This window comes from Mesorhizobium sp. ES1-3 (assembly GCF_020164795.1).
Classification (GTDB): domain Bacteria; phylum Pseudomonadota; class Alphaproteobacteria; order Rhizobiales; family Rhizobiaceae; genus Mesorhizobium.
Map to the genome: position 1 here is coordinate 1 of NZ_JAIUGW010000012.1, position 109637 is coordinate 109637.

Genomic DNA, 109637 nt, shown 5'->3' on the forward strand with positions numbered 1-109637 from the left:
ACGCTGTCGACCGATCATCGCGCCGTCGACGGTGCGCTGGGGGCCGAACTGCTGGTCGCCTTCAAGAAGCTGATCGAAAATCCGATGGGCATGCTGGTGTAGCAGCGACATCGGGCCACTTTACCTCCTGCCCGCCCACCCGGATTCATCCCGGCTGAGCCTTACGCAAGGCTACCGCGAAAGAGGATCGTGGAACAATGGTTCCACGATCTCCCGTTCGCGGCTATATGGCGTCGCTGCGCTTCTCGCGCGAGGAGGCGGCCCTGATTTCATCTTGATCCCAGCGTAGGCGCGCTGTGTCATCCACCAGTCATATGCGCCGTGCAGGGAGGAAGCGACGGGGTGCTGGCCAGGGCCAGACCGGTCATGCACAGACAAGACAGGAGGTCTCCATGAAGACGCTATTCATCAAGCTGCTGGCCAGCCAGTTGGCGCTCGCGGCTACTTTGTTTGCCGGCGTGGCAAATGCCGAAACACTGACGCTCTATACATCCCAGCCGGAAGCCGACGCGGCCAAGACCGTGGACGCCTTCAAGAAGGCGCAGCCCGGCATCGACGTCACCATCTATCGCTCCGGAACCAGCGACATCCTGACCAAAATGGCGGCCGAGTTCGCCGCAGGCAGCCCGCAGCCCGACGTGCTGCTGATCGCCGACGCGGTCTCGATGGAACTGCTGAAGAAAGACCACCGGCTGATGGCCTATCCCGAGGCCAAGCTCGACGGCATCGAGGCCGACACCTACGACGCGGACAAGACCTATTTCGGCAGCAAACTGATCACCACCGGCATCGTCTACAACACCGCCGCCGGCGAAAAGCCGCAGCATTGGGCCGATCTCGCCAAGCCCGCCTATGCCGATGGCCTGGTCATGCCGAGCCCGCTCTATTCGGGTGCGGCTGCCTACCTGCTTTCGGGCTTCGCCAGCGATACCAACTATGGCTGGGATTTCTTCCAGAAGCTGAAGACCAACAACACCGTCAGCGTGCGTGGCAATGGCGCGGTGCTGAAGTCGGTGGCATCGGGCGAGAAGCCCTATGGCATCCTCGTCGACTTCATGGCGATGAACGCCAAGAAGAAGGGCTCGCCGGTCGAGTTCGTTTTCCCCAGCGAAGGCGTGCCTGCCGTGACCGAGCCGGTCGCCATCATGAAGACGGCCAAGAACGTCGATGGCGCCAAGAAGTTCGTCGACTTCATTCTGTCCGATGAAGGCCAGAAGCTGGCGCTGTCGATGGGCTACCTGCCGGCACGCGCCTCGGTCGGTCGTCCCGACTGGCTGCCCGAAGGCGTCAAGGTCAAGGTGATGCCGTTCGATACGAAGGCGATCGTCGCCAGGACCGAGGCCGACAAGGCGAAGTTCCAGGAACTGTTCGGCGGCTGAGCCGTCGATCGCGGCGGGGTGCCGTCCAGACGGCATCTCCGCCCGCTTCGCCAGAGCAATTCCAGGAAAAGTGCGAAGCGGTTTTCCGTCCGGAATTGCGCCAAAATGAACCCGCATCCGGTCGCATCGATCCCCAGGACACGTAACCATGCCGACACGCATCAGGGAAAGCCGGGGCCAGGAAATGGTCCTGACTGCGGCGGTGGCCGTCGTCATCGTCCTGCTTTCACTGCTGCCCATGCTGCGCCTCGTCAAGGAGATCGTGGCGCCCGGCGGCGTCTTGTCGATCGTGGCCGTGGAGGCCGGGCTGAGAAGCCCGGCAACCTGGATCGCGACCTGGCACACGCTGGTCGTCGGCATCGGCGGCACTCTTCTGGCGGTGCTGTCGGGAACGCTGGTGGCCGTGCTCGTCTCGTTGACCGACATACGTGGCCGAAGCGCCCTGGTGCTCTGCTACGTCATGCCGCTGATGATCGCGCCGCAGGTGACGGCGCTGGCCTGGCTGCAACTGTTCGGCCCGGCGAGCCCGGTCCTAAAACTGTTCGGGGCGGCGCCGCCGCTCGGCACGAAGAATCCGCTCTACTCGACCTCGGGCATCATCCTGCTGCTTGGCGTACAATACGGTCCGCTGGTTTTCCTGCTGGTGCGGGCCGGCCTGCGCAAGCTGCCGCGCGAACTGGTCGAGGCGGCGCGGGCCGGCGGTGCGAACTGGTTCACCGTACTGATCACCATCGTGTTGCCCTTGATGACGCCGTCCATCAGGGCGGCGGCCGCACTTGCCTTCGTCTCCTGCGTCGGTAATTTCGGCATTCCCGCCTTTCTCGGCATCCCCGCCAACTACCTGGTGCTGCCGACGCTGATCTATCAGAAGCTGGCCGGCGGCGGTCCGGCGGTGCTCGGCGAGACCGCGTTCCTTTCGGTGCTGATCGGCATCATCGCCATAGCCGGCATCCTCGCGCAGGAGGTGATGAGCCGCCGCCGGGACTACCGCATCTCCTCGACATCGCTGCCGGCCGAACCTTATGAGCTGGGCCGCTGGCGGCCGGCCGTCCAGGCCGGCATGTGGCTGCTGATCGCATTGGTGCTGGTCCTGCCGTTGTTCGGACTGGTGCTGACCTCGCTGGTGCCGGGCTATGGCATCGCGCTCACCGCCAAGACGGCGACGCTCGACAATTACCGTTTCGTGCTGTTCGAGCATGATGCCGCCAACCGCGCCTTCTTCAACAGCTTCTGGCTGTCGATCGCGGCAGCGTTCTTCGCCGTCATCGTTGCCGTGCCGATCGGCTATCTCATCGCCTGGGGCAAGCAGCGCTGGGTGCGCCTGCTCAACCTGTCGGTCGAACTGCCCTACGCCTTGCCCGGCGTGGTGCTGGCGATCGCTTCGCTGCTGCTCTTCCTGCGGCCGATCCCGCTGACCGGCATCCAGCTCTACAACACCGTCTGGATCATCCTCTACGCCTATCTCGCCCGCTTCCTGGTGCTGGCGCTGCGGCCGACGATCAGCGGCTATCACCAGATCGACCGGGCACTCGAAGAGGCCGCACAGGTGGCGGGCGCCGGCCTGTTCACGCGCATGCGCACCATCGTTTTTCCGCTGGTCGCTCCGGCGGCGATTGCAGGCGGCCTGCTGATCTTCATGACGGCGCTCAGCGAACTCACGGTCTCGGCATTGCTGTGGTCGTCGGGCTCTGAGACCATCGGCGTGGTGATGTTCTCCTTCGAGCAGGGCGGCGATTCCAACTACGCGGCGGCGATGTCCGTCATCACGGTCGCCGTCACCTTCTTGCTGATGCTGGTGACCAACCTGCTTGCCCCTCATCTTCCGAGCGGAGTTCTGCCATGGCGCGACTGACCCTGGACCATGTGACCAAGAGCTTCGCCGATTTCGACGCCGTGAAGGATGTCTCGATCGACGTCGGCGACGGCGAGTTTCTGGCGGTGCTCGGGCCTTCCGGCTGCGGCAAGACGACGTTGCTGCGGCTGGTGGCGGGATTCGAGAAGGTGACCTCGGGCGAAATCCGCATCGGCAACGATGTCGTTTCGAACAGCGGCGGCAGCGTCGCGCCGGAAAAGCGGCGCGTCGGCATCGTCTTCCAAAATTACGCGCTATGGCCGCACATGAGCGTCGCCGAGAATATCGGCTATTCGCTGAAGGTGGCCAGACTCGACAAGGCGGTTGCGCGTCAAAAAGTGGAAGACGCGCTTGCCCTGGTCAACCTGCAGGGCCTGGGTGAGGGCCGGCCGGCCAATCTTTCCGGCGGCCAGCGCCAGCGCGTGGCTTTGGCTCGTTGCCTGGTGGCGGCACCCTCGCTCGTGCTGTTCGACGAGCCGCTCGCCAATCTCGACGTCCATCTCAGGGCCTCGATGGAGGACGAGTTCGCCGCCTTCCACAAGCGCACGGGCACGACCATCGTCTACATTACCCATGACCAGGCGGAGGCGATGGCGCTGGCCGATCGCATCGCGGTGATGGATCGTGGACGCCTGGTGCAACTCGCGACACCGCGTGAACTCTATCATGAGCCGGCAAATGAAATGGTCGCCTCCTTCATTTCGCAAGGCATCCTGCTTCCGGCGGACGTGCTGGTCGGCGAGGAAAGCGGCCATTGCAAGGTCCGGGTACTCGGAAGCGAGCTGGTGGTCCGCTGCCGGCCTGGCGAGCGGCCCCGCGCCGGCGCCAGGATCTGCTGCCGGTCCGCCGATATCGAGCTTTCGGCCGATGCCTCGGGCTTCGACGGTCTGGTCAAGCGGGCGGTCTACCAGGGCGGCGCGGCGCGCATCGAATTCACGCCCATGGCCGGTCCCGATCTCACCTTGCATTTCGAGCAGCCAGATCCGGTCGTGCTGGAGAACGGGTCGCAGGCGCGCCTGCGCATAAAATCCGGCTGGCTGATTCCGGCGGCGGGAGCAATCGCGTGATGATGCTGGATCTGCTCGGCGGCTTCGGTGAAAAGGGCCGCACCAGCCTCGCCGTGAGCAGCGGCGATGATCGCATCCTGCTCGATGTCGGCATCAAGGTCGGCGCCGCGGGGCCGGAATATTATCCGGCACTGGAGGGGCCGGTTGACGATATCGACGCCGTCTTTGTCTCGCACGCTCATGAGGATCATATCGGCGCGCTGAGTTGGCTGCTGTCGCGCGGCTATGGCGGTCCGATCTTCATGACCGCGGAGACCCGCGGCGAGACGCCGGCCACGCTTGCCGCCTATGCCGAGCCGGCGGATTTCAGGCAATTTCCCTTGCCCGAAGATCGGATCGAGCTGTTCGAACCAGGCGACACCCTGACAAGCGGCAATCTGACGGTCAGGACCGGGCGGTCCGGCCATGTCGTCGGCGGCGTCTGGTTCGCCGTCGATGACGGGACAAGCCGCGTCGCCTACTCGGCCGATGTGGTGCCGGACAGCAATGTGTTCGTCATGGACACGATCCCGCACTGCGATCTCCTGGTGTTCGATGCCTCCTACGGCGCCGATCCCGTGTCGGGAGCGGCGCGCGCGCGTGAAATTTCTCAATGGGTGGCGCGACATCCCCAGGGATGTCTCTTGCCGACGCCGCTGTCAGGACGGTCGCTGGAACTGGTCGCGGCCTTGCCCGGGCCGTTCGCCATCCACGCCGGCATGCGTTCGTCGCTGGAAGCGCAGATCGGCGCGACTGTGTCCCTGTTGCCCGGCATTTCCGAGTTCTTGCTTGCCCGCCTGCGGGGCGCGGCGGACTGGACGGATGCCGATCCGCTGCCATCGCTGCCGTTGCTGGCCGATGACGGCATGGGCGAGGCTGGCCCGTCGTCGCGCCTGCTGCCTCGCGCCGACCATGCCGGGTTTCCGGTGCTGCTCACCGGGCATCTGCCGGCAGGCTCCCCAGGCGATCTCATGCACAGGGCCGGCCGGGCGGACTGGATACGCATGCCCACCCATCCGACACTGTCGGGCAATATCGGCATCTGGGAGAAGGCCGGACGCCCCCCGGCGCTGGGCCATTCCTGCACCCCCGATCTTCTTGGCGACCTGAAAAACCATATCCCGTCGTTGCTCACGCAATGGCGTACGGGCCAACGCATCACGGTGCGGCAAGGGAGCAGATAATGAGAATCCTGATCTGCAACGATGATGGCATCGAAGCGCCGGGACTTGCCCGGCTCGTCAACGCAGCCCGCGGGTTGAGCGACGATGTCTGGGTGGTCGCGCCGGACGGCAAGCGCACCGCCGCCGGGTCGTCACTGACCATCGCCAGGCCGCTGACGATGCGGTGCGTCAAGCCGAACTGGTATTCGTGCTCGGGCACGCCGGCCGATTGCGTGGTGAGTGCCATGACGTGGCTATTCGCAGATGAACCGAAACCCGACCTCGTATTGTCGGGCGTCAATGACGGCCGCAACGTTGCCGAGGATATCGCCTATTCCGGCACGCTCGGCATCGCCCGCGAAGCGACTTTCTGGGGCGTACCGGCGATCGGCTTTTCGCGCGTGAAAAATCCTGATTTCAGCGATGCCGATGACGAATGGCTGGGCAAGTTGATCGCCTTGCTATGGCAATCGCGTGCCGACTGGGCAAGAGAGGGGCATTGGCTGAGCGTCAACCTGCCGACCAGGCTGCCGGCCGAAATCCGCCAACCGCGCATCGGCCGTGACAAGATCGGCCGCAAGGCCGAAACCATGGAAAGCGACGGCGATCGCACGGTTATCACCGTGCCGCGCGGCCGCGCTCATGCAAGCGAGCCGGGCGACGAGAATGAGGCGATCGATGCAGGCTTCGTCACCATCAACCGTCTGAACTGGTTTGGGGAAACGCGGTTCGATGAACAGTTTCTAGATGGGATCCTGGGCTGATCTTCCTGCGATCACCAAGCTGTCAGCGGCGAGTTTGCGCCAGTGCAGTGCTTCTGCTTGAAGCTGCCGCTATTTCATTCCACATCGAAAGGGATGAAGGGCGAGACAGGAGAACAGCGCCGGAATCTGTTGTGGGGCATCCCCGCATCGCTGATCCTGCATGTGTTCATCGTGGCGGGCCTCGTCTACGGCTTGGCCAAGCCTCCGCAACGGCAGCAAGAGGAGCAGCCGGTCAATGTCGCGATCGTGCCTCCGCCCGATCAGCCGAAGCCGAAACCTGTTCCTCCGCCGCCGCCAAAGGTAGCCAAAGCCGAAGACCCGCCGGAGCCCAAGGTCGAAAAACCGCCCGAGCAGCCGCCCAAACCGGAGAACACTCCGGTCCTGAAGCGTGTTTTCCAGTATGGCGAGAAGGATACCGGGCCGGAGAAATCTCTCGACGGAGGCAGCGCTCAACCCAATGCGCCGTCGCCGGCCAAAGATGAGGCCGCGAAGCCGCCGGTCGGACCGAAGCCCGCACCGATCCAGTCCGCCCCGGCTGCAAATCCCCAGCCAGATTCCGCCAAGGCTCAGGAGAAGCCGGTAACCGCCTCGCCGGACGCCAAGCCGCCGCAAAACGAGGAGAAGCAGCCGACCGAGGATACTGACAAACAGCAGCCAGACCAACAGGAGGTGGCGCCGCAAACCGACGAGAAGCAGGCCGCCGTGGCGCCAAAGCCATTGGCAGCCGAGGCCGGCGACAAGTCAGCACCGCCGCCCTCAGCCGAAAAGGCAAAGCCCAAACCAAAGACGATGAGTTTCAAATCCGCGCGAGCCTTCAAGGCCCAAAGCGGCAAAGGAGGGAAGTCAAGTCCCGCGAACAACGCCGCTGCAGGATCGCCGATCTATTCCGGCCTTCCGGGTGTTCGAAAACTCTACTCGCAGGGCGCTACCGGCGATGCGCTGGCCGCAAGCTCCATGGAGAACGTGCCGCGCGGTCAGCGCGTCGCCAACCTTTGCGGCAATGTTTTGAGCCAGGAATTGCAGAGTGCTGACTATGCGATCAAATGGGTGCCAAATAACCCGCTGGACGCAGGCAATGTCCTCAATCCTCCGAAGGCCGCCTTCAGCACCAGAACCCAATGGTATAATCTGAACTTCCGGTGCGAGGTCGACGACAATGCGACGAGGGTGCTGTCCTTCAACTTTCGTGTCGGGTCATTGATACCGCCCGGCGAATGGGCGGGCCGTAAATTAACTCGGTGGCCACTGAATTAGGCCGGCAGGCGGGTACGATTGTCCTCTCCGGCGGGGTATAATGATCCAAGTCGACAAGCTGTCAGCGGCTAAATTGCGCCAATCCAATGCCGATGCTTGAAGCCGCCGCTATTTCATTCCACATCGGTCAGGATGAAGGGCGAGACAGGAGAGCGGCGTCGGAATTTGCTGTGGGGCATTCCCGCATCGCTGATCCTGCATGCGCTTGTCGCTGCGCTCCTGATCTACGGCCTGCCCACACCTCGCCAACAGCCGCAGGAGGAGGAGCCGGTCAATGTTGCGCTCGTGCCTTCATCCGATCAGCCAAAACCGAAACCTGTTCCCCCGCCGCCGCCAAAGGAAGCCGAAAAGCCGCCCGAGCAGAAGGTTGAAAAGCCGCCTCGGCCGGAAATGCAGCCGCAGAAGCCTCCGGCAGTCGAGGTGCTGAAGCCCGTTTTTCAGTTCGGCGACAAGGATGCGGGTCCCCGGAAGTCGCTGGATGGGGCCAGCGCTCAAGACAGTTCTCCGTCGCCGACCAAGAATGAGGATTCGAAGCCGACTGTCGTGAAGAAGCCTGCCGAGACCAAAACCGACGCGCTTCCAAGGACCGAGAAGTCGGCGGATTCAGCGGAGGTCGGCGACAAGCCGGTGACCGACGCGAAGGACACCGAACCCGCGCAGGAGAAGCAGGCAGCTCTGACCCAGGACGCAGATAGGCAGCAGGCCGCCAAACAGCAGGCGGGAGTGCAGGACGCCGCCAAGCAGATAGGCGCGGCACCAACGCCGTGGGCCACCGACGGGGACGGTGAGGTCGAGCTTCCAATGTCGGGTGCGAAGCCGGAACCTAAACCGACACATACACCGAAGCCCAGCTCTTCAAAGGTTGCGAAGTCCCGAAGTGGGGGCGCCGGAAGCCCAAGTTCCACTGATGTAGCCAGCGCCGCATCGCGCAGGTATTCAGGCCTTCCGGGCGTTCGCAGGCTTTACTCGCAGGGCGCTACGGGTGACGCGCTGGCCGCGACCTCGATGGATGGTTTGCCGCGCAGTCAGCGGGCAGCCAAACTTTGTGCCAGCGTATTGCAGCAGCAATTGCTGGATGCCTCTTACTTTCCCGACCTGATCCCAAGTGTTCCACTTAGAGCGGGCAATGTTGTTGACGGCTCGGATGTAGCCTTCCGCACCACAACCACTTGGTATCATTTGGGCTTCCGGTGCGAGGTCGACACCAATGCGACGAGGGTCCTGTCCTTTAATTTCCGTGTGGGCCCGGTGATCCCGCGCGACCAATGGGCCCGCCTTAGGCTTTACTAGCTAAGCCGGTACGCCGAGCCCCGACAATTGCCGGCTAACTTCATGCCAGTCGGCGCAGATGAAATCGGCGCCGGCCGCCGTCAACCGTGCGGCATGTTCGGCATAGGTATGTCCGCCGCCGGTATAGCCGATCGCCGTCATGCCGGCGGCAACCGCGCCCTGGATGCCGAAAGGCGAATCCTCGATGACGATGCAGTCCCCCGGGTTGGCGCCCATCTTCGCAGCAGCGAACAGGAAAATGTCAGGCGCCGGCTTGCCGTTCTTGACCATCGAGGAGCTGTAGATGGCTTCGCCAAAGAAGCGTGCCAGGCCGGTCACCGCCAGGCTGTGGTGGATGCGCTCGACGGAGGATGACGAGGCAACGCAGCGATCGCCTGCAAGCGTTTCCAGAAACGAGCCTATTCCAGGCGTTGGCTTCAACTCTTCGGTAAAAAGTACCTTGGTTTCCGCCCAGATATCGCTGTCGGCCGCCGCGGGAAACTGATGGCCGGTCAACTCCTTGATCCTGACGATGATGTCGGCCTGTTTCATACCGACGCACTGGGCGATGATGCCGCCGTGAACGCCCGGCATGCCATGCTTATCGTAGACACGTTCATAGGCCTTGGCGGCCAACGGCTCGCTGTCGACGAGAACGCCGTCGCAATCGAAAATGATCAGTCTTGACGGCGCCACTCGTTTCTCCCGGCCTCTCCAGAATTCGCACATCGCTATCGACAAAAAGTCAAATGTTCAATAGCGGGCACTCTCGGCCTCGTGATAGGGGCTAATAGAGTCCAATTCAAAGCTGACGCAAGGCATCGCTGGCGCGGGAGGATCCCAGCGCTCGTTGCATGGCCTGCCGCGACTGTGCGCGGTCGGGCGTGATCCAGTTCGGTTCCGCGCCGAGGAAGCGATCGAGGAAAGCCACGGCATAGGCCGGCATCTCGGTGACGTTCTCGCGATAGGACCACCAGGTGCGCAGGTCGTCGGCGCATTTGTCGATGCTGGGCGCCGAGCCGAACTCCTGCTCGTAGATGGCCGAAATCACCGAGACGCAGTAGTTGGTGTAGAGAAAGCCTTCCGGCCAGAAGCGGATGATGTCCAGCGTGCCGGCATTCTGATCCGTTTGGATGAGCTGGGTAAGGCCGGAGATCTCCCTGGCCGGTGCCTGCTTGATCAGTTCGCGCAGCACGAGGCCGGCGGCAAAGACGATGAAATCGGCGCGGTCGATCGCGGCAAAGCGCTTCTGCGCTTCCATGACCTCGACCCAGTCGAGAAAAGCCCGGGTCAACTTCGCCTCGTCGATTTCGAAGCGCACGCCGAATGTGTCCGAGACCACCTTGGCGCTGGCGCGGAAGGTGGCGCGGAACCAGCGCAACTGCCGCAACCGGTGTCGCAGGTCGGGCATGAGGGCCAGTTCATCCCTGAAGGGCAGTTCCATTTCCTGTATCCCGTTTCCCCAAGGCTAGCACAGTCGTGCCTCCGCCGAAATCGGCTGATGGCCCTGTGGATGACCGTGGCAGAGGTCAATATCATACATATTGACATTCTCGGAAACAAATGTTCTCACTTTGCTGTTGTCGCGTGCTGGTCCAAGGTGCGCTTCAATTGAGGCTTCGGGAGGAGAACCGAATGGCGATTTGGCAGTGGGGACTGCTCCTGCTGGTTATTGTGTGGGCGTTGCAGTCGCTCGGCGTCTGGCTGCAGATGCGGCACTATTCGGATGTCTTCCGGGGCGTGACCGACCAATACAAGGATGGCTTCGTCGGCGCCGGCAATTTTCGCGGCCGATTTGCCAAGGGAACTATCGCGCTGGTCGTGGTGACGCCTGACCTGATCGTGCGCCGCATGATGGTGATGAGCGGCCGTTCCGTGTTCACCAAATTCAAGCGACATGAAGAATTGGAGGGTGTTCCCCTCGATCGACTCCGGTCCAACCCTGCGATCATGGGGGAGGGGGAACCCGGTGTGGCCGAGGCCGTGAAGCGGGCGATCGAACAGATCGACAAAGCGCGGTCGGAGCCGGGGAAGAAGCCGGGCCTGGCCGGCTTGAACGTAGCAAGGGCCTAGAGTCGGATGATTTCAGGTCAAATCGACCTGAAATCTGAATCCGCCTCTGGATCAAAGGGATAGAGGAGGCCGTGCGCCGACCGGGATAAACCGGCGGGCCGGCATAAGGAGGAGAAATGTCTGTATTTTCGTTGTTGGCTCAGCATGCCGACATGGCCGCGCACAATTTGCATGTCGCGGGTGCCATGGTTTCGGATGCCGCATTGCATGGCAAGCTCGCCGTCGAGCATGCTTCCGATCATCTCGTGATCCTGGCACAGGCGCAGACCGACAGCGCGCCGGTGACCGCCGATCAGTTGAAGGAACAGCTGAAGAACGTGCAGCAGGAAGAGCAGCTTGGCTGGCTCACTGCCATCGGCAAGTACTTCATCGGCATATTCCAGAAGGGCGGCGAGGTTTTCGCCGGCTTCGTCACCGGCATCATCCCGACACTTGTCGTGCTGATGACAGCCTTCTACGCCGTCACTGAACTGGTCGGCGAAGAGCGTGTCCACGGTCTGGCGCGTGGTGCTGGCCGCATCGCGCTGACCCGCTATACGGTGCTGCCGGTGCTGGCGGTGTTCTTCCTCACCAATCCGATGGCCTACACCTTCGGCTCGTTCCTGGAAGAAAAGCACAAGCCCGCCTTCTACGACGCGGCCGTGTCCTACGTACATCCGCCGCTCGGCCTCTTCCCGCACATCAACCCTGGCGAATATTTCGTCTGGGGAGGCATGCTCGTGGCCTTGCTCGATCTCGAGAAGCGGGGCGTTGTCGTCGCCGGCTACCACGTCAAGGTGGCGATCTGGTACGCGATCGTTGGTCTCGTCGTCATCCTGCTCAAGGGCATGCTGACCGAGCGCATCACCGCCATCATGGCACGCCGCCAAGGCGTCAAGCTGTAAGGGCGGGGAGGACATCATGGCCAAGACATACAAAGCCGTAAAGATCTCCCGGGGCTCCACCGGCTGGGGCGGCCCGCTCGTCATCGAGCCGACCACGCAGCGCGACAAGGTCGTCTCCGTCACCGGAGGCGGTATCCATCCCGTAGCCCAGCTCATCGCCGACATGACCGGGGCCACAGCCGTAGACGGCTTCAAGGCGCCGCCGGTGGAAGGCGAGATGGCGGTCGTCGTCGTCGATTGCGGCGGCACCGCACGATGCGGCGTCTATCCGCGCAAGCGTATCCCGACCGTCAACCTGACTCCGGTCGGCCAGGCTGGGCCGCTCGCCCAGTTCATTACCGAGGATATCTACGTTTCGGGCGTGAAGCCGGCCAATGTCACAATGGCGGACGGTTCCGAGGCGGTCACAACTGCGGGGGGAGCAGCATCGATGGGTTCAAACACCAGCACTCCAGCCGCTGCGCCAAAGCCGCTGCCGAGCGAAGGCGGGCTGATCGGCCTGATCAGCTCGATCGGCCGCGTCATGGGCCGTGTGGTCGGTATCTTCTTCAATGCCGGCCGCCGCACGATCGACCAGGTGGTGCGCAACGTGCTGCCGTTCATGGCCTTCGTGACCATGCTCATCGGGCTGATCCTGTACACCGGCATCGGCGACGTGCTGGCGCAGCCGATGGGACCGCTGGCCAACAACATCGTCGGCCTGCTGGTCATCTCGGCCATCTGCGGCCTGCCGTTCCTGTCGCCCATCCTGGGACCAGGGGCGGTCATCGCGCAGGTCATCGGCGTCGCCATCATCGGCCCGCAGATCGCCAACGGCACGATTTCGCCGGCAATGGCGCTGCCGGCGCTGTTTGCCTACAACACCCAGGTCGGCTGCGACTTCGTCCCGGTCGGCCTGGCGTTGGGCGAAGCCAAGCCGAAAACCATCGAAATCGGCGTGCCGGCGGTGCTCATCAGCCGCCAGATCATGGGTCCGGTCTCGGTGCTAATCGCCTGGATCGTCTCCCTGATCGTGTTCTAAGCACCAGAAACAACGAGGTTCGCCATATGTCGGTTCTTCTCAAGACACGGGTCACGGCAATAGGACCCGAAGTGGCGGACCTCGCCGAAGGGGGCGTGGTCATCCTGTTCGCGGATGGCTCGCCGCCGGAGCTTGCCGAGGTCTCCGTGCTCCATCAGACGGAGATCGGACCCAGCGACGGCGCGCCTGAAAAGGGCGCTTCGATCACCCTTGGCCCGGTTTCGGCCGTCATAACCGCCGTCGGCTCAAGCGCCTGGAGCAAGGTCCTCGAGATGGGGCACGTCGTCATCTCGTTCAACGGCGCCAGCGAGGCCGAAAGGCCGGGCGAGATCTGCGCATCGCAGGTCGATACGCAAGCCCTCGTGGCCGCCCTGAAGACAGACGCGATCATCACCATCGCCGCCTGAAAGCATTCGCGCCCCCGCCAGTCTGGCTTTGGCGTCCAAAAAAGCAGAGTATTTGCCATGGAACGCTCGACCATCGTCAGAGTGCATGAAGGTTTGCACGCCCGTCCCGCCACGCGCTTCGTCAAGCTCGCAAAGGCTTTCGAATCCGACGTCGAACTGGTCAAGGACGGCAAGGCGGTCAGCGCCAAGAGCTCGGTCAAGCTGATGCTGCTGGCGGTCAAGGAAAACCAGGAAGTCACCGTGCGGGCGAACGGCGCCGACGCCATCGAGGCGATCGAGGCGCTGATCGGTTATCTCGAGAACCCCAAGGCGGGTCTCGACGACGAAGACACCCCGGCGAATGACGCAGGCAAGGAGGCGGCTCCCGCGCCTCAATCCGCGCCGGTCGTGTCAGGCCAGGCAAACGGCTTGCGCGGTGTCGCCGCGAGCGAGGGCGTCGCCATCGGGCCGGCCTTCGCGCATTTCCCGCCTGACATCGCTGGGCAGGGCCGAATGCTGCTGGCAGAAGAAATCTCTGGCGAAATCGACCGGTTCCGCGCCGCCGTCGCGGCTGTCCAGGCGCGCATGGATCGGGCGCTGGCGCAGGCTAGTCTGTCGGCCGGCGACCGGGGCATCGTCGCGGCACTCAGGGATATCGCCGCCGACGACAGCCTGACCGGCGAGGCCGAGAAGGCGATCAAGGGCGGCAATGACGCGGTCTCGGCCACGATCACCGCCGCTTCCACCATCGCCGCCGATTTCAGCGCCGTCGACGATCATTACCTCAATGCGCGGGCGGACGATGTCCATGCGGTCGGACGGCAGATCTGCCTGGTGCTGCTGGGCCAAGACGACGTCAGCCTCGAAAGTATTCCGCAGGGTGCGATCCTGATCGCCGACGACATCGGCGCCTGGGACCTGGCGCGTGCGCCGCTGAAACGCATCGGCGGCGTGGTGTGCGGCCATGGCGGCGCCACCTCGCACATCGCCATCATCGCCCGCTCGCATGGCATTCCGGCGGTGCTGGGCCTTGGCGACCAGGTCAATGCCTTGCGCGCGGCGCGCGAGGTGGCGCTCGATGGCAATAGCGGACAGGTGATCATCGACCCCGATGCGGCGACACGCGCCGATTTCGCCGGCCGTGTCGAAGCGGCGGCGAGGGAGCGCGCCGGCCTGGTCGCCTTCAAGACGGTGACGCCGAAGTTGGCGGACGGCAGGGTCATCGAGGTCGCGGCCAATATAGGCTCGCTGGAGGAAATCGAGGCAGCGCAGGAAGCCGGCGCAATGGGTGTCGGCCTGTTCCGCACCGAGCTCCTGTTCATGCGCCACATGCACTTGCCGTCGGAAGACATGCAGGCCGAGACCTATGCGGCGCTGGCCAAGGCGTTCGCGCCCTATCCGGTCATCGTGCGCACGCTCGACATCGGCGGCGACAAGCCGATTGCCGGCATCGAGTTTCCCGACGAGGAAAATCCGTTCCTCGGCTGGCGCGGCATACGCATGTGCCTCGACCGGCCCGATATCTTCAAGCGCCAACTCAGGGCGCTGCTGAGGGCGGCCATACACGGCAACATCAAGGTGATGCTGCCGATGGTCTCCGATCTTGGCGAGGTGCGGCGGACGCGCGTTCTTGTCGATGAATGCGCCGCCGAACTCAAGGCCGAAGGCGTGCCGCACGCGACATTCGATCTCGGCGTGATGATCGAGACCCCGGCCGCGGTGCTGATCGCACCGGCGCTGGCCAAGGAGGTGGCTTTCTTCTCGATCGGTACCAACGATTTGACCCAGTACATCATGGCCGCCGACAGGCTCAACCCGACCGTTGCGAAGCTCAACGACGTCACCAACCCGGCCGTCATGTCGGCGATCGAACTGACGGCCAGGGCCGGCGTTGCAGCCGGCATCATGGTGGGCATGTGCGGCGAGGCGGCGGGTCGGCCGGATCTCATCCCCGCCTTCCTGGAGATGGGTTTGACCGAGCTGTCGATGAGCCCGGCCTCGATCCAGCGCGCCAAGAAGACGATCACGGCGATGGCAGCAGGGGAGTAGTTCCTTTGGCCGCTGCTGCTGGAGCTTACGGCAAATGCGCAAGCAAGGTGGCGAAGACAGGTGTCAGTTCATCGACCGGGCTCGCCCTGGCGCAGGCCTGGACGATGCGGTCGCGGCGGATATCGGCGGCCAGGATCGCGATCTCCAGCATGTCCGGCTCCGGCGCGCCGTCGCGGCCGGTTGTCGCCAGCCCGCAGGCCAGGACCACCGGCGCCAGGCAGCTTACGTCGAGCGCCCTGTCACCTATTGCCGTCGCTTCCGGGGTGGTGTCATCAAAACGGATCGGGCGCTGGCCGAGACACTCGACCAGCAACGCCGAACATGTCGCCGCGATCGCCTGCAGTCCGGCATCGGGGGCGGCCAGGGCGGCCAACAGATCGCCATGGCGCTTGCGCATGGCGGCGTGGACGGCCGCGAACCCGGCTTCATGGATGCGGGCATGGTCGATCTTCAGACCGGCAAGCACCGCCCTCGTCAGATAGTACATGTCGCGCCGAAACAGGCGCTCGGCGCTCAATTGCTGGTCTTCGTCCCCGGCCGGAAAATAGGTGCCGAGGCCTTTTACGGTCGTTCCGTCCACCCTTATCGGGCGTTCATGCGGGACGAAGGATTCGGCGATCGAAAGCGCTTCGTCGACGGCACTCGCGGCATGGCTCAGCAGGCCTTCGATGCCTTTGCCCGGAAACGGCGGCAAATGGCTGGTCGCTTCGTGCAGCAGGCTGGCCTCGCTGGCGCCGTCATGGCGGCTCTGGCGGATGATGTCGCGGACTTCCCGCAGCCGGTCCTTGAGATTGACGCGGACATCTTCGGAGATCTGTCGGAGCATCGCGGTTTGCCTCGAATGTGCCGTGCGGTCGCCTGCAATGGGCGGCCACCGACTCTACATTGTTCCTATCGATTGGTAGATCAATAGGCGATACTAGACCAGCACGCAGAATCGGCGACGGCACGGCCGGCCGCGGGGGAGGGATGATTTGGCCAGGGGACGACAAACCGACGAAAGGCGGGCCGACGAAAGGCGAGCCGTCGAAAGGCGGGCAGGAGCCGAAGCGACCGAGCAGGTCGTCAGCGAGAGCCGGACGGACCGCCTCAGGATCCGCGCCGCCTGGATGTATTTCGTCGAGCAGATGACGCAGAACGAGATCGCCGATGTGCTCGGCGTCGGCCGCGTCACCATCGTGCGCATGCTGGCGGAGGCGCGGTCACGCAACGAGGTCAAGATCACCATCGAGAGCGAGCTTTTGGAGATCGTGCGGCTGGAGCGCGCGCTCGAAAAGACCTTCGGCCTGCAGCAGGCGCTGGTGGCGCCGCTGACCGCGGCCAATGCCGATCCGATCCCGGCAATCGCCGCCAAGACCGGCATGTTCCTGTCCGATGCGATGAAGTCCGGCATGCAGGTCGGCGTCGGCTGGGGCAATACGCTGTTCAACACCTTGCCGTTCATCAGCGCCAAATCGCTGACCGATTTCAAGGTAATTTCACTGCTTGGCGGCGTCGGCATCGCGCGCCGGGTCAACCCGGCCGAGTTCGCCTGGCGCTTCGCCCAGATTTTCCAGGGCGACGGCTATCTGATGCCGACGCCGGCCGTCGTCGACAGCGTCGAGACCAAGATCGCGCTCGTCGAACGCTGCGGCCTGCAGGAGGTTTTTGAAATGGCCGACGCGCTCGATGCCGTTCTGCTGAGCGTCGGCGGCATCGCTTCGGCCACCACCTTCTCGCGCGGCGGCTTCCTCAGGGAAGCGGACCGGGAGGCGCTGCTGGCGCGCGGCGCCGTCGGTGACCTCCTGTTCCATTTCTACGACCGCAATGGCGATCTGGTCGACCATCCCGTCAACAAACATGTGATGTCGGTGGATGTCGACCGGCTGCGCAAGGCGCCGATCCGCATTCTGACCTCCGGAGGCGCGGAGAAGACCGAGGCCTTGCTGGGGGCGATGAACCTGATAGCGCCGACAATCCTGATCACCGACGAGGAAAGCGCAAGGCGGATGCTGGCGGCGGTCAGCGAAAGCTGAACGAACTCGTGGTGTAATCCGGCCAGGCCTCGTGTTCGTCGAAAACGGCGGTGAGGTCAGGCGCGCCGGCCAGTATCCCACCCAGCACCAGCGCCGTTGCGATGCCGACACCATTGCCGCCGGCAATATCGTGTTCGACGCTGTCGCCGACGCAGACCACGCTGCCGCGCTCCGGTTCGCCGGCCAGTGCGAGCGCTGCCTCGAAGATCGCCGGATAGGGCTTGCCGATGCGGGTGACGCCGCCGCCCAGATCCTCGTAGAGATCGGCGATCTCGCCGGCGCCGAAGCGGGGTCCGACGGCGGTCAGCATGATCTTGTCGGGATTGGTGCAGAAGCACGGCACTTGCCGCGCTGCCGCCGGGGTAAGCAGATGGCGATAATGGTCGAGGTCGTGGCGGTCCCCCTCGCTGGCCGAGATCAGCACCAGCTCGGCGTCTTCGCCAGCCTCCGTCAGTGCGAAGGGCAAGCCCTCGATCGCGCTGCGGTCGCCGTCGCGGCTGATCAGCAGGCATTTCGTGCCGGACCGCAATACTTTTGTCGCCGCCATCTCGTGGAACCGTTGCCACGCCACCTCGCCGGAAGACACGAAATGGTCCCAACTGCCCGGCTCGAAGCCAAGCTTCAGCAGGCGATCCTCGTTGGGCCTGGCACGCTTGCCGGAATTGGAGATCAACACCACGGTCTTGCCGGCGTACTTCAGCGTCGACAATGCCTCCACCGCACCGGGATAGGGAGCCCGGCCGTCATGCAGCACGCCGAACTGGTCGAGCAGGAAAACCTGGTAGCGTTCCGCCAGCGGTGCGATACCGTCGAGACGTTCGACCTTTTTCGTGTTCATAGAAGCCTTGCCCCGCTCGCGCCTTTCAACGCCAGCCGTGCCGTACCGGCGGCGGCCTCGTCCGACAATGCCGGCAGGAAAGCGACACCCAGTTTGCGCTGCCGGATCGTGCTCCACGCCGGGTTGGCGGCGCCGCCACCGACACTGCGAATGGAGGTCAGGGCCGGTGCGCCGAGTTCGGCCAGCCTGCTGTAGCCGAGCGCCTCGATCGCCGCCATGCCCTCGAACATCGCCTTGAGGTAATCGGCATCGTCAGCGGGCCGTGGGGTGAGACGCGGCAGCAAGGCAGGATCAGCGATGGGAAACCGTTCGCCAGCCGCACCAAGCGGATAGTAGTCGAGGCCGGTCTCGGTCGTGGGGTCGATCATGGCGCTGAGTTCGACGATCCGAGCGAGCGGAAAATACTGGGCCAGCACCTTGCCGCCGGAATTCGAGGCGCCGCCCGCCAGCCACACATCGCCAAGCCGATGGCTGTAGATGCCGAAGCGCGGCGCCGAGATCGGCCGGTCGGACAGGATCTTGATGGTCAGCGAGGAACCCAGCGCCGTGACACCGTCGCCGGCCGCGGCGGCGCCCGTCGCCAGGAACGAGGCACAGCCGTCCGTGGTGCCGGCAACTACGACCACATCGCGCGGCAGGCCGAAAAGCTCCGCGGCGGCCGCGGTGAGCGTGCCGGTGACATCGCCCGGTTCGACGACATCAGGCAGCAGGTCCATGCGCATGCCGGTGGCCGCGATCCAGTCCGGCCAGCGGCGCGCCTCGACGTCATAGCCGGTCTTGAGCGCATTGTTCTCGTCGCTGATGCCGAAGCGTCCGGACAGCTTGCCGGCGATCCAGTCGGCCTGATGCAGCACGGCCGCTATGCCGGGCAGATGCTGGAACCGCAGGGCCTTGGCCAGACCTGAAGTCGCCCCGTGGGCGGCGCTCGCTGCCGGCGCCTCACGGGCGACCATGGCCAGAATGTCGCCGTCATCGACCTTGTCGTTGTACATCAGCGGCTCGGCCAGAGGCCGCCCATCGATGTCGACCGGCAGCAGCGTGCCCGACGTGCCGTCGACGGCGACGGTGCGGACCGTGGCGCGGTCGATGCCCGAAAGCAGTTCCGCAAGCACCGCCTGGACCGCTTGCCACCATGTCCGGGGATCGCGGAGATTCTGACCAAATCTGTCGAGTGGCACAGCTGATTGGCCGGCAATGGAAAAATCCGGACGCATGGCGACGGCGCGGGTGCCGGAGGTGCCGATGTCGATGCCGACGACAAGTGGCGTCATGTCGCCCGTCTCCTGTCAGGCCATGCTGGCGGCGTTGAGCTTCTGGCGATACTGCTCGGCGTCCCAGTTGACCAGTTCGTCGTTCTCGGCGGGGGTGAGATAGTTCAGCCGCGCCTTGCCATCGACGCGCGCAGTCACGTCGGCAAGACAACGCTGCATGGCGTCGGCACCGGCGCTGGCGTCGCCGCGCATCAGCACGCCGGCGCCGGGAAACAGGATCGCTACGGGTGCCATGCCGAGCCGCGCGATGACGCCGGCCACGTCCTCGCCCGCCTTCGCCACGACCGAACCCTGGCCGAGGAAGATGACATGATCCGGATAGAGGCTGCCGGCCTTGGCCATATCCAGGCTTTCCGCATCGAGCGCGACCGCATGCGCTTCGACATCCGCCGGCAATCGGTAGTCGCCGGCCAGCGCCGTCAAGGCGGCGACATCGGGTGCGGCGGTCGCGCGCGCCGGCCGCGCCAGCAGCGACCGGATACGGTGCAGCAAGGCCTCCGCCTCGGCGACGGTTTCGGCGGCGACCACCAGCCCGTGATTGCCAAGGATCAGCACGTCAACCCCGGGCCGCAATTTTTCGGCAATGCCGCGGGCCAGCGGCAGGCCCGGCCGGAAATAAGGCACCCATGCCCATTCGATGCCGCCCAGCCGCCTGGCGACCTCGGCCTCGCCATCGGCTTGCACGGCAAGCGAAATCGTGTCGACGCAGTGGACATGCAGAACCACGCGTTGCGGCATCAAGGCATGCACCGTGGTCTCGATCGACGGGCGCAGGCCACGCGGATTGAGGTGTTCGATGGCGAAGGCCTGTGGTTTGTCGGCGGCCGGATCGCGCTGTTCGACGGCCTCGAGCAGCGGTGCCATTGCCACCGGCACCATGATGTCGTCGCTGAGCGCATCCTTTAGCCAGGTGCCCGACGCCTTGATCCACAGCGTGTCGCCGGCCTTGAGCGAAGTGTTGCCGCCCGCCGCCTGCGTCATATGCGGGTTCAGCCCGATGCTGGCCGAAAGTGCGCGCAAGGCGGCAAGTTCCTGTGCATCAGCTTGGGTTGCCACGGCGCCTTCCTCCAACGTTTGCACGAAATCCCGTCGCCGGGGCCGCTGTCGCAGTTGATATCGCAGATATGAGCGATCTGCGTCAATAGTGATCTACTATCATCAAACCAGCTTGCAATCCGACTAATGTTGAGTAAGTTACACCAATCGCCTCGGAAAATGGCGTCAGGGAGGAAAGGGTTGAGCGACCTCGGCCGCCAGCGTCAGATCGTCGAATTGTTGCGGGACCGCCCGTTCGCCTCCGTTCGCGAGTTGCAGGAGCGGCTCGGCGTTTCGGCGGCGACGGTGCGGCGCGATATCGACCGGATCGACGAGGCCGGCGAAGCCCGCAAGGTCTATGGCGGCATTTCGGCGCTCGACGGCGCTTCGCATGCGGGCGTCGCCTATGCCCGCCCTTATGACGAGAACCGTGACCTCGCCGTCGAGGCCAAGCGTCAGATCGCGGCTCTCGCCGCGACCATGGTGCGCGATGGCGATGCCGTCATCGTCCATGGCGGTTCGACCTGCTTTCATCTCGGCGTCAAGCTCGCCGACCGCAACATCCGGCTCTACACCAATTCGATGCCACTCGCGGCCTATCTCAGCGATCATGGCCATTGCAGTCTGACGGTCGCCGGCGGCGACCTGCACCGCGAACCCGGCATTATCCATTCGCTGACCCAGGCAACGCCCTTCTATGCCTCGAAATTCTTTCTCGGCACGCAAGGCCTCAATCAGGAAGGGCTCTTGGAATCGCATCCGCTGCTGGTGCGCTCCATCGTCGACCTCAGCCTCTGCGCCGACCAGATCGTCGTGCTGGCCGACAGCCGCAAGCTGTCGATCCACGCGCGCAACGTCGCGCTGCCGCTGTCGCGCATCGGCACGCTGGTCACCGATGACGGGCTCTCCGATGCCGATGCGCGCATGCTGGAGGATGCCGGCGTCATGGTGCGGATCGCTTCAACCTCGGGAGCCCTCGCGTGAACGTGGCGGTGCTCGATTTCGGCAAGACCAATTCGAAGCTGTTCGTCTTCGGTCAGGACGGACGCATCCTCGATGAGCGTCGCACGCAGCCGAAATGGATGCGACAAGACGGGTTCAGCGTGCTTGACGGCGCCGCCCTCCATGACTGGGCGTTCGATGCCGTCACCGAAGCGGTCGAAAGCCACGGTGTGGAAGGGGTGATGGTGTCGGGCCATGGGTGCACTTTCGCCCTTGTCGACGACAAGGCGCTGACCCATCCGATCCTCGACTACGAGCAGGAGCCACCGGTCGAAATCGCGGCGCGGATCGACCGTCGCATTCCGGATTTCGCCGAGACGTTCTCACCCCGTCTGCCGCTCGGCTTCAACTATGGCCGTCACATGCTGTGGCTGCAGGAGGTCGATCCCGACGCGTTCGCGGCGGCGAAATGGATCGTCGGCTATCCCCAATACTGGAGCTGGCGCCTCGGCGGCAGGCCAGTCTCGGAGGTCTCCTATCTCGGCTGCCATTCGCATTTGTGGGCACCGCGCGAACGTGATTTCTCCTCGCTGGTCGACGCCGAGGGCTGGCGTGGCCAGATGCCGGTTTTCGAACGTGCCGGCGCCGTCGTCGGCGAGCAGCACTTCGGCCGTTCCGGGCGATCGATCGCCATCCACAATGGCGTCCACGACTCCAATGCGGCGCTGTACGCCTATCGCCGGCAAGAGCTTGGCCCGCTGACCGTCGTCTCGACCGGCACCTGGGTTGTCGTGCTCAATCCCGACTGTCCGCTCGAAGCGCTCGACCGCGACCGCGACATGCTGGTCAATGTCGATGTCGACGGCGGCCCCGTACCGACCATCCGCTTCATGGGCGGGCGCGAATTCGCCGTCATCAGCGGCGGCTGGCAAGGCGCGATCCGGCGTGAGTCGATACAGGTGGTGATCGATGCCGGCCTTATGGCGCTGCCGAGTTTCGCGCCAGGCGGGCCGATGCCGGATCGCCCTGGCTGGCTGGTCGGGCGCACGCCCGATGCCGGTGAACGCGCGGCGGTGGCGCTGCTTTATGTGGCGCTGATGATCGATCTCTGCCTCGACCTCATCCATTCCGATAATACCGTCATCGTCGATGGCGGGCTGAACACTGGCGGCCTGCTAGCCGGGCTGCTGGCGCAGATGCGTCCCGGCCAGGCCTTCCTGCAAGGTGCCTCGCTGGAAGGCAGCGCCACGGGCGCCGCGGCACTCGCCTTCGAGAGTGTGGGCCGCGACTTCGCCGCAGAGCCGCCGGAGCCGGTGCAGGCGACACAATTCGGCGGCTTCGCCGGCTATCGCGACACCTGGCGCGATCGCGTTACCGGGCTTGATAGCGCCGCCAAGACGGCCGGTGGTGCGCGATGAGCGCGGCAGTCCAGACCCAGGCGGCGCGCCAGCCGGTGCTGGAGATGCGCCACATCTCCAAGACCTTCGGTGCGATCCGCGCCTTGCAGGACGTCTCGCTCAGTGTCCACGCCGGCGAACTGCACGCGCTGATGGGCGAGAACGGCGCCGGCAAGTCGACGCTGATGAAGGTGCTGTCAGGCGCCTACCGGCCGGATCCCGGCGGCGAGATCCTGATCGACGGCGCGCCCGCCGCGACCGGCGATCCGATCAAGGCGCGCGCCGCCGGCATCGCAGTGATCTATCAGGAGCTGTCGCTGGCGCCGAACCTGACCGTGGCGCAGAATATCTTTCTCGGCAACGAGCCGCGGCGGTTCGGCGTCGTCGACCGCGACCAGTGCAACCGGCGCGCCGCAGAGATCGTCGGCCGGCTTGGCGTCTCCTTTTCGGCGCGTGCCCTGGTCTCCGGCCTGTCGCTCGGCGAGCGCCAGCTGGTCGAGATCGCCCGGGCGCTATCGACCAATGCGCGCATCATCGTCATGGACGAGCCGACCACATCGCTGACTTCGCGCGAGACCGACCGGCTGTTCGAGGTGATCGCGACGCTGAAAGCGCAAGGCATCGCCATCATCTACATCAGCCACCGCATGGAAGAGGTCTACCAACTCGCCGACCGCGTCAGCGTGCTGCGCGACAGCGGCTATGTCGGCACGCTGGAGCGGGCCGACCTCAACGCTTTTCGCCTGGTCTCGATGATGGTCGGCCGCGATCTTTCCGCCTTCTACAAGAAGGATCATCGCCCGCCGGACGAGAAACGCGCCGTCGCGCTCTCGGTGCGCGGCATGTCCGACGGGCGCCTGCTCAAGAACTGCTCGTTCGACCTCCATCACGGTGAGGTGCTGGCGCTGGCCGGCCTCGTCGGGTCGGGCCGCACCGAGCTTGCCAGGCTGATCTTCGGCGCCGACAAGCGCAGCACCGGCACGATGGAACTCGACGGCAAGCCGGTGACCATCGGCTCGCCGCGCGAGGCGCTCGATGCCGGCATCGCTTATCTGACCGAGGACCGCAAGGAACTCGGCCTGTTCCTCGACATGTCGATTTCGGACAACATCAGCATGGGCGTCCTGGCCAGGGACGCGCGAGCCGGCGGATTCCGCGATTTCACTGCCGCTGACAGGAGAGCGGCAAAGGCCATTGCCGACCTGTTCATCCGCACAGGCTCGGCACAGGCCAATGCCGGTTCGCTGTCGGGCGGCAACCAGCAGAAGGTGCTGCTCGCGCGCCTGCTGGAGACCGAACCGAAGGTCGTCATCCTCGACGAGCCGACCCGCGGCGTCGACGTCGGCGCCAAGTCGGAAATCTACCGGCTGATCGACAACCTCGCCAACAAGGGCATCGCCATCCTGATGATCTCCAGCGAATTGCCCGAGGTGATCGGCGTCGCCGACCGCGTGCTGGTGATGCGCGACGGCGCGATCGCTGGCGAGGTGACAGCGTCCGAAGGCGAGCCGCTCCGCCAGGAAGCGATCATGGAACTTGCGACGGGAGCGTCTCAGCGATGACAGACAGGACGACCGGGACGAAGAGCGTGGATCAGGCGGCGGTCAGGAGCAGGCGGCTGCGCACCGCGCTTGCGGCGCTTGGCATGCTGCCGGTGCTGGTGCTGCTGGCCGCCGGCTTCCAGTTCATCAATCCGCGCTTTCTCACCGGCACCAACCTGCTCATCGTCACGCAGCAATCCTCGATCAACATCGTGCTTGCCGCCGGCATGACCTTCGTCATCCTGACCGGCGGCATCGACCTGTCGGTCGGCTCCATCCTTGCCGCCTCGGCGATGGTGGCGGTGCTGGTGTCGCTGGTGCCGGATTGGGGCCTGCTCGGCGTGCCGGCGGCCATCCTGGTCGGTCTCGGTTTCGGGCTCATCAACGGGCTGCTGGTCGCCTATATCAGGCTGCCGCCGTTCATCGTGACGTTGGGTTCGTTGACCGCCGTGCGCGGCGTTGCCCGCCTGCTCGGGCAGGACACGACGGTGTTCAACTCCGACCTGCCGTTCGACTTCATCGGCAACGGTTCGGTGCTCGGCATCCCCTGGCTGGTCGTCATCGCGCTGTCGGTGGTGGTGCTGTCCTGGCTGGTGCTGAAACGCACCGTGCTCGGCACCTGGATCTACGCCGTCGGCGGCAACGCCGAGGCAGCCAGACTGACCGGCATCAAGGTGCCGCTGGTGCTGCTCTTCGTCTACGGCGTTTCCGGCCTGCTCGCCGGCCTTGGCGGCGCCATGTCGGCGGCACGGCTCTACGCGGCCAACGGCTTGCAGCTCGGACAGAGCTACGAGCTCGACGCCATCGCCGCCGTCATCCTCGGCGGCACCAGCTTCGTCGGCGGCGTCGGCTCGATCTGGGGCACGCTGATCGGCGGCCTGATCATCGCGGTGCTCTCCAACGGGCTCATCTTGGCCGGCGTCTCGGACATCTGGCAGTACATCATCAAGGGATTGGTCATCATCGTGGCGGTCGCCCTCGACCGCTACCGTCTCCAGGCAGGGGCAAGAACGTGAGTGACCTGGTCGCCGGCATAAAGACCGGCTTGTGTAACGCACCGTGAGAGGCGCGGTGCATCGGAGGAAGTAAGCGTAATGAAGACCCTCGTCAAACTGTTCTGCGGCGCCGCCCTCGCGGCCGTCGCCATCGCGCCGGCATCGGCCAAGGACCTCAACAAGGTCGGCATCTCGGTCGGCCTGCTCGGCAACCCCTTCTTCGTCGCCACCATCAAGGGCATCGAGGATGCGGCCAGGAAGATCAATCCGAAGGTTGAGGTGACATCGGTATCGGCCGACTACGACCTCAACAAGCAGGTCTCGCAGGTCGATTCCTTCATCGCCGCCGGCGTCGACGTGATCATGCTCAACGCGGTCGATGCAAAGGCGATCGCGCCCGCGGTGAAGAAGGCGCAGGCCGCCGGCATCATCGTCGCGGCCTTCGACGTTTCGGCGCCGGGCGCCGACGTCACTGTGATGACCAACAACGTCAAGGCCGGCGAGGAGGCCTGCCAGTATCTGGTCGACCACACCGGGGGCAAAGGCGACTACGTCATCCTCAACGGACCGGCGTCTTCGTCGATCCTGGAGCGGGTGAAGGGCTGCAAGAACGTGCTTGCCCAGCATCCCGACATCAAGATCCTGTCCGACGACCAGAACGCCGAAGGTTCCCGCGACGGTGGCCTGAAAGTGTTCCAGTCGCTGCTTACCCGTTTCGACAAGATCGACGCGGTGTTCGCCATCAACGATCCGACGGCGATCGGCGCCGAACTCGCCGCCAAGCAGCTCAACCGTTCCGAGTTTGTCTTCACAGCGGTCGATGGCGCACCCGATATCGAGAAGGAACTGGCGTCCGGCAAATCGATGATCAAGGCCTCGGCCTCGCAGGATCCTTACGTGATGGCCGGCCAGTCGCTGACCATGGCGGCCGACCTGCTGGCCGGCAAGAAGCCTCAGGAGGCCACGGTGCTGCTCGACCCAAAGCTGATCACCGCCGAGAACCTGAAGGATTACAAGGGCTGGACCGCGGCCCGCTAAGCCTCCCAAGGCTGGTGCGGCCGGGGCGATCCCGGCCGCACCTCTTTCCCACCTCAATGCCCGGAGACGATCATGTCGCGCATCGGAATCCATTCTTTCGTCTGGTCGGCAAGCTCGGCGCAGGACGAGCTCGAACGGACGCTGGCCAATACCAAGGAGGCCGGGTTCGACCTGATCGAATTCTCCTATCTCGACCCTGCCAATGTCGATATCGGCGGGCTTGCCAAGCGCATCGCCGATCTTGATCTCGGCGTCGCGATCAGCATTGGATTGCCCGGTGATGGCGACATTTCGAGCGCCGACAAGACGATCGCCGCGCGCGGCGTCGAGATCCTCAACGACACCATCGCGCTGACGCGCGACCTTGGCGGCAGCAAGGTCGCCGGCATTCTTTCGACCGGCCATGGCCTGCAGGTCGAGGCGCCGACACGCGATCAATGGAACCGCAGCGCGGCAACGCTGGCCAAGGTCGCCGAGACGGCCGAGGCCGCCGGCGTCACGCTCAACCTCGAAATCGTCAACCGCTTCGAGAGCAACCTGCTCAACACCGCCGCGCAGGGCCTGGCGTTCATCGAGGACACCGGGTCGGACAACATCTTCCTGCATCTCGATACGTTCCACATGAACATCGAGGAGGCCGATGTCGGGCTCGCAATCCGCCACGCGGCGGCCAAGATCGGCTATGTCCATATCGGCGAGAGCCATCGCGGCTTCCTCGGCACCGGCAATATCGACTTCGCGGGGATATTCGATGCGCTGACCGCCATCGGCTATGCCGACGATCTCAGCTTCGAATCCTTCTCCTCGGAGATCGTCGACGAGAACCTGTCGAAGAAGACCGCCATCTGGCGTAATCTATGGACCGACAACATGGCGCTCGCCAGGCACGCGCGCGCCTTCATCGGCCTCGGGTTGGAGACGGCGCAACGCAAGGCCGAGCTGGTCTCGGCACGGCACAAGCCGTAGCAACTCCAGTCGGCGCGGGCAGTGGACGGGTCCTGTCCGGATGCGCGGTCGCGCCTGTTTCGCATGGCACGGCATTGCTCCCGTCATGTGCATCGGCTACCCGACCTCGAACATATCAAGCGAACGGAGCCCCGGCATGACGAACAAGACCATCTTCAAATTCGGCGCGGTCGAGCACGCGGAAGCCGGCGATCTGCCCGGCTGGATCGTGGTCGAGGGCCAACCGACCATGCAGACCGCCGTCCAGCACACGACCGCGGACGGCAAGGTGATGTCGGGAACCTGGCGGGCGTCGCCCGGCACCTATCACGCGACCTACACCGATTATGAGTTCGTGCACATGATCGCCGGCCGCATCATCATCACGCCGGACGGCGGCACGCCGGTCGAGGTCGGCCCCGGCGACGCTTTCGTGGTGGAAGCCGATTTCAAGGGCACCTGGAAGATTATCGAGCCGGTGACCAAGCATTTCGTCGTCCGGGTCGGCTGAGCCGGCCTGGTCGCACTTGAAGCATGAAAAATCCCGCCATGGTGGGGAGCACGGCCAGCTTTGCGTACATTGCGGCATAGCCGGAGACGGAAGCTCTTGCCGGGCTGACCATGTCTTGGGCGATGTTCAAATCCGCAATCTGCGTGACGCGTGGCTGCGCGGATTCGAGACGCTTGGCCTGCGCTTGCGCCATTCCGAGAAAGTTGCGCTCGACTTTGCCCGCAGGATTGCCAGCTCCGTGCACCGCTCTATCCCAAGAACTACAGGGCGCCGGTCGCGATCACCGTGATCGCGCTTGCAGTCTCGATCATCTTCCCGCTGACGGGGCTGGCAATCGTGGCCTTCGCCGTCATCAACTTCTTGGTGCCCAAGCGGTTCAAGGAGGCAGGCCTACAGCCGGCGGGTGCCTGACCCTTAGCAATAAAAGGCGGCTGGCGCGACGCGGGCCAGCCGCCTTCGTTCCCGGGCAGATCAGTCCGAACCGCTCGGATCGAGCATGCCAAAGATCGAGACCAGGAGGATGGCGGTGAGCCCGAGGCCGATTTCGATCAGCGTGCCTGTCCGGATTGCAGCGATGGCGGATGTACGGTTGCGGCCGATGCGCGGCACGAACCAGTAGCGGTTGAGGATCGCCAACGCCGTCATGACGAACACAACAGCGATCTTTGCGGTCAACAGTGTCTGATAGGTCGAAGTCCAGCCGAGCGGCTGCCAGCCGAGGATGAAGAGCCTGTTGCCCATGCCGGAGAGGATCGCCAGCGCGACGGCCCAGTGGCCGGCCGTCGAAAAACGGCGAAGTGCCGCAGTCGCATCCCTCTGAAACGGTGCCTGGCCGAATCTGGCAAGCACGAGAAGCAGCGGCAGGAGCGCTCCAAACCACGCCCCTGCGGAGAGGACGTGCAGCACATCGTTAAGTGGGTGCAGGATGCCTTGCCAGCCATCCTGCATAACGGCATGGCCACCGAGCGCCAGCGTGGCCAATGCCAGGCCTGACGTCGCGGCCGTCACCTTCGGTGCGAGGCCAGGGGAAGCGCATTGCGCGATCGCCAGCACGCTGGCGCCGAACAACTGCCCCAGCCATGCTTTGCCGACAGTAGTCGAAGCAAGGATATCGCTCAGCACCGTGGTGTTGATGGCGTCCGGCCAGCCGTCGCCGATCATCGCGGCTTGCAACGGCAGGACGAGGCATGTTGTGACCAGGGTTAGGCTGGCCGCGGCAAGGCGAAAGATCATCAACCTGCCCGCGACCGGCTCCGCCACGGATTGCGGCACGAGTACCGCAAGATAGGCGAAGGCGCCCCACAGTGCCATCAGCGAGCTGTCGTGCACGAAGCGGCATGCCGCAAGCAGCACTTCCGGGCTCATGGGTCAGGCCAGCGGCACAGGGATGGAACGTAGATCATGGGAAAAAGCGCAGGCGGAGATGCCGAAGCACCTCCGCCATTCGCGCTCAAGGCTTCACGGTGAACTTGTAGTCGCCGTGGGTCTTATGGCCATCTTGCGAGAGCGCGTGCCATTCGACCTTGTAGGCGCCCGCACCGAGTCCGGCGGGGAGATTGACCATGAACGTCTTTTCGCCGTCCATAAGCATGTCGCCGTCGGTCTTGATCTCCTTCTTGTCCGGCCCAGTGACCTTCACGCCGGTAAACTTCAGATTGAGCTCCTCACTGAACTTGAGGTCGAGTTCGGTGGGGGCCTCTTTGACCGTGCCGTTGACCGGGGGTTGCGCAGCTTCGAGATGGGCGTGCGCATAAGCGACAGCTGAGAGCGTGACAGAGGAGAGAGCCGCAAAGGCGGCGGAGAGAATGATCTTGCGCATGATTTTTATTCCTTGTGTTCAGGTGGCCGTGGCTCAGCCCAATGAAATCGTGAATTGAATCTTGTGATTTGCCCCGCCGTCAAGCCCGGACAGGCTTTCAGCAAAAGCAGACAAAGGTGATTAGGAACACCGTGGCCTGCCTCATCTACGGCATCGTAGCGCCTCTGTCTCGCGGGGATTTGGGTCTTTTCGTCTTGCGGCAGGCCTGCCCGAAAGTCTGTAGGTCTGCGAAATTTGCCGTACTAATCTTCAGAAAATAGTACGACGGCAAAATCACTAACTCATTGAAAGAATTGGTGATCCCGACAGGAATCGAACCTGTGACCTACAGATTAGGAATCTGCCGCTCTATCCTACTGAGCTACGGGACCACGCGGCCCGACACATAGCCGCTTCGGACCGTTTCGCCAAGAGGCCGGCCGAACGCAATTCGTCCCGGCCTTTACATGACCGGCATCAGGCGGCTAGCGCCGTCTCCGCCAGTTTCACCCAATAGCTCATGCCATGCGGGATGGCTTCGTCGTTGAAGTCATAGGCCGGGTTGTGGAGACCGGCGGTCTCGCCATTGCCGATGAAGATGAAGGCGCCGGGCCGGGCTTCCAGCATGTAGGAGAAATCCTCGCCGCCCATCACCGGCTGGATCGCGCGGTGCACCTGGGCATCGCCCGCCACGTCGGCGGCCACATCGCTGGCGAACACCGTTTCATCCGCATGGTTGAACGTCACCGGGTAGTTCGCGTCGTAATCGACTTCGATCGTCGCGCCATAGGCGGTGGCCAGCCCCGCGCAGATCGCGCGGATCCGCTCTTCCGATTTCTTGGCCACTTCCTTCTTCAGCGTGCGCACGGTGCCGGCGATCTCGGCCGATTCAGGGATGATGTTGTAGGCGTCGCCCGCGTGGAACTTGGTCACCGACACCACCACGGCCTCGACCGGGTCGGTGCTGCGCGAGGCGATCGTCTGCAAGGCGCCGACCAGTTGGCTGGCGATGACGATCGGGTCGATCGTGCCGTGCGGCATCGCCGCATGGCCGCCCTTGCCTTTCACGGTGATGGTGAATTCGGCCGTCGCCGCCATGATCGGGCCCGGACGGATGGCGAACTGGCCGACCGGCAGGCCCGGCATGTTGTGCATGCCGAACACTTTCGCGATATCGAAGCGCTCCATCATGCCGTCCTTGACCATCTCGTTGCCGCCGCCGCCACCTTCTTCCGCCGGCTGGAAGATCACCGCCACGGAGCCGGCGAAATTGCGCGTCTCGGCGAGATATTTCGCCGCACCGAGCAGCATCGCGGTGTGGCCATCATGGCCGCAGGCATGCATCTTGCCCGGAACGGTCGACGCGTAGGGCTTGCCCGTGATCTCCTTGAGCGGCAGTGCATCCATGTCGGCGCGCAACCCGATCGTGGGGCCTTCTCCCTGACGGCCGCGGATGATGCCGACGACGCCCGTCTTGCCGAGGCCAGTCACCACGTCGTCGCAGCCAAACTCCTTCAGCTTTTCGGTGACGAAGGCCGCCGTCTTGAAGACATCGAAGTTCAGTTCTGGCGTCTGGTGCAGATGCTGTCGCCAGCCGGCGACTTCGTCCTGCATTTCGGCGGCGCGGTTCAGGATTGGCATGATGTTTCCATTTCGTTGTTGGTGCAGCCGGCTTCAGCCCGGTGTTGTGCAATTATGCCCGGTGCTTTGCAATTGTGCCCAGTGCTTGCAAATGTGATTGTCAGGCGCTTTGCCATGTTGGCGTCACATAGGGTAAATAGCACCGCAATAATGCGGTCCGGTTTTTGAGGGTCGGATCCTTATGCTGGCGGTCACGTAACGAAATCTTACGGAGCCAGGGGCAATCAGGGCAAGAGGCGATTTCGGATTCGATCATGCGGCACAGGCATTTCCTCAAACTATTCCCGGCTGGCGCAATCTTGCTGTCGGCCCTGGCTGGGCCGGCGCTGGCCAATCCGGTGGTGGTCTTCGACCTCAAGAGCGGCCAGATCCTGCAGCATCAGGATGCGTTCAAGCGCTGGTACCCGGCCTCGCTCAGCAAGCTGATGACCGCCTATGTGACCTTCCGGGCGATCGCGGCCGGGGAAGTCCAGCTCGATTCGCCGATCAAGGTGACCAAACACTCCGCCGGCGAACCGCCGAGCAAGATGGGCTTCAAGCCGGGCTCGGTGATACGGCTCGACAATGCGCTGAAGATGATGCTGGTCAAATCGGCCAACGACATCGCCATGGCGGTCGGCGAGAATGTCGGCGGCTCGCAGGCAGCCTTCGCCGAAAGGATGAACGCCGAGGCGGCCCGGCTCGGCATGAACGGCACCCATTTCGTCAACCCGAACGGCCTTTACTCGCCCGACCAGTACACGACGGCGCGCGACCTCTCGATCCTGGTGATGGCGATCCGTCGCGAATTCCCGCAATATGCGCCGTGGTTCTCGATCGAGGGGCTCGCGGTCGGCAAGAAGGCCATTCCGAACTACAATCTCTTGATCGGCCGTTATCCCGGCGCCGACGGCATGAAGACCGGCTTTGTCTGCCCGTCCGGCTTCAACATGATCGGTTCGGCGACGCGCAACGGGCGCACGCTGGTGGCGGTCGTGCTCGGCGAGAAGTCGGCGGTCAGCCGTGCCGAAGCGGCGGCGAAACTGCTCGATGAGGGCTTTGGCGCGCCTGCCGCCGGGTCGACCACCATCGCCACGCTCGCCCCCTACGGCGATCTTGTCTCGCCCAACGACATGCATGACGAGGTTTGCAAGAAGAAGACGAAGGCGGAGCAGTCCGAGGCGCCGCCGGCCACCGCCGGCAAGGACGTGCCGAAATCACCCTATCAGGAGAAGCTCGACCATGTGCCGACGCTGGTTGCCGTCGGCCTCGGCGGCGCCACTGGTCCGGCGCCGAAAGCGATCCTCGACGAGGGCGGCCAGGAATATGCCGACGTGCCGATCCCGACCTGGCGGCCTGACAAGCCTGTACCGGCCGGCACCGGCCCGAAAGTCGCGGGTGCCGCCGCGCAAGGCGACCAGCCGGCCAAGGTCGCGAACTAACCCGATGGGTGGTTTCCCGATTCCCGTCTCGGTGCTGACCGGCTTCCTCGGGGCCGGCAAGACGACATTGCTCAACCGGCTCCTGAAGGATCCGGCGCTGGCCGACACTGCGGTCATCATCAACGAGTATGGCGAGGTGGCGATCGATCATCTGCTGGTCGAACAGGCCTCCGACGGCATCATCCAGCTTTCCGACGGTTGCCTGTGCTGCACGGTGCGCGGCGAACTTGTCGACACGCTGGCCGACCTGGTCGACCGACTGCAGACCGGCCGTATCGCCCGGCTTGCCCGCGTCATCGCCGAGACCACGGGACTGGCCGACCCGGCGCCTGTGCTGCAGTCGATAATGGCCCATCCGGCGCTGGTCCACGCTTTTAGGCTCGACGGCGTCATCACCTTGGTCGATGCTGTCAACGGTGGTGCGACGCTCGATGCGCATGTCGAGGCGGTCAAGCAGGTCGCGGTGGCCGACCGCATCGTGCTCTCCAAGGCCGACCTGGTCACCGATCGCGGCGACCTCGAAACGCTGCGGGCGCGCTTGCGGCAGATCAATCCCGGGGCTCAGCTGCTCGATGTCGTGGAGACGAAAACCGGGGTGGCGGCACTGTTCGACTGCGGCCTCTACAATCCGGCGACCAAGTCCGCCGACGTGCGGCGTTGGCTCGGCGAAGAGGCCGCGCATGACCACGACCATGATGGCCACGATCATGGAAGGCACGAGCATGACCATGCCCATCGCCACGATCAGCGCGTAAAAACCCATTCGCTGGTGCATGACGGGCCGGTGCCGTTTTCAGCCATCGAGATGTTCCTCGATCTCCTGCGCTCGACCCATGGCGAGCACTTGCTGCGGATGAAGGGCGTCATCGAATTGCAGGAGGATCCGTCGCGGCCGCTGGTCGTGCATGGCGTGCAGAAGATCCTGCATCCGCCGGTGCGGTTGCCATCCTGGCCGGACAGCCAGCGCGGCACGCGGCTGGTGTTGATCACGCTCGACATGCCGGAAGACTATGTGCGCCGGCTGTTCGCCGCCTTCACCAACCGGCCATCAGTCGACACGCCCGACCGGGCGGCGCTGGAAAACAATCCGTTGGCGATCGCCGGGCTGTAAATTTTTCGATTATTGCTCGCCGCGCTCGACCAGAAAGCGATGGCCGCCTGAAACCGACGCTGTTTCAATCAACTGGTGGCCGGCATCCGAGCAGAAGGCGGGGATGTCGATGACGGCCAGCGGGTCGGTGGTTTCCAGCCAGAGCCGGCTGCCTGGCTGCATGCCGGCCAGCCGCTTCTTCGCCTTCAGCACGGGCAGAGGGCAGTTCAGCCCCTTCAGATCATAGACGGTGTCGCTGGTCACGGCGATCAGCCGCCGAACATGCCGAGCAACTTGTTCTTCAGCTTCGTCACCCGGCTTTCGTCCGCGCTGGCGGCCTGCGTTTCGGCCGGCTGGGCTTCCGTCGGAGCAGCGATGGTCGCGGTGGCGACGGGAGCTTCCTTGGCGGCCTTGGCCGCAATCTTGGCGTTCTTGGCCGCTTCCTTTTCGGCCAGCGCCTGGGCCTTGGCGGCTTGCTTTTCTGCCAATGCCTGTGCCTTGGCCTGCTTGGCGGCCTCGATCGCCGCCAGCCTCTGCTCCTCGGCCTTCTGCTTGGCGGCCTTTTCGGCGTCGAGCGCGGCCATCTTGCGGCCGGCTGGCGAATCGATGCGGCCCATGCGCGCCGTCTCGGTCACCGAACCGTCGGTGTTGAGCGACGGCGGATCGATCGGCACGCGCTCGCCACGAGCCCGGCGCTTGGACCAGTCGGAGACGATGCTGGCTTCCTTGATGCCGGCAATCGTCGGCTTGGGTGGCGGCACGCTGGCCTTGAGCGCACTGTTGAAGGCCGCGTCATAGGTGCTTTGATAGGCGTTGTAGGCGCTCTTCAGCGAATCCGGCTGGGTGGTCGCCGGGCAGGGGCCGGTCGGATTGAAGGTCTGCCCATCGGCGGCCACCTGATTGAAGACGTAGCGCTTCTCGCAGACATCGACCTTCGGCGGCACCTTGGTGACCTCGAAATTGTCGTAGCCGACCTTGAGCATCTTCCAGAATTCGTAATTCGGGTCGTTGCGGTAGCGCGCCATATTGGCGGCGGTCATGCGGAACGGAAAAGCCTGGATCTGGAACTCGGTCTGGCCGCCCTGGAAGGCGTCACGGCCGAAGGCGTAGATCTGCTCGATCTGTGCGTCGGTCATCGAATAGCAGCCCGATGACGAGCAGGCGCCATGGACCATCAGATTCTGGCCGGTGCGGCCGTTGGCACGATCATAGGCGTTGGGAAAGCCGATGTTGAACGACAAATGGTAGTTCGAGCGCGGATTCATCTGCGACGGGCGCACCGTGTAAAAACCTTCCGGCGCCTGGCGGTCGCCCTCGGTGTATTTCGGCCCGAGCTTGCCCGACCATTTGCAGATGTCATAGCTCGCCACCATGTCGTAGCGGCCGTTGGTCTTGGCCTTCCAGATCTCGAGCTTGCCTTCTTCCTTGAAGATGCGCGCCATCACCGAGGAGGTGCGGACCATGCCCTTGGCCCTCATGTCGGCGAGGATCTTGTCCGGCAGCGGCTTGTTGGCTTCCGGGGCAAAGTCCTTCATCGACGAATCATTGCAGCCCGCGACGGCTATCGAGGCGGCAAGGACTCCAGTACGGGCAAGCTTGGCAAACATGGATAAGTCTATGTCTTTTCCCGGGCCAATGGCTTCGAAACGGCCAAACCCCGCATGCTGAACACCGACGGAACGTAAGCCCGTTAACCTTGAAAATTCCTTACCGCAAGGCGCGGCCGATCCATCACGGTGATTTCATTGAACCGAATGGGGCGGCATTTTTGTGGCGAAATTGCTCATCGCCGCCACATTGCTGCGGGCAGAGCGCTCCCGGCAACGTTGTTCCGCCGCCCAAGAAGCGTCAGAGGCTGCGGCCCATCGCCAGATATTTCTCGCGGCGCTGTTCGCGGAAATCGGTGTTGGCGCCGGCAAACTCCCTCATCGTCTTGGCGATGAGGTCGCCGGTCGCGGCAATCACCGTTTCGGGCGCGCGCTGGGCACCGCCCATCGGCTCGGGGATGATGGCGTCGATGATCTTTAGTTCCAGCAGATCCTGGGCGGTGATCTTCATGTTGGTCGCCGCGTCCTTGGAGCGCGTCGTGTCGCGCCACAGGATGGAGGCGGCGCCTTCAGGCGAAATCACCGAATAGATAGCGTGTTCGAGCATGTAGACGCGGTTGGCGGTGGCGATCGCGATGGCGCCGCCCGAACCGCCTTCGCCGATGACCACCGAGATCGACGGCACTTTCAGCCCAAGGCAAGCCGAGGTCGAGCGGGCGATGGCTTCGGCTTGGCCGCGCTCCTCGGCGCCGACGCCGGGATAGGCGCCGGCCGTGTCGACCAGCGTCAGCAGCGGGATCTTGAAACGATCGGCAAGCTCCATCAGCCGCACCGCCTTGCGATAGCCTTCGGGGCGCACGGAGCCGAAATTGTGCTTGAGGCGGCTCGCCGTGTCCGAGCCCTTTTCCTGGCCGAGGATTGCGATGGGTTCGCCGCGGAAACGGGCAAAACCGCCGACGATCGCCTGGTCCTCGCCGAAGTTGCGGTCGCCGGCGAGCGGCGTGAAGTCGCTGAACAGGCCTTTGATGTAGTCGACGCAGTGCGGCCGGTCGGAGTGGCGCGCCACCTGCACCTTCTGCCACGGCGTCAGCGCCTTGTAGAGTTCGCGCAGCGCATCGCGCGAGCGCTTCTCGAGCCTGGTGATCTCATCGGCGACATCGACCGCCTCGCCGTTCTCGGCAAGCTTCTTGAGCTCGAGGATCTTGAGCTCAAGATCCTGCACCGGCTTTTCGAAATCGAGGTAATTGTACATGCTTGAGCGGACCGATGCGTCGGAAGGCAATGACTGCGGAACCGTTGAAACCAAGGCTCCGGGCGGTGAAATGTCGTTCTCACATAACGATATGAGGCCTAGTCGGCAAGCGGATGATGATCGTTGACCAGCCGCACCAGCCGCTCCTCCAGCACATGGGTGTAAATCTGCGTCGTCGATATGTCGGCATGACCGAGCAACTGCTGCACGGCCCTGAGATCGGCGCCGTTCTGCAGGAGATGGCTGGCGAAGGCATGGCGCAACACGTGCGGCGAGATCTTGGCCGAGGCGATGCCGGCGCGCGCCGCCAGGCCTTTCAGATCGCGAGCAAAGACCTGGCGCGAGAGATAGCCGCTGTCGGATGTCGCCGGGAACAGGAACGGGCTGTCGGCGAAGGCAGGTAGCTTGGCCCGAGCGTCAAGCCAGCTCCGCATCGCCGCGCGCGCCTTGGCCGACAGCGGCACCATGCGTTCCTTGTCGCCCTTGCCGCGCACCATGAAGAAACGGTCGTCGCGTTGCGCCACCGTCACCGGCAGACCGACCAGTTCGGAAACGCGCAGACCCGTTGCGTAGAGCACTTCGACCAGCGCATGCAGGCGCAACGCCGCCAGCCTGTCGGCGTGGCCGAGCCCGGCATCGCCGGCTTCGTGCGCGGCGCGGTCGATCAGCCGGCCGGTTTCGGCCTCGCTCATCGTCTTGGGCAGAGGGCGGCCCTTTTTCGGGCTGTCCAGCGTCCCGGTCGGGTCGTCGCCGCGCAGGCCTTCGGCATAGAGGAACTTGAAGAATTGGCGGATCGCCGACAGTTTGCGCGCTTGTGACGCCGGCGCGAAGCCGCGCGCGGCGATGTCGTCGAGATAGGCCCTGATATCGGCGGCACCTGCGCGGGCAAGTCCGCCATCGATCCCGTCGGAAGCAGCCTCCAGATCGCGGCGATAGGAGGAAAGCGTGTTCTCGGCCGCTCCCCGCTCGGCGCTCATCATTTCCAGGAAGGCCTCGATACGGGCGGCGCTGTTCATGTCCTTGAGGCGGTCCGAGTCAGTTTTTTGGGATTCAGTTTTTCTTGGGATTGAGCTTTTCCGGCGGAATACGCACGCTCATTTCCGCCTTTTTCGGCTCGACGAACATCACCAGAGCGAACATCGTACCATAGGCAATGCCGGCCAGAATCGCTGCTATCACGACAAAGCGAAACAGTGTCGGCATTAATTCTCGCCCGTCTTTTTGTTCTGCGTTTCCAAACCCTGTGCCCTTATGGGACGCCAATCCGGCCAATTCAAGGAAGAAGCGGGCCCCTGTTAGCAACTTCTGATGCAAGCGTCGCTCCGTCCATATCGGGCCAAGGCACTCGGCACGCTTGACGCAAACCGGCTTTTCATGTCGATACGCCGGCAAAGAGGGCCCAAGAAACAGCTGATGAACGCGCTACAGGCAAATCCTCCAGGCGAGACCCATGCCGCGCTGCTTGGCCGGCTGGGCGGTCGGTCCATTGTCTTTGTCGGGCTGATGGGCGCCGGCAAGACCGCGATCGGCCGCAAGGTGTCGACGATGCTTTCGCTGCCCTTCATCGACAGCGACCAGGAGATCGAGAGCGTGTCGCGGATGACCGTTCCGGACCTGTTCGAGCGCTATGGCGAGACCGAGTTCCGGGCGCTGGAACAGCGAGTCATCCTGCGCGTGCTTGAAAACGGCCCGCAGGTTCTGTCGACCGGAGGCGGTGCCTTCATGAACGCGCAGACGCGCGAGGCCATCGCCGCGCACGGCGTGTCGGTGTGGCTGAAGGCCGAGCTCGACCTTCTGATGGACCGCGTTTCCAAGAAGCAGAACCGGCCGCTTTTGAAAAGCGCCGATCCCCGCGCGGTACTTGAGCGGCTGATGGGGGAACGCTATCCGGTCTATGCCACCGCTGACATCACCGTGCCGACCCGCGACGATCGCAAGGAGGTCATCGCTGCCGAGGTGGTCGAGGCGCTGTGCCGGCATTTCGGCATCGATGCGATAGCCGCGACCGGCGAGGTCGATTCATGAGCACGGATCAGCCAGTCACCGTCGAAGTCGGTCTCGGCGACAGGGCCTACGACATATTGATCGGCGCCGGCCTGCTGTCGCGCGCCGGCGCCGAGATTTCGCGGCGGCTGCCGGGCACACGCGCCGCCGTCGTGACCGACGAGAACGTCGCCGCCGCGCATCTCGATGCGCTGAAGGCCGGGCTTGAGAAGGGTGGCATCCAGCCGGCCGTCATCACGATGCCGCCTGGCGAGAAGACCAAGAGCTTTGCCCATCTGGAGGCGGTGGTCGATGGTGTCCTGGCGGCAAGGCTGGAGCGCGGCGACGTCGTCATCGCGCTTGGCGGTGGCGTCATCGGCGATCTCACCGGCTTTGCCGCGGGCATCGTGCGGCGGGGCATGAATTTCGTGCAGGTTCCGACCTCGCTGCTGGCGCAGGTCGATTCCTCGGTCGGCGGCAAGACCGGCATCAACAGCCCGCGCGGCAAGAACCTCGTCGGTGTCTTCCTCCAGCCCAGGCTGGTGCTGGCCGATACCGAAGTGCTCGACACGCTGCCGATCCGCGAATTCCGCGCCGGCTATGCCGAGCTTGCCAAATACGGGCTGATCGACCGGCCGCAATTCTTCGCCTGGCTGGAAGCGAACTGGGAAAAGGTGTTCGCTGGCGGACCGGAGCGGGTCGAGGCCATTGCCGAGGCCTGCCGCGCCAAGGCCGATGTGGTTGCCCGCGACGAGTTCGAGACCGGTGACCGCGCCTTGCTCAACCTCGGCCATACGTTCGGACACGCGCTCGAAGCCGCCACGCAGTATGATGGAACCCGCCTCGTCCATGGCGAGGGGGTCGCCATCGGCATGGCGCTGGCGCACCGGTTCTCGTCGCGGCTCAATCTCGCCAGCCCCGACGACGCGGCCCGCGTCGAGGCACATCTGCGTGCCGTCGGGCTGCCGTGGCGGATGGCCGATATCCCGGGCGACTTGCCCGATGCCGAGGCCCTGCTTTCATTCATCACGCAGGACAAGAAGGTGTCGCGCGGGGCGCTGACCTTCATTCTGACGCGCGGCATCGGCCAGGCCTTCATCGCCAAGGACGTACCGGCCTCGGAAGTGCTGTCGTTCCTCGGGGAAAACCATCCAGCCAGCCGGAAAGCCGGCTGAGATGGACAATGGCTGGATCGTCGTCGCCGTCCTTGCCATCCTCGTCCTGCTGGTCGTTGCCGTGCGCACACGCCTGCTTGCCATGTTCGGCTATGAGCTGTCGCGCATCGAGCCGCAGCGCTCGAGCCAGGACGAATTGCGCGGCGCGGTCGACGATTTTCGCCGCGACGGACAGGTTGTGCGCGAGGATCGCGACCGTATCGGCGGACTGTTCGACCTCGAAGAGCTCGAAGTGTCCGACGTCATGGTCCACCGCACCAACATGCGCTCGGTCAATGCCGACAATGCGCCGGAGGCGGTGGTGCGCGAGATCCTGCAGAGCCCGCACACCCGCATGCCGCTCTGGAAAGGCTCGCTCGACAATATCGTCGGCGTGCTGCACGCCAAGGATCTGCTGCGTGCACTGAACGAGGTCGGCAACGATTTTTCGCAAATCGACGTGATGAAGATCGCGTCAAAACCCTGGTTCGTGCCCGACACCACGACCTTGCAGGAACAGCTCAACGCGTTCCTGCGCCGCAAGGCTCATTTCGCCGTCGTCGTCGACGAATATGGCGAGGTCGAGGGGCTGGTGACGCTGGAGGACATCATCGAGGAGATCGTCGGCGAGATCGCCGACGAGCATGATGTCGACATCCAGGGCGTCAAGCAGGAGGCGGACGGTTCCGTCGTCGTCGAAGGCACGGTGCCGATCCGCGACCTCAACCGGGCGCTCGACTGGAACCTGCCGGACGAGGAGGCGACCACCATCGCCGGCCTCGTCATCCACGAGGCGCAATCGATCCCCGAGGAGAAGCAGGCCTTTACGTTCCACGGCAAGCGCTTCGTCGTCATGAAACGCGACAAGAACCGGATTGCCAGGGTCAGGATCAGGCCAGCCGGCGACAGTTAGACTAGAGCCGCCGCCTTGCCGATCCTTCACTGGAATTCCCGCCCGCCGCGATGCATTCTTTGCCGATGATGATTATCGATCGGCGAACCTTGCTCCTGGCTTCGATGTCCACCTTGTTGCCTGCTGGGGCATTGGCGGCGCGAGACAAGCCATCGCCCGAAACCTTCGACTATGGACCGGCCAAGCTCGACATCTATGCGCCCGGTGGCGCGAGAAACCTGCCGGTTGTCTTCTTCGTCCATGGCGGCGCGTGGCGGTTCGGCAGACGCAGCCAGGTCAACGCCAAACCGGCCTTCCTGCTTGCCAACGGCTTCTGCTTCGTCTCCATCGACTACCGCATGCTGCCACAGGCTGATGTCGCCACCCAGGCGGGCGATGTCGAGAAGGCCTATGCCTATCTCAGGGCCAATATCGCCCAACATGGCGGCGATCCCAGCCGTATCGTCGGCATGGGCCATTCGGCCGGCTGCCACCTGATTGCCCTGACCGGCATGCGCGGCGGACTGCCCGGCGTCGCCGGCCTGCTTCTCGATGATACCCGGGCCTATGATCTCGCCGCACTTTCCAGGAATGGGGGCATGGTTCGGGCCTATGCGCGGGCCTTTTCCGATCCTTCGCAATGGGCGGCACTTTCGCCGGCGAGCTATGTGGACGGCCGCAAGCATCCGCCAACCTTCATTGCCTATTCTCGCGCCGAGGGTCGCGGCGAACAGTCCACGGCCTTTGCCGAGCTCCTGCGCGCCAGCGGCACTGGGGTGACGCTGTTCGACGGCAGTGCTTATACGCACATGTCGATCAACCGCGATTTCGGTGAGGATGGCGACGCGCTGACCATCGCGGCGCTGGCGTTCCTGAAATCGACGGTCGGCTGAGCGCACCGGCGCGTCCGCGGAGCGTGTTCTACTCGTTCCGCCCGACAGCGTCCGATGAAAGCCGAGGCCGAAACTCAACAGTCACTGCTGGAGCGTTCGTTGAGCGTCGCACCGGTTTCGGCGTCGACCGCGGCCAGGCTGACCTCATAACCCCAGAGGCTTCGGATATGGCGCAGGGTCGCGTCGCGGCTGCCACCGTCGAGCAGTACGCCCTCCTTCACCTTGTGCTGCAGCCGCAAATGCCGGTCACCGAGCAGGTCGACATCCACAACCTGGATATCCGGCCGGCTCGCCCCGACATCGTAGCTATGGGCCAGCGCGGCACGTATTTTTTGGTAGCCGCGCTCATTGTGGATCGAGGCGACCTCGTAATGCGCGTCGTCGGCCTGGTCGGCCAGGACAAACATCCGCCACTTCCGTATCAGGGCCGGGCTGAGGTGCTGGCGGACGAAGGATTCGTCGCGGTGATTGGCCCATGCGTCCAGGAGCACGTCGCGCCAGTCACCGCGACCCGCGATGTCGGGAAACCAGTCGCGGTCCTCCGCCGTCGGCTCGGTCGAAATGCGCTGGATGTCCTGCATCATGTCGAGGCCGAGCGCGTACGGATTGATACCGGAGAACCGGGGGTCGTCGAAGGCCGGCTGGAAGATCACATTGGAATGGTTGCGCAGGACCTCGAGCATGGCGCCCTCGCTGATCTGGCCGCGGTCGAACAATGCGTTCATGAGAGTGTAGTGCACGAAGGTGGCGCAGCCTTCATTCATCACCTGCGTTTGCCGCTGCGGATAGAAATACTGTGCAACGACACGCACGATGCGGATGATCTCGCGCTGCCAGGGCTCCAGGACAAGGCTGTTCTTCTCGAGGAAATAGAGCAGGTTTTCCTCGGGCAGGTTGAGCGATTTCTTCCGCTCCGCCAGGCCTTCATCCTTCTTCTCGGTCTTGCTGGTGTCCTGTGAAGGAGGCAGCGTGCGCCACAAGTCGTTGTAGGAGCGCTCTTCATATTCCAGGCGCTCGCGCAACCCTTCACGCTGCCGCTCGGACGACAGCTTTGGCGGCCTGTGATATCGGAACACGCCTTGCTCCATCAGCGCGTGAGCGCTGTCGAGAATGCTTTCCACGGCTGACAATCCGTGCCGCTCCTCGCATCGGGCAATGTAGCCCTTGGCGAACTCCAGGTAGCTTAGAATCCCCCCGGCGTCGGTCCACTGCTGGAAAAGATGATTGTTCTTGAAGAAATGATTGTGTCCGAGCGCTGCATGTGCCGTCACCAGGGCCTGCAAGGCCATGGTGTTTTCCTCCATCAGGTAGACGATGCAGGGATTGGAATTGATGACCAGTTCATAGGCCAACCCCCGTCCGCCCTTGCGGTAGAGAAAGTCCTGATAAAGGAAATGCTTGCCGAACGACCAGTGACGATACATCAGCGGCATGCCGACCGATGAGTAAGCGTCGAGCATCTGCTGCGAAGATATGATCTCCATCTGTACCGGATAGGTGTCCAGCTTGAGCTCCTCGACGGCGATTGCCGCGATCGCCTCATAAGCCTGCGACAATTTCTGGAAATCCCAGTCGGATCCGGAAAAGAGCAAACCCGGTTTGCTGGCTGTCCTGGCCATAGTTTCCCCTCAGGCGCTCTTGCGGAGCGCGGGCTGTTTGGCGAAGAGCCGACGAAAGACGGGATAGATATCGGCGGCCGTGGCTATGCGGCTCATCTGGAAGTTCGGCCAGTTCGATTCGATGGCGCTGTAGGCCCGCCAGAGCGATGTCCCGTTTTCGGTCGCGCCGAAGATGTGGCTCTCGCGTTCGTCGATGATCTCGACATAGGCGAAATACTGGCACAGGCGCATGAGCTTGCCGTTCAGCAGGGCGATGCAGCGCTCGGAATCGGTGGCGAAATTGTCGCCGTCCGAAGCCTGCGCGGCGTAGATGTTCCACTCGCTCGCGGGATAACGCTGCTTGATCACGCGATGCATTTCCTCGAGTGCGGTAGAAACGACGGTGCCGCCGCTTTGCGTGCAGTAGAAGAAGGTTTCCTCATCCACCTCCTGCGCTTCGTGCGTATGGCGGATGAAGACGATTTCGGTGCGCTCATAACGTCGCTTCAGGAACAGGTGCAGTAGCACGAAGAAGCGCTTGGCCAGGTCCTTCTCCCGCTCCCCCATCGAGCCCGACACGTCCATCAAGCAGAACATGACCGCTTTCGCGTTCGGCACCGGGGTCGGGTCGAAGCGGTTGAACCGGATGTCGACCGGGTCGACGAAGGCAATCCGCCGGCGCCGGCGCTCCAGCCGCTCGATCTCCTCTTTGAGGGCCGCGACGCGCTCGCGCGTCTGAGCATCGGGCCGTGCGGCCTCCAGCAAGGCGAGGTCCTGCATGATCGCGTCGACCGCCGCTTGCTTGGGGCGCCTGAGCGCAATGCGGCGGCCGTGGCTGTTGCGCATCGTGCGGCCGACATTGATGTTGGTCGGCGAACCAGTGGCGGCGAAACCCGCCCGGCGCGGCTTGAAAGCAAGGATCTCCTTGAGATTGAGCTTCACCATGTCGGGCAGTTCGAGATCCTCGAAGAAAAGATCGAGCACCTCCTCGCGCGACAGGACGAAACGAAAGTCGTCCTCGGATGCGGTGTTTCCCGGTGACGAACCGCCCATGCCTCCGCCCTGGCCGGGTTTGGGGATCAGATCACCCTGGGCGAATTGCCGGTTGCCCGGCAGGATGTGCCGGCGCCGGCCGGTGTCCCTCGCGTCGTTGAAAGTCGGCTCGCCGGTGCCTCTCTCGGGCATCGGCACGGCATGCTCCGCGTCCACGTCGGCGATCCGTCCACTGCGGATCTGGTCGCGAATGCTGCGCTTGAGTTCCTCGCGGGCACGCCTGAGGAAGCGCTGGCGGTTGCCAAGGCTTTTGTCCTTCGGATTCAGGCGGCGGTCGATAAAGATCGGCATGCAACCATTCGGGCTGCTCTCAGCCCGCCTTGTTCACCCGCATGTACCAATCGACCAGCCGGCGCACCTGCCGTTCCGTATAGCCGCGCTCCACCATCCGCTGGACGAATTCGGTGTGCCGCTTTTCGGTGACGCTATCCTGCTTGGAGCCGAAGCTGATCACCGGAAGGAGGTCCTCGACCTGGCCGAACATGCGTTTTTCGATCACCTCGCGCAGCTTCTCGTAGCTCGTCCATGACGGATTGCGGCCGTGGTTGCGCGCCCGGGCCCGCAGCGTGAACTTCACCACCTCGTTGCGAAAATCCTTCGGATTGGCGATGCCTGCCGGCTTTTCGACCTGCGACAATTCGTTATCCAGCACCTCGCGGTTGAGGATCTGGCCGGTGTCGGGGTCCTTGTAGTCCTGGTCCTCGATCCAGGCATCGGCATAGGCGATGTAGCGGTCGAACAGGTTCTGGCCATATTCGCTATAGGATTCCAGATAGGCCTTCTGGATTTCGTGGCCGATGAACTCGGCGTAACGGGCGGCCAGTTCCGACTTGATAAACTCGAGATAGGCGGCTTCCATCTCCTTCGGAAACTGCTCCCGCTTGATCGCCTCTTCCAGTATGTACATCAGATGCACAGGATCGGCGGCCACTTCCGCGGTGTCATAGTTGAACGTCTGTGACAGGATCTTGAAGGCAAAGCGCGTGCTGACGCCGGTCATGCCTTCGTCGACGCCGGCGGCGTCGCGATATTCCTGGACTGACTTCGCCCTCGGGTCGATCTCCTTCAAGTTCTCGCCGTCATAGGCGCGCATCTTGGTGTGCAGCGGCGAATTGTCGTGCTCGGCAAGGCGGGTCGAGACGCTGAACCGGCTGAGGATATCCAACACCTCGGGCGCGCAGGGGCTGGCGGCCAATTCACTCTCGCGCAGCAGCTTTTCGTAGATCTGCCTCTCTTCGGTGATACGCAGGCAATACGGCACCTTGACCACGAGGATGCGATCGAGAAACGCCTCATTGTTCTTGTTGTTCTTGAACTGTTGCCACTCGGATTCATTGGAATGGGCAACGATGATGCCCTGATAGGGAAAGGCGCCGAAATTCTCGGTGCCGTTGTAACTGCCTTCCTGGGTCGCCGTCAGCAATGGATGCAGCACCTTGATGGGCGCCTTGAACATCTCGACGAATTCGAGCAGACCCTGCGTCGTCCGGTTCAGTCCGCCGCTGTAGGAATAGGCGTCGGGGTCGGACTGGCTGAAATTTTCCAATTGCCTGATGTCGACCTTGCCAACCAGGGCCGAGACATCCTGATTGTTCTCATCGCCAGGCTCGGTCTTGGCTATGCCGATCTGGCGCAGCCGCGACGGCATCAGTTTGACGACGCTGAATTTGGAGATGTCGCCGGACAATTCGTCGAGGCGCTTGGCCGCCCATGGCGAGATAAGCCCGTTGAGGCGGCGCCGGGCTATCCCGTATTTGTCCTCCAGGAGATCGCCCATGCGATCGGGATGGAACAGGCCAAGCGGCGATTCGAAAACCGGGCTGATCTGGTTGCCGACCTTGAGCGTGTAGATCGGGCGCTCCTCCATCAATTTTTTCAACCGTTCGGCCAAGGAAGATTTGCCGCCGCCGACCGGACCCAAGAGGTAGAGGATCTGCTTGCGTTCCTCGAGGCCCTGAGAGGCATATCGGAAATATCCGGCGATGCGCTCGATCGTATCCTCCATCCCGTAAAACTCGGAGAAGGAGGGATATATCTTGACGGTCCGGTTCGAGAAAATGCGGCCGAGCCGCTCGTCCTTGCTGGTGTCGACTAGGTTAGGCTCGCCGATCGCCTCGACCATTCGTTCCGGCGCCGAGGCATACATCGATTTGTCCTCGCGGCAGGCAAGCAGATATTGCTGGAGGCTTATTTCCTCTTGGGCGGCGTTTGCATAAATTTCCGAAAAGAGGTGGAAGACGTCGGATTGGTTCTCTCGCATGATCGTTGCCTTCAGAGCCATTCTGGCGGGGCCCACGTATCAACTGCGGGATGGCATTATTTGTTCCGTCGGCGCGCATGCATCTGGCATCAAAATCCTGGCATCGCTCCGGCCCGAATGGCTGCCCTATCCTGATTGAACGCTCGCAGCGTCCGCGGAGACTCTTGCGATCTGGAGATCGACCGCGACCTCGGCAGGGATGGGACGCGCTGACAGCCACCGCGCTCCGTGGCTGGATCATGCCAAAAGCGGCGGCGGGATATTGCCGTGCGGACGTCCGCGGGTGCAACTGCCCTTCGTGAATGGGAGAAATTTTGCATGAATGGCGCCGATGTCCTGTGCGAAGTGCTGCTGGCCAATGATGTGACAGTGTGCTTCGCCAATCCCGGCACATCCGAAATGCATTTCGTCGCCGCGCTCGACCGCAAGCCCGAGATGCGTTGTGTGCTTGGCCTGTTCGAGGGCGTGGTGACGGGTGCGGCCGACGGCTATGCGCGCATGGCCGACCGTCCCGCGGCGACGCTGCTGCATACCGGGCCGGGGCTGGCCAACGGTCTTGCCAACATGCACAACGCCCGACGCGCCAGGAGCCCGATGATCAACATCGTCGGCGACCACGCCTCATACCATCTGCCGCTCGACGCGCCGCTGACCAGCGATATCGAGGGCCTCGCGGTGCCGATGTCCAACTGGGTTCGACGCATCGAAGGGCCCGCCGATGTCCAGCCGGCCACGGAGGCGGCTTTTCGCGCCTCGCTGACACCGCCTGGTGTCACGACGCTGATCCTCCCGGCCGATGCCGCCTGGGGCGAGGCCGACGCGGTTTCGCCCGCCAAGGTGCAACTCGCGCCACCGCCGGCCGTCGACACGGGGGCCGTGCGAACGATCGCCGCGACGATCCGCGCGGCTCCGGGCCGTGTTGGCATGATTGTTCGTGGGCGGGCGGCACGGGCCGATGCTCTCGAGATCGCGGGTCAGATTTCAGCAGCCTGCGATGTCAGGCTGTTCAGTGAGGTCCTGATCGCACGGATGCAGCGCGGGCGTGGGCGTGTCGCGCCGACGCGCATCCCCTATCCGGTCGACGCGGCGACGGCGATGCTCGGGGATCTCGATGTCCTTGTATTGGTCGGCGGAAAGGAGCCGGTCGCCTTCTTCGCCTATCCGGGAAAGCCCGGGCGGCTTGTCCGCGATGATTGCATGGTGCTGATGCTGGCCGCCCACGGGCAGGACCTTCATGGGGCACTGGAAGCACTTCGTGACGAACTGGGCGTCAAGCCGTCACAGCAGACAGTGGTTGCCAGCGCCTTTCCTGACGAGGCAACGCCGAACGGCCGGCTGACGGAAGACGCAATTGCACTGTCCGTCGCGAGAAAGCTGCCGGCCGACGCGATCGTCTGCGACGAGGCCGTCACCTCGGCGCGGCGTTTCTTCGCGCTGTCGGCCTTTGCCGCACCGCACGACTACATGATGGGCACGGGCGGGTCGATCGGCGGCGGCATCCCGCTGGCGACGGGCGCCGCGATTGCCTGTCCCGGCCGCAAGGTGATCAATCTCGAGGCCGATGGCAGCGGCATGTACACGGTGCAGGGCCTGTGGACGCAGGCGCGGGAACATCTCGACGTGGTGACGATCGTCTTTTCCAACCGCACCTATGCGATCCTGCATGGCGAGATGCGTAATGTCGGCGTGAACGCGATCGGCGAGAATGCCAGGCGCATGCTCGATCTCGACCATCCCGCGCTGGACTGGGTCTCGCTGGCCAAAGGGATGGGCGTGGAGGCGGCGCGTGCGGATACCTGCGAACGTTTCGACGCGCTGCTGGACAATGCTTTGTCGCGGCGCGGGCCGTTCCTGATCGAAGCCGTGATTTGACCGCGGCCGCCAAGCGGCGACGGAAACGGCCTTACCAGCGCGTCTGTTCGCCGGGCGCCGCAGGCTCGATCGCCAGCGCGTGCACGCCCGCCTTCAACTCGTCGGCCAGCAGCTCGTTGACGGCGCGGTGACGGTCGATGCGGCTCATGCCGGCGAAATTCGGCGAGACGATGCGGACACGGAAATGCGTCTCGCCGGTGCCGTCGAACTCGGCGTGGTGGCCGGATTCCACGTGATGATGGCCGGCGTGGAGATGGCTTTCGTTGAGGATGACCAGCCGCTCGGGCGAAAATGCCTTGTTGAGCTTGTCTTCCATGGTCGCCTGTATGGACATCGTCTTCTCCCTTCACCACATATGGTTGGCGCCGCCCGTGAAAACCAAAAATCGGTTTCACAAAGCCGTTGGCGCAACAAAATCAGTCATCCGCCCGCTTTAAGCCGCGATTCAGCGGTTAGGGCGATGATCGCGAAAATGTCAATTCTTGTTTCGCATCTGCGAACGCCCCATAAATGGGTGAGATGAAGCCGTATCCCAAATATTTCGAGAAGATTCGCGTCCGCCCCGACAAGGACGCGGAGGTGAAGTCGCACGCGCCGATCTGCCAGTGGGATGGCTGCAAGGAGGCGGGCACGCATCGCGCGCCGGTCGGGCGCATGAAGGAGGGTGAGTATTTCCGCTTCTGCTTCGACCATGTGCGCGAGTACAACAAGGGCTTCAACTACTTCTCCGGCGTGCCGGACACCGAGGTCGCGCGCTTCCAGAAGGAAGCTATGACCGGCCACCGGCCGACCTGGAAGATGGGCGCCAACGGCGCCTCGACGCGATCGTCGCCCGATATGGCGCAGATGCGCTCCGGCCGCGCCGGCTACTACAACCGCATGCGTGACCCGTTCGACCTATTCAAGGGGCCGAAGGATCCGCGCGAGGCGCGCGAGCGCAAGGCCAAGCCGCTTGAGGCCAAGGCGCTGGAAACGCTTGGCCTTGATACAAAGGCGACTGGCAAGGACATCAAGGCGCGCTATAAGGAACTGGTGAAGCGTCACCATCCGGATGCGAATGGCGGCGACAGAGGTTCGGAAGACCGGTTCCGTGATGTGCTTCAGGCCTATCGCGTGCTCAAACAGGCAGGCCTGTGCTGAGCGACCCTACGGTTTGTGTCGTTTTCCAACTTTCATAAGGTTGGAAAACGCTCTAAGACCGCCCCCGAACAAAATGGATTGCCGGCGAAACGCGACGTTTCGCCCGTGGAGACGTTGAGAGATATGAACAAGGTCGATCGCGACATCGCCAATCTGCCCGACACGACGGTGTTGGTGAAGGAGAAATTCGGCTTCGAGTCCAAGATGGTGGTGCCGGCCTATTCGGTGACATCAGAGCATGTGCCCGACATCGATCCCGACTATCTGTTCGACAAGGCGACGACCTTGGCGATCCTCGCCGGCTTCGCCTACAATCGCCGCGTCATGGTGTCGGGCTATCACGGCACCGGCAAGTCGACGCATATCGAACAGGTCGCCGCCCGCCTCAACTGGCCCTGCGTGCGCGTCAATCTCGACAGCCATGTCAGCCGTATCGACCTCGTCGGCAAGGATGCCATCGTAGTCAAGGACGGCCTGCAGATCACCGAATTCCGCGACGGCATCCTACCCTGGGCCTACCAGCACAATGTCGCGCTGTGCTTCGACGAGTATGATGCCGGCCGTCCGGACGTGATGTTCGTCATCCAGCGCGTGCTGGAATCGTCCGGCCGGCTGACACTGCTCGACCAGAGCCGGGTCATCCGCCCACATCCGGCGTTCCGCCTGTTCTCGACCGCCAACACGGTCGGGCTGGGCGACACGACAGGCCTTTATCACGGCACCCAGCAGATCAACCAGGCGCAGATGGACCGGTGGTCGATCGTCACCACGCTGAACTATCTGCCGCACGACAATGAAGTGAACATCGTGCTCGCCAAGGCCAAGCATTATCGCGACACCAAGGGCAAGGACATCGTCAACAAGATGGTGCGCGTCGCCGATATGACGCGCTCGGCCTTCATCAATGGCGATTTGTCGACGGTGATGAGCCCGCGTACCGTCATCACCTGGGCCGAGAATGCCGAGATCTTCGGCGATATCGGCATGGCGTTCCGGCTGACCTTCCTCAACAAGTGCGACGAGCTCGAGCGTTCGGTGGTCGCCGAGTTCTACCAGCGCGCCTTCGGCCAGGATCTGCCCGAGAGCGCGGCCAACGTGGTGCTGGGCTAAGCAGAGCCTCGATGGCGGGTCCGGGCGACAATACGCGCAACAAGTCGAAGACGGGGTCTGAAGCCGACAGCTTCAAGCGTGCCGTAACCGTCTGCATGCGCGCCATCGCCGGCGACAAGGAGATGGAAGTCGGCTTCGCCAAGGACAGGCCGGCGCTGGCGGGCAGCCGGGCGCGGCTGCCCGAACTGCCCAAGAAGGCATCGAAGGCCGACATCGCGATCACCCGCGGGCTCGGCGATTCCATGGCGTTGAAGCGCGCCTGCCATGATGTTCGCATCCACAGCAAGCTGGCGCCGGAAGGCAAGGCTGCCCGCGCCATCTACGATGCGGTCGAGCAGGCCCGCGTCGAGGCGATCGGCAGCCGCGCCATGCAAGGCGTCGCCGACAATATCGGCTCGATGCTGGAGGACAAATACGCCAAGGCCAACCTCGTAGACGTCAAGGACAAGGCCGACGCGCCGATCGAGGAGGCGCTCGCGCTGATGGTGCGCGAAAAGCTGACCGGCCGGCCGGTGCCGAAGAGCGGCGAGCGGCTGGTCGAACTCTGGCGGCCGTGGGTCGAGGAGAAGGCCAAGGCCGACCTCGACGGCCTGTCGGAGAAGCTCGAGGACCAACAAGCCTTCGCCCGCGTTGTGCGCGAGATGCTCGCCTCCATGGAAATGGCCGAGGAACTCGGCGACGACCAGGAGACGGAAGACTCCGAGGACAATGACGACAACCAGCCGCAAGGCGAGGAACAGAGCGAGGAGGGCGGCGAAGACGATTCCGGCTCCGAGCAGTCGCAGTCCGAGGACGCCGAGGCATCGGCGGACGACGAGCAATCGGCGGAGACCGAAGCCTCGGACGCGACGGCCGACGATCTGTCGGATGACGACGATGCCGATGCCGAGACCGCCGGCGAGGCGCGCCGCAACGACGATCCCTTCACCAATCTGCCGAAGGAAATCGACTACAAGGTCTACACATCAGCTTTCGACGAGACGGTCGGCGCCGAGGAACTCTGCGAAGAGGAAGAGCTCGACCGGCTGCGCGCCTTCCTCGACAAGCAGCTCGCCAATCTGTCCGGCGTCGTCGGGCGGCTCGCCAACCGGCTGCAGAGGCGGCTGATGGCGCAGCAGAACCGGTCCTGGGATTTCGACCTGGAAGAGGGCTATCTCGATCCGGCGCGGCTGGTGCGCGTGGTGATCGATCCGATGCAGCCGCTGTCGTTCAAGCAGGAGCGCGACACCAAATTCCGCGACACGGTGGTGACGCTGGTGCTCGACAATTCCGGCTCGATGCGCGGACGGCCGATCACGGTCGCCGCCACCTGCGCCGACATCCTGGCGCGCACGCTGGAGCGCTGCGGCGTCTCGGTCGAGATCCTCGGCTTCACCACGCGGGCGTGGAAGGGCGGACAGGCGCGCGAGAAGTGGCTGAAGGACGGCAAGCCGCCGAACCCGGGCCGGCTGAACGATCTGCGCCACATCATCTACAAGTCGGCCGACCACCCGTGGCGGCGGGCGCGGCGCAATCTCGGCCTGATGATGCGCGAAGGCCTGCTCAAGGAAAACATCGATGGCGAGGCGCTGCTGTGGGCGCACAACCGGCTGATCGCCCGGCCCGAACAGCGCAAGATCCTGATGATGATCTCGGACGGCGCGCCTGTCGACGATTCGACGCTGTCGGTCAATCCGGGCAATTATCTCGAACGCCATCTGCGCGCCGTCATCGAACTGATCGAGACGCGTTCGCCGGTCGAGTTGCTGGCCATCGGTATCGGCCATGACGTGACCCGCTATTACAGACGGGCCGTCACCATCGTCGACGCCGAGGAACTGGCCGGCGCCATGACCGAGCAACTGGCTTCGCTGTTTGCCGAGGAAAGCGCGAAGGATACGCGCCGCGGCGGCATGCGGCGCGCCGGATGATCTTTTCGCGAGGCGGGTTTCGGCACGCGCTTTTCGCCGCCATCGCCTTGCTTGCCGGCATGGCTTCGGCGTCAGCCGGTTCGGCCGGCTCGGCTGCAGTTGAGCCTGTCGCAGTCTCGGCCCGCCCGATCACCGAATTTCATATCGGCCGTACCGACAAGCAGTTTGGCCAGCTCGAATTCGTCGGCGGGCTTGAAATGACCTCGCCATCACGCGATTTCGGCGCGCTGTCGGCCTTTCGATTTCTGAAAGCCGGCAGCGATTTCATCGGTGTGGCCGATACCGGTTACTGGTTCTTCGGTTCGGTGGCCCGAGACGCCGACAGGCGACCCGTCGGCATCCAGAATTTTCGCATGCAGCAAATGGTGGACCAGAGCGGCCAGCCGATCGACGAAAAATGGGAAGTCGACGCCGAGGGCCTCGCGGTCAAGGACGGCATCGCCACTGTCGGTTTCGAGCGCAACCACCGCGTCGTCCAGTTCAAGATCGACCCGGACAACATGAAAGCGCCGTTCAGGCAGCTGGATTTCCTGGTGCCGGCGCGGGAGCTGCGGCAGAACCGCGGCTTCGAGACAGTCACCCATTCAAATGCCAACGGCCAGCATCGGGGCGGCCTGGTCGTGGTCTCGGAGAAGAGCCTCGACAAATCAGGCAACATCTACGCCGCCATCATCGAAGGGCCGCGCAAGGGCGTCTTCACCGTCAGGCGCAACGACGATTTCGACATTACCGATGGCGCCTTTCTGCCCGATGGCGATCTTTTGCTGCTGGAGCGCAGTTTCACCATGGCGGGCGGGCTCAGGATGCGGCTGCGGCGCATTTATGGAGAGAGCGTCGAGAAGGGCGCCGTTGCCGACGGGCCGGTGCTGTTGCAAGCCGACATGGGCTACCAGATCGACAATATGGAAGGGCTAGACGTCTGGACCCGCGATGACGGCGCGCTGATGGTGTCGCTGATCTCCGACGACAACCACTCGATCCTGCAGCGCAATCTCTACCTGGAATTCATCCTGCACCAAGATTGAGCGGCGGCTCCTCCGCGACGCCCATTGGTGATTTCTCCATGCGTCGGCCATTCCCCAGAGTTTTCCTCGGCAAGCCACCGAATCGGAGCGGGTTTTTGGCCACGGACGCGTTCGCGGCAATACTTTAGTCTGGACTTGACAATTGAAGTGACGCGGACAATACTCAAGTCCATGCTTAACCATTCAGAGATCGACAGCATCCTTCGCGCTCTTGTCGAGCCCACCCGCCGGCAAATCCTGGAACGGTTGAGCAGCGGACCGGCCACCGTCAGCCAGCTGGCGGAGCCGTTCGGCATGACCTTCGCCGCCGTGCTGCAGCATCTCCAGGCGTTGGAGGCCTGCGGTCTGATCCGCAGCGAAAAGATCGGGCGGGTGCGAACCTGCCGGATCGAACCGGGCGGGCTCGCCCCGCTCGCCGACTGGATTGCCGAACGCCGCATACCGGCGGAACGCCATCTCGACCGTCTTGGCCAGATTCTGGCCGAGACAGACCAATCCCCCACGAAAAATCAGGATCAGGAAAAGGACGAACAGCAATGAACCAGATCGCCCCCGTCAAGGACGAGCATTCCGTCATCCACTCCACCTTCACCATCGAGCGGACCTACCCGCAATCGCCGTCACGTGTCTTCCATGCCTTCGCCGACAAGGCGACGGTGCGGCGCTGGCGCGTCGAAGGCGATGGTTTTGCCGTTGCCGAATTCAGCTTCGACTTTCGCGTCGGCGGCGGCGAGGTGTCTCGCTTCAACTATGGCGGCGGTCCGGAGGTCAGGCTCGACGCGCAATTCCAGGACATCGTTGCCGACCAGCGCATCGTGTTTTCCTACAGGATGGCGATCGGGCCGCAGCCCATGTCGGCATCGCTCACCACCGTGGAACTGACGCCGTCGGGCGATGGCACAAGGCTGACCTACACCGAGCAAGGCGCCTTCTTCGACGGTATCGATTCCGCCAAGGGACGGGAGGAGGGGACTCGCGGGCTGCTGGAGGCCCTTGCCGCCGAACTTCAGCGGTCAAACTAGCCGCGGCCGCCGTTGGCCAAGATCATGAGGCTTTGGTGGCTATCCAGATGACATGGCGCGCGCCGCGCTTGCCGTTGGCGCGCGTGTTGACTTCCTCGACGGCGAAGCCTGCCTGTTTAAGCCGCCGCGTGAAGCCGGCATCGGGCCCCTGCGACCACACCGCCAGCACACCCCCCGGCTTGAGGGCGGTACGCGCGGCGGAGAGGCCAGCCGCGCTGTAGAGGGCGTCATTGCCTTTGTGGACAATGCCTTCGGGGCCGTTGTCGACGTCGAGCAGGATCGCGTCCCAGGCTGTGGGCTCGGACCGTATCAACTGGCCGACATCGGTTTCGCGGATGGTGACGCGGGAATCATCGAGCGAGCCGGCGAAAATCGCGGCCATCGGGCCGCGCGCCCAGGCGACGACGGCCGGCACCAGTTCCGCGACAATGATTTCGGCATTGTTGCCCAGTTCGGCGAGAGCAGCGCGCAGCGTAAAACCCATGCCAAGCCCGCCGATCAGGATTCTCGGCTGAAGATGGCCCGCAATCCTCTGGCAGGACAGTTTCGCCAGCGCTTCCTCGGAGCCGCTCAGCCGGCTGTTCATCAGCTCGTTGGTGCCGAGCATGATCGAGAATTCGGAACCGCGCCGTTTCAGCCGCAATTCCTGCCGGCCGTCGGGCGTTTTTGCGGAGTCCAGCTGGATCCAGGGAATCACGGCCTAGACCGCGGCAATGGCCGGCTGGCTCCAGCGGGCGGCGAGCAGCCGGTAGGGGATCAGTGCCACGACAGCGATGATCAGTTTCACGCTGAGGTCGCCAAGCGCCCAGGACACCCAGCGCATGGCATCGACATGAAACACGCCCATCAATGGGGCGCTCTCGAGTGCAAAACCGTCGCTTGGACCGACAAATGCAAAGGCGGCCGAAAAAGCGACACCGAAGAACACGACGGTGTCGAACACCGATCCGACCAGTGTGCCGACGATCGGCGCCCGCCACCAGCTCTGCCGGCGCAGCCGGTTGAACACGGTGACGTCGAGCAACTGCGCGGTCAGGAAAGCAGCGCCCGAAGCGGCCGCGATGCGCACCAGCCGGTCGGCTGATGTCTCGAATTCGATGAAGCCATGGCGGAACAGGAAGGGCGGAACGAGGATGGAGCAGACCACCGCCGTCATGAAGCCGACAAAGACAATCCGGCGCGCGACCGCAGGTCCGTAGCGGCGGTTGGCGAGGTCCGTGACCAGGAAGGAAAAGGGATAGGTGAAGGCGCCCCAGGTCAAAACGTCGGCAAGCGACAGGCCGCCGATCTGGCCCTGCATGGGGAACTGCACGAGGATGTTCGAAGCCACGACGACAAGCGCCATGGCGGCCACAAAGGGCAAATATCGCGAAAAAGAAGACATTTTTTTATCCTGGGTAATGGAACCAGCGGAGAGTTTTGCCGAAACCGGATCACGCTCGCTTTGTTCGAGCATCGAATCCATGGCCGCTTCGCGATCTCGATCCGATGCTCAGTGGGCCAACAAGAGGTTGGCCAGGGCGGTTGTCCCCCGCCCGAAAGACGAATTAAGCCGCAGCCTGTTCGGCGGTCTTCTTGGCGATCTGCTTCTTCAAGAGACGCGCGCGCAGCGACAGCTCCTTGACGTCGGCCTTGGCCAGGAAAGCATCGAGGCCGCCGCGATGTTCGACCGAACGCAGCGCGTTGGCAGAAATGCGCAGGCGCACATTCTGGTTCAGCGCTTCCGAAATCAGCGTCACATTGACGAGGTTCGGCAGGAAGCGACGCTTGGTCTTGTTGTTGGCGTGGCTCACATTGTTGCCGGTCTGTACTGCCTTGGCAGTGAGTTCGCAGGTGCGGGACATGGTTCTAACCTTCAGTTCTCTCGTGACCTGCCAAACCTTTGTGCCCACGCCGGGTGGCGCGCGGTTCTGATCAGGCGGCCTTATGGAAAAAGTTGGCGTTCCATAGTTGCATTTCACCGGGGCGTCAAGCTCCGGCTTCCCTAAGGAAGCGCCCGGCATTTCATATTAAGGCCGGATTTCCTCCTATAAGCGGTCTCATAGGGACATGCCAGACCGGAGTCGCCCGCCTCCGGCCGAAAATCAAGGATCCGATCCCGCCATGCCTCGTTCGTCTCACGCGCTGGTTGCCGCGCTTGCCATCGCCTTGCCGTCCGCCGCGTCCGCTGCTTCGCCGCAGTCGTTCAAGGGCGAATACACGGTTTCGTTCCTTGGCCTCTCGATCGCAAGATCGACTTTCTCCAGCAACTATCAGAACGGGGTTTATGCGATCAATGGCACCGTCTCAGCAGCGGGTCTGGCCAAGCTGTTCGACGATACGCGTGGCACGATCTCGGCCAAGGGTACGATCTCCGGGCAGAAAATGGTGCCGCAGGCGTTCCGCGCCGATTACACTTCCGGCAAGAAAGCGTCCGCGATCGACATCCGCTTTACCGATGGCAACGTGATCTCGACGCAGGTCATCCCCGCTCCGGGCAAGCGCGATCCCAAGGCCTGGGTGCCGGTCGGCGCCGGCGACCTGGCATCAGTGCTTGATCCGATGGCCGCCACCGTCATTCATGCCGACAGCCTAGACCAGGTCTGCGGCCGCAAGGTCAAGTTCTACGATGGCGAGATGCGTGCCGATCTGACACTGACCTATGCCTCGAAAGGCACGATCTCGGTGCCGGGCTACAAGGGCGACACCGTCACCTGCCAGATGGGTTTCGAGCCGGTGGCCGGCTATCGCAAGGGCCGCAAGGCGCTCAACTATCTCAAGAACAAAAGCCGCATGATGGTGACGTTTGCACCGCTTGGCCAAACCGGCGTATATGCGCCGATCCACGCCACGGTTGGAACGCAGATCGGCACCTTGACCATCAGCGCCGGGCGTTTCGAAGCGGTACAATAAGGCACGCCACCGGGGACAGAATGGGGCGCGCCACTGGAGGCGGAATGGCGCGCGCGACACTGATCGGCTTTTCGGCGGTCGCCATGTGGGCGTTGCTGGCGTTGCTGACGGATGCGTCCGGCAAGGTGCCGCCATTCCTGTTGTCGGCGATCACTTTCTCGATCGGCACGGGCGTAGGGCTTGTCGCACGACTGTTCATGCCGGTCACCGATAGGAGCCAGAAGATCCCGCCGCAGGTCTGGGTAGTCGGCATTGCCGGCCTGTTCGGATACCACTTCTTCTACTTTACCGCACTGCGCAGCGCGCCGGCGGTGGAGGCGAGCCTGATCGCTTATCTCTGGCCGCTGCTGATCGTGCTGGGCTCGGCGCTGATGCCGGGCGAAAAACTGGCGTGGAACCATGTCGTCGGCGCCCTGCTCGGCCTTGCCGGCACCGTGCTGATCGTCACCAAGGGCGGCGGCCTGGCCTTCGACGCCCGCTATACCTTCGGCTACGCCATGGCCGCCGTCTGCGCCCTGCTATGGTCATCCTATTCGCTGCTGTCGCGACGTTTCCCGTCGGTGCCGACCAGCATCGTCACCTGGTTCTGCGCGGCAACCGCCGTGCTGTCGCTCGCCTGCCACCTGGCATTCGAGGAAACAGTGCTGCCTGACGGCGCCGGCCAGTGGCTGGCCGTGCTCGGGCTCGGCCTGATGCCGGTGGGCGCGGCCTTCTACGCCTGGGATATCGGCGTCAAGCGCGGCAACATCCAGGTGCTGGGTGCTGCAAGCTACGCGCCACCGCTTTTGTCGACACTGGTGCTGATCTCGGCCGGCGTCGCCGAGCCTTCGTTGCGCATTCTAGCCGCCTGCGTGCTCATCACTGGCGGCGCGGCGCTGGCGGCAAAGTCGCTGTTCCTGCGCAAGCCGGCGGCATCCGAAAGCGGAGCCAGGGCATCCGAAGGCGGAGCCCGGGCATGACGATGCCCTTTGCCGGCGGCATCGACGCCAACGCCAATGCAACGCTGATCTTTTCGCTGGTGGCGGCGGTGATCTATGCCTTCACGCTTGGCATGCCGCCGACGCTGGCCCGCTCGGCGGCAAAGACACTCGCCGTGGCCATGCTTGCCGTGCTGGCCGCAAAGCAGGGCGGCCCGCCGTTGCTGGTCGCCGCCCTTGGATTGAGCGCGGTTGGTGACGCCTTCCTGTCGCGCGACGGGGAAAAGGCATTTCTCGGCGGGCTGGCGAGCTTTCTCGTCGCCCACACCGTCTATGTCGTGCTGTTCCTGCGCAGCGGCGGCGGATTGGAGTTGCTTGCCGCCGAATCCTGGCGCGGCGCGATTGCACTGGCCATGGCGGCGTTCGCGATTGTCATGCTGGCGGCGCTCTGGCGTCGTGTCGGTCCCGGCCTGCGTATTCCGATTGCCGTCTATGTCCTTGCGATCCTGGCGATGGGCATGTCGGCGCTGACGATAGACAGTACCTGGGTGATCGGCGGCGCCGTGCTGTTCATGGCATCGGACGGGCTGCTCGCCACGGAGAAATTTTTAGTGCCGGCCATCTCGCCGCATCGCGCCTGGATGCGCCTTGCCGTCTGGGTGTTGTACTACGCCGCCCAATTGGCAATTACCCTGGGTTTCTTGCTGGGTTAAAGCGGCTTCGGCTGCCAGCCCGGCTCCGCGAGTTCGAAGGCGGCGAAATCGAAACCCGGCGCGACCGTGCAGCCGACCAGCGTCCACTCGCCCAGGCTGCGCGCCGATTGCCACCAGCCTGCCGGCACGACGATTTGCGGCCGTTCGCCCGCCGCGAGGTCGATGCCGAGAACCTGCTCGATAATGGCGCCGCCTTCATCGGACATAGACAGCGCCAGCGGGGCACCCGCATGGAAATGCCAAACCTCGGCGGCATCCTTGACCCGATGCCAGGCCGAAAGCTGGTGCTGTTCCAGCAGGAAATAGATTGCGGTCGAATGGCCGCGCGCACCGCCGGCTTCGTCGCGAAAGGTTTCCGCGTACCAGCCGCCTTCCGGGTGCGGCTTCAGTGCGAGCGTTGCGATGATTTCCGCGGAACTGGTCATCGGCAGAAAGCTCGCATGTTGCTCAGAAATTGTCCTTGCGCTTGCGAATCTCGGCGAAGACCTCGGCATCTCCAGCCTTTTCCATGCCCAGATGCTTGCGGATTGCCGGATCGTGCCAGCGCAGGAAGGGGTTGGTCGACAGTTCCTGGCCGATCGTCGTCGGCAGCGTCGGCTTGTTGTCGAGCCGCAGCGCCTCGATCCGCGCGGCGCGCTCCTTCAATGCCGAGTTGGTGGGGTCGACGCTCAGCGCGAAACGGGCATTGGCGAGCGTGTATTCGTGGCCGCAATAGACTGTCGTCTCGGCGGGAAGGGCCGCGAGCTTCTTCAGCGATTCGTACATCACCGGCGGCTTGCATTCGAACAGCCGCCCACAGCCTAGCGCGAACAGTGTATCCGCGGTGAATGCCACTTTCGATGCCGGCAGATGGTAGGAGACATGGCCAGCTGTATGCCCGGGCGTGGCGATCACTTCGATGCGCTCATCGCCGAGATGAAGGACGGAGCCTTCTTCGACGGTTTCGTCGATGCCGGGAATCTTGGCCTTTTCCGCCTCCGGCCCGACGATGCGCAGCTTGAAGCGCTCCTTGAGCGCCAGATTGGCCTCGACATGGTCGACATGATGATGCGTGGTCAGGATCATCGTCGGCGTCCAGCCGGTGCGCTTGATCGCGGCCAGGATCGGCGCTTCCTCGGGCGCGTCGATGATCGCGGTCTGGCCGCTTTCGGGGTCATGCACCAGCACGCCGAAATTGTCGGTGCGGCACATGAACTGTTCGATTTCGACCGGCATCGCGTCTCTCCATTTATCGCGCAGACATAGGGCGCGGCTGCGCGAATGTCATCCCGGGATGTCGAAGCGAATATTATCCTGGGATGGGAATTGAGATCCGCCGTGCCGGCCGCCTTGGCCTTTTGTTGAATCCGGCCGATATCACGGCTACATCCCTGACATGCATTCCGACATCGTCGACCTTCGCTCCTTCTATTCGACAACGCTCGGCCGGTTCGCCGAGCACTCGATCACCATGGCGCTGTCGTCGATATGGGCCGCTGTGCCCAATGAGCGGCTGGTCGGCCTCGGTTACACCTTGCCCTGGCTGGAGCGCTTCGGCTCCGATGCCGAGCGGGTCTTCGCCTTCATGCCGGCGACCCAGGGCGCCGTGGTCTGGCCGGCGACGGGGCCGACGGCAACGGCACTGGTCTTCGACGAGGAACTGCCGCTGGTCGATTCCTGCATCGACCGCATGCTGCTCGTCCATTCGCTCGAACATGTCGAGAACCCGCGCGAGACGCTGAACGAAATCTGGCGGGTACTGTCGCCGGCGGGGCGCGTCGTCATCGTCGTGCCCAACCGGCGCGGTGTCTGGGCGCGCTTCGAACATACGCCGTTCGGCAACGGGCGGCCTTTCTCACGCGGGCAGCTCACCGAACTGCTGCGCGAGGCGAATTTCACGCCCGCCGCGTGGTCCGATGCCCTGTTTTTCCCGCCATCGCGGCGGCGCTTCATGATGCGCTTCCACAATGTGCTGGAGCGCGCCGGCCGGCGGCTTTGGCCGATCTTCTCCGGCGTCATCGTCGTCGAGGCGCAGAAGCGGCTTTACCAAGGCGTGCCGGTGGCCCAGCGCGCGTCTCGCCGCGTCTTCGTGCCGGTGCTGTCGCCGCATGGCGCGACTCGGCTCGGCCGCCGCGCCGAAGCATCGTCGGTTCGGCAAGTGACACCTTCGTGATCGCGATGGAAACTTGCATCGCGCGGCATCTTTCCGACCTATCTGTCGTGCTGGACTGGCTGAGTGGTTGACAGGCTGCCGTCGTCGGCTCTCTTCACCCGGTTTGAGCTTCGCACCTGAACGCAAGGACCTCGGCTATGGCTGATCAACTGGACAATCAGGCCACCGTTCAGCCGGTCGCCGTGGTCAGCAGCCTGCACGATCAGGTGGCGACGATCAAGCGGGCGCTGATAGAATCGCCGGTTCGCAAATGGTTGCTATGGACGTCGGTCGGCATGATGGCCGTCATCGTCGCGACGTCGATCGGCCAGGTTCTGCTCAATCGCTGGAACCAACCCTTTTACGACGCGCTCGCGCGCCGCGACATGGCTGCCTTCCTGCATCAGCTTCTTGTCTTTGCCATGATCGCCGGCGGGCTGCTGGTGCTCAACATCGGCCAAACCTGGCTCAACCAAATGATCCGGCTGAAGTTGCGCGAGGCGCTGACGCTGGATTTGATCGACCAGTGGATGCGGCCGGCGCGTGCTTTCCGGCTGGCCAATGCCGGCGCCATCGGCGTCAATCCCGACCAGCGCATGCAGCAGGATGCGGCGCACCTGTCGGACCTGTCGACCGATCTTGGTGTCGGCCTGCTGCAGTCCCTCATACTGCTCGTGTCTTTCGTCGGCGTGTTGTGGGAGCTGTCTGCGGGCTTCGTGTTCCACGTTGGCGGCTGGTCGCTGGCGATACCGGGCTACATGGTCTGGGCGGCGTTCCTCTATGCCGGCACCGCCTCCTGGCTGAGCTGGCTGGTCGGGCGGCCGCTCATCCGTCTCAACAGCGACCGCTATACGCGCGAAGCGGAGCTGCGGTCCTCGATGGTGCGCGTCAACGAGAATGTCGATGCCATCGCGCTGTACCGCGGCGAGAATGATGCCAAGCGACGGCTCGAACTCGACCTCGGCACGGTGCTGGGCGCCATGCGACGCATCTACACCGCCCAGATCAACCTGTCCTGGGTAACCGACACCTATGGCTGGATCACCGTAGTGGCGCCGATCCTGGTCGCCTCGCCGGTCTATTTCTCGGGCGATATCAGCTTTGGCGGACTGATGATGGCGGTCGGCGCCTTCAACCAGGTGCATTCGTCGTTGCGCTGGTTCATCAACAACATCGGCAGCATCGCCGACTGGCGCGCCACGCTGATGCGCGTCGCCGACTTCCGCATCGCGCTCAATGAAACCGATGTGCTGCACGACAAGGAGAAGCGTATCTCCTTCGATGAAAACGCCAATGGCAGCCTGACGTTCGAGAAACTCCAGGTGGCCTCGCCAGAGGGCTGCACGAAGCTCTCCGACCAGCATGTCGAAATCCGTGCCGGGGAGCGCGTGATGATCACCGGTGAGCCGGGCGCCGGCAAGACGCTGTTCTTCCGCGCCATTGCCGGCCTGTGGCCATGGGGAAGCGGGAAGATCGGCATGCCGGCGGGAGAGGCCCCCATCTTCGTGCCTCGTGTCCCTTATTTCCCGGCCGGCACGCTGCGCGAGGTCCTTGACCATCCTTATGGCGTTGCTCCGGCAAGCGATGCCGATATCTCGGCGGTGCTTGCCGAAGTCGGCCTCGGGCGGCTGTCATCCTCGCTCGACCGGTCGGCCCGCTGGGGCCGTGAGTTGGGCGATGACGAACAGCGATCGCTCGCCTTCGCCAGGCTTGCTTTGCGGAAGCCGAAATGGGTGATCATCGATGAAGCGATGGATGCATTCGACGGCCCGTCGCTGAGGCGTGTGCTGTCGCTGCTGGATAAGCATCTGAAGGACGCCGCGATCATCAATATCGGACGCGGCCTGCACAACAATCAGTTCTTTCCGCGGTCCCTGACGATCGTGAAGGATACCGGCGCACCCGCGCTGAAACCCGCTCCCGTCAGGGCAGGTGCCATCGAACCGCCGCCAGTCGCCGTACAGCGCAAGGCATAGAACAGCCGGCAATCGGACCGACCGGGCGCTCCTGCGACAAGCTTTATTTCGCCGTGATCGCGAGCGAATGTCGCGATCGAAACATCGCTTGTGCTGGCCATGCTTGAGACAATGAGCCTGCTTGCCTGCCTGGCTTGCGTCGAGGCCGCTCCGGTTCCTTCGGCGCCGGATACGCTGCCCGTCGACGTCGAACTGGTGCTGGCGGTCGATATCTCCCTGTCGATGGACGAGACCGAGTTCGCCGTTCAACGCGCCGGCTACGTCGAGGCGCTGCGGCATGCCGATTTCATCCAGGCGGCCCGCTCCGGCCATACGGGACGCATTGCGCTCGCCTATTTCGAATGGGCCGGCACGGTGCGCGATGACGCGGTCATCGGCTGGCAGATCATCGACAGCGCGCAGAGTGCCAACAGCTTTGCCGACAAGCTCGCGGCCCGCCCCTTCCGGCGTTTCCGCGGCACCTCGATTTCAAGCGCGCTTGCCTTCGGCACCGAGCTTTTCGACGGCACCAATTTCGCGGGCGAACGTAGCGTCATCGACATATCAGGCGACGGCCCCAACAATATCGGACCTCCGGTCACGGCGACGCGCGATGCGGCCATTGCCAAGGGCATCGTCATCAACGGCTTGCCGATCCTGATCAAGCCATCGCCGACCTTCAGCCATCTCGATCAGTATTATGCGCAGTGCGTGATCGGCGGACTCGGTTCCTTCGTGCTGCCGATCCATGCGGCCGACGAGTTTTCGACGGCGATCCGGCGCAAGCTGATCCTCGAGGTCAGCGGCGTTCGGGACAAGCCCGAAATCACGCCCGTCGAGATGGACGTTCCGGTCGACTGCCTTCTTGGGGAACGGGACCGGCGGTTCCTGTCGGATCCCTATTTTCCGGAACTGGACCGATAGGCCTTGCCGTCAGGCCGGTGGAATTCCAAACTTCCCGCGAACTTCGTCATAGAGATCGCGCCGCCAGCGACGGCCGTAAAGATAACCGGTGACCAGTTCCGGCAATGAATAACCAAGCGCGTCAGACGAACGGTTGGCCATGTATCCCGCAAATGCCTGTGGTATCCGCCCCCGGAGAATATCGGCGATGATCTGCCGCGCGATCATAAAGGGTGGGACATGGGGGTAAGAGCGAGCGATGTGCGGGTGCTTGCTCATCAGGATAGCATAGGCTTCGACATAGCCGTCCCTGCGGCCCGAAATCGAATTCTGCGAATTGTGCTTCGTCCAGTCGATATCTTCCGATAATTGGGCGCCGAAGCGCTGCGCGAAGCGCAGCAGAAGCTCCCGGTCCTGCATCCGGGGAATGTCGCTGTCATAGCCGCCGATGGCCAGCAAAGCCTCCCGCCTGGCCGTTATCGCCGACCCGGCGATGAAGGCCGTCTGCGCAACCACCGCCCGCTCCAGCATTGACGGACTGAGGAAAGCACCGCGGTTGACGCAGGCGGTGCCACGGCCGCCCTTCACCGAGACATATGAAGAGAGCAGGACTTCGAGCGCCGGATTGTCGTCGAACCATGCCAGCGTCCGTTCGAGCCGGTGCGGCAGGAAGAGATCGTCCGAATCGAGAAAAGTCACCACGGGCGCCCTCGCCAGCTCGATGCCGGCATTCCTGGCGGCATTGGCGCCGCGCCATTTCGCGCCGACATAGATCAGCCGAGGGTCGCGGATGCGCGCAAGCGCGGCTTCCGTCCCGTCGGTCGAGCCATCGTCGACGACGATATGCTCAAACCGCGTCATGCTTTGAGAAAGCACGCTTTCCACGGCGCGCAGCACCGTTTCGCGCCGGTTGTGGGTCGGTGTGATGACCGTGATGAGGGGCAAATGCTCCATCGCGTCAGCCGTTTCCGGCGCGAAAATGCACTTTCCGACAGCTCTTTTCGGTCTTCAGGATGCTTGAATGGATCGGACTTCCCCCTGGATGGCCCTCATCGGATTCGGTGCGACGCTACAAAAAACAACCTGTTATGTCACCCATTGAGCCGTGGTTCGACCGACCTGGCGTGATGAATTCCGGCTCCTGGCGTTTTAACTGCAACACCTTTGCCATCGCCAAAGACGCGCAAGTCACCCTCGCAAGGATTGGCGGAGGCTCTGGCGGCTGCGTCCATTCCATTACCTCGAGCGTAGTCGCTTCCTGGCGAGTGCTTGGGGCAAAAGATCATTCACCAGGCCGGCCGGTCTCGAAATCAAAAGGAGTACCGTCATGACCGCCTACGCCGTTGCCCATATGCGCCAGGCTACAATGGGGCCGCAGATCGTCGAGTATCTGCATAAAATCGATGCCACGCTGGAGCCTTTCGGCGGTCGTTTCCTGGTCCACGGCGGCAATTTGGAGGTGATGGAGAACGACTGGCCGGGCCACCTCATCATCATCGAATTCCCTGACAGGGAGCGTCTGCGCGACTGGTATGAGTCGCCGGCCTATCGGGCGATCCTGCCACTGCGGACCGCCAATTCGCGATCGGACGTGGTATTCGCCGACGGCGTCGAACATCTGCACAAGGCCACCGACGTCCTGAAATAGCGGCGTGCCCGAGCGGAAGCCTACCGCTTCAGCAGGAACACAGCCTGCTGGCCAAAGAAATTCCAGAACCACCAGGGCATCGACAGGCCGATCTTCTGGCCGCTGGCGTCGAGCGCGGTCGCCTTCTCCACCGTCGCTCCGAGTTCCTCGCACAAATTGACGAAGTCGCGGATGGTGCAGAAGTGGATGTTGGGCGTGTCGTACCAGGAATAGGGCAGGTCCTTGGTCACCGGCATGCGGCCCTTGACGAACAGCGACAGGCGCACCCGCCAATGGCCGAAATTGGGGAAGGACACGATCGCCCGGTTGCCGATCCTGAGCAGTTCGTCGAGCACCAGTTTGGGATTGCGGGTGGCCTGCAGGGTCTGCGACAGGACGACGAAGTCGAAACCCTTGTCGGGATAGAATTCGAGATCCTTGTCGGCATCGCCCTGTATGACCGAGAGCCCGCGCGCCACGCATTCATTGACGCCGCGCTGCGACAACTCGAGCCCGCGGCCGTCGACCTGCTTGGTCTCCTGCAGCAATTCGAGCAGCGAGCCGTCGCCGGAGCCGACGTCGAGCACGCGCGATTGCGGCGGGATGAGATTGGCGATGACCTCGAGGTCGACGCGCTGGCTGCCGTTGACGCTCATGGCTTCGCCTCCTGTTTGGCACATGACCGTCTGAAAAGTCTGCAACTTTTCGGGGTCATGCGCCGAGCCCCCTGGCGCGCGCGGCCGAGCCGACGAAGCCGTTGATGGCGGCAAACAGTTCCGGCTCGTCCAGCAGGAAGGCGTCGTGGCCGCGATCGGTCTCGATCTCGACGAAGGACACCGAGGCGCCGGCGGCGTTGAGCGCGTGCACGATCGAGCGGCTCTCTTCGGTCGGAAACAGCCAGTCCGACGTGAAGGACACCAGGCAGAAGCGGGTTTTGGTGCCGGCAAAGGCGTCCGCCAGCCGGCCGCCATGGTCGGCGGCAAGGTCGAAATAATCCATCGACCGGGTCATGTAGAGGTAGGAGTTGGCGTCGAAACGGTCGACGAAGGTCATGCCCTGGTGGCGCAGATAGCTCTCGATCTGGAAATCGGCATCGAAGCCGAAGGTCAGCGCTTCGCGGTCCTGCAGGTTGCGGCCGAATTTGCGGTGCAGGGCGGCCTCCGACAGATAGGTGATGTGGGCGGCCATGCGGGCCACCGCCAGCCCCTTTTCCGGGCGCTTGCCGTGCTCGAAATATTTGCCGCCATGCCAGTCCGGATCGGCCATCACGGCCTGCCGCCCGACTTCGTGGAAGGCGATGTTCTGTGACGAATGGCGCGCGCCGGTGGCGATCGGCAGCGCCGAGAACACGCGCTCGGGATAGCTCGACGCCCATTGCAGCACCTGCATGCCGCCCATCGAACCGCCCAGCACGCAGAACAACTTCTCGATGCCGAAATGGTCGACCAGCATGTGCTGCGCACGCACCATGTCGCGGATGGTGATCACCGGAAGGTCGAGCCCATAGGGCTTTCCCGTGGCGGGATTGGTCGATGCCGGCCCGGTGGAACCAAGACAGCCGCCGATGACGTTGGAGCAGATGACGAAGAAACGGCTGGTATCGATGATCTTGCCGGGGCCGATCAGCACTTCCCACCAGCCCGGCTTGCCGGTCACCGGATTGGTGCTGGCGACATGCTGGTCGCCAGTCAGCGCATGGCAGACGAGGATGGCATTGGAACGGGCGTCGTTCAGCGTGCCATAGGTCTGGTAGGCGATCTGGAATGGCGACAGCAGCGTGCCGGCATCGAGCTTGAGCGGCTTGTCGGGCCCGAAACGCAACACCGGGCTCGACGGTTGGTCGGCCTCGTTGTTGGTCTTTCCTGCACGCAGAGCAGCCATCACGTCTCTCTTGCTGCACCGTGCTTTTGCGGAAATCGCTGCCGATCTCCGCGCCGCCGATGCGTTCGTCCGGCCGGTCGCGGACAACAAAAAACCGGCATTGCCTTCGCAAAGCCGGTTACGTCACGCAAACGGCCCTTTAGCGAATTGTTTAACGTGGCTGCAAGCCGACCGGCCAAATCACCACGGAACTGTCACCGTCCTTCTAGAACTCGTCCGCCTCGCCGTCAATGGCGGCCGCTGGCACCACTGCCGCCCCTCGACATTGCCTGCCGCGGCTTGTATTTCCGCAGCGGCTTCCGGATGGAGGCATTTTTGACGGATTTTGCAAGATATGAACCAGACACTCGATCAGGCACGTCCAACCCCGCGCGCGGGCATCATGGACATAGACGCCTACGTGCCCGGCAAGAGCACGGCGCCCGCCGGTGTCGCCAAGGTCTACAAGCTGTCGTCGAACGAGAATCCGCTGGGGCCCTCGCCGAAGGCGATCGAGGCCGCGCGCGAAGTCGCCGGCAAACTCGACATCTATCCCGACGGCACCGCCAGGCGGTTGCGCGAGGCGATCGCCGAGGTGCATGGCCTCAACGCGCAGAACATCATCTGCTCGAACGGTTCCGACGAGATCCTCGGCCTGCTGGCGCAGACCTATCTCGCACCGGGCGACGAGGCCATGTTCACCGAACACGCCTTCATGGTCTACAAGATCTACATCCAGTCGGCGGGCGCCACGCCGGTCGTGGTCAAGGAGACCGACGAGCGCGCCGACATCGATGCGATGCTGGCAGCCGTGACGCCGCGCACGAAAATCGTGTTCCTGGCCAATCCCAACAACCCGACCGGCACCTATGTGCCATTCCAGGAGGTGCGTCGTCTGCATGCCGGACTGCCGAAAAACGTGCTTCTGGTGCTCGACGCGGCCTATGCCGAATATGTCCGCCGCAACGACTATGAAGCCGGCATAGAACTTGTTGGCAGCGCCGAGAACGTGGTGATGACCCGCACCTTCTCCAAGATCGGCCTTGGCGGCGCGCGCATCGGCTGGATGTATGGTCCGATGCACATCGTCGACGCGATCAACCGCGTGCGCGGTCCCTTCAACGTCAATGCGACGGCGATCGAAGCCGGCATCGCCGCGATCCGCGACCGCGCCCATGTCGAGCGCAGCGTGGCGCATAACGAGACCTGGCTCACCTGGCTGAGCCAGGAGATGACCGGGCTCGGGCTGCGCGTGACACCCAGCGTCGGCAATTTCCTGCTCATCCATTTTCCCGACGACCAAAAGCATTCCGCAGCGGCTGCTGATGAGTATTTGACCGCGCGCGGCTATATTCTGCGGCGCGTTTCAGGCTACGGCTTTCCCAACGCGCTGCGCATGACCGTCGGCACCGAAGAGGCCAATCGCGGCGTTGTCGCCGCGCTCACGACATTTCTGAAAAGCTAGAAGCCATGACATCACCGATGTTCGAAAAGATCGCGCTGGTCGGCATTGGCCTGATCGGCTCGTCGCTCGCCCGCGTCATCCGCCGCGAGGGTTTGGCTCGCCATGTCGCCATCTCGACCCGCAGCGCGGCCACACTCAAGCGAGCCGAGGAACTGGGCCTCGGCGATTTCTACACCACGGATGCCAGGGAAGCGGTGCGTGATGCCGATCTGATCATCGTCTCGGTGCCGGTCGGTTCGTCCGGCGCGGTGGCGCAGGAAATCGCGCCGGCGCTGAAAAAAGGGGCGATCCTCACCGATGTCGGTTCGACCAAGGCCTCGGTCATCGCGCAGATGCAGCCGCATGTGCCTGATGGCGTGCATTTCATTCCCGGCCATCCGCTGGCGGGCACCGAAAAATCCGGCCCGGACGCCGGCTTCGCCGATCTGTTCGACAATCGCTGGTGCATTTTCACGCCGGTGCCGGGCACCGATCCGGAAGCGCTGGAACGGCTGTCGGAATTCTGGCGCCGCTGCGGCGCCAACATCGACACGATGGACCCGCAGCATCACGACATGACGCTCGCCATCGTCTCGCATCTGCCGCACATCATCGCCTACAATATCGTCGGCACCGCCGACGATCTGGAATCGGTGACCAAGACGGAAGTGATCAAATATTCCGCCTCCGGTTTTCGCGATTTCACGCGTCTGGCCGCATCCGATCCGACCATGTGGCGGGACGTGTGCCTGCACAACAAGGACGCCATCCTCGAAATGCTGGCGCGCTTCTCCGAAGACCTGGCGTTCCTGCAGCGCGCGATCCGCTGGGGCGATGGGGAAAAGCTCTTCGACCTGTTTACCCGCACGCGCGCCGTGCGCCGCTCGATCATCGAGGCCGGCCAGGATATCGATGTGCCCGACTTTGGCCGCCAGGCGGTCGAGCATCCGGCAAAGAGCTAAGCCGTTTCAGGCCAGGTCGCTGCCATCATGGCGAGCGTCTCGGCCCGATCCGGCGCGCCCAGCCTGCCGCCGAAGCGCAGGCATTTGAGCGCCGCGGCCGCACTTGCGAAACGCAAGGCCTGCTCGACCGGCATGGCTTCCGCCAGCCCGATGGCAAAGGCGCCATGAAAGACATCGCCGGCGGCCAGCGTGTCGACCGCCTTGATCCTCGGGGCCTCGACATGGCGGGATGATCCGGCGCTTCGATCGAACCACCAGGTACCGGCCGCGCCGCCGGTAACCGCAACGAACGCGTCGGTACGCGAGGCGAGGTCCGTGCAAGCGCTCTCCATATCCAGCGCGTGGCCGCATATGATACGGACCGCCGGCTCAGAGGCGACGATGTGCGAGGCCAGCGGCAACAATTGCTCCAGCACCGCCAGCGGCGCGGTATCGGCATCGAGGATCGCCGGACGGCCAGCGGCTCGCGCTGCCTTCAGGGCTAGTGCTGCGGCACCCGGCCAGCGCACGTCGGCCAGCACGGCATCGAATGCCGCGACGTTGGTGAACGGCAAAGCCTCGGGATCAGCCTGCGCGCGTGTGTCGTAGAAAGGCACGATGATACGCTCGCCATGCGCATCGACCGGGATCGAGGCCAGTGCCGAGCGCGCGCCGCCGACGCGGCGCACATGGCTGCAATCGACGCCCTCGGCCTCTATTCCCGCAATCAGCTGATCGCCGACCGGATCGTCGCCGGCGCTCGCCCATAGCGATACCTCGGCGCCGAGACGGTGCGCGGCGCAGGCAGCGCTCGTGGCCATGCCCGAGGCGATCTGGACGCCGTCGGAGGCGATGAATTTTCCCTGATGGTTGGGCAAAGTATCGACACGCAGGATCGTATCCAGCGTCAGCGCCCCGACACTCAGGAGCCTCACGGGTCTTGCCATGGCGGGACTAGATAGGGATGACGTTTCGTCATCCCGATCAATCTCTTTGTTGGAGCATGATCTCTGGACAAACGGAAACCGTTTGTCCGCGAAAACGGGTTCCCACTTTTCGGGATCATGCTCTATTGCACCGGCTTGATCTTGCCCAGCGGGATGAAGCCGAGCGAGGCCTTGCCCTTGACCACTTTCAGCGGCATCGACGGTTCGCTGCCGAGCAGGGCCAAGGCGCCAAAACCCTGCTCAATCGCATTCTTCTGCTCGGGTATGGCGCCGGCAAGGATAGATGCCACGGCCTTGGGATCCTTGATCCTGATCATCAGATCGGCATCGACCAGGCCCTCGGCATCGACCGAAAGCGGGCCGGAAACGGTGACACGCGCGGTCCCCGACGACAGATCGAGGTTGCGGATTTCGATCTTTTGGCCACGCAGGCTTTTCACCTGCGTGCCGACCAATGCGACGCCGTTCTTCAGTGTCACGTCGCCGCTGGCATCGAGCGCCGGCAGCACGCGCCCGCCGATCGCGTCGGAATCGATCTCGAGATCGCCAAAGCTGCCGACATAGTCGAGATCCCCACCATTCGGCTGCAACTGGCCTGATGCCTTGCCGGCACTGAACAGTTCGACTGGATCGGTGTCGTCGGCCGGGTCGGTCTGGCCCGACAGGCCCTCGGCCTGCAGCGCTATACGCCGCGGCAGCGGGTACCACAGTTTGACGTTGGCCTGCAGATTGTCCCAGTCGATCCAGAGCGGCATCATGCCCGGGACGGAGGTCCGGAGCGGACCGCGCAGATTGGCAACCGGCGACAAGGGCTGGACGATCTGGGCGGTGGCATTGAAACTACCGGCCGAGGCGGCAATGTTCTTGGCATCGTCCTCATAGGCGAGGTTGTCGCAAGAGACGGCAAAGCTCAGGGGATAGCCACTGACCTGGAGGTTGGCGCAGCCGGCCTGGATACCGCTCTTGTTGAGCGTGGCAACCGTCTTGTCGGCTTCAGTCCTGACCCTGCTGGCCAGGTAGAACCAGCCGGCACTGTAAAGGGCGAACAGCACGAGGATCAACGCGGCAAGCCACCACAGGCGGCGACGGTTACCCGGTTGGCGTTCGTCACTTGACGTCATGCTTTGGCTCTCATTAACGCATGGATGGTGTGGACGGATTCTCGATTCCGAACACTAGGTAGACGGACACGGGCGGAAAAAACACCGGTTTCCGGTGCGGTGTTGCCATTCTTTTTGCAATCAGGGGCGGTGATATGGGCGATTTTTGGGTGTTCGGCTATGGTTCGCTGATCTGGCGACCGGGTTTCGCGCATGTCGAGACACGGCGTGCCCACCTGCATGGCTATCGCCGCTCGCTCTGCGTCTATTCCTTCGTGCACCGTGGCACGCGTCAGCGACCGGGACTGGTGCTCGGCCTCGACCATGGCGGTTCCTGCGTCGGCCTTGCCTTCCGAGTGCCCGGCGAATTGCGCGACGAGGTCATCGCCTACCTGCGCGAGCGCGAACTTGTCACCAGCGTCTATCTCGAGCGGACGCTCAAGGTTCGTCTCGACGGCGGCGGTGCGGTCGAGGCCGTGGCCTACATCGTCGACCGCAGGCATGAGCAATATGCCGGTGCGCTGGATACGGCGGATGCGGCGACCGTGGTGCGCGGCGCGGTCGGCCGATCCGGCAACAATGAGGACTATGTGTTGAGCACGCTGAAGCATCTGGAAGCGCTCGATATCCGCGACCACTGGCTGGAGGATGTGGCGCGCCGGATAGCGACTTTGTGAAGCGCTGGCTCTGCGGAAAAGGCGGCCAGGCCTTTGACCTCGATGCCGCAAGACCTAGCTTAAGCTCCGAACCTTAGCCTGCGGGCGCCGTCCGCCGATCCAATCCACGGAGATTAGTCTTGCAGAAACGCCGTCTCGGTCGCACCGACCTTTCCATCGCGCCGCTGGTTCTGGGCGGCAATGTCTTCGGCTGGACCGCTGACGAGAAAACCTCTTTCGACCTGCTCGACCGCTTCGTCGACGCGGGCCTCAATGCCATCGATACGGCCGACGCGTATTCGCGTTGGGTGCCCGGCAACAAGGGCGGCGAATCGGAAGCCATCATCGGCAAATGGATGAAGGATCGGGGTAATCGCGACAAGGTCGTGGTGGTCACCAAGGTCGGCTCGGACATGGGGCAGGGCCACAAGGACCTGTCCGCCGCCTATATCGAAAAGGCCGTCGACGCATCGCTGAAGCGGCTGCGGACCGAATTCATCGATCTCTATCTGTCGCACTGGCCGGATCCGACCACGCCCTATGAGGAAACGCTCGGCGCCTATGAGAAATTGCTCGCCAAGGGCAAGATCCGCCATGCCGGCTGTTCGAACCTCGATGCCGGCCAGTTGCGCGCGGCACTGGACGTGGCAAGCCTGCGCGGCCTGCCGCGCTATGAGGTGCTGCAGCCGGAATACAATCTTTACGACCGCTCTTCCTTCGATGGCCCGCTGCGCGACCTCTGCGTGGCCGAGGATATCGGCGTCATCACCTATTTCAGCCTGGCCAAGGGTTTTCTCAGCGGCAAGTACCGAACGGAAGCCGATCTCGGCCAGAGCGAGCGCGGCGAGGATGTCGGCAGCTATCTCAATCCACGCGGCATGCGCATTCTGGCGGCGCTCGACGCCATATCGGCCCGGCATTCGGCCAAGCAGGCGGAAGTGGCGCTTGCCTGGGTTATCGCGCGGCCGGGCGTCACCGCACCGATCGCCAGCGCCACCAAGCCGAGCCAGATGGACAGCCTGATCAAGGCGGTGTCGTTGAAGTTGAGCGCGGACGACATGGCCGAACTCGACAGAGCCAGCGCCTGAGGCTGCCGGTAACGCGGGACGCACGAACGTCCAAGACGGTCCTCATGTCTTGCCATACCGTCCCTTCGCACAGGGGTGCAGGGCGAGGATCAGATGGCCGGACCGCATGTTTCGCAGCCGGAGCTTTGGCGCCAATTGCTTGCGCTGTTGCTGGCCGCCACCGTCGTCATGGGCAGCCCGGGGCCGGCGACGATAAGCGTCACCGCCGTCGGCGCTGCCTTCGGCCTGCGCGATTCGCTGCGCTACGCCGGCGGCATTGTCCTGGGCACGACCGCCGTTCTGCTGGTCGTGGCGACCGGGGTCATGGCGGCGCTGGCTTCGATGCCGAAGCTGGCGCCATTGCTGGTTGTCGCGTCCGCGGCCTACATCCTCTATCTCGCCTTCAAGATCGCCACCGCCCCGCCATTGGCTGCACGTGCCGCCGAGGCGTCGCGCCCGACATGGCTGGCCGGTTTTCTCCTCGCGGTGGCCAACCCGAAAGCCTATGTGGCGATCGCCGCCGTGTTCGTGGGTGCCTCGTCAGGCGATGTCGACCTCGGGCTGGGGACGAAACTGACCGTTCTCGCGGTGATGATCGTTGTCATCCACGCCGCATGGCTTCTTGCCGGTGCGGCGTTCGCGCGCTTCCTACGCAGGCCAGTCGCCTCGCGGATAGTCAATCTGGTCTTTGCCGCGACGCTGGTGCTGACCACGGTGCTGGCTGTTTACGGCTGATTGCCTGGCCGGAGAGCCTTCAGGCCTTCGTGCCCAGCTCCCGAAGCCGCTTGATCGCCGTTGGCGGCAGGGCCGGCGGGTTGGGCGCCCGCGATGTCTCGACGAGAAGCTGGTCACAGGCAGCCTCGGTCTCGCCGATCAGCCGCGCCATGAACTCTTCCTTGCCCAGACCTGGCGGTATGGGCGGCAGGAAGCGTGCCTTGATGGTCCCGGGATAGCGCAGGAACTTGCGGCGCGGCCAATAGAGGCCGGCGACATGGGCGACCGGCACGACCGGAACGCCAAGCTGCGTGTAGATTTCGACGATGCCGTATTTGTAGGCCGGCTCGTCGCCCGGCGCCCGGCGCGTGCCTTCGGGATAGATGATCAGCTGGCGCGGGTTGCGCGCCATCTCTTCCCTGGTCGCGGCGACCACGGCCTTCAGCGCCTTGGAGCGGCTGCCGCGATCAACCGGGATCATGCGCATCTTCAAGATGTACCAGCCGAAGAACGGGATCCAGGTCAACTCGCGCTTCAGGATGTAAAGCGGGTCCTGGAGGAACGGGAAGAAGGCGATCGCGTCCCAGAACGATTGGTGCTTGGGTGCCAGGATGAAGGAGCCCTCGGGCAGGTTTTCCTGCCCGGTAATGTCGTTCTTCGTTCCGGCGATCTTGTCATAGAGCCACATCGAGGTGCGCGACCAGAATTTCGGCACGAACCAGGCGCGGTGACGGGGCGACAAGAAATAGTACGGGGTCCAGAGGATCATCTGGACGATCAGATTGACGTAGAAGACGAAATTGAACGCCAGCGATCTGACATAGAGCATGGGGGAGGTCCGGTGAGGAAGTGTGCGTTGGTTACACCAAGCGCAGGGAAAAAGGAAACAGTGCGATGCTGCCCGTTCTACCAGGTCGCCTGCGCCAGGCGTTCCCTCAGGCGCGGGGCGGCGAAGTCGAGGAAGGCGCGCAATTTCACCGGCAGCCGGCCCTGGCCCGCATGTACCAGGTTAACCGGCCAAGGCTCGGGTTCGAAATCCCCGAGCACGGGGCGCAGTGTTCCTGATCGTATGGCGGCGACGATCTGGTAGGAAAGCACCCGGGTCAGCCCGACCCCGGCGATCGCCGCATCGATCGCTGCCTCGGCAGTGTTGACCCGGAGCCTTGAGCGGACCGGCACAATAAAATCAGCCTTGTCCACGGTGAAGGTCCAGGTGGCGAGCGAGCCAAGACCCTCGAAGGTGATGCAGCTGTGCGTATCGAGCTCTCCCGGGGTCCGCGGAATGCCGTGCAGAGCCAGATAGGCAGGGCTTGCGCAGACGACATGACCGATCGAGCCGACCCTGATGGCGACCATGCGCGAATCCGGCAGCCTGCCGATGCGGACGGCGAGGTCGATATGGTCCTCGGCCAACTGGCTTATCCTGTCACTGAGCGTGAGCCGGATATCCACCAGGGGAAAGGCGGCGAGGAACTCGGTGACAACCGGCAACACGTGAAGACGGCCGAAGACGATCGGCGCGGTGATGATCAGTTCTCCCGTCGGGGCGCTGTATTCGCCGCCGGCGGTGCGTTCGGCGTCGCCGACCTCTTCGAGAATGCGGCGGCAGGCAGCGAGATAGGCATGGCCCGCGTCGGTCAGTGTCAGCCGCCGCGTCGAGCGGTTCAACAGGCGTGTCTTCAGGTGGCGCTCCAGCTCGGAGACCTTGCGGCTGACCGTTGCCAGCGGAACGTCCGAACGGCGCGCGGCGGCGGAAAGGCTGCCGCCTTCCGCTGCCGCGACGAAAAGGGACATGGCTTCGAGACGATCCATCATTTCTTCCAGAAAATGGAAGGGTTGATTGCAAATATGGCATCTACATCCGCAACATGGAAGGCTGCATATGGGCGTGGTACCTCAACAAGGAGATCTTCATGCCCCGCATTGCCACGCCTTCGTCCATCGCAGCCGCTCCCGCCGCCTCGCAGCCCATGCTGCAGGCGGTGGAAAAACAGCTTGGTGTCGTGCCGAACCTGTTTCGGATGGTCGCCAACAGTCCGGCCGCGCTGGAAGGCTATCTCGGCATGATGGGAGCCTTGGCCAAGGGCCGGCTTCCAGCGCCGACCCGCGAGCGCATCGCGCTGGCGATCGCCGAGATCAATGGCTGCAACTACTGTCTTTCCGCCCACACCTATCTCGGCAAGAACCTTGCAAGGCTCGACGATGCCGAGATGATCGCCAACCGCCATGGCGGCTCCTCGGATCCCAAGGCAGCCGCGGCGGTGCGTTTTGCCGCCAGGGTTGCGCAAAGCCGCGGGCATGTCGGCCAGGAGGATCTCGCCGCTGTCAGGCTCGCGGGCTATGACGACGGGGAGATCATCGAGATCGTCCAGCATGTCGTCCTGAACGTCTGGACCAACTATATCAACGAGGTTGCACAGACGGAGATCGATTTTCCGGTTGTTTCCGCGCGCGATGCTGCCTGAATCCGGAAAGGGGGCGGCGGTGCCCGCCGGCCCCAACCCTTCATGCCGCAGAGGAGATCCCATGTCTGATAGCCGCCCGCCGCTTCCCCCCTTCACCGCCGAGACGTCAGCGCAGAAAGCGCGCATGGCGGAGGATGCCTGGAACTCGCGCGATCCGGCGCGGGTGGCGCTCGCCTATACGGCGGACAGCCGTTGGCGCAACCGGGCCGAGTTCCTGCAGGGGCGCGATGCGATCCAGGCGTTCCTGACCCGCAAATGGACACGCGAGCTCGACTATCGGCTGATCAAGGAGGTCTGGGCCTTTCACGGCAATCGCATCGCGGTGCGCTTCGCCTATGAATGGCGCGACGACAGTGGCTCATGGTTCCGCAGTCATGGCAACGAGAACTGGGAATTCGACGAGCACGGGCTGATGCGTCTGCGCATTGCCAGCATCAACGACCTGCCGATCGCCGAGGCCGAGCGCAAATATCACTGGCCGCTCGGCCGGCGGCCGGACGACCATCCGACGTTGTCGGAGCTCGGCCTTTAGGAACGTTCACGCAAGGAGGTTTCGATGAACGCACACGCATTTGCGAGCGATGTCGCCTTCACGCCGACGGTCAAGGCGATCCAGGCGCGCAAGGGCTCGCGCCAGTCCTATGCCCGCGTCGAGGAGCGAGGCGGCTGGCAGTCGGCGATCACACCGGACCTTGCCGCCTTCATCGAAATGCAGACCAGCGTCTTCCTGTCGACGGCCAATGGCGATGGCCAGCCCTACATCCAGCATCGCGGCGGCCCTGCCGGCTTTCTCAAGGTGCTCGACGAGAAGACGATCGGCTTCGCGGATTTTTCCGGCAACAGGCAGTTCATCACACAGGGCAACCTGGCCGACAATCCGAGAGCCTTTCTGTTCCTGATTGATTACATGATGCGCCAGCGCATCAAGATCTGGGGTACGGCGCGCGTTGTCGAAGACGACGCCGAGATGATGACGCGGCTGATGCCGCCGGACTACAAGGCGCGTCCGGAGCAGGTCATCCTGTTCACCGTCTCGGCATGGGATGCCAATTGCCCGCAACATATACCGCAGCGCTTCGAGGCGGCTGATGTGGCAGCGGCGCTTGGCGAACGCGACCGGCGCATCCAAGACCTTGAACGGGAGATCGCGCGCCTCAAGGGCGTTTCAGGGGCTGGCGCCAAGCAATGATGCGGGCTCAGCCGCCGGCGGCGGTCTCGGCCAGCGCGATGCCTTCGGGCGTCGGCTTCACCGGGATAATGCCGCGAGCCAGCGCCAGCAGGTATTTGGTGTATTCGGTGAACAGCACGCGCACGGCCCGCGGCTTGGTCAGCCAACTGCCATTATCCAGGTTGGAATTGACCACCGGGTAGGGTTCGAGCTTGGCGCCATGCAGCAGCCGGCCCATCTCCAGCAGGCTGCGCGGCATGTGATAATTGTTGGTGACCAGGATCACCGTGCCATAGGCGTGGTTTTCCACCCATTTGGCGCTTTCCTCCGCGTTGCCTATCGTATCGAGCGCGGCGCGGTCGATGTCGACACAGCAGGAAAACAACTTCTTGTCGCCGCCGGTCGCCGCCTGAAGCTGGCGACGGCTGGCCGATGGATGCACGCCGCTGATCAAAAGCCGCTCGCCCTTGCCGGACGCCAGCAGCTCCATCGCGGCGTCGAGGCGCGACTGGCCGCCGGTCAGTACGATGATGGCGTCGGCCTTGGCCGGGTTGGTGGGCGTGGTCAGATGACTGACCTTGCTGGCAAACCAGCCGAAGCCGCCAGCGAACACCATTGCGATCATAAGCAGGGAAAGAGCGGAGAGGCGCACGGCGGTTCTTAAATGACCAACCTTGCCGTGGGCGCGCCAACGGGAAACCACCACTGGCAGCTGTCCAGCCGTCCCGGTCGAGTCCCGCACGTCCATGGCCATATGGTTAATCCCGAAATGCGGCCTTTGATAGCTAAAAGACGCACTTTGCGTTACGCGAATTCTCGATCCGTGATCGCCGTGTTTCCATCCACGCCAAGACGAGTTCCTTTCATGCGTCGGGTTGACGAACGTCGATGTCGCTAAGATAGGCGACGACGGTGGCGTGCGAGGTCGCCGCCGTCAGCGCGCCAATCACCAGCACCATCAGGACGACGCCCAGATAACCCGCGGAGCCGATGGCGAAGTTACCGAATAAAGCGGTCGCCTGATCGGCCTGCGGTGTTGCCATGTTACGCGACGACCACCATGAAAACACGATGAAGACGAGCACCGCCGCCGCTCCGCCGGCGGCCGCGCCCTTCATCCCGGTGACCAGGAAGTGCCGGCGGAATTCGCGCGCGATGAAGCGCGCCTCGGCGCCGACGAAATGCAGCACCTCGATGATGTGGCCGTTGCCGTCCATGGCGCCACGGGTCGCGAATACCACGGTCAGCACCGTTGCCGACAGCATCAAGGCCAGAACGGCGATGCCGATGGTCACCGTGGTGCGGGCCATGGCCACCAGCCGGTCGACCCAGGTACGGTGGTCGTCGAGCGATGCACTCGGCAGTTTCGGCGTGATCGCGGCGCGCATGGCGGCGAAGTCGGGCGGGCTGTTCTCGTCGATGGTGACGATGATCAGGCGCGGCACCGGCAGGTCGTCGATGTTGAGGCCCGATCCCAGCCAGGGCTCCAACAGCCTGGCGGTCGCTTCGCGGTCGATGATTCGGGTCGACTTCACGCCCGGGAATTCGCCGGCGATCTGCGAGGCCTGGCTAAGCGCCGCCTCCATATCGAGGCCGTCGGCCGGCTTGATCTGGATCGTCGCCTCGCGCGAGATCTGGTTTTCCCAGACCGAGGCCGTGTCGCGCACCAGCGTCACCGCGCCGAAGGTCAGGCAGGACAGGAAGGTCATGATGGCGATGACCAGCACCAGTGCGCGGCCGGCAATGTTCTGCGCCGGTACGATCGGCGCCATCTTGCGCTGGGCGCGCGGTCTTGCCTCGACCGCCTCGGCATCCTGCTGCTCGAAATGGTCGGCCGATAGCTCAGTCATAGATATCAAGCCTTCCGCCGGCCAGGATCATGCGGCGCGCGTCGACCTGTTCCATAAGGCCAAGATCGTGGGTCGCGATCACCACGGCGGTGCCGAGGCGATTGAGCTCGATGAACAGCCGCAGCAGGCGTCGCGCCAGCGGCGGATCGACATTGCCGGTCGGCTCGTCGGCGAGCAGGATTTCCGGCTGCTCGATCAGGGCGCGCGCGATCGCGGCGCGCTGCTTCTCGCCGCCTGACAGGACCGGCGGCAGCACATGCATGCGTTCGCCGAGCCCCACCCATTTCAACAGCTCGGTGACGTCGGTGCGGTAGCTCGCTTCCTCGCGCCCGCGCACGCGCAATGGCAAGGCGACATTCTCATAGGTGGTCATGTGGTCGAGCAGGCGAAAATCCTGGAACACCACGCCGATGCGGCGGCGCAGATGCGGCAGTTCGGTGCGTGAAATGCGCGAGCGGTCCTTGCCGAAGATGGTGATCAGCCCGCGCGTCGGCTTCAGCGACATGAACAAAAGGCGCAGCAAGGTCGTCTTGCCGGCACCCGAAGGCCCGCTCAGGAACTGGAAGGAGCGCTCCGGTATGTGCAGGGAGATGTCGCGGAGGATTTCCGGACCCATGCCATAGCGGAGGCCGACATTTTCGAAGCGAATCAATTTCGGCGACCTGAATTTCCTGGAGCATGATGCCGAAAAGTGTGACGCGGTTTTCGGGCGACATCATGCTCTGTCTCTTTTAGAGCCGGCGGCGAGCCGGCCTGTTCTGCGAAAAGACCATCGGCCGGCATGGTTAACCGGCGGTTAATTCCTGGGCTGTTTCGGCGCGTCACGAGGGCTCCGGTGGGGAAGCGTTAACCATTTGTGTTTACGCAAAAGAAACGAAAAGCGAACAGGTGCAATACTGGGCCATGATGGCTGACCCACGAACCGCGCGCCCGGTTTCCGGCGAAATCATGACCGAACCGCCGGCAATTGGCATGGCGGACCGGATCGTGCGCGGTCCGGCGGCCGATATTATCGATGCGGACTATGAAGTGATGCCGCGCTTTGCCCCTACGGTGGAAAGCGATTCACCGCCGCCGCGTGCGATCGTCCCCCCGCCCATCGAGGGCATGGACATGCTGCGCAAGCCGGAAGCACAAGCGAAACGGCCGCCGGCATCACGTGGAGGGCCGATCTTCTGGATCGCCGGCATCGGTGCAGCCCTTGCCGCCTTCTGGGTCTCCGGCGGTCATGCGCTAGTGCGACAGGCGCCGTTCCTGGCCGGCACGCAAGCGTCGGCGCTGACCATTTCAGGCGTCACCTCACGCGTCGATGCCTCGGGCGCCAATCCGGTGCTGTTCGTCGATGGCGAGGCCGCCAATGATGGGACGAGGCCGGCGACAATGCCGCCGCTCGAAATCCGGGTGACGGGCAATGACGGACGCACGACCCGCTATAGGTTGGGGACATTCGGCCGCTCGCTGGCATCGGGCGAAAGATTCGGCTTTGCCAGCCGGCTCGACGTGCCTAAGAACGGCGTTAGAACCGTTTTGGTTACTTTCGCCGAGTAGGCGATCACCGGAGAAGACCAGCAATGCCCATCGTACGCGGCAAGGACATCGAAGTCCTGTTTTCGGCATCGGCGATCGCGCGGCGCAATCTCGAACTCGCCAAGGAGATCGCCGGGCACGACTATCACGATCTGCTGGTGATTTCGGTGCTGAAGGGTTCGTTCATCTTCGCAGCCGACCTGATCCGCGCCATGCACGATGTCGGCCTGTCGCCCGAGGTCGAGTTCATCTTCATCTCCAGTTACGGCGCCGGCACCACCAGTGGCGAGGTGAGGGTGCTGCGCGACATCGACAATGAAGTCGCCGGGCGCGACGTACTGCTGATCGACGACATTCTGGAATCGGGCAAGACGCTGAGCTTCACGCGCGACCTGATGCTGTCGCGTGGCGCGAAAAGCTGTTCCATCGCCGTGCTGCTCGACAAGCGCATGCGCCGCCAGACCGCGCTCAATGCCGACTATGTAGGCTTCGACTGCCCCGATTATTTCGTCGTCGGCTACGGCATGGACGTCTCGCATGCGTTCCGCGAACTGCCGTTCGTGGGCGTCGTCAAAGGCGATGCTTGAACGACTTCCAAAAAGACTTGCCGACCTCTTCCGCCTTCAGGAAAAGTCAACTTTTGCCCGCCAAATATGCCGGCCATGGCAAAGCTTCTGATCGTCGAGGACGATGAGTCCGTCCGCACCCTCGCAGCCCGCGCGCTCGAACGCGCCGGCCACGCAATCGATATCGCCGCCGACGGCGCGCAGGGGCTTTCGCTGATCCGCGCCGCAAACGGCGGCTACGATCTCGTCGTCTCCGACATCCGCATGCCGGAGATGGACGGCATCGAGATGGCGGTTGCGGCCGCAGCACTTTTTCCGGCGATGAAGATCATGCTGATGACCGGCTACGCCGACCAGCGCGAGCGCGCCGAGGAATTGAACGGCATTATCCTCGACGTCGTGCAAAAGCCCTTCACGCTGGCTGAGATCCGTTCACGCGTCGAACGGGCGCTGATCTGCTTCGCCTGATCAGGCCGGATCCCTGGCGACAAGCGCCGGCGCCGGGCCGGTCCGCCGCTCGGTGTTGAGCGCCAGCAGGCCGGCGCCGATGATGAGCGCCGCGCCGATCACGGTCGTCGAGCGTGGCACCTCGGCGAAGAACAGGAAGCCCCACAGCGGCGACCACAGGATGCCGGTATATTCGAAGGTGGCGACGCGATTGGCCGGCGCCAGCCGGTAGCCCTGCGAGAGCAGGATCATGCCGGCAGAAGCAACGAAACCGCACGCGGCCATCTTGAGGAAATCCGGCAGTGTCGGCCAGATCCACGGCCGCACCAGGAATTCGAGGCTCGGGTGGACGGCGTGGGTTATGCCGGCGAGGTGGAACGTGCCGGCGACCACGGCCGCGCCGGTCAGATAGGCGCCGTTCTGGTAGAAGGCCATCACGGTGGAGGATTCGGTATTGCCGATCTTGCGGGCCATCAATTGCGAAAAGCTGTAGAGCACGGCCGATCCCAGCGACAGCAAGGCCGCCCAATCGAACAGTCCGGCGCCGGGGCGCAGCATCACCAGGACGCCAAGCATGCCGATCAGCACGGTTGCCAGCGTCTGCCAGGAAACGCGCTCGCCAAGATAGGGGCCGGCCATCGCCATGATGCAGAGCGGCGCCATGAAATAGAGCGCCACGGCGTCGGCCAGCGGTAGGGCGGCGATGGCCAGGTAATAGACCGTGTAGGACGTGAACTGGATGAAGGCACGCATGGTCAGCATGCCGAAGCGCCGCGACAGGATGGCGCGCAGCCCGACATCGGCATGGACGAGAAGGAACAGGATCGGCAGGGCGACGATCGAGCGGATCGCCATCACCTCGGTCACCGGGTAGCCGCTCGACACGGCTTTGACGAGCGGGTCCTGCAGCGAGAAGACCAGCACGCCCAGGCACAGGCTCAGGATGCCGCGCACCATCCTATTCTGCATCCGCGTTCAGGCTCCCGCGCATATGATCCGGCGACCCTCTCCAGATCAAAAAGAACCCGCCACCGTTTTCGGGCAGCGGGCACGAGTGAGGACTCTTTGGTTGGTCCGCAGCCGATTTCGCGGCTGCATATCCAATGGGTGAGGCGACTATCGTCCGGCGTTTGACATGTTGCAAACGAATTGGAATGATGCCAGCAATCAAATTTTCTTATGATGGATGCGATGCGGCCAACACTCGACAGCGATCTCCTGCGCACCTTCGTCGCCATCGCCGAGGCCGGCAATTTCACGAGAGCCGCCGAGCAGGCCGGCCGAACCCAGTCGGCCGTGTCGATGCAGATGAAGAAGCTCGAAGAGCTGGTCGGCGACAGCCTGTTCGAGCGCGGTTCACGCGGTGTCGCATTGACGCGGCGTGGTGGCGAACTCATCGTCAATGCCCGCCGTATCGTCTCGCTGCTCGATGAGACGGCTGCTTCGATGACGGCGGCGCCGCTGGGCGGGCCCGTGCGCATCGGCATTCCGGAGGAATATGGCCACGCCATCCTGTCGCGCGCGCTCGGCGCATTCTCGAAGCGCCACACCAAGGTCGAGGTCACCGTGCGCTACGCCCATTCGGAGGCGCAGATCGCGGCACTCCTCGCTGGTGAACTCGATCTGTGCGTGGTGTTCGAATGGCAGGACCCATCTGGCGGCGAAGTGCTGATGCACGATCCGACGGTCTGGGTGACGTCGAACCTGCATCATATGCATGAGGAACGTCCGGTGCCGATCGCCCTCTACAACCGGGCCAGCTGGTGCAAGGATTTCGCCATCAAATCGCTGGAGCAGCGCGGCCTTGCCTATCGCGTTGCCTATACCAGCGACACCACCGGCGGCCTGAAGCTTGCTGTCACCTCGGGCTTGGCGATCGCGCCGATTTCGCGCAGCAACATCCCGGTGGACTGCCGCGAACTCACGGCCGCCGACGGGTTCGGCGACATCGATTCCTCCAATGTGGTGATGCATCGCAACCCGAACGCGTCAGGCGAGGCGATCGACGGCATGCAGGAGGCGATCCGCGAGGCGTTCGTCAACAGGCAGGTCCAACCCGCGTCATAGATGTCGCCGGTTGCTCCCGCCGCTTGCTATTTCAGCTCCAGCAGCCGTTCCAGATAGCTGCGCTCGATATCGGGGCTTAGCGCATTGCCGAGCCGCTTGCGGATCGCTTCCAGGATCTGGCGGGCGCGCTGCACGTCGATCTCGTCGGGCACTTTGACCGAATCGCCGAAATCGGGACCCCGGCTGGCGCGCGGCCGGCCGAGCGGATCACGGTCGGCGCCCTGCTGACGACCGCCTTCCTGGCTGCCGCCCTGGTCGCCCTGCATGGCCTGCATCTGCTTCATCATGTCCTTGGCGCCCTTGCGCAGCGCCTCGAGCGCCCGGCCCTGGTGGCCGACAGCCTCGTCGCCCTGACCCTCGCCAAGCGCCTTCTCGGCGCTGCCCATGGACTTGCCGGCCTCGCCAAATCCTTCATTGGGCTCCATGCCCATGCCTTCGAGGCCCTTCTTCAGCTGTTCGAGATCGCTCTTCAGCTGGCCCTGGCCTTCCTGCAACTGCTTCAGCGCATCGGCGAATTCCTGCGGCGTCATCGGTTTCGGCCTGGCGAGCGGATCGCGGTCCTGCCCAACGCCCGGCTTGTCCTGGTTCTCGCCACCGCCCTGGCCAAGCTGCTCGTCGCGGTTCTCGCCACGCTGGCGCTCGCCGCGCTGCATCTGGTCCATGCGGAAAGTGTCGTTCATCATCTCCTGCTGGCGCCGCAGGATCTCGCCGAGCTTGTCCATCTGCTGGCGCATCTGGCTGTCCTGCTCACCGCCCTGCTGCTGGCGGCCGGCCTGGAGATTGTTCATCATGTCCTGCAGCTGCGACAGCAATTGCTGCGCCTTGTCGCGATCGCCCGACTTCGCCAGATTCTCGATCTGGTCCATCATGCGGTCGATGTCGCTCTGGCGCAGTTCCTGGCCGTTCTGCTTCATTTGCGGGGCGTTCGGGTTCTGCTTGGCGCGTTCGGCGAACTCCTGCAGGAACTGGTTCATCGCCTCGCGCAATTCCTTCATCGCCTTCTCGATCTCGGCGTCGCTGGCGCCGTTCTTGATGGCGTCCTGCAACGCCTGCTGCGCCTGGCGCAGCCGCTTTTCGGCGGCAGAAAGGTTGCCCTCCTCGATGCCGAGCGCGATTTCCCAGAGATAGGCGACCTCGCCGCGCAGCTGATCGTCGTTCCCGGCCAGTTTCAGCCGGCTCATCGCGCTCATGATGGCGAGGTAGTGGGACATGTTGCCGAACGTGTCTTCGGGCCGCAGCGTGATGGCCTCCATCAGGTCGAGCACGCGCGGCTTGGCTTTGGCGTCGAGCGCGAGCAGGCGGCGCTGTTCGATCACGGCGCGCGCCAGCGGGTTGGTGAACGGCCGCTCTGGCATTACCAGTGTCTTGGTTTCGCTGGACGCGGTGTGTCCGGCGTCGTCGGTGGCGACCAGCGTCAGCTTGATGCTGCTGCCGGCCCAGACATGCTCGGTCTGATCCTTCGTGGTGCGGGCGGCATTCGACTTGCCGCCGCGGCGTGGCAGCGTCAGGGGCATGTCAGGTGGGCCGTAGAGCGGATGCGCACCCGGCGCCTGCGGATCGGCCAGCGCGAAGACCGCCTTGGCGGTCGCGGCGCCGTAGTCGTCATCGATCTGGTAGTTGAGCTCAAAGGCGCCGTTGGCGGCGCGCTTGGGCTCACCGACGAAGCGGATCTGCGGCGGCTTGTCCGGCAACACGGCGAAGGCCCAGCGGCCGAGTTGGTCGTCGCCGGACTTCAGCGTCAGCGTGCCGTCGCCGGTCAGCTTGCCGATGAACTGGCGTATCTTCGAAGACGAGGCGGGGGACGGCACCGCCGGGCTTGCTGCCGGCTTGGCGGCGGCTTGCGGGTCGATGGCGCGTGCGTTGCCATCCTTGTCGGCATAGGCAAGCGTTTCCTCGCCCGAGCCTCCGGTGACACGCAAGGAGACATCGCTGCCTTCCGGAATGGTGAAGGTCGGCGTCGCCTGGTTGGCATCGGCGGTCAGGAAGATCGGCGGCTTGCCGGTATAGGCCGGCGGCGTCACCCACGCGTCGATGCGTGGCGGCACGGCGTCGAGCGTGCCATGTGCGCTGAACCCATCGCTCAGCCTGCCGCCGGTCGGCCCGAAGGAGAAGGCAAAGGCGTTGACGAGCAGGAGCGCCGCCACGGCGCGCAGTCCCCAGGGGTCGCGTTCCGGCACGCGCGTGCGCGGCAGGTCGGCGCCGAGACTGTCGAGCCTTCCAGCCATGCGTTTCTGGTGCTCGCGCCAGAGCGCCTGCGAGAAACTGCTTTCGTGGCCGCTGGGTCGGTCGCTCTGCACCTGCACGGGGCTGTGCAGCAGTCTGTTGGCGGCCTCGATTCGGCGATCGACCTCGGCGGCGCCTGGCATGCGGAAAAAGCGCAGCGGATAAAGCGCGGCCAGCCCTGCCAGGCCGAACACGGCGACAAGGCCGATGCGCACCACATCCGGTAGCCGGGGAAAAATGCCGAACCAGGAGGCGCTGAGGAACAGGCTGGCAACAACAATGAGCGGGAGCAGCAGCGGCCAGCCGCGCTCGACCATCATCGAGACCCGCGTCGCCATCCGGCTCAACGCCAGGCGTCCGGCCAGGCCGCGATCGGTGCTGAAGATGGGTCGTTGCGTCATCGGCCCTTCCGAGAGCCTGTTCCGTCCTGAAAGGACCGGAATGGGGCTCTATCTCTTTGAGCATGATCTGTTCCGAAAACCGGATTCCACTTTCGGGATCATGCTGCGAGGCGGGGCAGGATAGCCCAAGCCTCACGACTCGAAGAATACCAGCAAACACGGCAAAGGCGAGGCAGTTTGAGAAAACGTGAAACCGGCCGAAATGGTTGCAATCAGAAATTGGCGGGGTTTGCGTTGGCGCCACAGACCAGCACTGCGACCCGTTCGCCCGGCGCCGGCGCGTAGCGGCCGGACAGGATCGCGGCGAAGGCGGCGGCACCACCTGGTTCCGAAATGATGCGCACGCGGTTCCAGAGCGCCTTCTGGGCGGCGATGATGTCGTCGTCGCTGACCAGGATGGAGCGTTCGACGAAGGCTTCGGCGATCGGGAACATCATTTCGCCGACGCGCTTTGGCGCCAGCGAATCGGCAGCGATGCCTTCGGCCGGAGCGTCGACCGGATGGCCGGCCTCGAACGCGCGGTGAAGCGTCGGCGCGCCCTCGGGCTCGACGGCGACGATGCGGATGCGGCCGGCATACCAGGCGGCGATACCGCCGATCAGGCCGCCACCGCCGACGGCGACCAGCAGCGTGTCGATCTCAGGCAGATCGCTTTCGATTTCGAGCCCGAGCGTGCCCTGGCCGACAAGCGTTTCCTCCTGGTTGAAGGCGTGAATCTGCAAGGCGCCGGTTTGCTCGGCGAAACGTTCGCTGGCCGCCAGCGCCTCGGCATAGCGGGCGCCACCGATGACGAGGTCGGCACCGTAGCCGCGAATGCGGTCCAGCTTGGCCTGTGGGCTCACTTCGGGAACGAAGATGGTCGCCTTGTGGCCAAGCCGCATGGCGGCATAGGCGACCGCCGCGCCATGGTTGCCGCCCGATGCGGCGACGACGCCAGCCTCGGGAACCGACCGCTCCATAAGGTTGGTGAAGGCGCCGCGCGCCTTGAATGAGCCGGAATGCTGCAGGCATTCGAGCTTGAGGTCGATCGCCAATGGCGGCCGGTCGAAGTCGGCCATGTCGACGCGCAGTACCGGCGTGTGCCTGATATAGGGGCGGATGCGCGGTTCCATCGCGGCAATGCGTTCGCGAGTGACGGTATTGCCCTGCGACATGATTTCCTCCCCGTACAGAGTTTCCGGTCTATGCAAGCCAGTCCGGCACGGAATCCAGGCCGATCAGCTCTTCATAGGTCAGCCGCGGACGCACGACATGGAAACGGTCGCCGTCGACCAGCACCTCCGGGACCAGCAGACGGGTGTTGTAGGTGCCGGCCTGGACCGCGCCATAGGCGCCGGCGGTGGAAACGGCGACGAGATCGCCCGCCTTCAGCCTGGGCAGGTCGCGATCGAGGCCGAGATAGTCACCGGTCTCGCAGACCTGGCCGACCACGTCGACCATCATGCGCGGCGTATCGGCCGGCGGCTGCACGACCGGCCTGATTTCGTGGAAGGCGTCGTAGAGCGTCGGCCGGATCAGGTCGTTCATGGCGGCGTCGACGACGAGGAAGTTCTTGGCGTCGCCTTCCTTCACGAAAATTACTTCCGACACCAGGATGCCGGCATTGCCAACGATCAGTCGGCCCGGCTCGAACATCACCTTCAGGCCCAACTTGGTCACATGCTTGCGGACGATCTGGGCATAGGCGTCGGGCAACGGGGGCGGGTTGTTGTCGACGCGGTAGGGAATGCCGAGGCCGCCGCCGAGGTCGATATGCTCGATGGCGTGGCCGTCGGCGCGCAGCGCGCCGACCAGCTCGACAAGCAGGGCGAAGGCGTCGTCGAAGGGCTGCAAATCGGTGATCTGGCTGCCGATATGGGTATCGATGCCGGTGATCCTGATGCCCGGAAGCGTAGCCGCGCGGGCATAGACCTGGCGCGCCCGCTGCCACGGAATGCCGAACTTGTTCTCGGCCTTGCCGGTTGAGATCTTCTTGTGGGTCCTGGCGTCGACATCGGGATTGATGCGCAGCGAGACCGGCGCCACCTTGCCGAGAGCCGAGGCGCGTGCCGACAGAAGTTCGAGTTCCGGCTCGGATTCGACGTTGAAACAAAGGATGCCGGCCTCCAGCGCAAAGTCCATTTCACGCGCCGTCTTGCCGACACCGGAGAACAGGATCTTGCTCGGTGGGACGCCGGCGGCCAGCGCCCGGCGCAGTTCGCCTTCCGAGACCACGTCGGCTCCGGCGCCGAGCCTGGCCAGGGTACGCAGCACGGCCTGGTTGGAATTGGCCTTCATGGCGTAGCAGACCAGCGTGTCGAGCCCGGCAAAGGCCTTGATGAAGACACGATAGTGCCTGGTCAGAGTCGCCGTCGAATAGCAGTAGAACGGCGTGCCGACCTGCGCGGCGATATCAGGGATCGCCACGTCCTCGGCATGCAGCACGCCGTCGCGGTAGTCGAAATGGTTCACGAGAGTGGTTCCGGAAGTTGGGGCACGATGCGATCGGGTTTGGAAGGACCAATCCCGCCTTCATCGGGGCTAGATCAGCGGGTCGAGGATGAACTTCTTGTCCACGACCGGTTTTTCCGGTTCCGGCGGCACGGGCTGGTGGGCTTTTTCGGCATCCTTGCGCGCCTGGACGGCCGCCTCGTAGGGCGTGTCGAGACCGGCCTTGCGGCCGCAGGCGGTCACGGAGGCAAGCGCCGCAAGCAGCGTCAGCGTCACCAAAATCCTGCTTCCGGTCATTGATCCATCCGTCCGAAACGTTTGCCAGCCGCCGCTTTTAGCCGAGTTCTCAGCGTATTGCACCCCGCATATTGCTGATCGCAAAATCGGGGATCACGCCTTGGCGATGCGCTTTTTCCAGGCGCGTATCTGCTTCCGCACTTCCGATGGCGCGGTGCCGCCGAAGCTGGTGCGGCTCTTGACCGAGTTTTGCACCGCCAGCACCGAGAATATGTCGGGTGTGATGCCGGGGTTGATCGATTGCAGATCCTCCAGCGAAAGCTTCTCCAGGCTGACCTTCTTGTCTTCGGCCAGCGCCACCGCGCGGCCGGTGACATGATGCGCCTCGCGGAACGGCAGACCCAAGCTACGCACCAGCCAGTCGGCGAGGTCGGTGGCGGTGGCGTGGCCAGAGCCGGCGGCCTTCTTCATCGCGGCGGCATTGACCGTCATGTCCGAGACCATGCCGGTCATCGCCACCAGCATCAGGTCGAGCGTCTCGGCGGCGTCGAACACCGATTCCTTGTCTTCCTGCATGTCCTTGCCATAGGTCAAAGGCATGCCCTTCATCACCGTCAGCAACCCGATCAGATGGCCGTTGACGCGGCCGGTCTTGCCACGCACCAGTTCGGCAGCGTCGGGGTTCTTCTTTTGCGGCATGATCGAAGAGCCGGTGGAAAAGCTGTCCGACAGCCTGATGAAGCCGAATTGCGGCGTCGACCAGATGATGATCTCCTCCGCCAGCCGCGACATATGTGTGGCGCAGATCGCAGCCATGGCGAGGAACTCCAGCGCGAAATCGCGGTCGGAGACGCTGTCTAGCGAATTGCGCATCGGCTCGCGGAAACCGAGCGCCCTGGCGGTCTGGTGGCGGTCGATCGGGAAGCTGGTGCCGGCAAGGGCGGCGGCGCCGAGCGGGCTCTCGTCCATCCGTTCGATGGCGTCGCGCACGCGCGACAGGTCGCGCGCGAACATTTCGACATAGGCCATGCAATGATGGCCGAAGGTCACCGGCTGCGCCGCCTGCATATGGGTGAAGCCCGGCATGACGGTCGCCGCATGTTCCTCGGCTCGCGCCAGGAGGGCCATGATCAGGCCTTTCAACGCCTCGGCGACACGGAAGCATTCGTCCTTGACCCAGAGCCTCAGATCGACCGCCACCTGGTCGTTGCGCGAACGCGCGGTGTGCAGCCGGCCGGCCGCCGACCCGATCAGATCGGCGAGGCGGGCCTCGACATTCATGTGGATGTCTTCCAGCTTCGTCGAAAACTCGAAGCTGCCGGTTTCGATCTCTTTCAGGATCGTGTTCAGCCCGTGAGCGATTTTTTCTTGATCGGACGCCGAAATAATGCCCGTTTGCGCCAGCATCTCGCTATGGGCGATCGAGCCTCTTATGTCCTGCGCGTAGAGTTTGCGGTCGAACGAGATCGACGCGTTGATCGCTTCCATGATCGCGGCCGGACCCGAGGCAAATCGTCCGCCCCACATCTGGTTGCTGGTCTTTTTGTCGCTCATGGCTATAACCCGTGCTTCGGAGCAGTTTTGATAACATGGCAGACGGAAACAGATTTTTCCCGACCCCGCGCCTGATCCTCGCCGCCCTGGTGGCGGGAGCGCTGGCCGGCGCGGTCGCGGTATATGTCAGCGAGAGCCGGTCTGGCAACAACGCCGCGCCCCAAAACGCCGCGCCCCAAGTAGCCGCAAGCAGCAGCAAGGACGACGTCGCCTGCGCCGCCAAGAGCGATCGCGCCAAGAAGGTCGCGGCCGCGGCCACCGGCGAGGTCGCGGCACTTTTGCCGGCCGATCCGCCGCAGTCGATGAGGAGCCTCGCCTTCAACGGTCCGGACGGCAAGCCGATGACGATCGCCGACCATGCCGGCAAGACGGTGCTGCTCAATCTCTGGGCTACGTGGTGCGCGCCATGCCGTGCCGAAATGCCGGCGCTCGATGCGCTGCAAAAGGAGAAAGGCAGCGACGCCTTTCAGGTCGTCGCCGTCAACGTCGATGCCGGCGACGATGTGAAGCCGAAGAAGTTTCTCGCCGATACCGGTGTGCACACGCTCGGCTACTACCGGGATTCGACGATGACGCTGTTCAACGACCTCAAGGCGCGCGGTCTGGCGCTCGGCCTGCCCGTCACCATGCTGATCGACGGCGACGGCTGCCTGATCGCCCATATGAACGGTCCGGCCGAATGGTCCGGGCCCGACGCCAAGCGGCTGGTCGAGACGGCGCTCGGGTCGTGAGCTAGACCGAGCGCCCGCTCGGCTCGAGCAGGACGAGGCTGCCATCATGGCGGTCGGTGCGCATCGCAGTGCGCTTGCCGTGGCCGGTCAGGTCTCATCTCACCAGCACTTCGTCGTCCCTTTAGCCGGATAACCATAACGGTCTTTACGTCCGCGAGAGCCGCCCTAGCTACCTAAGGCGCCGGTGTAACGCTTTCATGCTGGCGCAACCGCCGAGGGGGAGGAAAGACCAGCTGTCCACAGGCCCGGGAGGCCACAACAGAACTGTCACATACCTTCTCTAAGAGAGCGGGCAAGGACTTGCGCAAGACCCTTGTCAACAGTCATTCAAGAGGGAAGAAACCATGATGATCATCAAGCGGGGCCTCGCTGCCCTTGCCGCAGGCGCGCTCAGCACCGCGCTCGCGGTTCCTGCCTTTGCGGAGCCGGTAAAATTCGACTTCTGGTTCGGCCTGTCGGGCGACCTCGCCCGCGTCGTCGATACGCTGTGCAAGAACTTCAACGCTTCGCAGTCCGATTATGAAGTCGTCTGCACCAGCCAGGGCAACTACGACGCCACGCTGCAGAACACCATCGCCGCCTTCCGCGCCGGCAAACAGCCCGCCGTCGTGCAGGTGTATGACGTCGGCACCGCCACGATGATGCTGTCGGGCGCCTACAAGCCCGCCGACAAGCTGATGGAAGAAAACGGCTACAAGATCGACTACGCCGACTACTTCCCCGGCATCGCCCGCTACTACGCGACCTCGAAGGGCGAGATGCTGTCCTTCCCGTTCAATTCCTCGACCGCGCTGATGTACTGGAACAAGGACGCCTTCGCCAAGATCGGCAAGACCGAGGCGCCCAAGACCTGGGAAGACGTCGGCGCCGACCTTCAGGCAATGAAGGACGCCGGCTATGAATGCCCGATGGCGATCAACATCTCGGCCAATGAAAGCTGGCAGTTGATGGAGCAGTTCTCGGCCATCCACAACCAGCCGATCGCCACCAAGAACAACGGCTATGACGGCCTCGATGCGCGTCTCGAGGTCAACAAGACCAAGTTCGTCCAGTACGTCACCGACCTCAAGAAGTGGTATGACGCCGGCCTGATCAAGATCAAGTCCAAGGACCTCGGCCAGGACATGGTCCAGGCCTTCGCCTCGGGCACCTGCCAGGTGATCATGACCTCGGTCGGCGATCACGGCACTGTCGGCAAGACGCAGAAGGAAGGCATGAAGTGGGATGTCGCCGAACTGCCGGTCTATGCCGGTACCGAGCGCAAGAATTCGCTGGTCGGCGGCGCTTCGCTGTGGGTGCTCTCCGGCAAGTCGGACGCCGAGTACAAGGGCGCGGCCGCGTTCCTCAACTTCATCCACGATCCCAAGACCGCCTTGTTCTGGTCGACCAACACCGGCTACATTCCGGTGACGAAGTCGGGCTTCGACTACATGAAGGCCCAGGGCTTCTACGACAAGGCGCCTTACAAGGGCCGCGAAGTCGCGATCGCCAGCCTGACCGCGTCCGAGCCCACCGAAATCACCCGCGGTATCCGCCTGGGTAATTTCACCCAGATCCGCGCCGAGTTCGGCACGCAGATGCAGGCGATCTTCGCCAACAAGGTCAGCGTGCAGGAAGGCCTCGACACGCTGGTCAAGAACGGCAACGCCATCCTCGACCGCTTCCAGCAGACCTATCCGGGCAAGACCCTGCCCTGATTTCAAAGATTGCCGAGGCCGCCCGCCGAGATTCGACGGGCGGCCGTTTCGTATATAATCTTATCTTGCTTTGGGCTGGCCGTTCCGCGGCCACGGCGGACCGATGGAAAAACGCGTCACTTTCGGCAGTTGGACGATCGGCATCCTTTTCGCGGTGCCGCAGCTCCTCCTGATCTTCACGTTCTTCTACTGGCCTGCCGGCCAGGCCGTATACTGGTCACTGACGCTGCAGCAGCCCTGGGGCGGCGGCAACATCTGGGTTGGGCTCGACAATTTCCGCTCGATCCTGGCCAACGCCGATTACTGGAACTCGATTACCGCCAGCCTTGTCTTTGCCGGCATCAGCACAGGGCTTGCGATGTTCGTCGCGCTCGTGCTCGCCGCGCTCACCGACCGCCAGCTTGCCGGCTCGCGTCTCTATCGCGTGGTGCTGATCTGGCCCTACGGCATCGCCGCACCGGCCCTGGCGATGGCGTTCCGCTTCATCCTGGCGCCGGAAGCCGGCTTCATGGCCGTGGTCAACCAGGTCTGGCCCGGCTTCTGGGATCCCGGCCTCGACGGCACCGATGCCATGGCTTCGATCATCATCGCCTTCTCGTGGAAATATGTCGGCTACAACTTCATCTTCTTCCTCGCCGCGTTCCAGGCCATCCCGCGCTCACTCATCGAAGCCGCCGCGATGGACGGCTCCGGGGTCATGAGGCGTTTCTGGGACATCCAGTTCCCGCTGATCACGCCGACGATCTTCTTCCTGCTGGTCATCAACATCACGGAAAGCTTCCAGGATTCGTTCGGCATCGTCGACATCATGACGGCGGGCGGCCCGGCGAATGCCACCAATCTGATGGTCTACAAGATCTATTCCGATGGCTTCAAAGGCCTCGATTATTCGGGCGCCGCCGCGCAGAGCATCATCCTGATGCTGCTCATCGTCGTGCTGACCATTTTCCAGTTCCGCTTCATCGAGCGGCGCGTGCACTACAGGTGAGACTGATATGGTCGAGCGCACCCCGTTTCTCAACTTCTTCACCCATCTGATCCTGTTTGTCGGCTTTGTACTTTGCATCGCGCCGTTCGTGGTTGTGGCCGTGGCCGCGTCGCACAATCTCAGGGATGTCAACGACGTGCCGATGTCGCTGCTGCCGGGCAACGATTTCTGGACAAACATCAAGACGGCGTGGACGACAGCCGACCTTGGCCCCAAGCTGCTCAACAGCTTCATCATGGCTGCCGGGGTCGCGGCCGGCAAAGTAATCATCTCGGCGCTGACCGCCTTCTCGATCGTCTATTTCCGCTATCCCGGCCGCACCTTCATCTTCTGGCTGATCTTCGTCACGCTGATGCTGCCGCTGGAAGTGCGCATCGTGCCGACCTACGCGGTCGTCGCCAATGTGCTGTCGCCCTACCAGACCATCCTCGACCTCACCGGGCTGAGCTGGCTGATCGGGAAGGTCTCGGGCGTCGAGGTTTCGCTCAGCCTCGGGCTGCTCAATTCCTATACCGGGCTGATCCTGCCCCTGATCGCCACCGCCACCGGCACCTTCCTCTACCGGCAGTTCTTCCTGACCGTGCCGGACGAGCTGACCGAGGCGGCGCGCATGGACGGCGCCGGCGCACTGCGTTTCTTCATCGACATCCTGCTGCCCTTGTCGCGCAACAACATGGCCGCGCTCGGCACCATCATGTTCCTGTGGGCATGGAACCAGTATCTGTGGCCGCTGCTCATCACCACCGACCAGTCGCACGCGACGGCGGTCACCGAACTCAAGCAGCTCATCCCCAATGTCGGCGGCATTCCGGAATGGAACATCGCCATGGCCGGAACGCTTATCGTCATGCTGCCGCCGCTGATCGTCGTGGTGCTCATGCAGCGCTGGTTCGTGCGCGGCCTGATCGCCACCGAGAAGTAACAAGGAGACAAAAGATGGCCTCCATCGCAATACGCGGCGTCAAGAAGAACTATGCCAAGACGCAGGTCGTGCATGGCGTCGATCTCGACTTCGCCTCTGGCGAATTCGTCGTCATCCTCGGGCCGTCCGGCTGCGGCAAGTCCACGCTGCTCAGGATGATCGCCGGGCTGGAGGAGATTTCCGAGGGCACGGTCGCCATCGACGGCACGGTAGTCAACAAGCTCGAGCCGCGCGAACGCGGCTGCGCCATGGTGTTCCAGAACTACGCGCTTTATCCGCATATGAGCGTGGCCCAGAACATCGGCTATTCGCTCAAGGTCGCCGGTGTTCCCTCGGCCGAGCGCACGCAGCGCATCCAGGCGGTGGCCCGCACGCTGGAGCTCGAGCATCTGCTCGATCGCAAGCCGATGGCGCTTTCCGGCGGCCAGAGGCAGCGCGTCGCCATGGGCCGCGCGATGATCCGCGAGCCAAAGGTCTTCCTGTTCGACGAGCCGCTGTCCAATCTCGACGCCAAGCTGCGCGTGCAGATGCGCTCGGAAATCCGCAAGCTGCATCGCCGGCTGAACGCCACCTCCGTCTTCGTCACCCACGACCAGGTCGAGGCGATGACGCTGGCCGACCGGCTGGTGGTGATGAATGGCGGACGGGTCGAACAGGTCGGCACGCCAGGTGAAATCTACACCCGCCCGGCCAGCCGCTTCGTCGCCACTTTCGTCGGCGCGCCGGCCATGAACATCCTTGAAGGCACGGTCGAACTCGACGGGCTGTCGCTGCTCGGCGGCAGCCGCCGCCTGGCCATGGCCCGCGCCGGCCTGCCGGTCGGCACGAAGGTCGCGATGGGCATCCGGCCGGAAGCGGTGCGGCTAGTGGCACCGGGAACAGCCGGTGCGCTCGATGCCACTGTCGACCTCGTCGAGGAACTTGGCGCGGGGCGGGTCATCTATGTCGACCTCGACGGCGCGCCGTTCTCGGTGATGACCTCGGAGGCCGTTCACCCCGAGCCCGGCAGCACCGTCGGCCTGAAGATCTCGCCGGACGACATGCACTTCTTCTCGTCGGAGACAGGCACCCGTCTCGATGTCTTCAAGGCTTCCGTGCCCGAACCGGCGCTTTGATTTCCGATACGCGCGTGGGTTCTGCGCCTTCAGCCGTCGAGCTCAAGAGAAGACGTGCGCCTTGCCCGACACGGTCAGCCGCACGATCTCGCCGACCGCCGGCGCGTCCATGCCGGATTTGCGCAGGATCAGCGGCGTGCCGCCGATCGCGGCGGCGTCCGGCGGATCGGGGCTGTTCAGGAGCCGCACCGCGATCGTGCATGTCGAGCCGGCGAATTCGGACTCCGTCACCTCGCCGAACAACATATCGGGCGTGCCCGACATTCCCTCGCGCGAGGTGCGTTTGAGCCCGATCTGCTCCGGCCGCAGCATGATGCGGGCGACATCGCGGCTGTCCGGCGCGTCGACGGCGATGCGGCCGAGCGGCGAACTGGCGAAGCCGCCCGAAATGCTCGCCGGCAGGATGATGGCATCGCCGAGGAACTCGGCGATCATCCTGTCCTTCGGCTTGAGATAAAGCTCGCGCGGCGTACCGACCTGGGAAAATTTCCCGTCGCGCATCACCGCCACCTGGCTGGCGAAGGACAGCGCCTCGGCCTGATCGTGAGTCACCAGTATGGTGGTGATGCCGGCCGCCTCCAGAAGCTCGGCCACCGCCTTGCGCATCGAGGCGCGCAGGCCGGTGTCAAGCGCCGAGAACGGCTCGTCGAGCAGCATCAGCCGCGGCTTCATCGCCATGGCGCGGGCCAGTGCCACGCGCTGCTGCTGGCCGCCGGAGAGTTCGTGCGGGCGGCGTTTGAGGATCGCCTTGTCGAGTCCCACGATGTAGGCAAGCTCGACGATGCGCTCGGTGCGCTTGTCGTCGTCCCGTGCCATGCCGAAGCCGATGTTGTCCGAAATGGTCAGATGCGGGAACAGGGCGCCGTCCTGCGCCACCACGCCGATACCGCGGCGATACGCCGGCACAGCGGTGCCGCCATTGGCCAGCACCTGCCCGTCGAGCACGATGCGGCCCTGATCGGGCGCCTCGAAGCCGGCGATCAGCCGCAGCAAGGTCGTCTTGCCGCAGCCGGAAGGTCCCACGATCGCGGTGCGGCTGCCGCTGGCGACGTTCAGGTCGACGCCGGCAAGTGCGGCGACCGGGCCGTAACGCTTGTGCAGATTGCCGAGTTCGAGAAAGCTCATCGTCCGGCCATCCGTTTCGATTGGACGTAGAGCAGCCAGGTCAGGGGCAGCGACATCGCCACCATGATGAAGGCGTAAGGGGCCGCCGAGGCGTAGTCGATCTCGCCGCTGTAGGACCAGAACGCCATGGCCAGCGTGCGGGTGCCGTTCGGCGCCAGCATCTGGGTGGCGGTCAATTCGTTCATGATGCCGAGCGCCACCAGCGCCATGCCGGCGGCGGCACCCGGCGCCGACAGGCGGATTGTCGTCGACCACAGCGCGTTGAGCGGCCGCCGGCCGAGGCTGGACGCGGCGCGTTCGAGCTCGACCGGGGCCTGCGCGATCGACGCGCGCAGGCTGACCAGGGCACGCGGCAGGAACATCAGGGAGTACGCGACCAGGATGGTGAACAGGGTTTGGTAGAGTGGCAGCGCGATGCGCACGGTGATGGTGACCAGCGCCAGCGCAATGACGACACCCGGCAGCGAGCCGACAATGTAGTTGCATCCCTCCAGAAGGCGCTGCAGCGGTCCGGGCGCGCGGATCGAGATCCAGGCCATCGGCATCGCCGCGACGGTGGCAAGCAACGCGCCGGCAAGCGACAGGAACAGCGTCTGGCCGAGTGCCAGGCCGATTTCGTCGAAGCGCCAGACATCGGCGCCGCCGGCGAGGAGCCAGCGCCCGATGGTCACGAACGGAACGCCAAGCGCCAGCAATGTGGTGACGACGAGCAGCAGCAGACTGGGGAGGGTGACGCGGCCGAGGTTCATGCGTTGCTGGTATCGCGCAGCACCCGAGCCGACACGGGCATAACGCTCCTCGCCGCGCACCAGCACTTCGAGGCCGAGCAGCACGAAGCAGCAGGTCACCAGCACGCCGGCCAGCATGTTGGCGGCCGGGCCGTTGAAGGTCGACTGGAACTGGTCGACGATCGCGGTGGTGAAGGTGTCGAAGCGGATGAAGACGTAGAGGCCATATTCGGCCAGCAGATGCAGTCCGACCAGCAGCGAGCCGCCGCATATTGCGAGCCTGAGCTGCGGCAACACGACACGCCAGAACACGCGCCAGGGTCCGAGGCCGAGTGCCGCCGCGGCATCCTCCAGGGCAGGATCGAGGCGACGCAGCGCCGCCGACACCGGCAGATAGAGGAAGGGGAAATAGGCAATGACGGAGACCAGCACACCGGCCCACAGGCCGTGCAGCCCCGGCACCATGGTGATCCATGCATAGGAGTGTACGAAAGCGGGGATGGCGAGCGGCGCCACGCAGAGCCAGGACCAGAACCGGGCACCGGGCAGGTCGCTGCGTTCGGTCAGCCAGGCCAGCGTCACCGACAAGGTGATGGCGATCGGCACGGCCAGCAGCACCAGCAGGCCGGTGTTGACCAGCAGTTCGCCGACACGTGGCCGGAAGACCAGTGCCGAAACGGTCTCCCAGCCGGTCTGCACCGCGATCCAGATGATGAAAGCGAGCGGCACCAACGCCAGCAGGGAGACTGATATGGCGGCGGCGACAAGCCAGGGCGCCGCCCGCCGCTGCGTCCTTCGGCGCATCTTGGGCGGCAGGCCCGAGCGTGCGAGATCGACCGCGGACTGCATCAGCTCACACGCCGCGCCAATGCCGCCCGGCGGCGGCAATCAGGGGACCACGGTCGCGGTCGGATAAGCAGCGTGTCGTCATGGACGAATGCATCTCGGAACAAAACGCTGCCGCGGAAGGTGAATTCCCGCAGGAGCACGGTTTGACGTCCTTATTAGGAAGAACGATGACTAAAGCAAGCCGGCTGCGGTCATCAGGTCGGTGACCTTCTTGGAGTTCAGCGTCGTGGGGTCGACTTTCGGCGCCTGCAGATCGACCAGCGGCACCAGCTTCGGATTGGACTGCGCGCCCTTGCCGACCGCATATTCGAAGGAGGTTCCGTTCTTCAACACGTCCTGGCCACCCTTGCCGGTCACCCATTTCAGGAAGGCCTGCGCTTCCTTGGGATGCTTGCTCGAGGCCAGCACGCCGCCCCCGGAGACCGATACGAAAGCGCCCGGATCCTGGTTCTTGAAATAGTGCAGCGCGACGTTCCTGGAGTTTTCGCCGGTCTTGGCCTGATCGCCGAAATAGTAATAGTGGTAGATCACGCCGCCTTCGATCTCGCCGGCATTGACCGCCTTCATCACGGTGCTGTTGCCCTTGTAGGCGGTGAAGTTCTCCTTCATCGCCTTCAGCCAGTCGGCTGTGGCGGCCTCGCCCTTGAGCTGCAGCAGCGCGCTGACGATGGCCTGGAAATCTGCGCCCGAGGGAGAGGCGGCCCAGCGGCCCTTCCAGCTCGGGTCGGCGAGATCGAGCATCGACTTGGGCAACTGATCGGCCTTGAGCTTGGTCGTGTTGTAGGCAAAAACGGTGCTGCGCGCGGCGACGCCCACCCATCTGCCGCTGGATGCCTGATAGTCCCGCGGGACCTGAGCCAGCGTGTCGGCGTCGACCGGCGCGAACAGGCCGGCCATTTCGACCAGCACCATGGCCGGCGAATTTTCCGTCAGAAACACGTCGGCGGGCGAGGCGGCGCCTTCGGCGACGATCTGGTTGGAGAAGTCGCTGTCGCCGCCATTGCGCAAGGTGACCTTGATGCCGGTTTCCTTGGTGAACCCTTTGGCCCAATCCTTGGCCAGGCTTTCATGCTGAGCGTTATAGACGATGATGCCGGCATCTTCGGCCGTCGCCGGACCGGCGGCCAGGCTGATTGCAAGCGCCGCTACGCTGGCCAGGGCAAGAAGGGGGGATTTCATAAGCTACTCCTCGGGTTGTCCGCGGTGCGGGTGCGTCCGAGTATCAATTCATGAATGGGTTAGTCAAGATTGAAAGGCAATCGACGTTATCACGGTTTCGCGTGTCGGACGCCGATGGCATCACCCGACATGCGGTGCTGGTGGCTTCTCCTGCGGGATGCAACCATCGACCATCGGATGAATGGTCCAGCGCTGGTCCAGCCCCTGCTGTGTTCGTTTGGTGTCCGGATCGAACGCTTCGTTCAGCATGGCGCACCAGGTTCTGCGCAGGTTTTCGCAGCGTGTCCTGAACGCGGCGCTGCCAAGTCCGTCACGCATATCCTGCGCGGTGAGGTCGGTGGTCTCGCCCGGCGGTTTGGGCGGGGCTGTGCCCGTGTCGGGAAAGTCCGGGGTCCACTGAAGATAGTGTTTTGCGTCGACACCGGCGGCCGCATCGAATTTGACCACCGCCATCAGCGGATGAAACTCGTGCCAGCCTTTGTGATAGCCGTCATAGACATGTTCGCCGAGGACGGCGACATGATCGCCCATCCTGATGGGGCCGAGCGCCTTGTCGCCGACATTGGCGTCCTCGACGTTGCCGGGGTTCCAGTTGAACAGCCCTTGCAGGACCGGCTTGACCCCACCGAAGTAGGACGCCGCGCCGCCGATGGCGCCGCCAATGGCCGCTCCGAGCAATCCTCCCAGAAACGAGCCGATGGCGCAGCCCAGCGCACCCAGGAAGAACGACCCTATGGCGCAGCCGACAGCCGCTCCGACACTGGCGCCGGCGGCCGCCGCGGCCGCCGTGACGACCAGGGCCGCCGTCAACAGGATGACGATGGCCGGCGCCCATTGGCGCATCTTGATCCAGAAGTCGCCCTCGGCCTCGCAGTGCAAGCCCCAGCGGGCATGATCGTCGGCGGGTGCGTAGCCCAGATCCGCCTTCAGGTCATCGCGCGGCAACAGCAATTCATGACCCTGAAAGCCGTCGTTGAGAATGTCGTTCGCCGGATGGGCCGTGATGCTGGCGGCGAATTCCGCGACGACGGTGCCGTCGGCATTGTAGCGATTGGCGGCGGCCAAAGCCGCCTCGTTGGTTTCGGCGTTGAGGATTTCGGTCGTCGGATGCGGCATCAGTATGACGTCGAAATACTGGTCGTTGTCGAAGGCGCCGAGATCGCTGCGGAACGGATTGTAGGAGACGATGCCGACGGCGCATTTCGGGTTGTCCTTGTCGAGGCAGACCAGGCGATGGTCGAGCCATTCCCCGGCGGCCTTGTCGATCGTCGCGGTGGCGGACGTCAGGAACGCGATTGCCGCGGCAAGTGCCGCGCCGACCGGCCCCAGCAGCAAGCCGAAGGCGGCTGCCAGCCCGGTGATGACGATGATTTGCAGCGCCTGGCCGGCGAGGAAAGCCAACCGGTCGTCCTCGTTGTAGGGCCTCCCACCAGCCGGATAGAGAAAGCATCTCGTATAGTGCTTGTAAGCCATCGGAACGCCTCAGCCTTTCGTGGCGGTGAGCGTCACGCCGCCGGTCATGGTGCGCGATCCTCTTTCGCCGATCGCGAAGACATGGACGTTGAAGGCCTTTGAGCCGCGGAAGCCTGCGTCCCTCGGTTCGATCTCGACGGTGATCTCGGTTATCTGGCGCGGCTGCAGTGAAAGCGTTCTTGGAACGATCCTGACCGACCAGTCGTCCGGAACGGGAAACCGGCCATAGGCCTGTTCCTCGAGCGCCTTGGCCCAGCGCGCCTTGCTCTCGGCGAGCCGCGGCTGCGGGGTGTCCGTGCGCTCGTCTCGACCTTGGCCGCGCGGGGCACATGGCTGCAGCTTCGCCAGGCCGTAGCAGTCCGCCTCGATCTGGAAACGCCGGACGACCGAGGCCTCGTTGCGGACGCTGAAGACGAACTTCGCCGGGGAGCGCGTCTCGGCAATATTGACGTTCTTCTGGCCAAGGTTGTTGCCGGGGTTGGCGTCATCACCCCAGGAAAGCTGTGCCTGCAGGCAGTAATGGCCACCGGTGGCGGGCGTGGTCCAGTTGAACTCGGCATAGGCAGGGCAATCGATCGTGCCCTTGGCCCCGAGATTGACGGCGGCGTTGGCGATCGGACGGGAAACGGTCTGTGCGCCGAAGGACAGGTAGGACAGCGCCACTCCAACGCCGACGGCGGGCGCATCATAGGATCCGTTCCAGACACGCACGCGAACGCGATAGGTACGAGAGGGCTGGAGCGCACCGATGACTGGTGCGGCGCCGTCGAAAATGTCGATGTCGGGATTGTCCCAGGTGACCGCGAGACCCTGCGCCATCAGATAGTACTGGGCATAGAGAAGAGGATCGGCGCGCTTGTAGATGTCGGGCGGCAGCTGGATATAGCAATCGTTCTGCGCCGGGCTCGGCAGCCGCTGGCGCTTGGCCAGCCGGCACACCAGCATGCGAATCGTCGCAAACAGCATCTTTAGCCCGACGGCAAGACGCTTCCAGAATTCGGCGGCGAACAACAGCAGTGCCGCGGTTCTAACGTGGTTGACCAGAGATCCTGCCATGTCGTGTTTCCCACGCTGAGAGGACGCAACGGTAGTGATTTCCTGGCGGACGTGTCCCCGCCGGTTCTCCCGGCTATTTCTTCAGTGATTCCTGTCTTCTGTGGAAGTAGATGGCAGCGACAAGGACTATGGCCGCAATGACAAGGCCGCTCTCGAAAGTTCCCGAGCCATTGTCGGGAGAAAATCCAAAAATGCGTTCAATGAAATCCATTTCGGCCTCCCTCCGATCCTTGACGCTACAGAAGGGTTTACCTTACGTCAATCAAAGCTTGGCCCGCGCTGTTTCCAACGCCCCGGACCGGGGACCAGGGAAGCCGTCAGGGAATTTCGCGGGCCATCCCGCAAACTTTCGTGATTTGCCCGTAGTTTGGCTTGGACATTATTTCGCCGGCCACGTAACAAATCAGTGCCGAGGCGCGAAGATCGGGGAGTGAACTCTTGTGAGCGGCAAGGACGAGGCCGAGCTTTCCCGGCTGATGCGGGCCGCGATCGCGGGAGATGAAAAGGCCTATGCCGACTTTCTCCACCGGATTGCCGCGCTGATCCGCGGCTTTGCGAGGCGCAAGATCGTGCAGGGCGGGGTCGACCCCGAGGATGTCGTGCAGGAAACCTTGCTGGCCATTCATGTGAAACGACACACCTGGCGCCAGGACGCGCCGGTGCTGCCCTGGATCTATGCGATTGCCCGTTTCAAGCTGATCGACGCGTTCCGGCGGCGCGGGCGGCGCATTGAAATCGATGTCGACGACATCGCCGAGACTTTTGCCGAGCCGGAAACCGAGACGGTCAGCGAGCGCGACATCAACCGGGCGCTCGACGGGCTGCCGCCGGCACAGCGTTCCGTGGTTTCGGCCGTGTCCGTTGAGGGCCGCTCGATCGGCGAGACGGCGGCGAAGTTCGGCATCAGCGAGACGGCGGTGCGTGTGTCGCTGCACCGGGGACTCACCGCCATAGCCAAGCGATTCGGACAGGGGCGGTTCGGGCGGGAATGACATGAAGACCGATGATCTCATCAAGGCGCTCGACGCCGATACCCGCAGCAAAGTCATGCCATTGCGCTCCGCCTGGTGGCTGGCGGCTGGCGCGGCCGTCGTCGTCGCGGCCGCTGTTTTCATGATGACGATCGGGCCGCGCCCCGACTTCATGGCGGCCGCGCACACGATGCGCTTCCTGTCCAAGTTTGTTTTCACCATCGTGCTCGCCATCAGCGCCTTCGCCCTGATCCGAGCCCTGTCGACGCCGGGTGCGGCGACAGGCCGGGCAATGGCGGCAATGATCGCCGCGCCGCTGCTGGTCGCGGTGGCGGTGGTGCTGGAGCTCTTCGCGGTGCCGCAGGCGCTGTGGGGCACGCGCATGATCGGCTCTAACATGATGATCTGCATGAGCTTCATCCCGCTGATCGGCATCGGCCCGTTGGCCATCTTCCTGTGGATGCTGCGCTATGGCGCGCCGACGCGGCCGGTACTTGCCGGCGCGGTCGCGGGGTTGCTTGCCGGCGGGCTGGCGGCGACCTTCTATGCCGCGCACTGCTTCGACGATTCTCCGCTTTTCGTTGCCACCTGGTACACGATCGCCATCGCGGCTCTCGCTTTGCTTGGCGCGCTCGGGGGGCGGTTTTTCGTGCGCTGGTAGCAGGATACCCGCGCCCGGTGAATACCGATCCTTAATCATGCCGGCAGTTTGCCGGTTTCCCATGTCGCCGGTGCCTGCAGCGCCAGCTTGCCCATGCCGCCGCCCATGATGCGCTGACCGGGCTTGCCAATCGCTCGAGCTTCATCCGCGCCATGGAGGGATTGGTCGATCAGGCGCGCAAGGACTGCACGACGGCTGGAGACCGCCACCAGTTCATGTTCATCGACCTTGCTGGTCAACGACACGGGCGGTCACGCTACGGGAGACGCCCTGCTGAAGCGGGTCGCGGAGGCGTTGCGCGGCGTGCTTGATCCTGAAGACATCGTTGCGCGCCTGGGTGGCGACGAATTCGTTGTTATCCTGAAGTCCGGTTCGGCCGCTGGCGCGAGGATCGCGGCCCGCTCCATCATCGATGCGATAGCTGGCCTCGGCTTCACCTGGGATAGCCGGCCCCACGCAATCGGCGCCAGCATCGGGCTGACGGCGATCTGCGCCAATTGCGGCGAAGTCGACGAGATCATCGCAAGGGCCGACGCCGCCTGCTATGCGGCCAAGGCGGCCGGCCGCGGATGCGTTTGCGTGGCGCTGGACGGCAAGATCGACAAGTCAGAATCGCCCAGGCAGCTCGCCGCGGCCTCGTGAGCGGACGCGTCAGCGCGTCGGAACGGGGTGCTCGCCGCGATAGTCGTAGAAGCCGCGTCCGGTCTTGCGCCCGAGCCAGCCAGCCTCGACATATTTGACCAGCAGCGGGCAGGGGCGGTACTTCGAATCCGACAGTCCGTCATGCAGCACCTGCATGATCGACAGGCAGGTGTCGAGGCCGATGAAATCGGCAAGCTGTAGCGGTCCCATCGGATGGTTGGCGCCGAGCCGCATGGCGGTGTCGATGGCATCGACCGAGCCGACGCCTTCATAGAGGGTGTAGATCGCCTCGTTGATCATCGGCAGAAGGATGCGGTTGACGATGAAGGCCGGGAAATCCTCCGAGACCGTGATCGTCTTGTCGAGCTGCTTCACATAGGTCTTCGCCGCCTCGAAGGTCTGGTCCTCGGTGGCGATGCCGCGCACCAGTTCGACCAGCTTCATCAGCGGTACAGGGTTCATGAAATGTATGCCGATGAACCGCTCCGGCCGGTCGGTCTGCGCGGCTAGCCGCGTGATCGAGATCGACGAGGTGTTGGTCGCCAGGATCGCTTCGGGGTTGAGCTGCGGGCACAGCTGCGCATAGATCTTGCGCTTGACGGTTTCGTCCTCGGTCGCCGCCTCGATCACCAGATCGGCGCCGGCAAGATCGGCCATCGCCGGTGCCGACGCGATGCGTGCCATGGCCTGGTTACGGAGTTTCTCGTCGAGCTTGCCGGATCCCACCTGACGGGCCATGTTGCCGCTGATGGTGGCGATGCCCTTCTCGATACGGTCGGGCGAAATATCGTAGATCAGCACCTTGTAGCCCGAAAGCGCGGAGACGTGGGCAATGCCGCCGCCCATCTGGCCCGCACCAATGATGCCGATCGTCTCGATCTTGCTCATTACCCAATCCCGTCCGGAGCGTTTTTCGCCAGAATCGCGAACCGCCCCATCTCCTTGTTTTCCAGCAGTTCCCGGCGCAAAAACCCCTGCGCACTGCCGCTGGAATTGCTCTCAGCCTTGTGGGCTGCTTATTGTGCGATGCAAACTAAAAGGGCGGGGTGACTTCGTCTACCCCACCCCTAGCAATTTAATACGGTTGCGCGGAAGCGTCAAAGTGCCTTCTGCAACTCCGGCAGGATGACGAAGAGGTCGCCTACCAGGCCGTAGTCGGCAACCTGGAAGATCGGTGCCTCCTCGTCCTTGTTGATGGCGACGATGACCTTGCTGTCCTTCATGCCGGCAAGGTGCTGGATGGCGCCGGAGATGCCGACCGCGATGTAGAGATCGGGGGCGACGACCTTGCCGGTCTGGCCGACCTGCCAGTCGTTCGGCGCATAGCCGGCGTCCACTGCAGCGCGGGAGGCGCCGACGGCGGCACCGAGCTTGTCGGCGACCGGCAGGATGACCTCCTGGAATTTTTCCGAGGAACCGAGCGCGCGACCGCCCGAGATGATGATCTTGGCCGAGGTCAGCTCCGGACGGTCGGTCTCCGACAGCTTGTTCTCGACGAAGGTGGACAGGCCGGGATTGGCCGCCGCATGAACCGTCTCGACCGAAGCCGAGCCGCCCTCGGGTGCCGCCTGGAAGGAGGCGGTGCGCACGGTGATGACCTTCTTGGCGTCGCTCGACTGCACCGTCTGGATGGCGTTGCCGGCATAGATCGGACGCTTGAAGGTGTCCGGCGAGACCACTTCGATGATCTCGGAGACCTGCGCGACATCGAGGAGTGCCGCCACGCGCGGCGCGACGTTCTTGCCGGCGGATGTCGCCGGCGCGATGATCGTGTCGTAGGCGCCAGCCAGCGAGACGACCAGTGCCGCCGTCGGCTCGGCTAGGCGCTCGGCGAGTTCGTCGGCTTCGGCGAGCAGCACCTTGCCGACGCCCTTCAGTTTCGCCGCTGCGTCGGCAGCAGCCTTGGCGCCTTTGCCGGCCACCAGCACATGCACGTCCGAGCCGATCTGCAGGGCGGCCGAAAGCGCCTTGGCGGTCTGGTCGGAAAGCGTGGCGTTATCGTGTTCGGCGATGAGGAGAATTGCCATTTGTTCTGTCCCTGACTTTCGTCTTCAAAGCTCCCTGAAATCCGGTCAGGCAGAGCCGAAAACGGTTGGTTTCGAGAACCGGAGCGGAGCGTACTTCAGTACGTCGCCTCGGCGAGCGCAGAGACCGGCCGTTTGCAGGCCGGCCTCATTGGATTTCCTTACAAAACGCCGGCTTCGTTCTTGAGCTTGTCGACCAGTTCGGCGACGCTCTTGACCTTGACGCCTGCCTTGCGGCCGCCCGGCTCCTCGGTCTTGATGACCTTGAGGCGCGGCTTGACGTCGGCGCCGTAATCGGCCGGGCTCTTCTCGTCCAGCGGCTTCTTCTTGGCTTTCATGATGTTGGGCAGCGAGGCATAGCGCGGCTGGTTGAGGCGAAGGTCGGCGGTGACGATCGCCGGCATCTTCAGCTCCACCGTCTGCAGGCCGCCGTCGACCTCGCGCGTCACCTTGGCATGGTCGCCCTCGAGCACGACCTTGGAAGCGAAGGTGCCCTGCGCCCAGCCAAGCAGGGCGGCCAGCATCTGACCGGTCTGGTTGGAATCGTCGTCGATCGCCTGCTTGCCGAGAATGACAAGGCCTGGCTTCTCCGCCTCGACCACGCCCTTCAGCACCTTGGCGACGCCGAGCGGCTCGGTCTGTTCGTCGGTCTTGACCAGGATGGCGCGGTCGGCGCCCATGGCGAGCGCGGTGCGCAGCGTTTCCTGCGCCTGCTGCGGGCCGATCGAGACGACGATGATCTCTTCGGCCTTGCCGGCTTCCTTGATCCGGATCGCTTCCTCGACCGCGATCTCGTCGAACGGGTTCATCGCCATCTTGACGTTGGCGAGTTCCACCGCCGAACCATCGGCCTTCACGCGAACCTTCACATTCGCGTCCACAACCCGCTTCACGGGCACAAGGATCTTCATTTGCCTGTCACCTCTTCACGCTAATCGGGCGCGCTATAGCAGCCTGCGCCCTTTCTGAGTTGTCGAAAGCCGACATTCCTGACTGAATTCCGGCCAGACGGAATTCTGGCCGGATGGAAATTCTGGTCTTTGCCCGCCTTGGGGCTGCTCCTTAACCGCCTTGGGCTGCGACGGAGACGTTTCCGTAATTGTGGCAACCCTTGTCGTCAATACGCTGGAAGCAAGCTCAAATCGGTTCAGTTTGGGCCAGAAGGGTTTCCGCGACCCCAGCGCGCCGCAGTGGTGGACGTTTCGGGCGTCGCCGGTTCGCCAACTGCCGGCTGCTGTTCGGGGGTCGGAACCACGGCATCCTCGTCAGCGGGGGCAAACAGCGGCACGCCGCGACTGCGCAGGACGAGCACCAGGACCGCGCCGGCAATGATGCCGCCGATGTGGCAGGCCCAGGAGATTTGATCCTCGCCACCGGCCGCGAACATGACGACCTGGAACGCCACCCACAGGACGAGCGGGATGAAGGCTGGAATGCGCAACGGGATGCGGGCAAAGGCAAGCACCCACACCTTCACCCTGGGATAGAGGATCAGGTAGGCGACGACCACGCCGGCAATGGCGCCCGAGGCGCCGATCAGCGGCGCTTGCGAATCCCAGGCGACGAGCCCCTGGAAAGCGGCTCCGGCGATGGCGCACAGGAGATAGAAGATCAGGTAGCGGATGTGGCCGAGCGCGTCCTCGACATTGTCACCGAACACCCAAAGGAACAGCATGTTGCCGCCGAGATGGAAAATGTCGGCATGCAGGAAAGAGTAGGTGAGGTAGCTCAGGCTCTCGGGGATGATGACAAAGCGAGGGTCGAGCTCGGCCGTGTCGTGAACAACGGAGGGGATGAAGCCGAGGCCGAGCACGGCGGCATTGGTGAAGTTCTCGCCGCCGAGCGCCGTGGCGCAATAGACCACGGCGTTGGCGACGATCAGCCCGATCGTCACATATTGCAGCCTGATATGGCGCAACCTGTTGGTGTCGTAAAGCGGGATGAACATTTGTCGTCGGCCCCCCGCCTTTCGGTCCGTTCAGCGGTTCTTGCCGGGAACCCATAGCACGTCGGCATTTCCATTGTCATTGACCGCCCGGGCGGCGACAAACAGGAAATCCGAGACGCGGTTGATGTATTTCAGCCCGTCGCGGTTGACGTGTTCGGCCGGGTCCTGAGCCAGGGCCACCATCAGCCGCTCGGCTCGCCTGGCCACGGTGCGGGCGAGATGGAGGGCAGCCGCCGCCGGCGTGCCGCCGTTCAGCACGAAGGATTTCAGCGGCTGGAGGTGCTTGTTGAGGAGGTCGATGTCGTGCTCGACACGGTCGGTCTGCGCGGCAACGATGCGCAACGGCTCGTAGCCAAGCGGCTTGCCGTCATCAGGCACGGCGAGATCGGCGCCGAGG

General features: G+C 63.8%; 113 protein-coding genes, 1 tRNA gene and 1 riboswitch (1 of these 115 running past the window's edge). Of the genes, 62 read left to right on the forward strand and 52 right to left on the reverse strand.

Annotated elements, in window-relative coordinates; translation table 11 throughout:
* The 8 genes from LB536_RS17440 to LB536_RS17475 all read left to right on the forward strand — a co-directional run.
* Positions 1-102: 2-oxo acid dehydrogenase subunit E2 (locus LB536_RS17440; RefSeq protein ID WP_224595185.1), on the forward strand; the 102-nt coding region annotated here is incomplete at its 5' end.
* Between the two features lie 290 nt (positions 103-392).
* Positions 393-1379: an ABC transporter substrate-binding protein gene (locus LB536_RS17445; RefSeq protein WP_140754443.1), complete on the forward strand. Its 987-nt coding sequence runs from the start codon at positions 393-395 to the stop codon at positions 1377-1379.
* A 148-nt stretch (positions 1380-1527) separates the two neighbouring features.
* Entirely contained in the window at positions 1528-3231 is a 1704-nt protein-coding gene (locus LB536_RS17450) for an ABC transporter permease (protein ID WP_224594892.1), read from the forward strand.
* Positions 3219-4298 carry an ABC transporter ATP-binding protein gene (locus LB536_RS17455; RefSeq protein ID WP_224594893.1) on the forward strand — a complete coding sequence of 360 codons (1080 nt, stop codon included), beginning with the start codon at positions 3219-3221 and terminating at the stop codon, positions 4296-4298. The genes LB536_RS17450 and LB536_RS17455 overlap by 13 nt, the downstream gene beginning before the upstream one ends.
* Positions 4298-5461: an MBL fold metallo-hydrolase gene (locus LB536_RS17460; protein ID WP_224595188.1), complete on the forward strand. Its 1164-nt coding sequence runs from the start codon at positions 4298-4300 to the stop codon at positions 5459-5461. Before LB536_RS17455 ends, LB536_RS17460 begins: the two co-directional genes overlap by 1 nt.
* The gene (gene surE, locus LB536_RS17465; RefSeq protein ID WP_224594896.1) at positions 5461-6204 is read left to right on the forward strand and encodes a 5'/3'-nucleotidase SurE; all 744 of its coding nucleotides are present in this window, start codon (positions 5461-5463) and stop codon (positions 6202-6204) included. Before LB536_RS17460 ends, surE begins: the two co-directional genes overlap by 1 nt.
* 93 nt (positions 6205-6297) lie before the next feature.
* On the forward strand, positions 6298-7458 hold the full coding sequence (locus LB536_RS17470; RefSeq protein WP_224595189.1) for a DUF930 domain-containing protein: 1161 nt from the start codon (positions 6298-6300) through the stop codon (positions 7456-7458).
* Positions 7459-7590: 132 nt separating this feature from the next.
* Positions 7591-8748, forward strand: a complete 1158-nt coding sequence (locus tag LB536_RS17475; protein WP_224594899.1) for a DUF930 domain-containing protein — start codon at positions 7591-7593, stop codon at positions 8746-8748.
* Here LB536_RS17475 and LB536_RS17480 read toward each other — a convergent pair whose 3' ends face one another.
* Positions 8749-9423 (reverse strand): HAD family hydrolase, encoded by a 675-nt coding sequence (locus tag LB536_RS17480; protein WP_140754433.1) that lies wholly within the window; start codon positions 9421-9423, stop codon positions 8749-8751.
* A 106-nt stretch (positions 9424-9529) separates the two neighbouring features.
* Positions 9530-10171, reverse strand: coding sequence for a hypothetical protein (locus LB536_RS17485; protein ID WP_140754431.1), 642 nt, complete (start codon positions 10169-10171; stop codon positions 9530-9532).
* A gap of 191 nt (positions 10172-10362) precedes the next feature.
* On the opposite strand from LB536_RS17485, the gene LB536_RS17490 reads away from it, so the two are divergent.
* The 5 genes from LB536_RS17490 (at position 10363) to ptsP (ending at position 15140) form a co-directional block, all read left to right on the forward strand.
* A complete protein-coding gene (locus LB536_RS17490) occupies positions 10363-10800 on the forward strand; it encodes a transcriptional regulator GutM (RefSeq protein ID WP_224594901.1) in 438 nt (145 codons plus the stop codon).
* A gap of 116 nt (positions 10801-10916) precedes the next feature.
* Positions 10917-11684 (forward strand): PTS glucitol/sorbitol transporter subunit IIC, encoded by a 768-nt coding sequence (locus tag LB536_RS17495; protein ID WP_140754429.1) that lies wholly within the window; start codon positions 10917-10919, stop codon positions 11682-11684.
* A 16-nt stretch (positions 11685-11700) separates the two neighbouring features.
* On the forward strand, positions 11701-12705 hold the full coding sequence (locus LB536_RS17500; RefSeq protein ID WP_140809553.1) for a PTS glucitol/sorbitol transporter subunit IIB: 1005 nt from the start codon (positions 11701-11703) through the stop codon (positions 12703-12705).
* 26 nt (positions 12706-12731) lie between these two features.
* On the forward strand, positions 12732-13112 hold the full coding sequence (locus LB536_RS17505) for a PTS glucitol/sorbitol transporter subunit IIA (RefSeq protein ID WP_140754425.1): 381 nt from the start codon (positions 12732-12734) through the stop codon (positions 13110-13112).
* Between the two features lie 57 nt (positions 13113-13169).
* Complete coding sequence (gene ptsP, locus LB536_RS17510) at positions 13170-15140, forward strand: phosphoenolpyruvate--protein phosphotransferase (protein ID WP_224594913.1); 1971 nt, start codon at positions 13170-13172, stop codon at positions 15138-15140.
* Between the two features lie 25 nt (positions 15141-15165).
* On the opposite strand, the gene LB536_RS17515 is transcribed toward ptsP, so the two are convergent.
* Positions 15166-15966, reverse strand: coding sequence for a hypothetical protein (locus LB536_RS17515; protein WP_140809548.1), 801 nt, complete (start codon positions 15964-15966; stop codon positions 15166-15168).
* Positions 15967-16114: 148 nt separating this feature from the next.
* On the opposite strand from LB536_RS17515, the gene LB536_RS17520 reads away from it, so the two are divergent.
* Positions 16115-17155, forward strand: coding sequence for a sugar-binding transcriptional regulator (locus tag LB536_RS17520; protein WP_224594915.1), 1041 nt, complete (start codon positions 16115-16117; stop codon positions 17153-17155).
* On the opposite strand, the gene LB536_RS17525 is transcribed toward LB536_RS17520, so the two are convergent.
* The 3 genes from LB536_RS17525 to LB536_RS17535 are packed head-to-tail and all read right to left on the reverse strand — an operon-like array spanning position 17142 to position 20320.
* Entirely contained in the window at positions 17142-17993 is an 852-nt protein-coding gene (locus LB536_RS17525) for a TIGR01459 family HAD-type hydrolase (protein WP_224594916.1), read from the reverse strand. The two genes, LB536_RS17520 and LB536_RS17525, sit on opposite strands and share 14 nt — an antisense overlap.
* A complete protein-coding gene (locus tag LB536_RS17530) occupies positions 17990-19264 on the reverse strand; it encodes an FGGY-family carbohydrate kinase (RefSeq protein ID WP_224594919.1) in 1275 nt (424 codons plus the stop codon). The genes LB536_RS17525 and LB536_RS17530 overlap by 4 nt, the downstream gene beginning before the upstream one ends.
* A gap of 15 nt (positions 19265-19279) precedes the next feature.
* Positions 19280-20320 (reverse strand): class II aldolase/adducin family protein, encoded by a 1041-nt coding sequence (locus LB536_RS17535; RefSeq protein WP_224594920.1) that lies wholly within the window; start codon positions 20318-20320, stop codon positions 19280-19282.
* A 180-nt stretch (positions 20321-20500) separates the two neighbouring features.
* On the opposite strand from LB536_RS17535, the gene LB536_RS17540 reads away from it, so the two are divergent.
* The 8 genes from LB536_RS17540 to LB536_RS31130 all read left to right on the forward strand — a co-directional run bounded on the left by LB536_RS17540 (position 20501) and on the right by LB536_RS31130 (position 28079).
* Positions 20501-21283 carry a DeoR/GlpR family DNA-binding transcription regulator gene (locus LB536_RS17540; protein WP_140754413.1) on the forward strand — a complete coding sequence of 261 codons (783 nt, stop codon included), beginning with the start codon at positions 20501-20503 and terminating at the stop codon, positions 21281-21283.
* A complete protein-coding gene (locus tag LB536_RS17545; RefSeq protein WP_224594922.1) occupies positions 21280-22659 on the forward strand; it encodes an FGGY-family carbohydrate kinase in 1380 nt (459 codons plus the stop codon). Before LB536_RS17540 ends, LB536_RS17545 begins: the two co-directional genes overlap by 4 nt.
* Positions 22656-24200 (forward strand): sugar ABC transporter ATP-binding protein, encoded by a 1545-nt coding sequence (locus LB536_RS17550; protein WP_224594925.1) that lies wholly within the window; start codon positions 22656-22658, stop codon positions 24198-24200. The genes LB536_RS17545 and LB536_RS17550 overlap by 4 nt, the downstream gene beginning before the upstream one ends.
* Complete coding sequence (locus LB536_RS17555; RefSeq protein ID WP_140754407.1) at positions 24197-25195, forward strand: ABC transporter permease subunit; 999 nt, start codon at positions 24197-24199, stop codon at positions 25193-25195. The genes LB536_RS17550 and LB536_RS17555 overlap by 4 nt, the downstream gene beginning before the upstream one ends.
* 78 nt (positions 25196-25273) lie before the next feature.
* Positions 25274-26212, forward strand: a complete 939-nt coding sequence (locus LB536_RS17560) for an ABC transporter substrate-binding protein (protein WP_224594927.1) — start codon at positions 25274-25276, stop codon at positions 26210-26212.
* Positions 26213-26284: 72 nt separating this feature from the next.
* Complete coding sequence (locus LB536_RS17565) at positions 26285-27178, forward strand: sugar phosphate isomerase/epimerase family protein (RefSeq protein ID WP_224594932.1); 894 nt, start codon at positions 26285-26287, stop codon at positions 27176-27178.
* A gap of 136 nt (positions 27179-27314) precedes the next feature.
* Positions 27315-27668 (forward strand): cupin domain-containing protein, encoded by a 354-nt coding sequence (locus tag LB536_RS17570; protein ID WP_224594934.1) that lies wholly within the window; start codon positions 27315-27317, stop codon positions 27666-27668.
* A gap of 285 nt (positions 27669-27953) precedes the next feature.
* Positions 27954-28079, forward strand: a complete 126-nt coding sequence (locus LB536_RS31130) for a hypothetical protein (protein WP_263489155.1) — start codon at positions 27954-27956, stop codon at positions 28077-28079.
* Between the two features lie 60 nt (positions 28080-28139).
* Here the strand turns inward: LB536_RS31130 and copD are convergent, their stop codons facing one another.
* The 4 genes from copD to LB536_RS17590 form a co-directional block, all read right to left on the reverse strand.
* A complete protein-coding gene (copD, locus tag LB536_RS17575; RefSeq protein WP_224594938.1) occupies positions 28140-29033 on the reverse strand; it encodes a copper homeostasis membrane protein CopD in 894 nt (297 codons plus the stop codon).
* Between the two features lie 85 nt (positions 29034-29118).
* A complete protein-coding gene (copC, locus tag LB536_RS17580) occupies positions 29119-29487 on the reverse strand; it encodes a copper homeostasis periplasmic binding protein CopC (RefSeq protein ID WP_210241176.1) in 369 nt (122 codons plus the stop codon).
* A gap of 294 nt (positions 29488-29781) precedes the next feature.
* Positions 29782-29858: transfer RNA gene (locus LB536_RS17585), tRNA-Arg, on the reverse strand.
* A gap of 85 nt (positions 29859-29943) precedes the next feature.
* Positions 29944-31107, reverse strand: a complete 1164-nt coding sequence (locus tag LB536_RS17590; protein ID WP_224594939.1) for a M20 aminoacylase family protein — start codon at positions 31105-31107, stop codon at positions 29944-29946.
* A 254-nt stretch (positions 31108-31361) separates the two neighbouring features.
* On the opposite strand from LB536_RS17590, the gene LB536_RS17595 reads away from it, so the two are divergent.
* Together LB536_RS17595 and LB536_RS17600 are read left to right on the forward strand one after the other, a co-directional pair.
* Positions 31362-32528, forward strand: coding sequence for a D-alanyl-D-alanine carboxypeptidase family protein (locus LB536_RS17595; RefSeq protein WP_224594942.1), 1167 nt, complete (start codon positions 31362-31364; stop codon positions 32526-32528).
* A 4-nt stretch (positions 32529-32532) separates the two neighbouring features.
* Positions 32533-33639, forward strand: coding sequence for a CobW family GTP-binding protein (locus LB536_RS17600; protein WP_224594945.1), 1107 nt, complete (start codon positions 32533-32535; stop codon positions 33637-33639).
* Between the two features lie 9 nt (positions 33640-33648).
* Here LB536_RS17600 and LB536_RS17605 read toward each other — a convergent pair whose 3' ends face one another.
* From LB536_RS17605 to LB536_RS17625, 5 genes are all read right to left on the reverse strand, one after another.
* The gene (locus tag LB536_RS17605) at positions 33649-33882 is read right to left on the reverse strand and encodes a sulfurtransferase TusA family protein (RefSeq protein ID WP_224594948.1); all 234 of its coding nucleotides are present in this window, start codon (positions 33880-33882) and stop codon (positions 33649-33651) included.
* 5 nt (positions 33883-33887) lie between these two features.
* Complete coding sequence (locus tag LB536_RS17610) at positions 33888-35225, reverse strand: murein L,D-transpeptidase family protein (RefSeq protein WP_224594951.1); 1338 nt, start codon at positions 35223-35225, stop codon at positions 33888-33890.
* 241 nt (positions 35226-35466) lie between these two features.
* Positions 35467-36417 (reverse strand): acetyl-CoA carboxylase carboxyltransferase subunit alpha, encoded by a 951-nt coding sequence (locus tag LB536_RS17615; RefSeq protein ID WP_140754389.1) that lies wholly within the window; start codon positions 36415-36417, stop codon positions 35467-35469.
* A 98-nt stretch (positions 36418-36515) separates the two neighbouring features.
* Complete coding sequence (locus tag LB536_RS17620; protein WP_224594954.1) at positions 36516-37433, reverse strand: site-specific tyrosine recombinase XerD; 918 nt, start codon at positions 37431-37433, stop codon at positions 36516-36518.
* Positions 37434-37467: 34 nt separating this feature from the next.
* Positions 37468-37620 carry a histidine kinase gene (locus LB536_RS17625; RefSeq protein ID WP_135902374.1) on the reverse strand — a complete coding sequence of 51 codons (153 nt, stop codon included), beginning with the start codon at positions 37618-37620 and terminating at the stop codon, positions 37468-37470.
* A 210-nt stretch (positions 37621-37830) separates the two neighbouring features.
* Here LB536_RS17625 and LB536_RS17630 point away from each other — a divergent pair, with 210 nt between their 5' ends.
* From LB536_RS17630 to LB536_RS17645, 4 genes are all read left to right on the forward strand, one after another.
* Entirely contained in the window at positions 37831-38442 is a 612-nt protein-coding gene (locus tag LB536_RS17630; RefSeq protein ID WP_224594957.1) for a shikimate kinase, read from the forward strand.
* Positions 38439-39575, forward strand: coding sequence for a 3-dehydroquinate synthase (gene aroB / locus LB536_RS17635; RefSeq protein WP_224594959.1), 1137 nt, complete (start codon positions 38439-38441; stop codon positions 39573-39575). Before LB536_RS17630 ends, aroB begins: the two co-directional genes overlap by 4 nt.
* Position 39576: 1 nt before the next feature.
* Positions 39577-40467, forward strand: coding sequence for an HlyC/CorC family transporter (locus LB536_RS17640; protein ID WP_140754379.1), 891 nt, complete (start codon positions 39577-39579; stop codon positions 40465-40467).
* Between the two features lie 71 nt (positions 40468-40538).
* On the forward strand, positions 40539-41339 hold the full coding sequence (locus LB536_RS17645; protein ID WP_224595192.1) for an alpha/beta hydrolase: 801 nt from the start codon (positions 40539-40541) through the stop codon (positions 41337-41339).
* Between the two features lie 74 nt (positions 41340-41413).
* On the opposite strand, the gene LB536_RS17650 is transcribed toward LB536_RS17645, so the two are convergent.
* The 3 genes from LB536_RS17650 to LB536_RS17660 are packed head-to-tail and all read right to left on the reverse strand — an operon-like array spanning position 41414 to position 46250.
* Complete coding sequence (locus LB536_RS17650; RefSeq protein WP_224594964.1) at positions 41414-42958, reverse strand: SpoVR family protein; 1545 nt, start codon at positions 42956-42958, stop codon at positions 41414-41416.
* A gap of 9 nt (positions 42959-42967) precedes the next feature.
* Complete coding sequence (locus tag LB536_RS17655) at positions 42968-44281, reverse strand: YeaH/YhbH family protein (protein WP_224594967.1); 1314 nt, start codon at positions 44279-44281, stop codon at positions 42968-42970.
* A 19-nt stretch (positions 44282-44300) separates the two neighbouring features.
* Positions 44301-46250: a PrkA family serine protein kinase gene (locus LB536_RS17660; protein WP_140754373.1), complete on the reverse strand. Its 1950-nt coding sequence runs from the start codon at positions 46248-46250 to the stop codon at positions 44301-44303.
* A 318-nt stretch (positions 46251-46568) separates the two neighbouring features.
* Between LB536_RS17660 and LB536_RS17665 the strand changes: the two genes are divergently transcribed.
* Positions 46569-48122: an acetolactate synthase large subunit gene (locus LB536_RS17665; protein ID WP_224594970.1), complete on the forward strand. Its 1554-nt coding sequence runs from the start codon at positions 46569-46571 to the stop codon at positions 48120-48122.
* 31 nt (positions 48123-48153) lie between these two features.
* Here LB536_RS17665 and LB536_RS17670 read toward each other — a convergent pair whose 3' ends face one another.
* A complete protein-coding gene (locus LB536_RS17670; RefSeq protein WP_224594973.1) occupies positions 48154-48456 on the reverse strand; it encodes a BolA family protein in 303 nt (100 codons plus the stop codon).
* A 176-nt stretch (positions 48457-48632) separates the two neighbouring features.
* Here LB536_RS17670 and LB536_RS17675 point away from each other — a divergent pair, with 176 nt between their 5' ends.
* The 6 genes from LB536_RS17675 to LB536_RS17700 all read left to right on the forward strand — a co-directional run bounded on the left by LB536_RS17675 (position 48633) and on the right by LB536_RS17700 (position 54329).
* Positions 48633-49262: a J domain-containing protein gene (locus tag LB536_RS17675; protein WP_140754367.1), complete on the forward strand. Its 630-nt coding sequence runs from the start codon at positions 48633-48635 to the stop codon at positions 49260-49262.
* A gap of 123 nt (positions 49263-49385) precedes the next feature.
* Positions 49386-50372: a cobaltochelatase subunit CobS gene (cobS, locus tag LB536_RS17680; protein ID WP_140809508.1), complete on the forward strand. Its 987-nt coding sequence runs from the start codon at positions 49386-49388 to the stop codon at positions 50370-50372.
* Between the two features lie 11 nt (positions 50373-50383).
* A complete protein-coding gene (gene cobT, locus LB536_RS17685; RefSeq protein WP_224594975.1) occupies positions 50384-52282 on the forward strand; it encodes a cobaltochelatase subunit CobT in 1899 nt (632 codons plus the stop codon).
* Positions 52279-53307 carry an esterase-like activity of phytase family protein gene (locus LB536_RS17690; RefSeq protein ID WP_224594976.1) on the forward strand — a complete coding sequence of 343 codons (1029 nt, stop codon included), beginning with the start codon at positions 52279-52281 and terminating at the stop codon, positions 53305-53307. The genes cobT and LB536_RS17690 overlap by 4 nt, the downstream gene beginning before the upstream one ends.
* Before the next feature lie 171 nt (positions 53308-53478).
* Positions 53479-53847 carry an ArsR/SmtB family transcription factor gene (locus tag LB536_RS17695; RefSeq protein WP_224595195.1) on the forward strand — a complete coding sequence of 123 codons (369 nt, stop codon included), beginning with the start codon at positions 53479-53481 and terminating at the stop codon, positions 53845-53847.
* Positions 53844-54329, forward strand: coding sequence for an SRPBCC family protein (locus LB536_RS17700; protein ID WP_224594978.1), 486 nt, complete (start codon positions 53844-53846; stop codon positions 54327-54329). Before LB536_RS17695 ends, LB536_RS17700 begins: the two co-directional genes overlap by 4 nt.
* 22 nt (positions 54330-54351) lie before the next feature.
* Here the strand turns inward: LB536_RS17700 and LB536_RS17705 are convergent, their stop codons facing one another.
* The 3 genes from LB536_RS17705 to rpmB form a co-directional block, all read right to left on the reverse strand.
* Positions 54352-55026 (reverse strand): spermidine synthase, encoded by a 675-nt coding sequence (locus tag LB536_RS17705; RefSeq protein ID WP_224594979.1) that lies wholly within the window; start codon positions 55024-55026, stop codon positions 54352-54354.
* Between the two features lie 3 nt (positions 55027-55029).
* Positions 55030-55713 (reverse strand): queuosine precursor transporter, encoded by a 684-nt coding sequence (locus LB536_RS17710; RefSeq protein WP_224594982.1) that lies wholly within the window; start codon positions 55711-55713, stop codon positions 55030-55032.
* Positions 55714-55876: 163 nt separating this feature from the next.
* Positions 55877-56173, reverse strand: coding sequence for a 50S ribosomal protein L28 (gene rpmB, locus LB536_RS17715; protein WP_140754353.1), 297 nt, complete (start codon positions 56171-56173; stop codon positions 55877-55879).
* Positions 56174-56432: 259 nt separating this feature from the next.
* Here rpmB and LB536_RS17720 point away from each other — a divergent pair, with 259 nt between their 5' ends.
* From LB536_RS17720 to LB536_RS17730, 3 genes are read left to right on the forward strand one after another with little or no spacing between them, the layout of a single operon-like run.
* Positions 56433-57221 (forward strand): DUF3108 domain-containing protein, encoded by a 789-nt coding sequence (locus tag LB536_RS17720; RefSeq protein WP_224594985.1) that lies wholly within the window; start codon positions 56433-56435, stop codon positions 57219-57221.
* A 44-nt stretch (positions 57222-57265) separates the two neighbouring features.
* Positions 57266-58180, forward strand: coding sequence for a DMT family transporter (locus LB536_RS17725; protein ID WP_224594990.1), 915 nt, complete (start codon positions 57266-57268; stop codon positions 58178-58180).
* The gene (locus LB536_RS17730) at positions 58177-58851 is read left to right on the forward strand and encodes a lysoplasmalogenase (RefSeq protein ID WP_224594991.1); all 675 of its coding nucleotides are present in this window, start codon (positions 58177-58179) and stop codon (positions 58849-58851) included. The genes LB536_RS17725 and LB536_RS17730 overlap by 4 nt, the downstream gene beginning before the upstream one ends.
* Here LB536_RS17730 and LB536_RS17735 read toward each other — a convergent pair.
* Positions 58848-59276 (reverse strand): cupin domain-containing protein, encoded by a 429-nt coding sequence (locus LB536_RS17735; protein WP_224594994.1) that lies wholly within the window; start codon positions 59274-59276, stop codon positions 58848-58850. The genes LB536_RS17730 and LB536_RS17735 overlap by 4 nt on opposite strands.
* A gap of 22 nt (positions 59277-59298) precedes the next feature.
* Complete coding sequence (gloB, locus tag LB536_RS17740; RefSeq protein ID WP_224594996.1) at positions 59299-60066, reverse strand: hydroxyacylglutathione hydrolase; 768 nt, start codon at positions 60064-60066, stop codon at positions 59299-59301.
* 160 nt (positions 60067-60226) lie between these two features.
* Between gloB and LB536_RS17745 the strand changes: the two genes are divergently transcribed.
* The 3 genes from LB536_RS17745 to LB536_RS17755 all read left to right on the forward strand — a co-directional run bounded on the left by LB536_RS17745 (position 60227) and on the right by LB536_RS17755 (position 63861).
* A complete protein-coding gene (locus LB536_RS17745; RefSeq protein ID WP_224594998.1) occupies positions 60227-61003 on the forward strand; it encodes a class I SAM-dependent methyltransferase in 777 nt (258 codons plus the stop codon).
* A 137-nt stretch (positions 61004-61140) separates the two neighbouring features.
* Positions 61141-62958, forward strand: a complete 1818-nt coding sequence (locus LB536_RS17750) for an ABC transporter ATP-binding protein/permease (RefSeq protein WP_224595011.1) — start codon at positions 61141-61143, stop codon at positions 62956-62958.
* 99 nt (positions 62959-63057) lie between these two features.
* Positions 63058-63861, forward strand: a complete 804-nt coding sequence (locus tag LB536_RS17755; RefSeq protein WP_224595014.1) for a DUF1194 domain-containing protein — start codon at positions 63058-63060, stop codon at positions 63859-63861.
* Between the two features lie 9 nt (positions 63862-63870).
* On the opposite strand, the gene LB536_RS17760 is transcribed toward LB536_RS17755, so the two are convergent.
* A complete protein-coding gene (locus LB536_RS17760; protein ID WP_140754335.1) occupies positions 63871-64794 on the reverse strand; it encodes a glycosyltransferase family 2 protein in 924 nt (307 codons plus the stop codon).
* 373 nt (positions 64795-65167) lie between these two features.
* On the opposite strand from LB536_RS17760, the gene LB536_RS17765 reads away from it, so the two are divergent.
* The gene (locus tag LB536_RS17765; RefSeq protein WP_224595017.1) at positions 65168-65488 is read left to right on the forward strand and encodes a DUF1330 domain-containing protein; all 321 of its coding nucleotides are present in this window, start codon (positions 65168-65170) and stop codon (positions 65486-65488) included.
* Between the two features lie 20 nt (positions 65489-65508).
* On the opposite strand, the gene metW is transcribed toward LB536_RS17765, so the two are convergent.
* Positions 65509-66123, reverse strand: a complete 615-nt coding sequence (gene metW / locus LB536_RS17770) for a methionine biosynthesis protein MetW (protein WP_140754331.1) — start codon at positions 66121-66123, stop codon at positions 65509-65511.
* 55 nt (positions 66124-66178) lie between these two features.
* Entirely contained in the window at positions 66179-67348 is a 1170-nt protein-coding gene (metX, locus tag LB536_RS17775) for a homoserine O-acetyltransferase MetX (RefSeq protein WP_224595020.1), read from the reverse strand.
* Between the two features lie 119 nt (positions 67349-67467).
* Positions 67468-67545: riboswitch (SAM riboswitch) on the reverse strand.
* A gap of 137 nt (positions 67546-67682) precedes the next feature.
* Here metX and hisC point away from each other — a divergent pair.
* Positions 67683-68792 carry a histidinol-phosphate transaminase gene (gene hisC, locus LB536_RS17780; protein ID WP_224595023.1) on the forward strand — a complete coding sequence of 370 codons (1110 nt, stop codon included), beginning with the start codon at positions 67683-67685 and terminating at the stop codon, positions 68790-68792.
* Between the two features lie 5 nt (positions 68793-68797).
* Positions 68798-69733, forward strand: a complete 936-nt coding sequence (locus LB536_RS17785; protein WP_224595026.1) for a prephenate/arogenate dehydrogenase family protein — start codon at positions 68798-68800, stop codon at positions 69731-69733.
* Here LB536_RS17785 and LB536_RS17790 read toward each other — a convergent pair.
* Both LB536_RS17790 and LB536_RS17795 read right to left on the reverse strand, forming a co-directional pair.
* Entirely contained in the window at positions 69730-70659 is a 930-nt protein-coding gene (locus LB536_RS17790) for a sugar kinase (protein WP_224595043.1), read from the reverse strand. The two genes, LB536_RS17785 and LB536_RS17790, sit on opposite strands and share 4 nt — an antisense overlap.
* A gap of 122 nt (positions 70660-70781) precedes the next feature.
* A complete protein-coding gene (locus LB536_RS17795; RefSeq protein ID WP_140809479.1) occupies positions 70782-71780 on the reverse strand; it encodes a DUF2125 domain-containing protein in 999 nt (332 codons plus the stop codon).
* A 134-nt stretch (positions 71781-71914) separates the two neighbouring features.
* Between LB536_RS17795 and LB536_RS17800 the strand changes: the two genes are divergently transcribed.
* The 3 genes from LB536_RS17800 (at position 71915) to LB536_RS17810 (ending at position 74217) form a co-directional block, all read left to right on the forward strand.
* Positions 71915-72436 carry a gamma-glutamylcyclotransferase gene (locus tag LB536_RS17800; RefSeq protein ID WP_140809477.1) on the forward strand — a complete coding sequence of 174 codons (522 nt, stop codon included), beginning with the start codon at positions 71915-71917 and terminating at the stop codon, positions 72434-72436.
* Between the two features lie 119 nt (positions 72437-72555).
* On the forward strand, positions 72556-73503 hold the full coding sequence (locus LB536_RS17805; RefSeq protein ID WP_224595045.1) for an aldo/keto reductase: 948 nt from the start codon (positions 72556-72558) through the stop codon (positions 73501-73503).
* Positions 73504-73596: 93 nt separating this feature from the next.
* Complete coding sequence (locus LB536_RS17810; protein WP_140754315.1) at positions 73597-74217, forward strand: LysE family translocator; 621 nt, start codon at positions 73597-73599, stop codon at positions 74215-74217.
* A 19-nt stretch (positions 74218-74236) separates the two neighbouring features.
* On the opposite strand, the gene LB536_RS17815 is transcribed toward LB536_RS17810, so the two are convergent.
* Positions 74237-75025 (reverse strand): lysophospholipid acyltransferase family protein, encoded by a 789-nt coding sequence (locus tag LB536_RS17815; RefSeq protein WP_224595048.1) that lies wholly within the window; start codon positions 75023-75025, stop codon positions 74237-74239.
* 77 nt (positions 75026-75102) lie between these two features.
* Positions 75103-76008: a LysR family transcriptional regulator gene (locus LB536_RS17820; RefSeq protein ID WP_224595050.1), complete on the reverse strand. Its 906-nt coding sequence runs from the start codon at positions 76006-76008 to the stop codon at positions 75103-75105.
* Positions 76009-76109: 101 nt separating this feature from the next.
* Here LB536_RS17820 and LB536_RS17825 point away from each other — a divergent pair, with 101 nt between their 5' ends.
* The 3 genes from LB536_RS17825 to LB536_RS17835 all read left to right on the forward strand — a co-directional run bounded on the left by LB536_RS17825 (position 76110) and on the right by LB536_RS17835 (position 77850).
* Positions 76110-76661 (forward strand): carboxymuconolactone decarboxylase family protein, encoded by a 552-nt coding sequence (locus LB536_RS17825; protein ID WP_224595055.1) that lies wholly within the window; start codon positions 76110-76112, stop codon positions 76659-76661.
* Between the two features lie 61 nt (positions 76662-76722).
* Positions 76723-77193, forward strand: a complete 471-nt coding sequence (locus tag LB536_RS17830; RefSeq protein ID WP_140754307.1) for a DUF1348 family protein — start codon at positions 76723-76725, stop codon at positions 77191-77193.
* A 24-nt stretch (positions 77194-77217) separates the two neighbouring features.
* Entirely contained in the window at positions 77218-77850 is a 633-nt protein-coding gene (locus tag LB536_RS17835) for a pyridoxamine 5'-phosphate oxidase family protein (protein ID WP_140809463.1), read from the forward strand.
* A 7-nt stretch (positions 77851-77857) separates the two neighbouring features.
* On the opposite strand, the gene LB536_RS17840 is transcribed toward LB536_RS17835, so the two are convergent.
* The 3 genes from LB536_RS17840 to ftsE form a co-directional block, all read right to left on the reverse strand.
* Positions 77858-78583: a YdcF family protein gene (locus LB536_RS17840; RefSeq protein WP_224595057.1), complete on the reverse strand. Its 726-nt coding sequence runs from the start codon at positions 78581-78583 to the stop codon at positions 77858-77860.
* A gap of 109 nt (positions 78584-78692) precedes the next feature.
* Entirely contained in the window at positions 78693-79679 is a 987-nt protein-coding gene (locus tag LB536_RS17845; RefSeq protein ID WP_140754301.1) for a cell division protein FtsX, read from the reverse strand.
* A complete protein-coding gene (ftsE, locus tag LB536_RS17850) occupies positions 79672-80331 on the reverse strand; it encodes a cell division ATP-binding protein FtsE (protein ID WP_010911739.1) in 660 nt (219 codons plus the stop codon). The genes LB536_RS17845 and ftsE overlap by 8 nt, the downstream gene beginning before the upstream one ends.
* Positions 80332-80582: 251 nt before the next feature.
* On the opposite strand from ftsE, the gene LB536_RS17855 reads away from it, so the two are divergent.
* The 3 genes from LB536_RS17855 (at position 80583) to LB536_RS17865 (ending at position 82240) form a co-directional block, all read left to right on the forward strand.
* Positions 80583-81227, forward strand: coding sequence for a hypothetical protein (locus tag LB536_RS17855; protein WP_224595059.1), 645 nt, complete (start codon positions 80583-80585; stop codon positions 81225-81227).
* Between the two features lie 23 nt (positions 81228-81250).
* Positions 81251-81793: a hypoxanthine phosphoribosyltransferase gene (gene hpt, locus LB536_RS17860; RefSeq protein WP_140754297.1), complete on the forward strand. Its 543-nt coding sequence runs from the start codon at positions 81251-81253 to the stop codon at positions 81791-81793.
* A 75-nt stretch (positions 81794-81868) separates the two neighbouring features.
* The gene (locus tag LB536_RS17865; protein ID WP_167531492.1) at positions 81869-82240 is read left to right on the forward strand and encodes a response regulator; all 372 of its coding nucleotides are present in this window, start codon (positions 81869-81871) and stop codon (positions 82238-82240) included.
* Here the strand turns inward: LB536_RS17865 and LB536_RS17870 are convergent, their stop codons facing one another.
* Positions 82241-83188: a DMT family transporter gene (locus tag LB536_RS17870; protein WP_224595061.1), complete on the reverse strand. Its 948-nt coding sequence runs from the start codon at positions 83186-83188 to the stop codon at positions 82241-82243.
* Between the two features lie 222 nt (positions 83189-83410).
* On the opposite strand from LB536_RS17870, the gene LB536_RS17875 reads away from it, so the two are divergent.
* On the forward strand, positions 83411-84286 hold the full coding sequence (locus tag LB536_RS17875; protein ID WP_224595063.1) for a LysR family transcriptional regulator: 876 nt from the start codon (positions 83411-83413) through the stop codon (positions 84284-84286).
* Positions 84287-84312: 26 nt separating this feature from the next.
* Here the strand turns inward: LB536_RS17875 and LB536_RS17880 are convergent, their stop codons facing one another.
* From LB536_RS17880 to argH, 5 genes are all read right to left on the reverse strand, one after another.
* Complete coding sequence (locus tag LB536_RS17880) at positions 84313-86910, reverse strand: TIGR02302 family protein (protein WP_224595066.1); 2598 nt, start codon at positions 86908-86910, stop codon at positions 84313-84315.
* 212 nt (positions 86911-87122) lie between these two features.
* Positions 87123-88064, reverse strand: a complete 942-nt coding sequence (locus LB536_RS17885) for a threonine/serine dehydratase (protein ID WP_140754289.1) — start codon at positions 88062-88064, stop codon at positions 87123-87125.
* 28 nt (positions 88065-88092) lie between these two features.
* Complete coding sequence (gene lysA / locus LB536_RS17890) at positions 88093-89361, reverse strand: diaminopimelate decarboxylase (RefSeq protein ID WP_224595068.1); 1269 nt, start codon at positions 89359-89361, stop codon at positions 88093-88095.
* Positions 89362-89430: 69 nt separating this feature from the next.
* Positions 89431-89637 (reverse strand): lipoprotein, encoded by a 207-nt coding sequence (locus LB536_RS17895; protein ID WP_015315543.1) that lies wholly within the window; start codon positions 89635-89637, stop codon positions 89431-89433.
* A 93-nt stretch (positions 89638-89730) separates the two neighbouring features.
* Positions 89731-91131 carry an argininosuccinate lyase gene (gene argH / locus LB536_RS17900; RefSeq protein WP_224595071.1) on the reverse strand — a complete coding sequence of 467 codons (1401 nt, stop codon included), beginning with the start codon at positions 91129-91131 and terminating at the stop codon, positions 89731-89733.
* A gap of 35 nt (positions 91132-91166) precedes the next feature.
* Here argH and tlpA point away from each other — a divergent pair, with 35 nt between their 5' ends.
* The 5 genes from tlpA to LB536_RS17925 all read left to right on the forward strand — a co-directional run bounded on the left by tlpA (position 91167) and on the right by LB536_RS17925 (position 96584).
* The gene (gene tlpA, locus LB536_RS17905; protein ID WP_224595074.1) at positions 91167-91862 is read left to right on the forward strand and encodes a thiol:disulfide interchange protein TlpA; all 696 of its coding nucleotides are present in this window, start codon (positions 91167-91169) and stop codon (positions 91860-91862) included.
* Between the two features lie 344 nt (positions 91863-92206).
* Positions 92207-93559: an extracellular solute-binding protein gene (locus LB536_RS17910; RefSeq protein ID WP_224595076.1), complete on the forward strand. Its 1353-nt coding sequence runs from the start codon at positions 92207-92209 to the stop codon at positions 93557-93559.
* A 103-nt stretch (positions 93560-93662) separates the two neighbouring features.
* Positions 93663-94547, forward strand: a complete 885-nt coding sequence (locus LB536_RS17915) for a carbohydrate ABC transporter permease (protein WP_140754279.1) — start codon at positions 93663-93665, stop codon at positions 94545-94547.
* 7 nt (positions 94548-94554) lie between these two features.
* Complete coding sequence (locus tag LB536_RS17920) at positions 94555-95469, forward strand: ABC transporter permease subunit (RefSeq protein WP_140754277.1); 915 nt, start codon at positions 94555-94557, stop codon at positions 95467-95469.
* A 14-nt stretch (positions 95470-95483) separates the two neighbouring features.
* Complete coding sequence (locus tag LB536_RS17925) at positions 95484-96584, forward strand: sn-glycerol-3-phosphate import ATP-binding protein UgpC (RefSeq protein ID WP_224595078.1); 1101 nt, start codon at positions 95484-95486, stop codon at positions 96582-96584.
* A 42-nt stretch (positions 96585-96626) separates the two neighbouring features.
* Here LB536_RS17925 and LB536_RS17930 read toward each other — a convergent pair whose 3' ends face one another.
* The 6 genes from LB536_RS17930 to LB536_RS17955 form a co-directional block, all read right to left on the reverse strand.
* Positions 96627-97709, reverse strand: coding sequence for an ABC transporter ATP-binding protein (locus LB536_RS17930; RefSeq protein WP_224595080.1), 1083 nt, complete (start codon positions 97707-97709; stop codon positions 96627-96629).
* Positions 97706-99286 carry an ABC transporter permease gene (locus tag LB536_RS17935; protein WP_411966555.1) on the reverse strand — a complete coding sequence of 527 codons (1581 nt, stop codon included), beginning with the start codon at positions 99284-99286 and terminating at the stop codon, positions 97706-97708. Before LB536_RS17935 ends, LB536_RS17930 begins: the two co-directional genes overlap by 4 nt.
* Before the next feature lie 171 nt (positions 99287-99457).
* Positions 99458-100465 carry an iron ABC transporter substrate-binding protein gene (locus LB536_RS17940; protein ID WP_224595082.1) on the reverse strand — a complete coding sequence of 336 codons (1008 nt, stop codon included), beginning with the start codon at positions 100463-100465 and terminating at the stop codon, positions 99458-99460.
* 120 nt (positions 100466-100585) lie between these two features.
* Positions 100586-101938: a hypothetical protein gene (locus LB536_RS17945; protein ID WP_224595083.1), complete on the reverse strand. Its 1353-nt coding sequence runs from the start codon at positions 101936-101938 to the stop codon at positions 100586-100588.
* Between the two features lie 9 nt (positions 101939-101947).
* The gene (locus LB536_RS17950; RefSeq protein WP_224595084.1) at positions 101948-102994 is read right to left on the reverse strand and encodes a hypothetical protein; all 1047 of its coding nucleotides are present in this window, start codon (positions 102992-102994) and stop codon (positions 101948-101950) included.
* Positions 102995-103067: 73 nt separating this feature from the next.
* Entirely contained in the window at positions 103068-103205 is a 138-nt protein-coding gene (locus LB536_RS17955; protein WP_224595085.1) for a hypothetical protein, read from the reverse strand.
* A gap of 229 nt (positions 103206-103434) precedes the next feature.
* Between LB536_RS17955 and LB536_RS17960 the strand changes: the two genes are divergently transcribed.
* On the forward strand, positions 103435-103986 hold the full coding sequence (locus LB536_RS17960) for a sigma-70 family RNA polymerase sigma factor (protein ID WP_140754260.1): 552 nt from the start codon (positions 103435-103437) through the stop codon (positions 103984-103986).
* Between the two features lies 1 nt (position 103987).
* Positions 103988-104626 carry an NrsF family protein gene (locus LB536_RS17965; RefSeq protein WP_140754258.1) on the forward strand — a complete coding sequence of 213 codons (639 nt, stop codon included), beginning with the start codon at positions 103988-103990 and terminating at the stop codon, positions 104624-104626.
* Between the two features lie 35 nt (positions 104627-104661).
* Here the strand turns inward: LB536_RS17965 and LB536_RS17970 are convergent, their stop codons facing one another.
* Positions 104662-104865 carry a hypothetical protein gene (locus tag LB536_RS17970; protein ID WP_224595094.1) on the reverse strand — a complete coding sequence of 68 codons (204 nt, stop codon included), beginning with the start codon at positions 104863-104865 and terminating at the stop codon, positions 104662-104664.
* On the opposite strand from LB536_RS17970, the gene LB536_RS17975 reads away from it, so the two are divergent.
* Positions 104855-105268 carry a diguanylate cyclase domain-containing protein gene (locus tag LB536_RS17975; RefSeq protein ID WP_224595100.1) on the forward strand — a complete coding sequence of 138 codons (414 nt, stop codon included), beginning with the start codon at positions 104855-104857 and terminating at the stop codon, positions 105266-105268. The two genes, LB536_RS17970 and LB536_RS17975, sit on opposite strands and share 11 nt — an antisense overlap.
* A 9-nt stretch (positions 105269-105277) precedes the next feature.
* On the opposite strand, the gene LB536_RS17980 is transcribed toward LB536_RS17975, so the two are convergent.
* The 5 genes from LB536_RS17980 to LB536_RS18000 form a co-directional block, all read right to left on the reverse strand.
* The gene (locus tag LB536_RS17980) at positions 105278-106156 is read right to left on the reverse strand and encodes a 3-hydroxybutyryl-CoA dehydrogenase (RefSeq protein ID WP_013892834.1); all 879 of its coding nucleotides are present in this window, start codon (positions 106154-106156) and stop codon (positions 105278-105280) included.
* A gap of 209 nt (positions 106157-106365) precedes the next feature.
* Positions 106366-107295: an electron transfer flavoprotein subunit alpha/FixB family protein gene (locus LB536_RS17985; protein ID WP_224595104.1), complete on the reverse strand. Its 930-nt coding sequence runs from the start codon at positions 107293-107295 to the stop codon at positions 106366-106368.
* A gap of 158 nt (positions 107296-107453) precedes the next feature.
* Positions 107454-108203, reverse strand: a complete 750-nt coding sequence (locus LB536_RS17990) for an electron transfer flavoprotein subunit beta/FixA family protein (protein ID WP_140754254.1) — start codon at positions 108201-108203, stop codon at positions 107454-107456.
* Positions 108204-108439: 236 nt separating this feature from the next.
* Complete coding sequence (locus LB536_RS17995) at positions 108440-109240, reverse strand: rhomboid family intramembrane serine protease (RefSeq protein WP_224595105.1); 801 nt, start codon at positions 109238-109240, stop codon at positions 108440-108442.
* Between the two features lie 30 nt (positions 109241-109270).
* Positions 109271-109637, reverse strand: partial view of a cob(I)yrinic acid a,c-diamide adenosyltransferase gene (locus LB536_RS18000; RefSeq protein ID WP_140754250.1) — the 3' portion only. 215 nt of this gene lie beyond the right edge of the window; only the last 367 of its 582 coding nucleotides appear in the window; its start codon lies off the right edge, out of view — the gene reads right to left on this strand; its stop codon occupies positions 109271-109273.

What these genes read in the sequence shown, in the direction of transcription:
- LB536_RS17930 (WP_224595080.1), bottom strand. Translation starts at nt 97,709, where the DNA reads ATGAGCTTTCTCGAACTCGGCAATCTGCACAAGCGTTACGGCCCGGTC.
- LB536_RS17610 (WP_224594951.1), bottom strand. Translation starts at nt 35,225, where the DNA reads ATGTTTGCCAAGCTTGCCCGTACTGGAGTCCTTGCCGCCTCGATAGCC.
- LB536_RS17785 (WP_224595026.1), top strand. Translation starts at nt 68,798, where the DNA reads ATGACATCACCGATGTTCGAAAAGATCGCGCTGGTCGGCATTGGCCTG.
- LB536_RS17865 (WP_167531492.1), top strand. Translation starts at nt 81,869, where the DNA reads ATGGCAAAGCTTCTGATCGTCGAGGACGATGAGTCCGTCCGCACCCTC.
- LB536_RS17965 (WP_140754258.1), top strand. Translation starts at nt 103,988, where the DNA reads ATGAAGACCGATGATCTCATCAAGGCGCTCGACGCCGATACCCGCAGC.
- cobS (WP_140809508.1), top strand. Translation starts at nt 49,386, where the DNA reads ATGAACAAGGTCGATCGCGACATCGCCAATCTGCCCGACACGACGGTG.
- LB536_RS17935 (WP_411966555.1), bottom strand. Translation starts at nt 99,286, where the DNA reads ATGCAGTCCGCGGTCGATCTCGCACGCTCGGGCCTGCCGCCCAAGATG.
- LB536_RS17630 (WP_224594957.1), top strand. Translation starts at nt 37,831, where the DNA reads ATGAACGCGCTACAGGCAAATCCTCCAGGCGAGACCCATGCCGCGCTG.
- LB536_RS17910 (WP_224595076.1), top strand. Translation starts at nt 92,207, where the DNA reads ATGATGATCATCAAGCGGGGCCTCGCTGCCCTTGCCGCAGGCGCGCTC.
- LB536_RS17530 (WP_224594919.1), bottom strand. Translation starts at nt 19,264, where the DNA reads ATGACGCCACTTGTCGTCGGCATCGACATCGGCACCTCCGGCACCCGC.
- LB536_RS17475 (WP_224594899.1), top strand. Translation starts at nt 7,591, where the DNA reads ATGAAGGGCGAGACAGGAGAGCGGCGTCGGAATTTGCTGTGGGGCATT.
- surE (WP_224594896.1), top strand. Translation starts at nt 5,461, where the DNA reads ATGAGAATCCTGATCTGCAACGATGATGGCATCGAAGCGCCGGGACTT.
- argH (WP_224595071.1), bottom strand. Translation starts at nt 91,131, where the DNA reads ATGAGCGACAAAAAGACCAGCAACCAGATGTGGGGCGGACGATTTGCC.
- aroB (WP_224594959.1), top strand. Translation starts at nt 38,439, where the DNA reads ATGAGCACGGATCAGCCAGTCACCGTCGAAGTCGGTCTCGGCGACAGG.
- hisC (WP_224595023.1), top strand. Translation starts at nt 67,683, where the DNA reads ATGAACCAGACACTCGATCAGGCACGTCCAACCCCGCGCGCGGGCATC.
- LB536_RS17445 (WP_140754443.1), top strand. Translation starts at nt 393, where the DNA reads ATGAAGACGCTATTCATCAAGCTGCTGGCCAGCCAGTTGGCGCTCGCG.
- LB536_RS17925 (WP_224595078.1), top strand. Translation starts at nt 95,484, where the DNA reads ATGGCCTCCATCGCAATACGCGGCGTCAAGAAGAACTATGCCAAGACG.
- LB536_RS17565 (WP_224594932.1), top strand. Translation starts at nt 26,285, where the DNA reads ATGTCGCGCATCGGAATCCATTCTTTCGTCTGGTCGGCAAGCTCGGCG.
- LB536_RS17505 (WP_140754425.1), top strand. Translation starts at nt 12,732, where the DNA reads ATGTCGGTTCTTCTCAAGACACGGGTCACGGCAATAGGACCCGAAGTG.
- LB536_RS17490 (WP_224594901.1), top strand. Translation starts at nt 10,363, where the DNA reads ATGGCGATTTGGCAGTGGGGACTGCTCCTGCTGGTTATTGTGTGGGCG.
- LB536_RS17515 (WP_140809548.1), bottom strand. Translation starts at nt 15,966, where the DNA reads ATGCTCCGACAGATCTCCGAAGATGTCCGCGTCAATCTCAAGGACCGG.
- LB536_RS17500 (WP_140809553.1), top strand. Translation starts at nt 11,701, where the DNA reads ATGGCCAAGACATACAAAGCCGTAAAGATCTCCCGGGGCTCCACCGGC.
- LB536_RS17700 (WP_224594978.1), top strand. Translation starts at nt 53,844, where the DNA reads ATGAACCAGATCGCCCCCGTCAAGGACGAGCATTCCGTCATCCACTCC.
- hpt (WP_140754297.1), top strand. Translation starts at nt 81,251, where the DNA reads ATGCCCATCGTACGCGGCAAGGACATCGAAGTCCTGTTTTCGGCATCG.
- LB536_RS17915 (WP_140754279.1), top strand. Translation starts at nt 93,663, where the DNA reads ATGGAAAAACGCGTCACTTTCGGCAGTTGGACGATCGGCATCCTTTTC.
- LB536_RS17945 (WP_224595083.1), bottom strand. Translation starts at nt 101,938, where the DNA reads ATGGCTTACAAGCACTATACGAGATGCTTTCTCTATCCGGCTGGTGGG.
- LB536_RS17745 (WP_224594998.1), top strand. Translation starts at nt 60,227, where the DNA reads ATGCATTCCGACATCGTCGACCTTCGCTCCTTCTATTCGACAACGCTC.
- LB536_RS17755 (WP_224595014.1), top strand. Translation starts at nt 63,058, where the DNA reads ATGCTTGAGACAATGAGCCTGCTTGCCTGCCTGGCTTGCGTCGAGGCC.
- LB536_RS17820 (WP_224595050.1), bottom strand. Translation starts at nt 76,008, where the DNA reads ATGGATCGTCTCGAAGCCATGTCCCTTTTCGTCGCGGCAGCGGAAGGC.
- LB536_RS17815 (WP_224595048.1), bottom strand. Translation starts at nt 75,025, where the DNA reads ATGCTCTATGTCAGATCGCTGGCGTTCAATTTCGTCTTCTACGTCAAT.
- copD (WP_224594938.1), bottom strand. Translation starts at nt 29,033, where the DNA reads ATGAGCCCGGAAGTGCTGCTTGCGGCATGCCGCTTCGTGCACGACAGC.
- LB536_RS17845 (WP_140754301.1), bottom strand. Translation starts at nt 79,679, where the DNA reads ATGACTGAGCTATCGGCCGACCATTTCGAGCAGCAGGATGCCGAGGCG.
- LB536_RS17670 (WP_224594973.1), bottom strand. Translation starts at nt 48,456, where the DNA reads ATGTCCATACAGGCGACCATGGAAGACAAGCTCAACAAGGCATTTTCG.
- LB536_RS17655 (WP_224594967.1), bottom strand. Translation starts at nt 44,281, where the DNA reads ATGCCGATCTTTATCGACCGCCGCCTGAATCCGAAGGACAAAAGCCTT.
- LB536_RS17950 (WP_224595084.1), bottom strand. Translation starts at nt 102,994, where the DNA reads ATGGCAGGATCTCTGGTCAACCACGTTAGAACCGCGGCACTGCTGTTG.
- LB536_RS17615 (WP_140754389.1), bottom strand. Translation starts at nt 36,417, where the DNA reads ATGTACAATTACCTCGATTTCGAAAAGCCGGTGCAGGATCTTGAGCTC.
- LB536_RS17855 (WP_224595059.1), top strand. Translation starts at nt 80,583, where the DNA reads ATGATGGCTGACCCACGAACCGCGCGCCCGGTTTCCGGCGAAATCATG.
- LB536_RS17840 (WP_224595057.1), bottom strand. Translation starts at nt 78,583, where the DNA reads ATGGCCATGGACGTGCGGGACTCGACCGGGACGGCTGGACAGCTGCCA.
- LB536_RS17675 (WP_140754367.1), top strand. Translation starts at nt 48,633, where the DNA reads ATGGGTGAGATGAAGCCGTATCCCAAATATTTCGAGAAGATTCGCGTC.
- LB536_RS17920 (WP_140754277.1), top strand. Translation starts at nt 94,555, where the DNA reads ATGGTCGAGCGCACCCCGTTTCTCAACTTCTTCACCCATCTGATCCTG.
- LB536_RS17810 (WP_140754315.1), top strand. Translation starts at nt 73,597, where the DNA reads ATGGCCGGACCGCATGTTTCGCAGCCGGAGCTTTGGCGCCAATTGCTT.
- LB536_RS17485 (WP_140754431.1), bottom strand. Translation starts at nt 10,171, where the DNA reads ATGGAACTGCCCTTCAGGGATGAACTGGCCCTCATGCCCGACCTGCGA.
- LB536_RS17570 (WP_224594934.1), top strand. Translation starts at nt 27,315, where the DNA reads ATGACGAACAAGACCATCTTCAAATTCGGCGCGGTCGAGCACGCGGAA.
- LB536_RS17730 (WP_224594991.1), top strand. Translation starts at nt 58,177, where the DNA reads ATGACGATGCCCTTTGCCGGCGGCATCGACGCCAACGCCAATGCAACG.
- LB536_RS17460 (WP_224595188.1), top strand. Translation starts at nt 4,298, where the DNA reads ATGATGCTGGATCTGCTCGGCGGCTTCGGTGAAAAGGGCCGCACCAGC.
- LB536_RS17625 (WP_135902374.1), bottom strand. Translation starts at nt 37,620, where the DNA reads ATGCCGACACTGTTTCGCTTTGTCGTGATAGCAGCGATTCTGGCCGGC.
- LB536_RS17690 (WP_224594976.1), top strand. Translation starts at nt 52,279, where the DNA reads ATGATCTTTTCGCGAGGCGGGTTTCGGCACGCGCTTTTCGCCGCCATC.
- LB536_RS17550 (WP_224594925.1), top strand. Translation starts at nt 22,656, where the DNA reads ATGAGCGCGGCAGTCCAGACCCAGGCGGCGCGCCAGCCGGTGCTGGAG.
- LB536_RS17760 (WP_140754335.1), bottom strand. Translation starts at nt 64,794, where the DNA reads ATGGAGCATTTGCCCCTCATCACGGTCATCACACCGACCCACAACCGG.
- LB536_RS17470 (WP_224595189.1), top strand. Translation starts at nt 6,298, where the DNA reads ATGAAGGGCGAGACAGGAGAACAGCGCCGGAATCTGTTGTGGGGCATC.
- LB536_RS17735 (WP_224594994.1), bottom strand. Translation starts at nt 59,276, where the DNA reads ATGACCAGTTCCGCGGAAATCATCGCAACGCTCGCACTGAAGCCGCAC.
- ptsP (WP_224594913.1), top strand. Translation starts at nt 13,170, where the DNA reads ATGGAACGCTCGACCATCGTCAGAGTGCATGAAGGTTTGCACGCCCGT.
- metX (WP_224595020.1), bottom strand. Translation starts at nt 67,348, where the DNA reads ATGGCTGCTCTGCGTGCAGGAAAGACCAACAACGAGGCCGACCAACCG.
- tlpA (WP_224595074.1), top strand. Translation starts at nt 91,167, where the DNA reads ATGGCAGACGGAAACAGATTTTTCCCGACCCCGCGCCTGATCCTCGCC.
- LB536_RS17895 (WP_015315543.1), bottom strand. Translation starts at nt 89,637, where the DNA reads ATGACCGGAAGCAGGATTTTGGTGACGCTGACGCTGCTTGCGGCGCTT.
- LB536_RS17525 (WP_224594916.1), bottom strand. Translation starts at nt 17,993, where the DNA reads ATGAACACGAAAAAGGTCGAACGTCTCGACGGTATCGCACCGCTGGCG.
- LB536_RS17620 (WP_224594954.1), bottom strand. Translation starts at nt 37,433, where the DNA reads ATGAACAGCGCCGCCCGTATCGAGGCCTTCCTGGAAATGATGAGCGCC.
- LB536_RS17835 (WP_140809463.1), top strand. Translation starts at nt 77,218, where the DNA reads ATGAACGCACACGCATTTGCGAGCGATGTCGCCTTCACGCCGACGGTC.
- LB536_RS17720 (WP_224594985.1), top strand. Translation starts at nt 56,433, where the DNA reads ATGCCTCGTTCGTCTCACGCGCTGGTTGCCGCGCTTGCCATCGCCTTG.
- LB536_RS17985 (WP_224595104.1), bottom strand. Translation starts at nt 107,295, where the DNA reads ATGGCAATTCTCCTCATCGCCGAACACGATAACGCCACGCTTTCCGAC.
- LB536_RS17600 (WP_224594945.1), top strand. Translation starts at nt 32,533, where the DNA reads ATGGGTGGTTTCCCGATTCCCGTCTCGGTGCTGACCGGCTTCCTCGGG.
- LB536_RS17555 (WP_140754407.1), top strand. Translation starts at nt 24,197, where the DNA reads ATGACAGACAGGACGACCGGGACGAAGAGCGTGGATCAGGCGGCGGTC.
- rpmB (WP_140754353.1), bottom strand. Translation starts at nt 56,173, where the DNA reads ATGTCCCGCACCTGCGAACTCACTGCCAAGGCAGTACAGACCGGCAAC.
- LB536_RS17940 (WP_224595082.1), bottom strand. Translation starts at nt 100,465, where the DNA reads ATGAAATCCCCCCTTCTTGCCCTGGCCAGCGTAGCGGCGCTTGCAATC.
- cobT (WP_224594975.1), top strand. Translation starts at nt 50,384, where the DNA reads ATGGCGGGTCCGGGCGACAATACGCGCAACAAGTCGAAGACGGGGTCT.
- LB536_RS17995 (WP_224595105.1), bottom strand. Translation starts at nt 109,240, where the DNA reads ATGTTCATCCCGCTTTACGACACCAACAGGTTGCGCCATATCAGGCTG.
- LB536_RS17790 (WP_224595043.1), bottom strand. Translation starts at nt 70,659, where the DNA reads ATGGCAAGACCCGTGAGGCTCCTGAGTGTCGGGGCGCTGACGCTGGAT.
- LB536_RS17870 (WP_224595061.1), bottom strand. Translation starts at nt 83,188, where the DNA reads ATGCAGAATAGGATGGTGCGCGGCATCCTGAGCCTGTGCCTGGGCGTG.
- LB536_RS17725 (WP_224594990.1), top strand. Translation starts at nt 57,266, where the DNA reads ATGGCGCGCGCGACACTGATCGGCTTTTCGGCGGTCGCCATGTGGGCG.
- LB536_RS17710 (WP_224594982.1), bottom strand. Translation starts at nt 55,713, where the DNA reads ATGTCTTCTTTTTCGCGATATTTGCCCTTTGTGGCCGCCATGGCGCTT.
- LB536_RS17830 (WP_140754307.1), top strand. Translation starts at nt 76,723, where the DNA reads ATGTCTGATAGCCGCCCGCCGCTTCCCCCCTTCACCGCCGAGACGTCA.
- LB536_RS17695 (WP_224595195.1), top strand. Translation starts at nt 53,479, where the DNA reads ATGCTTAACCATTCAGAGATCGACAGCATCCTTCGCGCTCTTGTCGAG.
- LB536_RS17665 (WP_224594970.1), top strand. Translation starts at nt 46,569, where the DNA reads ATGAATGGCGCCGATGTCCTGTGCGAAGTGCTGCTGGCCAATGATGTG.
- LB536_RS17495 (WP_140754429.1), top strand. Translation starts at nt 10,917, where the DNA reads ATGTCTGTATTTTCGTTGTTGGCTCAGCATGCCGACATGGCCGCGCAC.
- LB536_RS17885 (WP_140754289.1), bottom strand. Translation starts at nt 88,064, where the DNA reads ATGTCGCAGGGCAATACCGTCACTCGCGAACGCATTGCCGCGATGGAA.
- LB536_RS17955 (WP_224595085.1), bottom strand. Translation starts at nt 103,205, where the DNA reads ATGGATTTCATTGAACGCATTTTTGGATTTTCTCCCGACAATGGCTCG.
- LB536_RS17750 (WP_224595011.1), top strand. Translation starts at nt 61,141, where the DNA reads ATGGCTGATCAACTGGACAATCAGGCCACCGTTCAGCCGGTCGCCGTG.
- LB536_RS17455 (WP_224594893.1), top strand. Translation starts at nt 3,219, where the DNA reads ATGGCGCGACTGACCCTGGACCATGTGACCAAGAGCTTCGCCGATTTC.
- LB536_RS17795 (WP_140809479.1), bottom strand. Translation starts at nt 71,780, where the DNA reads ATGACGTCAAGTGACGAACGCCAACCGGGTAACCGTCGCCGCCTGTGG.
- LB536_RS17875 (WP_224595063.1), top strand. Translation starts at nt 83,411, where the DNA reads ATGCGGCCAACACTCGACAGCGATCTCCTGCGCACCTTCGTCGCCATC.
- LB536_RS17765 (WP_224595017.1), top strand. Translation starts at nt 65,168, where the DNA reads ATGACCGCCTACGCCGTTGCCCATATGCGCCAGGCTACAATGGGGCCG.
- metW (WP_140754331.1), bottom strand. Translation starts at nt 66,123, where the DNA reads ATGAGCGTCAACGGCAGCCAGCGCGTCGACCTCGAGGTCATCGCCAAT.
- LB536_RS17640 (WP_140754379.1), top strand. Translation starts at nt 39,577, where the DNA reads ATGGACAATGGCTGGATCGTCGTCGCCGTCCTTGCCATCCTCGTCCTG.
- LB536_RS17980 (WP_013892834.1), bottom strand. Translation starts at nt 106,156, where the DNA reads ATGAGCAAGATCGAGACGATCGGCATCATTGGTGCGGGCCAGATGGGC.
- LB536_RS17650 (WP_224594964.1), bottom strand. Translation starts at nt 42,958, where the DNA reads ATGGCCAGGACAGCCAGCAAACCGGGTTTGCTCTTTTCCGGATCCGAC.
- LB536_RS17990 (WP_140754254.1), bottom strand. Translation starts at nt 108,203, where the DNA reads ATGAAGATCCTTGTGCCCGTGAAGCGGGTTGTGGACGCGAATGTGAAG.
- LB536_RS17800 (WP_140809477.1), top strand. Translation starts at nt 71,915, where the DNA reads ATGGGCGATTTTTGGGTGTTCGGCTATGGTTCGCTGATCTGGCGACCG.
- LB536_RS17825 (WP_224595055.1), top strand. Translation starts at nt 76,110, where the DNA reads ATGCCCCGCATTGCCACGCCTTCGTCCATCGCAGCCGCTCCCGCCGCC.
- LB536_RS17590 (WP_224594939.1), bottom strand. Translation starts at nt 31,107, where the DNA reads ATGCCAATCCTGAACCGCGCCGCCGAAATGCAGGACGAAGTCGCCGGC.
- LB536_RS17660 (WP_140754373.1), bottom strand. Translation starts at nt 46,250, where the DNA reads ATGCGAGAGAACCAATCCGACGTCTTCCACCTCTTTTCGGAAATTTAT.
- LB536_RS17880 (WP_224595066.1), bottom strand. Translation starts at nt 86,910, where the DNA reads ATGACGCAACGACCCATCTTCAGCACCGATCGCGGCCTGGCCGGACGC.
- LB536_RS17595 (WP_224594942.1), top strand. Translation starts at nt 31,362, where the DNA reads ATGCGGCACAGGCATTTCCTCAAACTATTCCCGGCTGGCGCAATCTTG.
- gloB (WP_224594996.1), bottom strand. Translation starts at nt 60,066, where the DNA reads ATGCCGGTCGAAATCGAACAGTTCATGTGCCGCACCGACAATTTCGGC.
- LB536_RS17560 (WP_224594927.1), top strand. Translation starts at nt 25,274, where the DNA reads ATGAAGACCCTCGTCAAACTGTTCTGCGGCGCCGCCCTCGCGGCCGTC.
- copC (WP_210241176.1), bottom strand. Translation starts at nt 29,487, where the DNA reads ATGCGCAAGATCATTCTCTCCGCCGCCTTTGCGGCTCTCTCCTCTGTC.
- LB536_RS17450 (WP_224594892.1), top strand. Translation starts at nt 1,528, where the DNA reads ATGCCGACACGCATCAGGGAAAGCCGGGGCCAGGAAATGGTCCTGACT.